Source organism: Paraglaciecola sp. 25GB23A (assembly GCF_040012495.1).
GTDB lineage: Bacteria > Pseudomonadota > Gammaproteobacteria > Enterobacterales > Alteromonadaceae > Paraglaciecola.
The window spans coordinates 1-115,343 of the sequence record NZ_JBDYKM010000004.1 but is presented as its reverse complement, the minus strand read 5'-3'; the positions used below and the strand labels follow the sequence as shown (position 1 = coordinate 115,343).

General features: G+C 42.0%; 95 protein-coding genes and 3 pseudogenes (1 of these 98 running past the window's edge). 48 read left to right on the top strand and 50 right to left on the bottom strand.

What is annotated here, in order from left to right; all coding sequences use genetic code 11:
- The 5 genes from lepB to ABKW31_RS09645 form a co-directional block, all read right to left on the bottom strand.
- On the bottom strand, nt 1-540 hold the 5' portion of the coding sequence (gene lepB, locus ABKW31_RS09665; protein WP_348616132.1) for a signal peptidase I. Its footprint begins 114 nt before the window's first position; the window shows 540 of its 654 coding nt (coding positions 1-540); the start codon lies at nt 538-540; its stop codon lies beyond the left edge, outside the window.
- A gap of 231 nt (nt 541-771) precedes the next feature.
- Nucleotides 772-1,470, bottom strand: a complete 699-nt coding sequence (locus tag ABKW31_RS09660; RefSeq protein ID WP_348616131.1) for an aspartate/glutamate racemase family protein — start codon at nt 1,468-1,470, stop codon at nt 772-774.
- Complete coding sequence (locus tag ABKW31_RS09655) at nt 1,471-1,671, bottom strand: DUF3185 family protein (protein ID WP_348616130.1); 201 nt, start codon at nt 1,669-1,671, stop codon at nt 1,471-1,473. It abuts the gene before it with no gap.
- Between the two features lie 112 nt (nt 1,672-1,783).
- Nucleotides 1,784-2,353 carry a YceI family protein gene (locus ABKW31_RS09650; RefSeq protein ID WP_348616129.1) on the bottom strand — a complete coding sequence of 190 codons (570 nt, stop codon included), beginning with the start codon at nt 2,351-2,353 and terminating at the stop codon, nt 1,784-1,786.
- Nucleotides 2,350-2,910, bottom strand: coding sequence for a cytochrome b (locus ABKW31_RS09645; protein WP_348616128.1), 561 nt, complete (start codon nt 2,908-2,910; stop codon nt 2,350-2,352). Before ABKW31_RS09645 ends, ABKW31_RS09650 begins: the two co-directional genes overlap by 4 nt.
- A gap of 208 nt (nt 2,911-3,118) precedes the next feature.
- Here ABKW31_RS09645 and ABKW31_RS09640 point away from each other — a divergent pair, with 208 nt between their 5' ends.
- Nucleotides 3,119-3,340: a hypothetical protein gene (locus ABKW31_RS09640; RefSeq protein WP_348616127.1), complete on the top strand. Its 222-nt coding sequence runs from the start codon at nt 3,119-3,121 to the stop codon at nt 3,338-3,340.
- Between the two features lie 187 nt (nt 3,341-3,527).
- Here the strand turns inward: ABKW31_RS09640 and ABKW31_RS09635 are convergent, their stop codons facing one another.
- Complete coding sequence (locus tag ABKW31_RS09635; protein ID WP_348616126.1) at nt 3,528-4,721, bottom strand: MFS transporter; 1,194 nt, start codon at nt 4,719-4,721, stop codon at nt 3,528-3,530.
- A gap of 409 nt (nt 4,722-5,130) precedes the next feature.
- Here ABKW31_RS09635 and ABKW31_RS09630 point away from each other — a divergent pair, with 409 nt between their 5' ends.
- Complete coding sequence (locus tag ABKW31_RS09630) at nt 5,131-5,601, top strand: DUF1456 family protein (protein ID WP_348616125.1); 471 nt, start codon at nt 5,131-5,133, stop codon at nt 5,599-5,601.
- Between the two features lie 159 nt (nt 5,602-5,760).
- On the opposite strand, the gene ABKW31_RS09625 is transcribed toward ABKW31_RS09630, so the two are convergent.
- From ABKW31_RS09625 to tsaA, 4 genes are all read right to left on the bottom strand, one after another.
- Complete coding sequence (locus tag ABKW31_RS09625) at nt 5,761-6,900, bottom strand: patatin-like phospholipase family protein (RefSeq protein WP_348616124.1); 1,140 nt, start codon at nt 6,898-6,900, stop codon at nt 5,761-5,763.
- A gap of 2 nt (nt 6,901-6,902) precedes the next feature.
- Entirely contained in the window at nt 6,903-7,742 is an 840-nt protein-coding gene (locus ABKW31_RS09620) for an MBL fold metallo-hydrolase (RefSeq protein ID WP_348616123.1), read from the bottom strand.
- Between the two features lie 223 nt (nt 7,743-7,965).
- Nucleotides 7,966-9,681, bottom strand: coding sequence for a proline--tRNA ligase (locus tag ABKW31_RS09615; protein ID WP_348616122.1), 1,716 nt, complete (start codon nt 9,679-9,681; stop codon nt 7,966-7,968).
- An 88-nt stretch (nt 9,682-9,769) separates the two neighbouring features.
- Nucleotides 9,770-10,474: a tRNA (N6-threonylcarbamoyladenosine(37)-N6)-methyltransferase TrmO gene (gene tsaA / locus ABKW31_RS09610; protein WP_348616121.1), complete on the bottom strand. Its 705-nt coding sequence runs from the start codon at nt 10,472-10,474 to the stop codon at nt 9,770-9,772.
- Nucleotides 10,475-10,699: 225 nt separating this feature from the next.
- Here tsaA and serB point away from each other — a divergent pair, with 225 nt between their 5' ends.
- Together serB and ABKW31_RS09600 are read left to right on the top strand one after the other, a co-directional pair.
- Nucleotides 10,700-11,761, top strand: coding sequence for a phosphoserine phosphatase SerB (gene serB, locus ABKW31_RS09605; protein WP_348616120.1), 1,062 nt, complete (start codon nt 10,700-10,702; stop codon nt 11,759-11,761).
- A 174-nt stretch (nt 11,762-11,935) separates the two neighbouring features.
- A complete protein-coding gene (locus tag ABKW31_RS09600; protein WP_348616119.1) occupies nt 11,936-12,385 on the top strand; it encodes a hypothetical protein in 450 nt (149 codons plus the stop codon).
- Between the two features lie 68 nt (nt 12,386-12,453).
- On the opposite strand, the gene ABKW31_RS09595 is transcribed toward ABKW31_RS09600, so the two are convergent.
- The 5 genes from ABKW31_RS09595 to ABKW31_RS09575 are packed head-to-tail and all read right to left on the bottom strand — an operon-like array spanning nt 12,454 to nt 20,744.
- Nucleotides 12,454-14,628, bottom strand: coding sequence for a hypothetical protein (locus ABKW31_RS09595; protein ID WP_348616118.1), 2,175 nt, complete (start codon nt 14,626-14,628; stop codon nt 12,454-12,456).
- 9 nt (nt 14,629-14,637) lie between these two features.
- Nucleotides 14,638-17,364: a hypothetical protein gene (locus tag ABKW31_RS09590; RefSeq protein ID WP_348616117.1), complete on the bottom strand. Its 2,727-nt coding sequence runs from the start codon at nt 17,362-17,364 to the stop codon at nt 14,638-14,640.
- Between the two features lies 1 nt (nt 17,365).
- Nucleotides 17,366-18,943 carry a cytochrome c3 family protein gene (locus ABKW31_RS09585; RefSeq protein WP_348616116.1) on the bottom strand — a complete coding sequence of 526 codons (1,578 nt, stop codon included), beginning with the start codon at nt 18,941-18,943 and terminating at the stop codon, nt 17,366-17,368.
- Between the two features lie 50 nt (nt 18,944-18,993).
- Nucleotides 18,994-19,848: a hypothetical protein gene (locus ABKW31_RS09580; protein WP_348616115.1), complete on the bottom strand. Its 855-nt coding sequence runs from the start codon at nt 19,846-19,848 to the stop codon at nt 18,994-18,996.
- Between the two features lie 5 nt (nt 19,849-19,853).
- Nucleotides 19,854-20,744: a hypothetical protein gene (locus tag ABKW31_RS09575; protein ID WP_348616114.1), complete on the bottom strand. Its 891-nt coding sequence runs from the start codon at nt 20,742-20,744 to the stop codon at nt 19,854-19,856.
- Nucleotides 20,745-21,068: 324 nt separating this feature from the next.
- Here ABKW31_RS09575 and ABKW31_RS09570 point away from each other — a divergent pair, with 324 nt between their 5' ends.
- The 4 genes from ABKW31_RS09570 to ABKW31_RS09555 all read left to right on the top strand — a co-directional run bounded on the left by ABKW31_RS09570 (nt 21,069) and on the right by ABKW31_RS09555 (nt 26,553).
- Nucleotides 21,069-22,388, top strand: a complete 1,320-nt coding sequence (locus tag ABKW31_RS09570) for an NAD(P)-binding domain-containing protein (RefSeq protein WP_348616113.1) — start codon at nt 21,069-21,071, stop codon at nt 22,386-22,388.
- A gap of 7 nt (nt 22,389-22,395) precedes the next feature.
- The gene (locus ABKW31_RS09565; RefSeq protein ID WP_348616112.1) at nt 22,396-24,384 is read left to right on the top strand and encodes an ankyrin repeat domain-containing protein; all 1,989 of its coding nucleotides are present in this window, start codon (nt 22,396-22,398) and stop codon (nt 24,382-24,384) included.
- Nucleotides 24,385-24,997: 613 nt separating this feature from the next.
- Nucleotides 24,998-25,819, top strand: a complete 822-nt coding sequence (locus ABKW31_RS09560) for a hypothetical protein (protein WP_348616111.1) — start codon at nt 24,998-25,000, stop codon at nt 25,817-25,819.
- 71 nt (nt 25,820-25,890) lie between these two features.
- Complete coding sequence (locus tag ABKW31_RS09555) at nt 25,891-26,553, top strand: VpsP family polysaccharide biosynthesis protein (RefSeq protein WP_348616110.1); 663 nt, start codon at nt 25,891-25,893, stop codon at nt 26,551-26,553.
- Nucleotides 26,554-26,560: 7 nt separating this feature from the next.
- Here ABKW31_RS09555 and ABKW31_RS09550 read toward each other — a convergent pair whose 3' ends face one another.
- The 8 genes from ABKW31_RS09550 to ABKW31_RS09515 all read right to left on the bottom strand — a co-directional run bounded on the left by ABKW31_RS09550 (nt 26,561) and on the right by ABKW31_RS09515 (nt 37,876).
- Nucleotides 26,561-27,541, bottom strand: a complete 981-nt coding sequence (locus ABKW31_RS09550) for an O-antigen ligase family protein (RefSeq protein WP_348616109.1) — start codon at nt 27,539-27,541, stop codon at nt 26,561-26,563.
- 471 nt (nt 27,542-28,012) lie between these two features.
- Nucleotides 28,013-28,786 (bottom strand): hypothetical protein, encoded by a 774-nt coding sequence (locus ABKW31_RS09545; protein WP_348616108.1) that lies wholly within the window; start codon nt 28,784-28,786, stop codon nt 28,013-28,015.
- A gap of 140 nt (nt 28,787-28,926) precedes the next feature.
- The gene (locus ABKW31_RS09540; protein ID WP_348616107.1) at nt 28,927-30,792 is read right to left on the bottom strand and encodes an EAL domain-containing protein; all 1,866 of its coding nucleotides are present in this window, start codon (nt 30,790-30,792) and stop codon (nt 28,927-28,929) included.
- 74 nt (nt 30,793-30,866) lie between these two features.
- Nucleotides 30,867-31,532: a transglutaminase-like cysteine peptidase gene (locus ABKW31_RS09535; protein WP_348616106.1), complete on the bottom strand. Its 666-nt coding sequence runs from the start codon at nt 31,530-31,532 to the stop codon at nt 30,867-30,869.
- A gap of 591 nt (nt 31,533-32,123) precedes the next feature.
- A complete protein-coding gene (locus ABKW31_RS09530; RefSeq protein WP_348616105.1) occupies nt 32,124-32,585 on the bottom strand; it encodes a nuclear transport factor 2 family protein in 462 nt (153 codons plus the stop codon).
- A 30-nt stretch (nt 32,586-32,615) separates the two neighbouring features.
- Nucleotides 32,616-33,755, bottom strand: a complete 1,140-nt coding sequence (locus ABKW31_RS09525; protein WP_348616104.1) for a tetratricopeptide repeat protein — start codon at nt 33,753-33,755, stop codon at nt 32,616-32,618.
- 373 nt (nt 33,756-34,128) lie between these two features.
- On the bottom strand, nt 34,129-34,971 hold the full coding sequence (locus tag ABKW31_RS09520) for a trypsin-like serine protease (RefSeq protein ID WP_348616103.1): 843 nt from the start codon (nt 34,969-34,971) through the stop codon (nt 34,129-34,131).
- Between the two features lie 385 nt (nt 34,972-35,356).
- Complete coding sequence (locus ABKW31_RS09515) at nt 35,357-37,876, bottom strand: PilZ domain-containing protein (protein WP_348616102.1); 2,520 nt, start codon at nt 37,874-37,876, stop codon at nt 35,357-35,359.
- A 175-nt stretch (nt 37,877-38,051) separates the two neighbouring features.
- Between ABKW31_RS09515 and radA the strand changes: the two genes are divergently transcribed.
- Entirely contained in the window at nt 38,052-39,416 is a 1,365-nt protein-coding gene (gene radA / locus ABKW31_RS09510; protein WP_348616101.1) for a DNA repair protein RadA, read from the top strand.
- A gap of 47 nt (nt 39,417-39,463) precedes the next feature.
- Here the strand turns inward: radA and ABKW31_RS09505 are convergent, their stop codons facing one another.
- From ABKW31_RS09505 to ettA, 8 genes are all read right to left on the bottom strand, one after another.
- Complete coding sequence (locus ABKW31_RS09505) at nt 39,464-41,053, bottom strand: L-lactate permease (RefSeq protein WP_348616100.1); 1,590 nt, start codon at nt 41,051-41,053, stop codon at nt 39,464-39,466.
- Between the two features lie 71 nt (nt 41,054-41,124).
- Entirely contained in the window at nt 41,125-41,487 is a 363-nt protein-coding gene (locus tag ABKW31_RS09500; protein WP_348616099.1) for a PilZ domain-containing protein, read from the bottom strand.
- 65 nt (nt 41,488-41,552) lie between these two features.
- Nucleotides 41,553-42,875, bottom strand: coding sequence for an MFS transporter (locus ABKW31_RS09495; protein ID WP_348616098.1), 1,323 nt, complete (start codon nt 42,873-42,875; stop codon nt 41,553-41,555).
- 146 nt (nt 42,876-43,021) lie between these two features.
- Nucleotides 43,022-45,160: a M3 family metallopeptidase gene (locus ABKW31_RS09490; RefSeq protein ID WP_348616097.1), complete on the bottom strand. Its 2,139-nt coding sequence runs from the start codon at nt 45,158-45,160 to the stop codon at nt 43,022-43,024.
- Between the two features lie 455 nt (nt 45,161-45,615).
- The gene (locus ABKW31_RS09485; RefSeq protein WP_348616096.1) at nt 45,616-46,890 is read right to left on the bottom strand and encodes an amidohydrolase family protein; all 1,275 of its coding nucleotides are present in this window, start codon (nt 46,888-46,890) and stop codon (nt 45,616-45,618) included.
- Nucleotides 46,887-48,296, bottom strand: a complete 1,410-nt coding sequence (locus ABKW31_RS09480; RefSeq protein WP_348616095.1) for an amidohydrolase — start codon at nt 48,294-48,296, stop codon at nt 46,887-46,889. Before ABKW31_RS09480 ends, ABKW31_RS09485 begins: the two co-directional genes overlap by 4 nt.
- A 614-nt stretch (nt 48,297-48,910) precedes the next feature.
- A complete protein-coding gene (locus ABKW31_RS09475; protein ID WP_348616094.1) occupies nt 48,911-49,081 on the bottom strand; it encodes a hypothetical protein in 171 nt (56 codons plus the stop codon).
- A 447-nt stretch (nt 49,082-49,528) separates the two neighbouring features.
- Complete coding sequence (ettA, locus tag ABKW31_RS09470; RefSeq protein WP_348616093.1) at nt 49,529-51,196, bottom strand: energy-dependent translational throttle protein EttA; 1,668 nt, start codon at nt 51,194-51,196, stop codon at nt 49,529-49,531.
- Nucleotides 51,197-51,608: 412 nt separating this feature from the next.
- On the opposite strand from ettA, the gene ABKW31_RS09465 reads away from it, so the two are divergent.
- The 9 genes and pseudogenes from ABKW31_RS09465 (at nt 51,609) to glyA (ending at nt 61,597) form a co-directional block, all read left to right on the top strand.
- Nucleotides 51,609-52,619, top strand: coding sequence for a DUF6081 family protein (locus tag ABKW31_RS09465; protein WP_348616092.1), 1,011 nt, complete (start codon nt 51,609-51,611; stop codon nt 52,617-52,619).
- Nucleotides 52,620-52,789: 170 nt separating this feature from the next.
- Nucleotides 52,790-52,909: pseudogene (locus ABKW31_RS09460) on the top strand (DUF4287 domain-containing protein); the annotation flags it as partial.
- Nucleotides 52,904-53,290 carry a DUF5655 domain-containing protein gene (locus tag ABKW31_RS09455; protein ID WP_348616279.1) on the top strand — a complete coding sequence of 129 codons (387 nt, stop codon included), beginning with the start codon at nt 52,904-52,906 and terminating at the stop codon, nt 53,288-53,290. The pseudogene ABKW31_RS09460 and the gene ABKW31_RS09455, both read left to right, overlap by 6 nt.
- Before the next feature lie 100 nt (nt 53,291-53,390).
- On the top strand, nt 53,391-54,155 hold the full coding sequence (locus ABKW31_RS09450; protein ID WP_348616091.1) for an exodeoxyribonuclease III: 765 nt from the start codon (nt 53,391-53,393) through the stop codon (nt 54,153-54,155).
- Between the two features lie 106 nt (nt 54,156-54,261).
- Nucleotides 54,262-55,566, top strand: a complete 1,305-nt coding sequence (locus ABKW31_RS09445) for a M20/M25/M40 family metallo-hydrolase (protein ID WP_348616090.1) — start codon at nt 54,262-54,264, stop codon at nt 55,564-55,566.
- Nucleotides 55,567-55,581: 15 nt separating this feature from the next.
- On the top strand, nt 55,582-56,577 hold the full coding sequence (locus ABKW31_RS09440) for a Gfo/Idh/MocA family oxidoreductase (protein ID WP_348616089.1): 996 nt from the start codon (nt 55,582-55,584) through the stop codon (nt 56,575-56,577).
- 218 nt (nt 56,578-56,795) lie between these two features.
- Nucleotides 56,796-58,976: pseudogene (gene amt / locus ABKW31_RS09435) on the top strand (ammonium transporter); the annotation flags it as partial.
- Nucleotides 58,977-58,982: 6 nt separating this feature from the next.
- Nucleotides 58,983-59,861, top strand: a complete 879-nt coding sequence (locus tag ABKW31_RS09430; RefSeq protein ID WP_348616278.1) for a GGDEF domain-containing phosphodiesterase — start codon at nt 58,983-58,985, stop codon at nt 59,859-59,861.
- Between the two features lie 479 nt (nt 59,862-60,340).
- Entirely contained in the window at nt 60,341-61,597 is a 1,257-nt protein-coding gene (gene glyA / locus ABKW31_RS09425; protein WP_348616088.1) for a serine hydroxymethyltransferase, read from the top strand.
- 87 nt (nt 61,598-61,684) lie between these two features.
- Here the strand turns inward: glyA and ABKW31_RS09420 are convergent, their stop codons facing one another.
- Entirely contained in the window at nt 61,685-63,991 is a 2,307-nt protein-coding gene (locus ABKW31_RS09420) for a TonB-dependent receptor (RefSeq protein WP_348616087.1), read from the bottom strand.
- 309 nt (nt 63,992-64,300) lie between these two features.
- Between ABKW31_RS09420 and nrdR the strand changes: the two genes are divergently transcribed.
- The 9 genes from nrdR (at nt 64,301) to ABKW31_RS09375 (ending at nt 70,769) form a co-directional block, all read left to right on the top strand.
- The gene (gene nrdR / locus ABKW31_RS09415) at nt 64,301-64,750 is read left to right on the top strand and encodes a transcriptional regulator NrdR (protein WP_068376767.1); all 450 of its coding nucleotides are present in this window, start codon (nt 64,301-64,303) and stop codon (nt 64,748-64,750) included.
- Between the two features lie 39 nt (nt 64,751-64,789).
- Nucleotides 64,790-65,920 (top strand): bifunctional diaminohydroxyphosphoribosylaminopyrimidine deaminase/5-amino-6-(5-phosphoribosylamino)uracil reductase RibD, encoded by a 1,131-nt coding sequence (ribD, locus tag ABKW31_RS09410; RefSeq protein WP_348616086.1) that lies wholly within the window; start codon nt 64,790-64,792, stop codon nt 65,918-65,920.
- 28 nt (nt 65,921-65,948) lie between these two features.
- Entirely contained in the window at nt 65,949-66,620 is a 672-nt protein-coding gene (locus ABKW31_RS09405) for a riboflavin synthase (RefSeq protein ID WP_348616085.1), read from the top strand.
- Between the two features lie 42 nt (nt 66,621-66,662).
- Entirely contained in the window at nt 66,663-67,763 is a 1,101-nt protein-coding gene (gene ribBA / locus ABKW31_RS09400) for a bifunctional 3,4-dihydroxy-2-butanone-4-phosphate synthase/GTP cyclohydrolase II (protein WP_348616084.1), read from the top strand.
- Between the two features lie 116 nt (nt 67,764-67,879).
- A complete protein-coding gene (gene ribE / locus ABKW31_RS09395) occupies nt 67,880-68,356 on the top strand; it encodes a 6,7-dimethyl-8-ribityllumazine synthase (protein ID WP_348616083.1) in 477 nt (158 codons plus the stop codon).
- Nucleotides 68,357-68,779 (top strand): transcription antitermination factor NusB, encoded by a 423-nt coding sequence (gene nusB, locus ABKW31_RS09390; protein WP_348616082.1) that lies wholly within the window; start codon nt 68,357-68,359, stop codon nt 68,777-68,779.
- Between the two features lie 64 nt (nt 68,780-68,843).
- Nucleotides 68,844-69,806 (top strand): thiamine-phosphate kinase, encoded by a 963-nt coding sequence (gene thiL, locus ABKW31_RS09385; protein ID WP_348616081.1) that lies wholly within the window; start codon nt 68,844-68,846, stop codon nt 69,804-69,806.
- 38 nt (nt 69,807-69,844) lie between these two features.
- A complete protein-coding gene (locus ABKW31_RS09380) occupies nt 69,845-70,333 on the top strand; it encodes a phosphatidylglycerophosphatase A (RefSeq protein WP_348616080.1) in 489 nt (162 codons plus the stop codon).
- A gap of 136 nt (nt 70,334-70,469) precedes the next feature.
- Nucleotides 70,470-70,769, top strand: a complete 300-nt coding sequence (locus ABKW31_RS09375) for a hypothetical protein (protein WP_348616079.1) — start codon at nt 70,470-70,472, stop codon at nt 70,767-70,769.
- 334 nt (nt 70,770-71,103) lie between these two features.
- On the opposite strand, the gene ABKW31_RS09370 is transcribed toward ABKW31_RS09375, so the two are convergent.
- Complete coding sequence (locus ABKW31_RS09370; RefSeq protein ID WP_348616078.1) at nt 71,104-72,720, bottom strand: Na/Pi symporter; 1,617 nt, start codon at nt 72,718-72,720, stop codon at nt 71,104-71,106.
- A 286-nt stretch (nt 72,721-73,006) separates the two neighbouring features.
- Here ABKW31_RS09370 and ABKW31_RS09365 point away from each other — a divergent pair, with 286 nt between their 5' ends.
- Complete coding sequence (locus ABKW31_RS09365) at nt 73,007-74,116, top strand: hypothetical protein (RefSeq protein ID WP_348616077.1); 1,110 nt, start codon at nt 73,007-73,009, stop codon at nt 74,114-74,116.
- On the opposite strand, the gene ABKW31_RS09360 is transcribed toward ABKW31_RS09365, so the two are convergent.
- The 4 genes from ABKW31_RS09360 to ABKW31_RS09345 form a co-directional block, all read right to left on the bottom strand.
- Entirely contained in the window at nt 74,093-75,496 is a 1,404-nt protein-coding gene (locus ABKW31_RS09360) for an MBL fold metallo-hydrolase (RefSeq protein ID WP_348616076.1), read from the bottom strand. The genes ABKW31_RS09365 and ABKW31_RS09360 overlap by 24 nt on opposite strands.
- 255 nt (nt 75,497-75,751) lie before the next feature.
- Nucleotides 75,752-77,293: an alpha,alpha-trehalase TreF gene (treF, locus tag ABKW31_RS09355; protein ID WP_348616075.1), complete on the bottom strand. Its 1,542-nt coding sequence runs from the start codon at nt 77,291-77,293 to the stop codon at nt 75,752-75,754.
- 12 nt (nt 77,294-77,305) lie between these two features.
- Entirely contained in the window at nt 77,306-78,562 is a 1,257-nt protein-coding gene (locus tag ABKW31_RS09350; protein WP_348616074.1) for an MFS transporter, read from the bottom strand.
- Between the two features lie 71 nt (nt 78,563-78,633).
- Nucleotides 78,634-79,659, bottom strand: coding sequence for a LacI family DNA-binding transcriptional regulator (locus ABKW31_RS09345; RefSeq protein ID WP_348616073.1), 1,026 nt, complete (start codon nt 79,657-79,659; stop codon nt 78,634-78,636).
- A 268-nt stretch (nt 79,660-79,927) separates the two neighbouring features.
- Here ABKW31_RS09345 and ABKW31_RS09340 point away from each other — a divergent pair, with 268 nt between their 5' ends.
- Nucleotides 79,928-82,195, top strand: a complete 2,268-nt coding sequence (locus ABKW31_RS09340; RefSeq protein ID WP_348616072.1) for a TonB-dependent receptor — start codon at nt 79,928-79,930, stop codon at nt 82,193-82,195.
- 283 nt (nt 82,196-82,478) lie between these two features.
- Here ABKW31_RS09340 and ABKW31_RS09335 read toward each other — a convergent pair whose 3' ends face one another.
- Nucleotides 82,479-82,793 carry a hypothetical protein gene (locus ABKW31_RS09335; protein ID WP_348616071.1) on the bottom strand — a complete coding sequence of 105 codons (315 nt, stop codon included), beginning with the start codon at nt 82,791-82,793 and terminating at the stop codon, nt 82,479-82,481.
- A gap of 654 nt (nt 82,794-83,447) precedes the next feature.
- Between ABKW31_RS09335 and ABKW31_RS09330 the strand changes: the two genes are divergently transcribed.
- A complete protein-coding gene (locus ABKW31_RS09330; RefSeq protein WP_348616070.1) occupies nt 83,448-83,930 on the top strand; it encodes a hypothetical protein in 483 nt (160 codons plus the stop codon).
- 353 nt (nt 83,931-84,283) lie between these two features.
- Here ABKW31_RS09330 and ABKW31_RS09325 read toward each other — a convergent pair whose 3' ends face one another.
- Entirely contained in the window at nt 84,284-84,937 is a 654-nt protein-coding gene (locus ABKW31_RS09325) for a hypothetical protein (RefSeq protein ID WP_348616069.1), read from the bottom strand.
- A 184-nt stretch (nt 84,938-85,121) separates the two neighbouring features.
- Between ABKW31_RS09325 and ABKW31_RS09320 the strand changes: the two genes are divergently transcribed.
- The 4 genes from ABKW31_RS09320 (at nt 85,122) to ABKW31_RS09305 (ending at nt 88,699) form a co-directional block, all read left to right on the top strand.
- Nucleotides 85,122-85,340 (top strand): TIGR02450 family Trp-rich protein, encoded by a 219-nt coding sequence (locus ABKW31_RS09320; protein ID WP_348616068.1) that lies wholly within the window; start codon nt 85,122-85,124, stop codon nt 85,338-85,340.
- Nucleotides 85,341-85,580: 240 nt separating this feature from the next.
- A complete protein-coding gene (locus ABKW31_RS09315; RefSeq protein ID WP_348616067.1) occupies nt 85,581-86,414 on the top strand; it encodes an HAD-IIB family hydrolase in 834 nt (277 codons plus the stop codon).
- Nucleotides 86,415-86,520: 106 nt separating this feature from the next.
- A complete protein-coding gene (locus tag ABKW31_RS09310) occupies nt 86,521-87,555 on the top strand; it encodes a beta-eliminating lyase-related protein (protein WP_348616066.1) in 1,035 nt (344 codons plus the stop codon).
- Between the two features lie 178 nt (nt 87,556-87,733).
- Complete coding sequence (locus ABKW31_RS09305) at nt 87,734-88,699, top strand: calcium/sodium antiporter (RefSeq protein WP_348616065.1); 966 nt, start codon at nt 87,734-87,736, stop codon at nt 88,697-88,699.
- Between the two features lie 56 nt (nt 88,700-88,755).
- On the opposite strand, the gene ABKW31_RS09300 is transcribed toward ABKW31_RS09305, so the two are convergent.
- The gene (locus ABKW31_RS09300; RefSeq protein WP_348616064.1) at nt 88,756-89,607 is read right to left on the bottom strand and encodes a LytTR family DNA-binding domain-containing protein; all 852 of its coding nucleotides are present in this window, start codon (nt 89,605-89,607) and stop codon (nt 88,756-88,758) included.
- Nucleotides 89,608-89,726: 119 nt separating this feature from the next.
- Between ABKW31_RS09300 and ABKW31_RS09295 the strand changes: the two genes are divergently transcribed.
- Nucleotides 89,727-90,950 (top strand): acyltransferase family protein, encoded by a 1,224-nt coding sequence (locus ABKW31_RS09295; RefSeq protein WP_348616063.1) that lies wholly within the window; start codon nt 89,727-89,729, stop codon nt 90,948-90,950.
- 45 nt (nt 90,951-90,995) lie between these two features.
- Here ABKW31_RS09295 and ABKW31_RS09290 read toward each other — a convergent pair whose 3' ends face one another.
- The 5 genes from ABKW31_RS09290 to ABKW31_RS09270 all read right to left on the bottom strand — a co-directional run bounded on the left by ABKW31_RS09290 (nt 90,996) and on the right by ABKW31_RS09270 (nt 95,998).
- Entirely contained in the window at nt 90,996-91,928 is a 933-nt protein-coding gene (locus ABKW31_RS09290; protein ID WP_348616062.1) for a glyoxylate/hydroxypyruvate reductase A, read from the bottom strand.
- A gap of 26 nt (nt 91,929-91,954) precedes the next feature.
- Nucleotides 91,955-92,608, bottom strand: coding sequence for a dUTP diphosphatase (locus ABKW31_RS09285; RefSeq protein ID WP_348616061.1), 654 nt, complete (start codon nt 92,606-92,608; stop codon nt 91,955-91,957).
- Between the two features lie 153 nt (nt 92,609-92,761).
- On the bottom strand, nt 92,762-93,649 hold the full coding sequence (locus ABKW31_RS09280; protein ID WP_348616060.1) for a hypothetical protein: 888 nt from the start codon (nt 93,647-93,649) through the stop codon (nt 92,762-92,764).
- Nucleotides 93,650-93,984: 335 nt separating this feature from the next.
- Complete coding sequence (locus ABKW31_RS09275) at nt 93,985-94,302, bottom strand: hypothetical protein (protein ID WP_348616059.1); 318 nt, start codon at nt 94,300-94,302, stop codon at nt 93,985-93,987.
- A 457-nt stretch (nt 94,303-94,759) separates the two neighbouring features.
- On the bottom strand, nt 94,760-95,998 hold the full coding sequence (locus ABKW31_RS09270; RefSeq protein WP_348616058.1) for a multifunctional CCA addition/repair protein: 1,239 nt from the start codon (nt 95,996-95,998) through the stop codon (nt 94,760-94,762).
- Between the two features lie 175 nt (nt 95,999-96,173).
- On the opposite strand from ABKW31_RS09270, the gene ABKW31_RS09265 reads away from it, so the two are divergent.
- Together ABKW31_RS09265 and ABKW31_RS09260 are read left to right on the top strand one after the other, a co-directional pair.
- Nucleotides 96,174-97,085 (top strand): AAA family ATPase, encoded by a 912-nt coding sequence (locus ABKW31_RS09265; RefSeq protein WP_348616057.1) that lies wholly within the window; start codon nt 96,174-96,176, stop codon nt 97,083-97,085.
- Complete coding sequence (locus ABKW31_RS09260) at nt 97,078-98,280, top strand: general secretion pathway protein GspB (RefSeq protein ID WP_348616056.1); 1,203 nt, start codon at nt 97,078-97,080, stop codon at nt 98,278-98,280. Before ABKW31_RS09265 ends, ABKW31_RS09260 begins: the two co-directional genes overlap by 8 nt.
- Nucleotides 98,281-98,289: 9 nt before the next feature.
- Here the strand turns inward: ABKW31_RS09260 and ABKW31_RS09255 are convergent, their stop codons facing one another.
- The gene (locus ABKW31_RS09255) at nt 98,290-99,447 is read right to left on the bottom strand and encodes an HD domain-containing phosphohydrolase (RefSeq protein ID WP_348616055.1); all 1,158 of its coding nucleotides are present in this window, start codon (nt 99,445-99,447) and stop codon (nt 98,290-98,292) included.
- A gap of 220 nt (nt 99,448-99,667) precedes the next feature.
- On the opposite strand from ABKW31_RS09255, the gene ABKW31_RS09250 reads away from it, so the two are divergent.
- From ABKW31_RS09250 to ABKW31_RS09230, 5 genes are all read left to right on the top strand, one after another.
- Nucleotides 99,668-99,928 (top strand): hypothetical protein, encoded by a 261-nt coding sequence (locus ABKW31_RS09250; protein ID WP_348616054.1) that lies wholly within the window; start codon nt 99,668-99,670, stop codon nt 99,926-99,928.
- 36 nt (nt 99,929-99,964) lie between these two features.
- Complete coding sequence (locus tag ABKW31_RS09245; protein ID WP_348616053.1) at nt 99,965-100,477, top strand: transporter substrate-binding domain-containing protein; 513 nt, start codon at nt 99,965-99,967, stop codon at nt 100,475-100,477.
- Nucleotides 100,478-100,610: 133 nt separating this feature from the next.
- Nucleotides 100,611-101,972: an MFS transporter gene (locus ABKW31_RS09240; RefSeq protein ID WP_348616052.1), complete on the top strand. Its 1,362-nt coding sequence runs from the start codon at nt 100,611-100,613 to the stop codon at nt 101,970-101,972.
- A complete protein-coding gene (locus tag ABKW31_RS09235; protein ID WP_348616051.1) occupies nt 101,962-104,379 on the top strand; it encodes an NdvB protein in 2,418 nt (805 codons plus the stop codon). Before ABKW31_RS09240 ends, ABKW31_RS09235 begins: the two co-directional genes overlap by 11 nt.
- On the top strand, nt 104,379-104,936 hold the full coding sequence (locus ABKW31_RS09230; protein ID WP_348616050.1) for a gluconokinase: 558 nt from the start codon (nt 104,379-104,381) through the stop codon (nt 104,934-104,936). Before ABKW31_RS09235 ends, ABKW31_RS09230 begins: the two co-directional genes overlap by 1 nt.
- Here the strand turns inward: ABKW31_RS09230 and ABKW31_RS09225 are convergent.
- Both ABKW31_RS09225 and ABKW31_RS09220 read right to left on the bottom strand, forming a co-directional pair.
- Nucleotides 104,898-105,341 (bottom strand): hypothetical protein, encoded by a 444-nt coding sequence (locus ABKW31_RS09225; RefSeq protein ID WP_348616049.1) that lies wholly within the window; start codon nt 105,339-105,341, stop codon nt 104,898-104,900. The two genes, ABKW31_RS09230 and ABKW31_RS09225, sit on opposite strands and share 39 nt — an antisense overlap.
- A 331-nt stretch (nt 105,342-105,672) precedes the next feature.
- On the bottom strand, nt 105,673-106,563 hold the full coding sequence (locus tag ABKW31_RS09220; RefSeq protein WP_348616048.1) for a GGDEF domain-containing protein: 891 nt from the start codon (nt 106,561-106,563) through the stop codon (nt 105,673-105,675).
- A gap of 119 nt (nt 106,564-106,682) precedes the next feature.
- Here ABKW31_RS09220 and ABKW31_RS09215 point away from each other — a divergent pair, with 119 nt between their 5' ends.
- Both ABKW31_RS09215 and ABKW31_RS09210 read left to right on the top strand, forming a co-directional pair.
- Complete coding sequence (locus ABKW31_RS09215; protein WP_348616047.1) at nt 106,683-108,656, top strand: cation:proton antiporter; 1,974 nt, start codon at nt 106,683-106,685, stop codon at nt 108,654-108,656.
- Nucleotide 108,657: 1 nt separating this feature from the next.
- A complete protein-coding gene (locus ABKW31_RS09210) occupies nt 108,658-110,469 on the top strand; it encodes a carboxyl transferase domain-containing protein (RefSeq protein ID WP_348616046.1) in 1,812 nt (603 codons plus the stop codon).
- Here ABKW31_RS09210 and ABKW31_RS09205 read toward each other — a convergent pair.
- Nucleotides 110,458-110,796 (bottom strand): hypothetical protein, encoded by a 339-nt coding sequence (locus ABKW31_RS09205; RefSeq protein WP_348616045.1) that lies wholly within the window; start codon nt 110,794-110,796, stop codon nt 110,458-110,460. The two genes, ABKW31_RS09210 and ABKW31_RS09205, sit on opposite strands and share 12 nt — an antisense overlap.
- 293 nt (nt 110,797-111,089) lie before the next feature.
- Here ABKW31_RS09205 and ABKW31_RS09200 point away from each other — a divergent pair, with 293 nt between their 5' ends.
- The 3 genes from ABKW31_RS09200 to ABKW31_RS09190 all read left to right on the top strand — a co-directional run bounded on the left by ABKW31_RS09200 (nt 111,090) and on the right by ABKW31_RS09190 (nt 113,219).
- Nucleotides 111,090-111,536, top strand: a complete 447-nt coding sequence (locus ABKW31_RS09200; RefSeq protein ID WP_348616044.1) for a DoxX family protein — start codon at nt 111,090-111,092, stop codon at nt 111,534-111,536.
- A gap of 24 nt (nt 111,537-111,560) precedes the next feature.
- On the top strand, nt 111,561-112,256 hold the full coding sequence (locus ABKW31_RS09195) for a pirin family protein (RefSeq protein ID WP_348616043.1): 696 nt from the start codon (nt 111,561-111,563) through the stop codon (nt 112,254-112,256).
- Between the two features lie 69 nt (nt 112,257-112,325).
- Nucleotides 112,326-113,219, top strand: coding sequence for a LysR family transcriptional regulator (locus ABKW31_RS09190; RefSeq protein WP_348616042.1), 894 nt, complete (start codon nt 112,326-112,328; stop codon nt 113,217-113,219).
- A gap of 48 nt (nt 113,220-113,267) precedes the next feature.
- Here the strand turns inward: ABKW31_RS09190 and ABKW31_RS09185 are convergent, their stop codons facing one another.
- On the bottom strand, nt 113,268-114,848 hold the full coding sequence (locus ABKW31_RS09185) for a dipeptidase (protein WP_348616041.1): 1,581 nt from the start codon (nt 114,846-114,848) through the stop codon (nt 113,268-113,270).
- A gap of 168 nt (nt 114,849-115,016) precedes the next feature.
- On the opposite strand from ABKW31_RS09185, the pseudogene ABKW31_RS09180 reads away from it, so the two are divergent.
- Nucleotides 115,017-115,343 (top strand): annotated as a pseudogene (locus ABKW31_RS09180) (transposase); the annotation flags it as partial.

The window sequence follows — 115,343 nt, the reverse complement described above, 5'->3', positions numbered from 1 at the left end:
ATAAACACGAGAATCAGCACTGTTATTACGGTTGTCACCCATGAGTAAATAGCTGTCTTTTGGCACTTCAACCATGTCAAAATTATCCATCGGATTTGAAGTTTGTAAAAATTGCACCATATGGGATTTTTCAGCTAGTTGCTCGGTCTTTTGCTTACTTAAAGATGTGTTTAAGTAGGAGACTAATTGACCATTGATAATTAACTGGTTATTGACTAACTGTATATGGTCTCCTGGCAATCCAATTACGCGTTTTACTAATCGGGTATCGGCGGCTTTTGAGTTAAGTGTGACAATGTCACCACGTGTGGGAGTCGCTAAATTTAATAGAGTGATATCGCTAAAGGGCAGTTCTAATCGATAAGCCATTTTGTTAACTAGAATGCGGTCTCCCTCAACAATGGTCGGTTGCATCGAACCTGTTGGCACGACATACCAATCAGCCAAACTGCTACGAGAGGCAAAGAGAACAAACAGCACCAAGATGAAGCTCAGGTTTTGTTTAATGGTTTTTATAAATGTTGTGGCTAATTTATTCACACTGTTTTCCTTGTGGACGGTTATTAAGGTCACTAATGGCTTAATTTACCGCAGTAAACTGCAAGCATAGAGAGACGTTTTAAATTGGTTTTACAGAGATACATGAATGATTAGTCATTGCGCTCGCCGTTTAGTTCTGAGCAAAGCGTAAGAATTTGTGTTTGGCTTTTAAATAATAGGTCATCGTTAAGTATGTGGTAATGAGTAGTTGCTGGATGTTAATCCAAAGCGCTAGGAAACACTTAAGGCCAGTTCTACAGCTCTATTAGCATGTATTGCTGCGGTATCAAATAATGGTGTGGTTGTCATATCCTGTTGGATCAACAGACCAATTTCTGTGCAACCGAGTATGACTGCTTGGGCACCGTTTTTTACTAGCTCATCAATGCTGGATAAAAACAACGCCTTAGAGGCTGGCTTGATAATACCTAAACATAGCTCTTGATAAATAATCGAGTGAATTAAGGCTTGCTGTTCGTCGGGTGGAACAACTACATCGATGTTAAATTTATCAATTAGGCGCTGTTTGTAAAAGGTTTCTTGCATGGTAAATCGTGTACCTAACAAGCCAACCTTTGTGATTTTTTGTTGTTGCAGTTCAGTCGCAGTGGCATCAGCAATGTGTAATAACGGAATAGCCACAGCAGCACTGACTTCATCTGCGAGTTTGTGCATGGTATTGGTACAAATTAACAGGAAATCAGCGCCCGCTTTTTCAAGCGTTGTAGCCGCGTGAATTAAAATCTCAGCTGCTTGTTGCCAGTCACCTTGTTTTTGTAGGTGTTCAATTTCGGCAAAATCAAGGCTAAAGAGAATGATCTTGGCTGAATGGAAGCCACTTAGGCTATGTTTCACTTGGCGATTAATTAACTGATAATAACTTAGCGTAGACTCCCAGCTCATACCGCCAATTAACCCGATGGTTTGCATTTATTTGCGTAACAACATAAATAAACCTAAAAAAGCGGCTATCACTCCACCTATTAGGTAAGCCATAGTTTCATCACTGTATTTACCTGTAATGGCTTCACCGAGTTCACCAAAGGTTGAATTGGCTTGATTAAAACCAAAATATAGCAAAAAGGCACCTATTATAAGTAAGACTAGACCCATTAATTTAGCTTGACGCATGTTTATATCCTTATCGATTTTGGTACACATTAATAACATAGCTTGTGATTTGAGCATATAAAAAAGCCTGTCTCAAGGACAGGCTACATTTTAACGCGTTAAAGCAAAAGTATTATTGTTTGATACCTTCGACATTCAACATAAGTTCGACATAGGTAGAGGCTGGCCCAAGGTCATAGGTGATACCATAATCAGCCAACGCTATACGCGTGGTTCCTTCAAAACCAGCGCGATAACCACCCCAAGGGTCTTTACCTTCGCCAACCTTTTGCGTTTCAATTACAATTGAGTTAGTTACGCCGTGTAAGGTAAAGTCTCCCATAATCTTAAGATTGCCGTCGCCTAGATTCTCTACTTTGGTGCTGACAAATTTCGCTTCAGGAAACTTGCTCACATTTAAAAAGTCATCGCTTTTAATATGTTTATCACGATCAGCATGGTTTGAGTCAAAGCTTTCAGTTTTGATCGTTACAGCCACACTTGAGGCTTCTGGTTTAGCTGCATCATAACTAAATTTACCGTCAAATTGATTAAATCCTCCGGTGAGCCATGAGTAACCCAAATGTTTAATTTTAAAATTGATAGAAGCGTGGGCCCCTTGTGTGTCAATCACATAATCAGCAGCAAGCGAACTAAAGCTTAATAAACTGAGGAGACCAGCGGCGAGTAGTGTTTTTTTCATGTTATATCCTTGTTTTGAGTTAGCGGTTTAATAATACGAATCAGTGTTGTGTCTTTATCAATAAAGTGATGCTTTAGTGCTGCCAAGGCATGCACTGAAACCAAAGCGATAAGTGAGTAGGCTAACCACTCATGGATTTCGCCGGCAATATCTTCTTGATTTGCGAACCATTCGCCCATCGAAGGTAGGGTTGCCCAGTTAAATATCTCGATGCCTCGGCCATCTGCGGTAGAGATTAAATAACCGCTTAAAAATAAACTAGATAAACCAACATACAGTGTGTAATGGACAAATTTAGCCGTTGTTTGTTCCCATGACTTACCCAGCCCACTAGGAGAGGTTTGTCGTACTTTAGCCAACAAACGTAAGCCAATTAAAACTGCCAATACAATACCGACGCTTTTATGATAATGAGGGGCGTCCTTATACCAAGGGTTATAAAAGTCCAATTCTACCATCCACAGACCCAATGCAAACATGCCAAAGACTAATAGGGCAGTGAGCCAATGCAGAACAATAGATAACCATCCATAACCGTCGTGGGTATTTTTTAACAACTTAAGCTCCGTTCAATTGCTTTTACTAATGGATACTATATTGGGATTAGTACAGCAAATAAATCGATAAATGTAGGATGTTTCGTTCTATTTAATCGAATTAACAATCGCGAAACCAATCTAATTGCAAAGATAACATATCAGCTTGACTGTTTTTTATACAACGCTATACTGTATAAAAAAACAGTTGTTATGTATTGGAGTTAATATGCCTTACACTCAATTTAGCGAAAGTAATTCAGATCTCATTACTGGTGGTGCTGAAGCATCCGTTCAAGACAATGTGCGTAATGCATCCATAGCGGAGAATCAACCCACTGAGGTGGTAGATGATATACTCAGCCGCATGGATAGATTGCGTACCTTAGCCCGTCTGCAGCAAAAAAAATCAAGATCGAACAAGCGTCAGCAGTACAGTTTTTGTTTTTAAGTTAAAAGCCCTTCTATTAGGGCAATATACCCATTTTTTACCTATGTCTAATGCTTAGTTACAACTAGAGAATTTTTGGGTGATTTTGCATAGTTCATTGATGCCGTGAATTCGTTCTCCAGAGAATCTGAGCAATAAGTGATTATTGCTATTTACTCGGCTATCGAATAAAGCAGGCAGTGTGTGATTAATCTATCGTTTTGTTCTGGTGTTGAAGATGGCTTTTTAAATGTCGGCTATAAATCCAGACCATCGCTAATAACCACAGAGCACCTATAGGTATCGTCCAAAACGCCGTGTTTAACGATGCAAAACTTGCCCAAAAACCAGTACCAAACGAAGCGAGTTGTACGCCAACTGATGAGCCAATAACACAGATACCCGATAAGATTGGTCCTTTATCACTATCTATGTCCATGGCACTGGATAACATTAGGGGAAATAAGCCGCCTAGGCCAAGGCCCACTAATAAATTACCTAAAGACATGAGTTGAGGCTCGATAGCGAACTTAATGGTAAAGGCACCAACTGCCATTATGCCTGCAAGCACTATCATTAATCGATGTGGCGACATCCAGCGTAATAATGACGAAAACCCCAACCGACTTATGACCATACCCGCGGTAAAAAAGGCAAAGGTCATACGAGCTTCTTCGCCACTAAAACCTCTGCCTTGTTGAGCGTAGCTGACAAACCAATTGGCATTGCCAAATTCAACCGCACCATATCCTATGGCCGCTAAGGCCAAGAAAAAGAATATCGGTCGTTTAATCACTTCACCATATGACAAACTTTTGCGGTGTTGTGGCTCCGCGGGCAGATTGAATTTCTTACCTCTTCGTGCCGCGTACCATGCATACGCTGCTAGTCCAATAATGGCTAAGGCTAACCATCTTAAAGGCCAGCGCCAATCATGTTCGATTAAGTATAGAGCGGAGATATAAAATGGTGCAGCTAAGGTTCCAAGACTAAACATAAAGTCCATCAGGCCCATCATAGTAGAACGGCGCTCAGCATGCAGTCGCGCAATCATGGTATGACCGATGGTAAAAAGACTCGAGCAAATAAAGCCTAGCAAAAAAGCGCCGAGTAATAGCCAACGCCAATGATTAACACTCGACATAAATACCAGTAATAACGCTACCGATAGTGACAGGCAGGCAAACAAAGACATAAAATCGAACTTCTGAATATATTTCCCCCCCACAAAGGCACCGGTAATGGCGCCGATAGAAATCAGGGTGAAAAATGCGCCGCTCACCAACTCGCTCATCACTAGACTTTTGGCTAAGTCGGGCAGCATGATGCCCCACAGGATAAAAACCATACCCAAAAGGAAAAAGCCAATAAAAATGACAGATGTGGCAGTGCGACGATTCATATTCTCTCCAAGTTAGCTGGCCATTGTATAGATCTCAACCAGTTGTAGAAAGAGGGCTATAAATACTAAATATTTAATGATTGGTTTAGTTAATAGTAAGTCAAACAATCCTTATGATGGCCTTACTAAATTAGGTATTACTAGAGAAAAAATAGGTTTTTACTGGATGCTTAACCTGTATGTGATTGTAATACATCGTTGGTTTCTCTCGGGCAAAACTTAAAAATCGATCTACTATTTTTTAGCCATTGAGTTAAATAAATCATTGCAGCCAATTTATGTCAGCTCTAAGTGCTAAAAAACTGAAAAAAACTCTTTTTGATTAAGATATTTGAGTTTTTTTTTATAAAGGCCGTAAACTACACCATATTGCAGATGGCCATACTTTGGGCCGAATTTTAGGAAAATTATGATTAATAATGATGTGATGCGCCGCGTTCGTTACATTCTAGATTTTAACGATGCACAAATGATTGATGTTTTTGCTCAAGCTGAATATCCCGCCACCGTGGAACAATTGCATGGTTGGTTACGTAAAGATGATGATCCGGCTTTTGTCGCGATTACAGACTTACAGTTTTCTTTGTTTTTGAATGGTTTAATTAACTTAAAACGTGGCAAACGAGAAGGCGTTGAAGCGCCTGTCGAGCGCCGTTTAACTAATAACATTATCTTTATGAAATTGAAAATAGCCTTTAATTTACAAGCTGAAGAAGTGTTAGATATCATGGCACTAAGTAGTTTTAAAATTAGTAAGCCTGAATTAAGTGCCTTATTTAGAAAGCCTGAGAACCGTCAATATCGTTTATGTAAAGATCAAATTCTACGTAACTTTCTTAAAGGTTTACAAATTAAAATGCGCGGCGATGGTAACGACTAGTTAAGTATTTAAGCTAAGCTCAAGTTACTTAGTGTAGGACGATGTTTATGTTTATTGCTGAGCATAAACATCACACTATTTTGGGGTATACCTCAAATCGCATATGGCATATCGCATATGGCATATCGCATATGCCCTATATCTGAGCGTGGCACGACTCTAAATATTTAAAAATGCCCGTATTTCGTCTTTCCTAGCCAAACCATCTTGATAACCTAAGTCAATTAACTCGCGGCAAAATTCTTTCTCAAATAGTAAGTAGCTGAGTAAGCTCGAATCTGCTTTATCGTGTAAACCTAACATGCGTAGGAGTAGCTTGATGCCCGATGGCATGTAAGTGAAGTGTCGAGCGGCCATTTCGTTAAAACTGATACTAGGATTAATGACCAAACAATCAATGGTTTTTAACTGAGTTTGCTGACGTTGTTGGTGGGTCATGTGAGCGATGGTTTGATTGATTCGCTCCATGCGCTCTAAATCAGAGCGCAGAGTGTCGGCAAAAATCGTATCGAGTAAATGGCCTGCAATAGCAATACTACTTGGAAAGCGATTCATATCGGCAAAACGAGATAAACGTTGCGGTTGCTCTACGCCTACCACCATTATTTTTCTGGCGCCTAAATGGATGGCTGGACTTAATGGCGAAAGTTGATGCACCGAACCATCACCTAAATATTCTCCGCCCATTTTTACTGGCGGAAATAACAAAGGGATAGCCGATGAAGCCATTAAATGCTCAGAGTTAATGGTGCAGGCCACACCTCTTCTTTGTTCACGAAACCAAGGCTCTAATTCACTGTGACCTTGGAAAAAACTAATTGAATCATGAGACGTGTAACTGGAAGCATTAATGCAAATGGCGCGTAAATATCCATTGGCGATATTTCGGTCTATGCGATGAAAATCTAAATAGTGTCTGATCAATCGGCGTAGGGGTTGGTTGTTAAGCAAACTAGCTGCTTTTCTTTGATGCTGATCCGATTGAAAGCTGCGCAGAAAATTACGCGACAAATGAAAAAATACATCTCGCACACCACTGTCATAGACATGCCGAGTATTAAAGTTTTTCCATACAGATTCGAGCTTCTTAACCCCTAAATGATAGCACGATGCATAACAGGCTAAGCCTGTAGCATTAAATGCGCCTGCAGAGTTACCGCAAAGAATAGGGAAAGGTAGACCATGATTACGTGCCAAATAGGTTGAGATAGATTTTAGCACGCCTAATTGATATGCCGCTCTAGCACCGCCGCCAGAGAGTAATAAGGCGTATTCATTGCGATTTATTTCATTTTGCATAATTACAAATTCAAACTAATGCCTTCGGCTGCGGCGAACAAACTTAGATCTGCTCCACCAATGGCAATGACGTCTTGACAGTGTTCCTCAATTGCTTGGATTTCAGTGTCTGTTCGGATGTGATCATGACTATATAAAGCCATGCGTTTAGCACGGCTAGCCATGGCTAACTTCACCGCCTCTTCTGCTACCGAATGTCCCCAACCTGCCTTGTGTGGCATGTCAGCTATCATATATTGCGCATCATGAATAATGAGGTCTGCATTCTTGGAAAATTCAACCCAATCTAGAAAGTCGGTGGCTTTTTTATAGGGGGGATAGAGCTCATTGTCGGTAATATAGACTAACTTTTTACCATTTTCTTCAATTGAAAATGAACTGCCACTGCCTGGATGGTTCATTTGTAAACGACTAATCTTAGCACTACCAATGTGCCAAACATCAGTACCTTTTGGTTTGGCAACAATCTTAATGTTTGAAGCAAGAGTGGTGTAGTCCACAGGAAAACAACTGCCGCTCATTTGTTTTAGGATGGCATCATCCTCGGCTAAGGTGGTTTGGCCAGGCGTGATATAAATGTTGCGATCGCTTTGATAAATAGGGGAGAAAAACGGAAAACCTTGAATATGATCCCAATGATTGTGGGTTAACAATAAATAAATGTCGTTAGTCTTCTTTACCAGCTTTTGACCTAAATTTTTTATACCCGTTCCGGCATCTAAGATAATGTCGCTGCCATCATCTAACTCAACATGCACGCACGCCGTGTTGCCGCCATACTTAATAAAATCCGCACCCGGTGAGGGACAAGAGCCGCGTACACCATAAAAGGTTACTTGCATAGAATATCTCTCTCAACTTGGTACGTTAATTCTCTACTCATAATACTTCAAAATACACAGTTAGAAGCACAATGAGTATACTCTCAATTAGTTTAAATCGTGGTGAAACTGTAACATTTTCAAGCCAAAGCTTAAGTATATTTTAGCCGCCAAGGGTATTTTAGTTCAATTAAACCGCCGCACAGTGACGACGGTTTAATTTATACCTAGAAAAGTTGGATCACTACAATTGTTTGACAAATTCACTAACGGTATTGACATCTAACATCTGCTTTTCGCCGCTTCGACGATTTTTATATTCGACTTTTTGCTCATCTAAATTACGTTCACCAATAACAATGGTATGAGGCACACCAATTAGCTCCATATCGTTGAACATCACTCCTGGTCGCTCTTTTCTATCATCCAGCAGCACATCCACACCCATTGCTTTTAATTCGTTATACAGTTTTTCAGCTACTTCTTGGATGCGCGGAGATTTGTGCATATTCATTGGAATGATGGCTAGTTTAAATGGCGCGATGGCGTCAGGCCAAATAATGCCAAATTTATCATGGTTCTGCTCAATAGCCGCAGCGACAATTCGTGATACGCCAATACCGTAGCAGCCCATGGTTAAGACTTGAAACTTGCCATTTTCGTCTAATACGCCGCAGTTCATTGCTTGAGAGTATTTATTACCTAATTGGAATATATGGCCCACTTCGATACCGCGTTTAATTTCCAAGGTACCTTGGCCGTCGGGTGAAGGGTCACCCACCACCACACTGCGAATATCAGCGATAGTGAAGTCACTGACGTCGCGGCCCCAGTTCACACCGGTATAGTGAAAATCTGTTTGATTAGCCCCACAGACAAAGTCAGCCAAGTGAGCTGCGCTGCGGTCAACAATCACAGGGATGCTTAAGCCTATCGGACCAATTGAACCAATGCTGCAATGTAAAGTGTCTTCAATTTGTTGCTCTGAGGCAAGCGTTAATGGACTAAATACACCCGCTTGTTTTTCGCCTTTAACGTCATTTAATTGATGATCGCCTCTAACAACAAGCGCCACTAATCCTTGTTGTCCTTTATCATCTGGTTTGCCCAAAACAATAAGCGTTTTAATCGTTTGTTCAACACTAATATCTAGATAAGCCACCACTTCTTCAATGGAACGCTGCTTAGGTGTGGCGACTTTAGTTAATTCCTTTTCACCTACAGGACGCTCGCCAACAGGGGCTAAAGCTTCTGCCATTTCAATATTTGCCGCATAGCTTGAGCCATTACTAAATGCTATATCATCTTCACCAGAATCAGCTAATACATGAAACTCATGGGAGCCACTGCCGCCAATTGAGCCATTGTCTGCGATAACTGGACGATAATCTAAGCCAATGCGTTCAAAAATATTACAGTAGGCTTGATACATATCTTGGTAAGTTAGCTCTAAACTGCTTTGATCCATATGAAAAGAATAGGCATCTTTCATGGTGAACTCGCGGCCACGCATAATACCAAAGCGCGGGCGTACTTCGTCACGAAACTTAGTTTGAATTTGGTATAAATTAAGAGGTAACTGTTTGTAACTACTCACTTCGTTTTTGACTAGAGCAGTAACAACCTCTTCATGAGTTGGGCCCAGTACGAAGTCGCGTTTGTTGCGATCTTGAATGCGTAATAACTCAGGCCCATATTGTTCCCAACGTCCTGATTCTTGCCATAAGTCAGCTGGTTGAACCACTGGCATAAGTATTTCGATAGAGCCGGCTTTATTCATTTCATCGCGCACAATCTCAGCGACTTTGTTCAGCACTCGCAAACCTGTAGGTAACCAGTTGTATAAACCTGCTGCGACCTTACGCACCATTCCGGCTCGCAACATCAACTGATGACTAATGACTTCTGCATCAGCAGGGGTTTCTTTCTGAGTTGCTAATAAATATTGGCTTGTGCGCATGCGGTTCTATATCTCACATATAAGGAATGAAAAAACGGGCGCCATTCTATCAGCAGGCATCACTGGGCTAAAGGCAAAAATGGCCTAATTATACGTTTTGTTTAATATCCAGTACTTCACAACAGCTATCAACCACATGCCACTGAATATTAAGCTCATACAGGCTCATGCCGTAAATCTTATCAAGCTCAATATTGGCTTTATATGCAGGGCGCGGATCTTGGGCTAAGACCTCGGTAATTAGCTGGCGTAACTTTGGGTAAGTCTGCTGCCAATGGCTGAGTTGGTCAAGAGCCACTGGGCTATAACTGACGGCCATTAACTGAGGTTGCTCTTGAGCAAAACCGCCTTGTGCCTCAGGGTATGAATCTGCGTAGGGAATATAAGGTTTGATATCCAATATGGGCGTACCGTCGATCAAGTCCATGCCACACACTTTAAGTATAAGTTTGCCGTTACTATGTTCAACGCCAACAAACTCCACTACTGATAAACCCATATGATTAGGGCGAAAGGTACTACGGGTGGCGAATACACCCATTTTTTTATTACCACCAAGACGGGGCGGCCGAACCATTGGAGACCAGCCTTGTTGGGCGGTTTGATGAAATTGAAAAATAAGCCATAGATGACTGAATTGCTCAATGCCCCGTAAACAATTAGGATCGGCAAATTCGGGCAAAAACTCGATCAAACCAAGTGCATGTTTGGCTAAACCGGGTTGACGAGGTATGGCAAATTTTTGTTTGTATGGAGTGTGAATGGTGGCGATAGGCTGCAAGGCAATAGTCATGTTGACAACTTTTGAACCAATAAGTAGGGCGTGAATGAAGCAATATTGAGCTATGTTTGCCTACCTAGGGTTTAAATTCAACTTAAAACGTATAGATAAAACGGAACTGGACTAAGACGCGCGTAGAAAATGATTAATCCTTTGGTTACCATGGATTAATCGTATTGCAGCGTTGCCCTATTTATTGTTCAAACGTTGTACATTTTTACTAAGGATCCCTTGTTTGTGTTTGCATTAACTCTTTCACCCTCACAGTTAGTTTCATCAGCGTTTTTAATCCAGTTGGTCGAGCAAGGATTAGCCCGCTTTTCTTTAAGTGGAAATGTGCTAAAAGCAGATTCTGTTCTTTTAGAGACCGCGCAAGACAAGTCAAATGACAGCGATTTTCCCCTTGAGCCCTACGAGCAGAATTTGTTGGTCTTCACCGAAGGTCTCAATTTGCAAAGTTTGCACAAGGTTGCAGGCTGTCTTAGTAGCTGTATTAAGGTGCAGTATTGGCAGGCAGTTCGGGTTGAAGGCGTGCAGGGTTTTGCAGTAGTTGGCAAAGTGAATATGCTAAGCAGTGCTGAAGAAGTAAAACCACAACTTGAGACCGCGGCTAATCGTTTTAGTTTAGAGTTATGCCTGTTTGCTCAAGTTCCTACACTCAGTGAAAGTGGCTTATTACTGATGGACATGGACAGTACGGTTATTGCTTGTGAATGTATCGATGACATCGCCACATTGGCCAGTGTAGGCCAAGAAGTTTCGGCCGTAACTGCGCTAGCGATGCAAGGTAAATTAGATTTTGCCCAGAGTTTACGCACTCGGGTAGCCTGTTTAGCTAATGCTGACGAAGCTATCTTGCAAACTGTGCGGGATGGTTTACCTCTGATGCCAGGGGCGGCTAATTTGGTTAGATTACTCAAACAACATCATTGGAAAGTGGCCATTGCCTCAGGTGGCTTTACGTATTTCGCTGACTACTTGGCTGAACGTTTAGAGCTCGACGCTGCTGTTGCTAACAAACTAGAGATCGTTGATGGCAAGCTCACTGGTAAGGTTGCAGGTGATATTGTTGATGCTCAGGTCAAAGCACAAACCTTATTAGGCCTAGCAAAGAAGTGGTCAATCCCACACAGCCAAACTATCGCCATGGGCGATGGTGCCAATGACTTGCTGATGATGTCAGCAGCCGCGCTTGGCGTTGCTTTGCATGCCAAACCCATAGTGCGAGAGCAAGCAGATGTGTCTATTCGCCGCGGCGGATTAGATGCGTTGTTATGGATCTTGGCGGCGCAAGAGTAACAGACCGAAACGAGCGTCTAGCGGCGAGTAACAAGCAACCCCCCCCTTGTAGGAGTTCCTTTAGGGACGAACAAATCAACCGCAGATGTTGATTTAATATCTAAATTTGTTAGAGTAAAAAATAGACGCTAGTTCGCTATTTTTATCATTAAAACAATAAAATAATAGGCACGGATGATGAAATTTTTTGATGGATTCGAAAAGAAAGAATTGTTGCTTGGTACTACGGTTTTTTATGCCGCTGCCTTTGCTCTAGTTTGCATGAGTTTGTTGCTAAATCAATATAAGATCCAGAGTAAAAGTAGTCAATTTCATAAAGAAAGTACGGTACATACAGATACCGCTGCTACTGCTGTTCAATATGCAAAAATTTCTAGTTATAACACTGCTCTAGGGTACGCATTCGGTTCAGCAGTATTACTCGATGAAAATGTTACCCTAGAAATTGTCGCTTCCCGTGTCGGATTAATTATGCAAAATAATGAGTTTGACGCTATTTATTATGACTTACACTGTTCAAATCTTGTTTGTCGTGTTGAGTTTTCCGCCAAGGATTACGATAAACGTGAGCTTGCTAGGTTAGCTAATGAGCGATTTAATCACTATTGGTCTTCTACTCCTTGAACAATTGGCAATATGTCATAACAATAGCCTTCTAGTGTTTTTAAAGCCTTGCGATTATCAGGATTTTACTAAAATTGGGCTCGATAACCGACGTTAATAAAATAACCTGTGGTTTTTCGACTTAGCCCTGAAAATGTTTCATCTAACCATTCGTAGCCGAAATCAAATTCAAATTTTAGCCATTTTTCATAGCGGTAGTCTAAACGCATATAGGGCCTGTACATCCAGCGTTCGTCGTCGTTGAGTTTTGATTTTCTATAATCGATACGTAATCTTGGATTAACCCGAAATTCACTATTGATATTAAATCGCCAGTTGCTATTCAAGGATTGTGTGGTCGAGCGCGTCAAGTCAGAATAACGCCAGCTCACGATCATTGTATCAGTATCAAAGGCCACTTTATTGCCCACTAACTGCAAGGAATACATAAATTCATTGTCACTGGCGGGGTAGGCTTCAATACCTTCACTGGCTAAGGTTTCGCCATATTTTGAATAGGTCAGTTCACCCACAATTTGCCACGCTTGATTAAACTCATGAGTTAATGATGTACTAACTGATTGGGTTTTTGCTGTTCTGTCCCTTGCTAATTGCTGTAACTCGTCCTCGGTGTATCGCTCTAATAACTGGTCTAGGCTCGATACACCTTGTCCCTGAATGGCATTGTTAGTGGTCAAGATTGGACTATTACGATAATCAACAACAAGGTTAATGTTGTTGTTTTCATTTAGACTCCAATTGCCAATAAATAGAAAAATATTCAGATCATTAAATAAAATATCGTAATCAATCAGGGTGAAAAGGGACTTATCTTCATCTCTATAGCGAATTTCTCCACCAATCGCCTCACGATCTTTTACTTGGTAATTTTGTTGACTGATATAAAAAGTATTAAAATCCCAGCCCGTCCAAATCGATTGAATATCGACACTGAACCCTTGAAAGCTGACATCGGAGTTGATAGTTGACTTATCTGAATAATTGATTGGGTAGCCCATCACCGCGTTGATTCGATAGTGGTCATTGATATCATAAGCAAGTCGAGCGCCATCAAAACGCCCCAATATTCCTGCAGAATTAAACGACTGCCGACCCACCCGCGCATATAAACCTTGTTCTTTTAATTTTCCATCAAAGTACAATATGCTAGGGATAAACTCGTTGCCTTTTGCTTGATCCATAAAATCTTTGCGGTAAGAGCCCACAAATTGGGACCCTAATTCAATATCACCTTTGCTGACTTTGGCAACAAAATCGAGATCATTATTTAGATTAGAGCGCAGCAATTGACTAGGCTGATCTTGCTGAGACGTTTCATCTCGATAGTAGGTTTGGGCAAAGCTGCCATAAAACTGCGATTGCCATTCATTATCGTTGGTAATTTTGCTTGGTTTAGCGGCTCTTAGTCTTTGTTTAGGGGCCTGAGCTGCGGTCAGCATAGCATCTAATCGTTGCTTAACTCGAGGCGCGCCTTCACTACTGGGGTAGTCTTCTAAATACCGAGTATATTCGGCTTTTGCCTGGGCTAATTGCTCATTTAATTCACGAGATACGCCAATTAATTCTTGCGCGCGCTGTTGCACCTCTCCATCACTTTCGTCTCTGACTTTACTCAACAGCCTTACCGCTTTTGAATAATCTTTATCCAGCATACTTTGATTTGCGTCAGACAAAATCTTGGCGAGCACGACACTTTTATCTTTCAACGTTGCGATCAACAAATCAATGCTTGTGCCAGTATCTTGCTTTTGTTCAGTGGCTTGTTGGTTAGCCACTTGTGGATCAATCACGGCAATTATGATGGAACGAAAATCAGCACTGGCTCGCACATTAGACCTTAGCGCCCGCTTAAAACGTGCGGTGATCCTTGGGTTATCAACTAGCTCACCATCATAAGTTAATTCTACTAGAGCAGTTGGTATACTTATATCCCAGCTCAGATCGACTCTTTCATTTAAACCTTCATACCCCACTTGACTGGTTCTTGTGTCAGTTTTTAAAAAAATATCTAGGGTTTTACTGGCTACTATTGGTGCATAATTTTGATAACGTAAGGGGCTGGTAAAATGGATCTCAATCTCATACCCCTGTGAAGTAGGTATAATTTCAACATTATCGACTATTTGTGCATGCACGATTTGGCTGGTAAAACCAAGCGTTAGCACAATATAAAACCACCTCTGTTTTGCCAGCAAGGGTAAAAACAAAAATAATATTTTGCCAAGATTGAGGATAAAGTTCATGGTCATGCCTTAATCAAAATCGCCATCTGTGGTGCGGTGTTTGCTATTGCGTCGAGTTTTAATCGTCGTCAGCGATGAATCTGTATAAATATGACAGGCCCCAGCGCAATCTCGAAGCTCGCTAACGGTATAACGTACATTGGGACTCGCAATTTTTGTGTGTTCATCTGCTTTAAAGTCGTTAGCATGACAGCCTGCGCAATCTGGTTTGTAGTTACTATGCGGCCAACTTAACATTTGATTGTTGTTTGTGTGACAATCTAAGCAGCCTACATTTGAACGATGGTCACCCGGATAATTTGCTGAAGAATGGTTAAAGTCGATATTTGACCAGTTGTTGGTATTGTGACAGGTGTCGCACTGTTCAGTGGTTATAAAGTGATTAGACGGTTTTCCTTGTGCTTGCGAACCATCATGACAACTAGAGCATGAACCAATAACAGCGTTGTGATTAAAGTTCGCTGGGATCCAGGCTACATTGGAATGACATTCTTCACATTCAGCGTTGGTTTGCACGTGAGCACTGTGTTTGCCTGTTGCGATTGAGCCGTTATGACAGCTACTGCAAGTGCCAGTTACTCCACTATGATCAAATCTAACATCATCCCAACGTGTCGTCACATGACAATCATCGCAGGTATCACTGCTAGTGATGTGATTACTTGGTTTGCCCAAAGCGACTACATTGTTATGACATGAGCTACAGGTGCCGTTGACTGAGGCATGCTCGACTTGTGCTACCGGCACCCACGCATTAGTTAAATGGCAATCTTCACACAGATTATTGCTATTGATGTGATTGCTATTTTTACCTGTGGCGCTAGTGCCATTATGGCAAGAGCTACAATTGCTTGTAATGCCACTATGATCAAAATTGACATTGCTCCAACTTGTCGTTACATGACAATCATCGCAGGTATCACCACTAGTGATGTGATTACTGGGTTTACCCAAAGCGACTACATTGTTATGACATGAGCTACAGGTGCCGTTGACCGAGGCATGATCGACTTGTGCTACCGGCAACCAAGCGTTGCTTAGATGACAATCTTCACATAGGTTATTGGTATTAATATGGTTGCTATTTTTACCGGTTGCGGAAGTGCCATTGTGGCAAGAGCTACAATTGCTTGTAATGCCACTATGATCAAAATTGACATTGTTCCAACTTGTCGTTACATGACAATCATCGCAAGTATCAGTGCTAGTAACATGGTTAGTTGGTTTACCTAAAGCGACTACATTGTTGTGACATGAGCTGCAGGTACCGTTGACTGAGGCATGATCGACTTGTGCTACCGGCACCCACGCGTTGCTTAGATGGCAATTTTCACATAGATTATTGCTATTGATGTGATTGCTGTTTTTCCCTGTGGCGGTAGTCCCATTGTGGCAAGAGCTACAATTGCTAGTAATGCCACTATGATCGAAATTCACCTGGTTCCAATTATTCGTCACATGGCAATCATCACAGGTATCACTGCTAGTGATGTGATTGCTTGGTTTACCGAGGGCAACCACATTGTTGTGACATGAGCTACAGGTGCCGTTGACTGAGGCATGGTCAACTTGGGGAACGGGGACCCAAGCGTTGGTTAGATGACAATCTTCACATAAGTTATTGGTATTGATGTGATTGCTATTTTTACCCGTGGCAGTGGTGCCATTGTGGCAGGAACTGCAATTACCGTTAACGGCATTATGATCAAAATTCACTTGCTTCCAATTATTCGTCACATGGCAATCATCACAGCTTTCAGTTGAACTGATATGACTGGTCGGTTTGCCTAATACAACTACATTGTTGTGACATGAACTACAGGTACCTAAGACTGAAGCATGGTCAACGCGAGTCGCAGGGCTCCATGTTTGACTTGTATGGCAGTCTTCGCAGATATTTGTCGTGGTTAAATGGCTGGTGTTTTTACCGCTTGCTATGGTGCCATTGTGACAAGATGAGCATTGCGCAACAATGCCGTCGTGATCAAAACGTGCCCCTTGCCAAGTTGACGTGACATGGCAGTTGTCGCATGTTCCATCGCTCGGAATATGATTAACTGGTTTGCCCGTGGCCACCACATTATTATGGCATGAGTTACAACTACCAAAAACGGCATCATGGTCGACTCTGCTTACTGGCAACCATGCTTGGTTGGTATGACAATCATCGCAGGTATTACTGGTATTAATATGTGAGCTGTTTTTGCCCGTTGCGCTCGTACCTTGATGGCAATTTACGCACGCTCCATTGGCAGCGTTATGATCAAAGTTGACAATCATCCAGCTATTTGGAATGTGGCAGTCATCGCAAGTGTCAGTAGTTGGTATGTGACTAATGGGTTTACCGACAGCCAGTGTGTTGTTATGACAAGTCTGACAACTGCCTGTGAGTGAGGCATGGTCAACACGTGGAACTTGTTCCCAGCTCCGAGTAGTATGACAATCGGTGCATTGATTAGTACTGGCAATGTGATTTAGGGGTTTAGCTGTTTGAGCAACACCTCCTTGCATATGGCAGGTGGAACACTGTTTTGGAGTACCTTTAAAGACACCAGAAACATGGCAACTGTCGCATTGCACTCTTTCATGCAATCCCTCTAGAGGAAAACCAGTATCAAAGTGATCAAACTCTGAGGCAGTAGCCAGCGCATGCGCTGACACTAACAGTAAAATCAATAACATCCCCCACGTTAAGCGCGGTGAGCGAAAATGTCGGACAAAAAACGCGAGTTGCATATTATTTTATCCTTATCTCATTAAATCCAGTGGCAACATGACAACTTTGACAGTTGCGACCAAATCTGCCCTGGTGTTTATCGTCTTGAGCATGACAGGCATAACAGGCGCTATCTTGTTCAACATTGTCAGTGGCTTTTGTGGTATGGCATGCTTGACAACTTAGTCCTTGGTGTTCGCCTTCCAGAGGGAAGTCAGTTTGCAAACTATGATCGAATTGCCAGAGCATCCAATCGTTGGGGTTGTGGCAAGATGCACAGTTACTACCTAAGGTTTTGTTATGGAAATCATCATTTTCATGGCAATTGATACAAGCGGTTTTTGCGTCGTGAAACTGTGGCGTGGCATGACAAGAGTCACAAGTTGCGATGGCATGCATACCGAGCAGAGGGAAATTAGACAGTTCATGGTCAAATTTAAGCTCTTTTGTCCAATCTGATTCGTTGTGACAGTTCTCACATGTATTTCCGAGTTGCCCATTGTGGGCATCATCTTTAAGGTGACAACTGACACAAGTTTTTCCAATTATTTTATGTTTGCTGCCGAGTTGGTGGCAATTAGTGCAAGCTAACTCACTATGGGCACCGTTGAGTCGAAATTCAGTGTCAGTATTATGATCAAAACTGGTTTCAGACCAATTGACCTCTGTGTGACACGCTTGGCAATTTGTCCCATTTAATCCGCGATGTTGGTCATCATTCTTATGGCAATCTACACAGGTATTACCTGGTTTTTTATCAAATACAGGGCTTGTATGACAGGCATTACAACTAACGTTAGCATGACCACCTAACAAGGCAAAGTCAGTGTCGGCGCTGTGGTCAAAACTAATTTTTTGCCAACTTTGTGCTTGATGACAACTTTTACACTCTGTTCCATTATTACCACTGTGTACGTCGTTGAGTACATGACACGAAACGCACTCTTTGGGGGTATCGAAGTAACTTTGATCTGGGTGACAGGCATTGCAGCTTGTCTGCTGATGTTGGCCAAGCAGCACAAAGTCGGTACTTCCGTGGTCAAAGGTCGTCTTATTCCACTGCTGTGTGGTATGACAATCTGCACAGCTTTGTTTAAATGCACCGTTATGCTTATCATCTTTTAAATGGCAAGCTACACATTCTTGTGGCGCCTCACTGAATTTTTTGTCAGCTAAATGACAACTCTGGCAAGTAACACCAATGTGACGACCATCTAATTGAAAGTCAGCTAAGCTGTGATCAAAGTGGTCAGCATCAAAATTAACGATATCACCCTCTCGTCCCAAATGTTCCGAATGACAAGCTTGACAGTCTTGATTTTTCACAAGGGGAGCATGGCCGTGAAAACCTGTTGATTCGAGCAGATCTTGGGCGATGACTTTATGACAATCTAAACACAAACTGTTAGCTGAGGTTTCGGTCGATGCTCCATGACAACTATCGCACTCATGTTCAAATTTGGCATGAGTACGGTGAACTTCGCCGGGCATCATCAACTTTTTAAGTGAAAAACTGGGTTCTTGTGCTTGCGAGCTAAAACTGCTGAGAAGCAGTATTAGAAGCACATATTGCAGGATGAATAGGTATTTTTTTAACATAGCTTTAAACACCCAGCTCGAAGATTAGGGAGCTACAGCAGCTAATAAGTTTAATACCTATGAACGGCATAGACATGAACAAATCCGGTAATCACCAACATGAAAAAAATGGGCATATGCAGCAAGTGCCACAACGAAAATAGCCGCTCATAAAAAGCCAGATTAGCGATTTTTCTCACGGCCTGTAAATAATCAAACAGGTGGTTCAAGGTCTCGATCTCAGTTGATGACGCTTTTATCTCTTTTTTGAGCCGTCTTTGTGCAAAGCGCGTGGTTAGACTGAGGGAGAAACTGGTGGACAAACTACCAAACACCGTATTCACTTTTTGCAGTTTATGCTCGCAATGTTGAATTATTTTCATTTGTTCTGGCGAGATTGAATTAACCGCGAGTGCTGAATCGTTGATCTGCTCACGGGCTAAAATTTTGGAGTGCAAAAGCTCCTGTAACATAATTTTATTGCCATATAGGCCATGGTGGATTTTGCCATAGATAAAACGTCCAAACAGTCCACTGCTAACCATGAGTATCATGCTAGCCAAAGTAATATTACTGTTGGTTGAGCCCAAACTAAAATTGCAGTGAAAAAGCACAAGTAGCGGACCCACGATGCCCAACATCATATGAATGCGGAACCAATTTCGGGTAGAAAAAAACAGCAGTTTCGACTGAGGGAAGCGCTTTTTAAGCGGATATATAAGTAGCAACAACATCATAGAGCCACCGATAATACCCAGAGCATAACCCACACCGTTTTGCGCGGTAATAAAGTATTCGTCGCGCATTTGCCAACCTAAAACAAGCAGTAAAATAATCAGCATTGAAAAAACAATGATGGGTACTCGACTGTTTTTATTAGGCTTAGGCTGTTGAGACGGTGTTAGGCCGACAGAATTAGCGTGCATATCTTTCAACCTTGACCCTTGGTGGCAAGATCATCAACGATGACTAAACTTACCGTAGCTTGTTCATCAGTAGAAATAGCTTGAGATAGTTGCTCAATATCACCTTGTTGTTTGAGCGGATTTCCTGATATCGCGAGCCTAGCGCCCACCACTACCTGTGTTGCACTACTAATGGTATGGCCTGGCAACATTGCCATTTTATCGTTTAGGGCAATATACAGCGGCAAGTCCCGTACTGTTTTTCTTACAGCGGCAAGGGGAGGGCCCGCAGCCATTACTTGTTGATCAATATAAGGTCGAACAAAAATAAACACAGCAGTATCGGGACTGGTTGTTTGGGCAAGTCCTTGCGAAAGTGCCACTTTAAGTAATATTGTTCCTTTGGTTTCGTCAGCTAAGTGCTGCTTACCCTTGCTCGAACCGTTGGGCTTAGCGGGATTCTTAACCAAATAATCTTGCAAAAAATCACTCATCGGCATGGGAGTCGTTAATTGATTTAGCGGGTCAGGCTTGCGCATGGTATTCGCTTGCTCCGAGTCCAGTGTGCCCTTAAATCCTAGTGCTTGCGCTTTTTCTAAGGCTGATTCTGCATCACTATCTCGTTGCAAATAACGATAGGATTTAGCCAATAATAACCAGCCTTGCATGTCATCAGGTTGTTTGTTTAAGCGTTGTTCAAGATTAAATAACAAATCTTCAACGGGGGCGATTTGTTTGTTTTGTTTTGACGTAACAGCCGCGGCTGACTCAGAAGTTTGCGCTACTTGTTGTTCAGTATCTTTAAATCCCTGGTTGTTTGGGGTTTCTCGTGGCCACAAAATCAGCAAAGCGAGCATAGCTATCACCCCTATGGAAACAATGACAACTAAGACTTTATTGCTTTTAATTGCTTGCATGGAAAGGCAAATCCTCAATGTCTTTATTAATAAAGACGAAATAACGCTAAGCTAGGGGATTCAAAAACGGTGACGAGCAACCAAGTTTTTGAATTACTTTTTCAATTCATATCAAAAGTTAGTCCATTTACCTTAAGCAAAGCTTAAGGTAAATATTGCAATTGTTAAGTCAGTGTTAAGTAAAGTATTGCATAATCTGGCTGTGATAAAGGATGTCATTTAATACCTAGCGAAGTCTTTAGACCTTGTAAATAGCCGTTTTCATCGACAAAGTTATAAGATAGTAAGTCATTTTTTAACCATCACTTTGATATAGAGCAAACTATGGCATTTTTACAGAGTTACCCATTATTGGCCTATCTTCTGCCAATGCTATTTATTTGGGGTGTAGTGGTGGTGGTCAAAAAAAGAGCTCATCAGGTAGCGCTGCAATTACAAGATCAATCAATGCAAGCCGGTTTGATTGAGCCGGCCAGTTTACATCCGGTTATCGATCCTTATCTTTGTTTGGGCTGTGGCGCTTGCACAATCGCTTGCCCTGAGGGCAATGTGCTTGGCTTGATTCATGGCAAAGCACAGCTCATTCAACCTGCAAATTGCATCGGCCATGGAGCATGTAAGTCGGCTTGCCCCACAAACGCTATCACCTTAGTATTTGGCACCGAAACAAGAGGTATCGACATACCAACCTTAAAGCCTAATTTTGAAACCAACGTATCAGGCATCTTTATCGCTGGCGAGTTAGGTGGAATGGGTTTAATCCGCAATGCCGTAGAACAAGGTTCACAAGCCGTCGATGCCGTGACCAAGGTAGTGCGTCAACTTAAAGTGGCACCTAAAGACATGTTGGATGTGGTGATCGTTGGTGCGGGTCCAGCCGGTATTGCCGCTTCGTTAAATGCTAAACAAAATAGTTTAAATTTTATCACTATCGAACAAGACTCTTTGGGGGGGACTGTTTCACATTTTCCGCGCAATAAGATCGTCATGACTGCACCTGTTAATTTACCTTTGGTCGGCAAGGTTAAGTTTCGCGAGACAACAAAGGAAGCCTTGTTGGAATTTTGGCAGAATATTATTGAAAAAACCGGACTTAAAATAAACTTTAATGAGCGTTTAGAGGATATCGAGAGTTTAAATGTCGGTTTTAAACTAACGACGACCAAGGGCCAGTATCTGGCTAAAACTATTTTGCTAGGACTGGGGCGCAGAGGCACGCCCAGAACCTTGGATGTGGAAGGGGAAAGCTTATCCAAAGTGGTCTATCGGCTTATTGATCCGTTGCAGTATGCGGGGCAACAGGTATTAGTTGTGGGTGGAGGCGACAGCGCATTAGAAGCAGCAACCAGCATAGCTGAACAAACAGGAAGTCATGTCATATTGTCGTATCGAGCCAATTCATTTAATCGTGCAAAAATGAAAAACAGGCAAAAAGTTGAAAAAGCTGAACAGCAAGGGCAACTGAGTGTGATGTTGCAATCTAGGGTTATCAAAATTTCTGCCACTGAAGTGGTTATTGAACAGGATGGTAAGCAGTCTCACTTTGCTAATGATGCGGTTATTGTCTGTGCTGGTGGAATTATGCCAACCCCATTTTTACAAAAAGTAGGTATCTCCATCGAAACAAAACATGGCTCTGAGTAGGCTTATTATGCTGTTTTTTAACCGATTAACCTGCATCGTTTTACTGACTTGTTTCAGTATCACAAGCTATGCCCAATCGTTATCAGAGGCAAAAACGGCAATACGTACTAAAGATTTTGAGCAAGCCCTTATCTTGTTGTTACCTCTAAGCAAGCAAGACAATGTTGAAGCGCAATATTTGTTGGGCTCACTTTATGCTAGGGGCAGAGGTACCAAGAGTAACGATAAAGAAGCATTTCGATGGTTCTATATGGCAGCCAAGCGAGGACATGCTCAAGCCCAATTTGAACTAGCCTGCTTATATGAGCAAGGCAGTGGAGTCGCGCAGGATATAGATGAGGCCTTAGTCTGGTTTCAAAAAGCGAGCGACAATGGTATTTACAAAGCTAATAAAAAAATAGCTGCTATTGCTGCACAAAAGGCAAGTTCTGCCTTGGATTCAAACACCTTATTTGAGGCAATTCGCAAACAAGATTTGTCGACTTTGAAACGACTATTAAAAACGAGTTCACAGGCAAATGTGAGTGACTCCTTTACTTATTCGGCCTTAATGCGAGCCATTGAAACTAATAATATAGACGTGGTTAGATTGTTGTTAGAGCGTGGCGCTGATGTCAATTTTATTGGACCACAAAAAATCACTCCACTTATTCAAGCGGTAGAATTAAACAATAAGACAGTCGTGAAGGCCTTATTGAATTATCAGGTGCAACTCGACCAGCAGGACTCACTGGGTAATAGCGCACTCATTTATGCAAGCCGTAAACAAAATGTCGAATTAGTTGAGATATTATTGTCGGCGGGAGCAAACCCAAATTTAGAAAATCTCAGTGCAAACAGTGCACTGGATATTGCGAAAGCGTCGTCAGCACTGGCTTCACTATTGCTTAAGTATGGAGCGACTGAGCACAAACCATTGGCAAACAAAAGTTTAAACAAACAAATCATCCGTAAAAATGCTGAATCCTTTGTTAGCAATATTGCTGAAAATGAGCCCTATAAAGACTGGCCAGTTTTAAATGTAGCGGCATGGCGAGGCCAGATCGATATGGTCGCGGCTTTATTGTCCTCAAGCACTTCGGTTGACTCCCTTGATACCCAACAATATACGCCTTTACTTAGATCTACGCGGCAAGGGCACGTTGAGGTCGCTGAGTTGCTTTTAAGCAAAGGCGCAGCGATTAATTGGCAATTGCCAGATGGGCGAACTGCACTTCATTTAGCCATTCAACAGCATCATAGTGCTATGGTAAACCTACTCTTAAAGCAGGATTCCAATATGGAGCTTAGTGATGAGCAACTTTCTTCGCTAATGCTACTGGCTGTTCAAGAAGGGCAGGAGGCAATTGCTATTCAACTGCTTGAGGTGGGCGCTAATCCTAATGCGAGCTTTGATAATCAGAGTCTCCTGCATTTGGCTGCCCAAAAGGGCATGTTTGAACTTGCCACCAAATTGATCAATAGAAATGCAAGGGTTAATCCGCAAAATAAATTGGGGCAGACGCCCTTATGGTTGGCGGTGAAGAATCATCAACTGAAATTGATTCGTTTACTTTTGGATCATGCACCTGCGATAGATATGCCTGATAATGAAGGGAATGCAGCCTTATTTTTAGCGGCAAAATCTGGCGACCGTGAGATCGTTGCTCTTTTACTGCAATACAAGGCAAAAATAAACGTACTCAATGAGCAAAATAATACACCACTTATTGTTGCTGCCAGCAGCGGTTTTGATGATATTTTATTGTTGTTAATTAAGCATGGAGCAGATATAGAGCTGCGTAATAAATCAAGTTTAACTGCGTTGATGTTGGCTGCGACTAATGGTCATCTAGAGTGTGTTACGCATTTAGTAGCGCAAGGTGCTGATATTAGTCGGCGCAACAAAGATGGTAAAAATGCAGAAAAAATGGCTATAGAAGCTGGTCAAAAAGAGACAGCCAACTACCTTGCTCAACAGGGTGAAAAGTCAACATTCTTCAATTTATTTAATTAATTCACTCAATGACGATTCAGTCTTCGCTGCTGATGACATTGAGTTTAAAACACCCAACAGTAAATTCATTTATTAGGCCTAGTCTTTTTCAACATATTGAGATGCTCAAAAAGAGTAGGGTGAGCTGTGCCATTTAGACTTATTTTGAGCTAAGACTACCTAAAATCTCTATAAAACCTGTATTCTAGGCCTGTTACAGTGCTTAGTTGGGCACGAATACAACTAAGTGCAAAGAGTGTAAAACTGACGCGTTTACTTTTGTCATATTGCTTTGTTGGCAACTCGCTCTTGCTTATAAGTATCATCAGAGTGACATGCTGCGATGGATGCTAGGTATTAACTTGGTATCTCTTGCTGGTTTACAATAACTAAAATAGTCACACTATTTTGTCTACTTAACACGTAAATGGATTCAATCAGCGATGCAAGTTTTAATATTGTGTTTTTATGCGGGAAACCTTTCATGACTGAGCTATATTGGAAGGCCGTCAAAGACTATAAATGGCGAGTGTTGCGTCTGTCTATTGTGCTCACAGTCCTGACAATATTAATAGTGAGTACCTTACCCACTAGTTATCTAGGGACTGCTAAGCTGGAGTTTTCACCCCTGGAAATGGCGTCAGTAGGTGCAGCATACTTTCCCTTTACTGATAGGATTAAGCAAACAGAATTAGGACGTATTTATGAAGCAATGTTACTAGAGAACATGGCTAAAGGCGTTTTAATAAAACTAAAGAAATTTAAATTAATTGATGTAGACAGCCAATTAGAAAAAGCCATATTAGAATATGTAACTATTGCACAGATCAAACAAAAAGTCAGGACTGCGTTACCTTTTATGCCACAACAAGACCCAGAGCCGCTATCATCAAAACAACTGGGAATGCTAAAAAGTAATTATTCATTAGAGCAAATTATGCAAGGTTTGCAGCTGCGTTATTCAAGCAGTCAATACGAGGTATATATTGGCTATACAGATCGAAGGGCTACTTTTGCTATTATTATTACCAAGTTAGCCGCAGACTTATATGTACAAAGCGTTGCTGAGACAAAGAAGCAGATGTCTGCGCAAGTTCAGCAGCAAATAGAGTCTAATAGTACTCAATCACACCCACTAGTTTATGAATCGGACTCAAATAAGGCGGCTTATTATACGTTGCAGCATCTTGGTCTTGAGAGCTCAATTAAGTTGACTTCACAGGACCTTGAGACGCTGAATCAAATGGCAAGTTTTGCCACCACGCAGGCAAAGGACGTGAATATACGGATAGGTAATTACACGTCTACACTTTTAAAACCCAATAGAGTTTTCATTGTGAGTCTAAGTTTCTGTATAAGTATTTTAGCGATTTCATCACTTGTGTTGATTCTTGTGCATCTTAAAAGCGCGGGCAGGCAGAAAAATCTGTCTATCGCCGCTGAACAAAAGTTGTAAATCACGCCAATGATGTTTCCTCATAATTTGATTATTGGTCTGACAGTATGAAAAGGTCTCACTACCTTGTAATGGTTTTTATCATCACATTGTGTGGTTTCGGTTTACATCAAGCGCTGTATTTTGGCATGGCAAGTTTTCACAATTATTCTGTGCTCAATATGCTCAAGAAGTGGCATGATTCACCATTAGAGCATAACAAAAATGACTATTCACGGATTAAGTCTGAGGCTCAACAAGCCGTGTTATATCACCCTCATCTTGCTGAATATTGGGAGCTCTTAGCGCAAGTTAATGAATGGGGATATATATTTGGTTACGAAGCACATGAAGGCGCCTTGTTAGAGGTAAAAAAGCAATATCTGCATGCTACCGAATTAAGGCCTCTTTGGCCTGACTCTTGGGCTTCTCTGGTTAAACTTAAATGGCGATTACAAGAGTTTGACGACCAGATGTTATATTATTTGGAGCGAGCCACGCAGCTCGGTCCTCAAAAACCAGACGTGCACATGGTTGTGATTGAATTGGGTTTGGCGCTCTATGCAAACAACCATTTTATGTTGTTAAACATTCGTCCAGAATTTCATCGAAGGCTGGCGCTTGGCCTCAAGCATCCTAGCACTCGAGAGCGGGTAGTAAAGCTTATATCTGAATATGAGTCGCAAGTATTAGTCTGTCGCTGGCTAAAAAATGAAGACCTGAGTACTCGAAAACTTATTCCGAAATGCAAATAATAATGTGTCAATTTTTGATTTGCGGATTAACCGCGATGTTTTTAGAAACAAAAGCTAGAGCAATGAATGTAATAAAATAAACAGCATTAGCCGGCGCTTGCAGAGGAAAGTCTACAGACATATGGATTAACATGCCTAAATAGGCCATAAGGCAAGCGAACGCAGTACCCTTAGAAACCGGGCTGGCATTTTTTTTCAGTGCCGTCATTGCCTTAACAAATGAGAACAGCACTAGCAGTCCTAAGGCAGTAAAACCTAAGATGCCGTATTCAATTAATATTTGTAAATAGTCATTGTGGGCATGTTCATAGAAAGCATTTATGATTGAGTGCTTGTATCCAGGAAATACGCTGTAAAAACTACCGGCTCCGGCTCCTATTATTGGGTAATCAATAACTATCGGTAGGGAGTCGAGAACGACCTCGTCTCTATTTTCTTGACTGAAACTGGTTTCTGCTAACCTCTGTTGCACCTTGTCCAAACCGAACCAATGACTGACAATAAACAAATCTATAATGAGCATACTAACGAGCAGGATACCAAGGCCTTTAGATTTTTTTCTATCCAGTAAAAACACAAATACACTCACTGCTATCATGGCTGAGAAAAATGCAACATTGCCCATGCGTGAGCGTGACATGACCAGAGCGATAACCATTATGGCGAGGCATATTCGAATGATTGTTTTGCTGCTGAGTAAGGTGTTTATTACTCCGATACGCCAGTCTTGCGCCTGGTGAGATTTATTGATTTCGATATCGGTTACCATTAAGCCTACCCCTGCGCTAAGACACAGCATAAGGAAATTAGCGAAAAAATTTTTATACACAAAACTGCCAGTGGCAGACTCACTTATAGCGAAGTCAAAAATGGGGCTAAAGCCGTTACCTGAGAGCACTTCCAATACGCCATAGATAGCCTGAAAGGTGCCACTGAGTAATATTACTAACAGCAGTCGACGTAGATGTTTTTCATTATTAATTAACATCAAGCAGCTTAAAAATACACAAAAGTACCCTAAACTCTTGATAAAGCTGACTTGACTTTGCCCAACATCAGTAGACAAATAATACCATGGCATGTGCGATGTAAGTGGCTCACTGAGTCTGTTAGGTGATATCAGCTCAATTAAGCTTGCTGGAAGTGGAAGTATTTGTAAGAGACAGATAACAAGAAAGCCTAACCAAAGAATAATTGGAGTTTTATACTTTGCTAGTCCCAACCATTCATCGTGCCTTTTTAGTAACACACAACCGAGCACAATAATAAAGGCAGATAACTCAAAGATTAACCAAGCCCAAGGCCGATTAGAACCTAAGGGAATAGGTAGCCAAACTAAAAGTATTAAAAGGTAGCTCCAAAGAAAACGGTGCAAAAAAAACTTCACAGATGAGCCCTTGCTCAATTTGACTAATAAAAAAGCCAAGGTAAAACCTTGGCTTCAAGACATAATTTTCAGTTAGTTATTGGAGGCGCTGAGTGTGTCATTGCCTGCTCCACCACCGCCTAATCCGTTAAAAGGCTGACCTGCTCCGGCAACATTACCACCTGCTGCTGTGGCTTGTGACACAGTAGTCGGGTCGGCACCAGCGGCAATAGCCGCAAGTAAAGCTTCATTTGGATCAATTTCTCCCGTCATCACTGCGGCATTAATTACTTCTTGAGCGAAATCTGGATAAAGTACAACACCCGCATTAATGATATTGAGAACATCCTCTGGCTTATTTTCTATCGATAATTTGGTGGCTGGAAATAAATCATTAGCTGCTACCATATTAGTCATAAACGCTAAAACTGTCGGCTTATGGTTTTTGGTAGTATTGAGTGCTGCTGAGGATAATAAATTAGCCCCTTCATTGGCGAGCGCGCTATTGATAACATTTAGGATAGCCGCTTTTACGGGTGTCCCCTGCAGCAACAAATCATTAACGGCCTGATGAACTCTAGTTCCCGATTGGTCTTTATTGCCGTACAAAGACACTTTTATAATCGCATCATCAATGACATTTGATTTAGACGTGCTCAAGGATCTATCCTGAACAACCAAATTATCAATGACCTTCTGCTCATCAGTACTTGACTGATCTTGATTACCCTGCAAAGACGCTACATCACTTGCAGACTGAACGACTTCTGTTTGCTCAGGACCTTTGTCCTGCATCAACCCAATCGTTAATGAACCGACTAAAATTATACCAACAGTTAATAAACCGCCTACTATTAAAAGCTTCATGGTAACTACCTTTTATTTGCCGATGCCCAGCACATACTCACATGAGTTATGCCATTGCTTATATTATACTAGCAACAAGCTTTATTGTTTAGTCTTTACAGAAAATAAGTCGGGCGCTTAAGTATTTTTTTGAGACATTCTCAACTTTTTATCGCTATCGGGGCTGCTACAAAGTAGCCTTGTACAAAGTCTACTTTCATATCCTTAAGTGTTTGTGCCTCTTGCTTTGTTTCAACCCGCTCAGCAATGACCTTGATCCCTAAGCCGTGAGCTATATTGACTAAAGAATGCACGAATAACTGATTATCTTCTTCGCTGTCTATGTTCGCGATATATCGGCCGTCCAATTTTAAATAGTCAGGACGCATTTTTCGTAGTTGTGTAAAAGCGGCAAATTGGGCACCAAAACGTTCTATGGTTATTCTTACTCCCAGTACCTTTAATCTGGCAACAAAGGAGCTCAAGGATTCTACATCTCCCAATAAAGCTCGCTCGGGGATTTCCAGTATCAAGCGTTGACAACCCTTACCAATCAAGGATAGTTGCTCGATTAACCAGTCTTGAAATACTGGTTGTAACAGCGATAAACGGGATAAATTTAACCCTATGTTACCCTCAACATGGCGCATTTTTTCTAGGGCACAGAGCACCAATAACTCGTCAAGTTTTTGCGCGAAATCTAATCGAATAGATACTGGGATCAATTCTGCCATCGGTAAGTATTGATCGCTCTTAGGATCGCGGAAACGAGCTAACCATTCTTGATATTCAATTTGGCCGCTGAGGCTTTCTATGGGTTGAGCGACAAAGTCTGCCTGCCCACTTTTTAATAATAAGGTAATTTGTTCACGCCAAATTTCATTGCTTTTAACCATATTAAGCTCACTAGCGACCTGCCACCGTTGCTCTTCGGTGACGGCTTTGGTCAGTGCACTGTCTACTTTTTCTAATATTTTTGCTTTGTTGGCTCCGTAGTTAAAGCTACCGGCACCTATATGCACAGTGCCTGACTCATACTCAAACTTTTCAATAGCCTTGCATTTTTCCATCAAGCTCTGGATTACAATGGTACCCTGCGCTTGTTCTATATCTTCTAATAATAAACAAAAATCTGCGCCATTGAGGCGATATAAAGCGCAAGGGCTACTTTGGGTTTCTAGGACTTGTTGAATAATTGCACATACCCCTTTGATATAACCATCGCCTGCGACGAAACCTACATTACTGTTCACTTGGCTTAGGCTCGATAGACGGATCAGCAATAAAAAACCATGAGGGCGCTGTTCGGTGTCGGATAACAAAGCGTCGAAAGCCAGATCAAATGCTCGCCTATTACCTACTTTGGTTAAATTATCGGAGTAGGCGAACTGTTTATAGCGCTCAGCCTGATTAGATAAGCGAGAGAATAAATCATTTAAACGCTGAGACATATTATTGAAAGAGTTGACGAATACTCTTAGTTCCAGTGTTCTAGGGCTTATTTGCAATTGTTCAAATTTCTGTTCACTAATCGCCTCGACTTGTTTTACCACCGCCGAGATAGGGACAGTGATCAGGCGAACTAGCACAAGTAATAAACCCAATGCCAGCGCGAAAATAAGTGAGATCAAAGTAAAGGAGTCAATGGTGTTACGCCACAACTGCTGATAGCCCGTACCTGGATTACTTTGCACAGTGAGGACACCCGCTATAGTCCAGCCATCGTTAATTTCTGATTTTACCACCGGCGGATCGAGTGGAAACAATTGCATAAACCAAACGGGGACGGCGTCTATGGAATCGGGATTATGCTTTTCCAGTAATATAGCGTCTTTATTGTCTTTTAATACGATGGAACGATAATAGCCACGATCGAAAATCACGTTCATCATTGTCTCTATTAAGGGCAGATCTTTTTGATCACCGATATAGGGGGTAATTGACAGGCCAAAAGACGTTGCAGTATCTTGGGCGTGGGAGGCCAACTGTTGTTCAATAGAATCCCTAGTATTGCTGACATTTATCATTATTGTGCCTAAGAATACGGCCAGCAAAACTGAGAAAAGACTTAAAATAAGTTGTCTCGACAATGGCATATTAGTTAACCCTCATTATTTTTTTCCATATTCATACGATTAGTGAGATCTTTCCACAGGCTATTATTACCGCCATCTTGCAACTGCTTACCGCGGCCTTGTTCTTTGGCCGCCCATAAACCTTCACCATTAAAGCTATACACAGGCTGTAAGTCGTCTCTTTTATTAGCAGGTAAAATATTCTTATTTAGATTGTCTAGTACCAAGGGAATGACATTAGGTTCTTCATAATAGGCCAACACCATATGAGCCATATTGTAATCCAGAGCTTTGACGTACATTAATCGCAATTTAATAGCGGGCACACCTAATGCTCGCATACTGAAGTACTTGGCGATACTGAAGTCTTCACAATCGCCGCCGCCTGAAGCAATAAATTCTATGGGTGTGGCCCAATAATCTTCCTTATTCCAATGTTCTATGTCATCCACAAATTTTTGACGATTAAAAAAGTTATTGACCCTGGATAATTGTTGTTGGATATCTTGACCTTCTAGTTCCTGCAGTAAGTCGTTCCATGTAGCAACATCTTGGGATGCTTGTGTCCCATAAATTTTCTGAACTTTTTTTATGGTGGTTTTATCAACAAGGTTGTTCGCATTTGACTGCCATGCAATAGACAGCAAAATAACGCCAACAAATAGGACATTACATTTGTTCTTTAGATTCACTAAAGTTGCAATCCTAGGCTACTATTCGAAAAAAAATCATAGTTTAGCACCACAATAACCATGTTATAAAAGTAGGGGTATTCATAATGACTCTGATAGGCTGATAGAGAATTTTAATGGCACTCTGGACACATGTTGGCATAGCTCTAAATTCATTGTCTTCCCTTGTAAAACCAATTCCCACAACCTATTTCAGCTGAACTAATAAGCGGAGTTTGTTAAGAAATATAGCCTTGCGAATTGGAGAAGTATGACAAATAAAACAGAACTAATAAATAGACCTGAGCGTGCGGCTATGTCATAGACTTAGGTTAAGAAAACATTGACGCAACTTGATTTTGCATCAATGTCATTTTCAAACCTTTGTTTATGTATACAACTAGCGGTCGAAGCGGCCATCCCAGCCTGCAGCTAATTTAATAAATATCGCCCAAGTGGCTACGTTTGGGTTAACAGGGCTGCGCTGAAATCCCTATTTGGGCAACCACGATAGGGATAGAAAATAACCTGTACCACCGCTAGATTTTTGCTTACATTGGCAAACGAATGACATTGATAGCAGTGTTAACGAATGCTAAACATCACTATTAATTATTGGTACTTTCTTATCATGGCCACTTTACCATCCTCCATTTCTAATACTTCTAGGGCGTTGTAGCTCATTGTTTCGATAGGGGAGTCAGGGCCACGTTTGGCCTTAAGGCTTACATGAAATTGCAGCGCAACAGCATTTAATCCGTAAGTAATGCCAAGCAGTTCAGAGTGATATTCAATATGCTTGCCTAAATAATGCAACATACCTTCACGCATGTTTTGTTTCGCGTCTGGGGTGCGAGTATCGTCAGGATCATAGGGAATATGCTGATGACCCACGTCATCTTTCAATAAAGCCAAGTAATCTTCTAAATTCTGCTTCGTGGCATTAGGAGCCTGACTGGCTGTCCATGCTGCAAAATACTCATTTGCGAATTTTTCAGGGTCGAAACCCGATTCGTTTGCCACAACAGATGTTGATAAAAACATTCCTAATAATATGCATATACTATTCTTCATATATTTCTCTTTTTGCTCATTTTTAATTACTTAGTTAACATTAATTAACCTTGATTTATATAACTTATATTTTTCTGCATCACTATCTTTAACAAGGCTCATAGCTTTCTCATAGTGAGTTTTCGCCTCTTTAAATTTATTCTGGCGCAGATAGATATCCCCTAACTCCACATTTAATTCATCTGAATCTGGGTTTTCCAGTATCCCAGTTTTATAAAGTGAAATGGCTCTGTCTGATGCGCCATTGGCAACAAAAAAACTACCGATTTTTGTTAAAAACGCGAGTCTATAGTTGTTTTTTTCTATAAAATCATCAAATTCATGCACTAGTTCTTTAAATATCACAAAGTTATTTTCATTTATTGCTTGGTTAATTAAGTAGTGTTTTGTTTGTTTATGGATATCAGTACTTATTTGATAATGCATGCCTCTATTTTCATAGTGTTTTTTCAGAGCCTTCATCCCACCAAAATTTTTAAATTCTTCAAGAGAATAAAATCGCAGCGGCGGGTAATCTTGAAAGTAGTAGGCAAGTCCTTTATTAAACGTGCCTAGGGGCGTTGTGTAGTGGTCGTCATGCTCTGACAGATTATATTTCCACTTGAAAGCACTTGTCGCACTCGCATTTAATATATCGGAAAGTAATTGGTGAGATTCAAACGACCAGGATTCAACCGCACCCAATGTGTAATATAAAAAGCCACTAACATTTGGCTTTTTTGCAAACAATTCTTTAATTAAATTTAATCGTGATTCTGTTATAAAAGTTGCGCTTGCCAAAAAATAGGCATCAAATAATTCAGGCTGTGTGGCAAGGAGTTCTAATGCAAACCCACCTGCCATTTCCCAGGCAAAAAACATTCTCAAATCATTTGTGCGATAGTGTAAATCAACGTATTTGACAATGTCATTTTGCATAGTCGCGATAAACGTGCTGGATTTTGTATCTAACAATTCTCGACGATTTATATCTTCAGTGTTGATTCCAACAACAATAAATGCCGGAGCTTTATCTTGCCAAACCAAGGTTTTTTGATAAGCAATAGCATGTAAGAAGTACCTCTGAGCATCCATGACATATATAACAGGATAGTTATTTTTATCTTGCTGATAACCGTCGGGCAAATAAATTGTAATGGTGTTGTGTTCATCAACTTTTAATGTTTGCACTATGCCAAGGTTTTACACATCTTGTGTCGTAATTGAATGTGCCGCAAATACGACGAAAGACGCAAAAGCGGTAAAACAAGCTACAAATATTTTCACTATATTTCCTTTAAGTTTTTATTGCCGACACCACGTATTAATCGCATGGAGTCGGGCGGAAAATTAACTATCGGGTGAGCTATTAATGTCTTTTGGTACCTCTTTAACCGTTTATTAAACCGATACAATTTTCCAAATTGTTCCGTTTTTGAGCAAATCCGACGCTTCAGTGCCAAAAGCCTTTTTAGTGTCATTGCAGTGGTCGGATAATTTGTTACTAGTCTTTTCATTATCGTTTTGATAGCGACCGATTGAATATTGCCGCCAAATTAGTTGTTTACTGGTTTAAACCAATGTCGTTGCATACCATAGGCAAAATATCTTCGGTAACACCTGCTGGGAGATTGTTCAATTTTGCTAGGGATATAGCTTTGCGAGCGGCGGGTGTTGCTTCTATTAGCTGATCAATCCATGAACTAAAATAAGACACTCTTGAATAAACTTCGGTAATACCATATTCACCGATATTGCCAAAACTGCCTTCTGGTCGCGAGCTAATGCCTAATACTTCAAAACCACTACCATTTTTAATATAAGCTGGGCCACCGCTGTCGCCGCCGCCAGAAACACCCTCTAAGGGCAGGGCATTGTCACCCTTATCAAACTTAAATTTAATCAACGGGCCTTTCGCTTCGATAATCGTATTTTGCGCCTTTCTGAGTATTCCTTTGTTTGCTGCATTATCGACGGTTTGTCCTGTTAGCCCATTACCAGTGCCACCTATGCCGATAAACCATATATTTTTGCCTTGCTCATCACTTTTTAAGTAGATGCTGGCTGGGGCAACATCTGTCACGGCTTCTTGTAGTTCGATTAGCGCAATATCATGGCTTTTCCCAGGTGTGTAATCTGGGTTCACGTAAACATTAGTCACCTTTCGGGTCTTCCCGGCTAGGCTTACAAAAGAACCAGCCTTCACACAAAAAGTGGCATGGGCGGCAGTAATTATCCAATTGGGTTTAATTAATGTGCCATGAGCACCATCCACATAAAACGTGGCTAATGGCGGAAAATCTTGTTGGTTTGCCAAGTATTTTACATCGTCTACATCATGGCGGATGACAATACCTTCAGCGAAAAATGACAGACTGAGACCGAGTGTAAAAACGACATTTTTCATGTTATCTCTTTATTAATTACGATTGTAATCTTTTTATTATTACAGGTGTAATCTTTAGTGGCAAGCTGATGTTGGTCTGTGAAAGTCTCTGGTTTCAGCTTGCTTGAAATAATGGTGAGATTGTTTGTATAAAGAGGAGCTAAGCATAGTGGCTGATTAAACAGACTTTTGCACAAAAACCGCAGAAGTGTGCGACTTGTTTAACTATATTTGGGCTAAGCTCTTGGGTAAAAATACCAGCGGACACAATACACGAGAGGGTAAAACCCATAATGACTTAATGCAAAATACCTGTCCTTTTAATTAATAACTAAGCAGACATAAATTTCTACCCACAGAGTTTGGCAAGCAGGACAGCTATGCTGAGATACTTAATTGGACTGAGTTAACTTTTCAACAATTGCTCGATGCCGACTTTCTGAATTTTATGAGTGGCTGGAAACTTCTGATTTTCAGTAATTTTTTCTTCGCTAAACTCGTAACGACGCATAACTTCATCAGTTACATCAATTAAATCGCCCACACCCGTAACACTCCAAAGCTTTTCTTCTAACTGTTTAGCCTTATGCAAGGCATAAACGCCAACATAGTTTAATTCAGACTGCATTTTTTCAATATCAGGACGCCCTGTTTTGGCGACAAAAACTTTTAGAGCAATAAATTGTCCGTGCAACATGGCTTGAGAAATAAATTGGCGTCGTTTTTCGTGTTTAATAAATTGTTCCGACACTAGGCTTTTTATGGCATCACTTAAATTATCTTTGCTAGGATCAAAAGCGATAAATACTTCACGCATCACAGGGCGTTCGTTGGGCTTTAAGTTGTGCATAGCGCTTGGGATAAAGTCGTGTTTACTCATGGTATTACGATATAAGGGATATAGATTAAAGTGACCTGTTTCGGTTTTGAAATGTAAAAGATTGGTCAGTCTGTTATTCGGCGCCCATGTTGCCACGGCATCAGGGATAAAATCGATATCGTCTTTGCGCAGAAAGTACGCTACGTTCATGACATTGCGTGAGTAAATATTACGCAGAGCTTCACCTATGCCTGGTACCTCTTCTTCATCGCGATAAGCCCGTAATTTAGTGCGATTAGCTTTTATTAAGGCATCAAAAAAGTGCTTAGCAGTACTGTTGTGCTCATTGACTAGGGCTTGTAAATGCAAAATGCTGTTATCTTTTGATAAGTGCCGCACATAGTAAGGTAAATCAGCTAGCACGTATTTCGCTGTCACTTTTTGTAAGTTGGGGAAACTCACTTTAATTAAACTGTCTTCTTTTGACTTAAATGGCATATCAAGTTCGATTCGCAGGCCTTGAGTTGAGATATCCTCGGTATTGCCCTGATATACCTGACCATCAATATTGACGGTAATTGGCGTGCGCAGCAAAAACCGGGTTTCACGACGTTGGTTAAAATATTTAAAACGATAGACTGTCACGTTATCAGGTAGGCGGTTGCGCGGATGGCCAAACATTTTTAATTGTGGTAATTGATCACGACTAATCTTGAGTCGTTGGTAATATTCAGTACTGGTTTCGTCTGTAATATTGGTCAGTAATGCAACATGGGACAAGTATTTTAAACGTGACATAAGACGAGGGGCGGGTTTTTGGTTTTGCCTCTTTACCGACTCATTGATCGAATTTGCGATGGATAAAGGTTGATAACTTTGCTCTGGTGAAATATCAGTCAGCTGTAATTTATACACCCGCCAGCTTACCTTGCGCGAGCCATAAGCGAGAAAAAGATGTTTCAGATGGGGAGAGGCATCAAGCTCTTGGATGGTCGCGGAATAAAAATATATTTTGTCGCCTTTGACATGATTGAATACATAAATATAGGTTTCTTGTTGGCCTTTTGGTAAGGCAATGCAATGTTTGATACGCGTATCAGATAGCAAGTAACCAATTTTTAAGTCTTGAATCTCATTGGCCCAATATTGAATTTCTTCACGATTACAATCATTAGCTAAAGCGTATTTGGGACTAAAACCTTTCTCACCCTTTTCAATAAATACCGGAATGGAAGTAAAATTAGGCATGTAATACTGTTCGTAGGTTTTATTTTGAATGGCCTGAAAAGTATTATCTAAATTAACTTTATAACGACGTTTGTTACCGTGGATGAAGCTTTCAAAAAACTTGTCAAAAACAGGATTTGGCACATCTTGCATACGTTGTAAATTTAAGCGTTGATCGTCTTTTGTGCGTTCGATACTGCCAACTGTGTAAAGAATACCTTGGCGTTTATCCAGTGAATATTCTTTTTCTAAACCACGAAATTGCACAGTAACTTTATCACCGGCCTTTACTAAGTGTTCTTTACCTACTTTTACTTTTAAGCCACTGACTGAAATATCAATGGTGGTTGCTTGCATACTTTTATTTAATTCATTGAATATTTCAATGTTAACGGAGAAATTCATTCTTTCTTCCGCCCGCTGCGGAATGTTGCCAAATTCAATTAGCGGCGCTAAATAAAATTCCTTTTTAATCGGTTGAGGTGTGGCCTGGGCTTTTTTCTTTTTAGCTAATTGCTGTTCTTTTTTGTGCATCACCCTGAAGTTATTTTCGGTATTGGTGACTGCCTCATACACGCCGATAGTGTATTGGCCAAATATTCTGACTTGGCGCTCCAAGGTTTCAATTGCCACATCATCGAGAAAATGATCGCGGCTTTCGTGAGTATAAATGCGGCACTTACCGTCTACTAAGCCGCGAAGATCAATTAGTCTAATGCACGGTCGAGCTAAACGTTTAAGTTCCATTTTTAGCAGAAAACGCTTCTGTGGCGGCACATTAGCCGCCACTTGCAATAGCACCTGATTAAATTCAGGTTCATTGATCATTGGCTTCAGTGCTTCAATAATTTCGTGATATTCTTCTAAGTCTTGGCTCATATCATCTATTTTTTGTCGTGTTGATGCATTAGAAAGTGCTTTAAATATGTTTATCGGCCAGTAAACTAAATAGTTGAAAAACCTTGTAAATAGCCTATTTCATATGCGTGTTTCTGCAATCTAAAATACGCCAACCTATAGATGATAATCAACCTGTATTGAGAAACTAATTAATATGGCTAAACGTAAGACTTCTTTTGTTTGTTCTGACTGTGGAGCAGAATTTCCGCGCTGGCAGGGGCAATGCAGCGATTGTCAGGCTTGGAATACCATTACTGAGTTTGTGGTGTCTGCTGCCAAAACCGCGGCGGTGCGTCAAGGTGGAGGTTATTCGGGGCAAACATTAGCTCAAGTCGAAAATCTGCAAGATATCGATTTACATGCTCTACCGCGCATAAGCTCTGGTTTTAAAGAATTAGACCGGGTTTTGGGAGGAGGCATTGTTCCGGGCTCTGCCATGTTAATAGGCGGTTCGCCAGGCGCAGGAAAAAGCACCTTATTGTTGCAAGTTATGTGTTTGATGGCAGCGGGCCGCACCGCTTTATATGTGACTGGAGAAGAATCGCTACAACAAGTGGCCATGCGCGCTGAACGGCTAGGCCTAGCCAAAGATAAGTTAAAACTGTTGGCTGAAACTAATATTGACACTATTTGTGAATTAGCCATGCAGCATAAACCAGACATTATGGTGATCGACTCCATTCAAGTGATGCAAGTAGCAGATGTGCAGTCCGCGCCGGGCAGTGTGTCGCAAGTGCGCGAAAGTGCTGCTTATTTAACGCGTTTTGCTAAACAACATCACATTGCTATGTTTTTAGTGGGGCATGTGACGAAAGACGGCAGTCTTGCCGGTCCTAAAGTGTTGGAGCATTGCATTGACTGTTCAATGATGCTGGAAGGCGAGAGCGACAGTCGTTATCGCACCTTGCGTAGTCAAAAAAATCGCTTTGGTGCAGTGAATGAACTAGGCGTTTTTGCTATGACGGAACGTGGCTTACGCGAAGTCAGTAACCCCTCAGCCATATTTTTAAGTCGAGGTGAAGAGCAATCACCTGGCAGTATCGTGATGGTAGTGTGGGAAGGCACGCGGCCTTTGTTAGTAGAAATTCAAGCGCTAGTGGATTATTCACAAATGGCTAATCCACGGCGAATCGCCGTGGGTTTAGATCAAAACCGTTTAGCTATGTTATTGGCTGTACTGCATCGCCATGGCAATGTACAAATGAACGATCAAGACGTATTTGCCAACGTAGTGGGTGGGGTTAAAGTGAATGAAACGAGTGCCGATTTAGCGCTACTGTTATCCATCGTGTCAAGTTTTCGTAATAAACCTTTAGATAAGGAATTAATTGCCTTTGGCGAGGTGGGCTTAGCCGGTGAAATACGTCCTGTCCCCAATGGTACTGAACGTATTAGTGAAGCGGCTAAGCACGGGTTTAAGCGGGCTATTGTGCCTAAGGCCAATGTACCAAAGCAAAAAATAGCCGGCATTGAAATAGTAGGCGTCGCCCGTCTAAGCGAAGCGCTAGAGGCGCTTTAAGGGTCACAGTAAGCTCAATTGAGTAAAAATACCTTTTTAATATTGGTTTAATGGGCTGAAAATATTAAGCCGATTAAACCCGCTACCAAACCATAAAAAATAACCACCAATATGGTGCGTTTGAGAATATACCCTTCTTTATTTTGCAGTGACAGCACAGAGGCTACAGCGACAATATTATTGATACACACCATATTACCCATGGCCGCACCGACCGACTGCAGGGCTAAAATAGTGGTTACACTCAAGCCTTGTTCGTTAGCTATTGTTTGTTGTACCCCAGCAAAAGTCAGATTTGACACCGTTGCTGAGCCTGAAAAGAAAGAGCCTAAAGCGCCTAAAAATGGCGCAAACCATTGCCAATGCTGCCCGCCGAGACTTGCTAAGTGCTGACCTATTTGGTTAACAGCGGATTGCTGGCCCCCTAACATCATTAAACTCACAAATACCAGCGCACCCATTAATGCGATCATTGGCTTAAACATGCTGGATTGAGTATGTTGAACCACAGCGTGTAATGAACCGTGTTTAAACCACCAAAGCGTTATCAAACCGATAAGTAAAAAAGGGATAACGGAGGGGACATAGAGCACGCTATGTTGCCACGACGTTGAAGTATTAAAAATATTATTTAAATCAAGGACTAAGGCGGCGCTGATACTGAAATCGCCCAATGAACCTAAACTGAAGTGCCAAGCCGGTTCATTAAGTTGTAATAGGGATTTTAGCCCAAGCTGCGGAATTCTACTGATGATCAATAGCAAAACAGTGCCCCATAAGGGGAAGCTGGCCTTGCATAACAAGTAAAGTGATAGTTTATTGGTTGATTGTTTAGCTGGCGTATCGGCATTGCTTAGGCCAATCCCCCACTTGGCCAGCAATAAGGTAATTAGCAGACCAATTAATCCTCCAAGCAAAGAGGGAAATTCTACATTTATTCGACTTAAAAAAAGGTAGGGTAGGGTACAAGAAAAAGTAGAAAGCAAAATAAACCCGATGTTTTGCAGAATTATTCGTTTTTGACTGAGTACAAATGAGAGGGCGATAACGACGATGAATGGCGCGACTGCCGTATTAATCAGGGCCGACTTCCAGCCAATATCAGCGAGTTGTTGAGGCACTAATTCAACTAAAGACAAGCCAAACCAGATGGGCGTGCCCACAGCCCCAAACGTGACGGGGATAGAGTTCAATATGAGGCACGTTACCGCTACTCTTAATGCCGGAAAGCCTAAACTCACTAATATCGGGGCGGCAATCGCAGCTGGAGTTCCAAATCCACTGGCACCTTCTATCAAAAAGGCGAAAGCCCAAGCCACAATCATTAATTGTGCAACCGGATTGCTACTAATTTGATTTAACCACTGCCTGATGATTTCTAGGGCACCCGATACCTCCATGCAGCGAAACAGAAAAATAGCGCCAGCAATAATTAATATCGGCGTCCAAGCCTTTAAGATACCGGCTATGACATTGGCATTAACTAGTGTGGCTTCATGACCAAATACCAGCAAAACCACTATGTATGCGACTAAAGCACACAAGGGGAGTGCGTAGTTGGCGGGTAGACTATGTTTTTTGCTCATTAAATAAATCAGCAAAATAATCGGGAAATAGGCAAATCCTAGAATGAACATACTTACCTTATTGGGCGCTTGCCCCCACTATTGGCCAGCCAGTTCTGCTTAGTTCAGCCATCAATATAAGGCTAAAGATTAGCCTTTATAAGTGCGGCTAAATCTCTTTGTAATAATGATTCATCGCTTAAGTTTAATTCAATTAAACGACGTAATTCGGTGGCACTATCAATATCTAACAAAGTGCAGTGAAGACCAATTTGTTCGGCATCGATGTGACTAACTTGCCCTAACAGAGTAATAGGCGCTTCCAGCCCATCTAAACTAAAAATGAGTTGAATATTATCCCCAGATTTAATTTTTGAGCCTGGCGGAACTCGCAATAAAGCACCGTTTAAAGACAGATCTACTATTTCTGTTTGCCATTGTTTATCTGCAGCTAGAATGTAAGCTTTGGAGATAAAGCTAACGCGATTAAAATGTCTTCGTTCCATTTTTATTTAACACCTATCTACATTTGACGGAGACAGCATAGCGGGTTTTACTGTTTGTATACAACTTAGACTTCTGCCATGTTCCAGCCTATATATAATGCTGATGCACTCGACAGGGCAAAAACAGCAAATACTGCAGCTAACGAAAAATATGCTAAGCCGGCGCTAACAAGTCCAATGACGAGTAATAAAAAACCAATAAGCGTATTGCTGACGGCCACGTAAGTGGTACGTTGGTTGCCTTGGGCCATATTAACTAAATAGGTTTTACGGCCCAATCTTACCCCCTGATGGGTCACTGCTAATACAAAGAATAAGGCCATTACCCAAGGTGTATTGTCAGACAGATTCAACATACTGATAATACTTCCAGCGAGGCAAAGCAGGGTCACTAAGATCGCAGTTATCAATATAACCCAACGACTTGAATGGTCTGCCAATTTGCCCCAAACCGCGGCGCTGACAAAGCTAGCTAAGCCACTGATGACAATAAATAAGCCCAAATTACTGTATTGATCAGCAGGTTGATGAGATTGGGCTAAGATAATGAAATAGGGGGCACTTAAACCCGAACTCATCATCAAACTGCGAGTCAGTACAAATTGCCTAAAGGTTATCTCGTCTTTTAATAAACGTAGACTTTTTAAGGCTTGTAAAAAACCATTAGACCCACCTTCGGTTTCGCCTTTAAATTCCTTTATAGCTTGATAAAAAAGTGCAGAAATAAGCCAGAAAATTGCTGCACTAAGTAATAGCCAGGGAAGGATATCTTGTAGCTTAATATCCAGCATTAAGACCAGGCCAACTAACATGCCAATAAGCCCAGCCGCAGTGGCGGCATAACCAGATAAACTGCCGCGGTCTTGCTTTGCAATCGTCTTACCGAGCACATCTTTTGAGGCGATAGAGCAAAGGCCTCTGGCCAAGCTGAAAACACTCAGCAGACCAACAATAGCCAGACCACCTAACATAGCGCTTAAATTTAATACCACCCAAGTCATGGCTAATACGCTCAGAGCTTGGATTACTCCACCTATCACAAAGAAGGTTTTACGTAGGGCGAAACTACGAATGTAGCCACCAATAAATAGCTGCGGAATTAGCGAGCCAGACTCGCGAATAGGCACAAGTAGACCACTTAAAAATACCGGTGCACCAATACTTGTCATTAACCAAGGCAGCACTATTTTAGCGCTAGCGAGCGCATCGGCTAATTTGCTAAAAAACTGACTAAATAAAATAAGCCAAAAATTACCACTGACGACTTTACAGGATTCCTCACTGATATCTTTGCAGGTACGGGCATCTTCTTCTTCGTCGAATATTGCTGCTAATTTTGAAAAGAGATTTGTCATTGTTGAATAGGTAAAGCGGACTAATAAATACATAGTGCCGATATTTTTTCAGTGTGTCGATGAGATATTTTGTTAACTTATAGCTAGGATTAGCCTCTTGTATCGGTAATATGCAAAAAAAGAGCCCCTAATTAGGGGCTCTTGCTGGTTTATTCGAGTAGTTTAAAGCACATGTAAACTTAGTGAATTAAACCACGGCGTTTCAATAGTGCATTAGTACTGGGTTGCTGCCCTCTAAACTCGACATAGCTTTGCATTAAATCTTTACTGTTGCCGATAGATAAGATTTTTTGACGGAAATCGTCGCCATTTTCTCGTGTCATTCCACCCTTATTTTGAATGTGGGCAAAAGCATCTGCGGCGAAAACTTCAGTCCATAAATAAGCGTAGTAACCGGCAGAATAGCCGCCTGCGAAGGTATGGCTGAAATAAGCTGATTTATATCGTGGTGGGATTGGAGCATAGTCTAGGCCATGTTTTTGTAATGCTTGTTGCTCAAACCCAGCAACATCACTAATGTTGGCGTCGGCGCCTATCATGTGCCATTCCATGTCTAATAGTGCGGCAGCAAGATACTCAACAGTGTCATAGCCTTGTCCAAATTTTACCGAGTCTAAAACACGTTCAAGCAGGGCCGTTGGGATTGCTTCCCCGGTCTGGTTATTTAACGCATAGTTAGCGATTACCGTAGGCTCTATATCCCAGTCTTCATTGAACTGAGAAGGAAATTCTACAAAGTCACGGGCCGTTGATGTACCCGCCAAACTCGGATATTTCACCTGTGAAAATAAGCCGTGAGCAGCATGGCCAAATTCATGGAATAAGGTTGTCGCTTCATCAAAAGACAATAGTGTGGCTTGATCATTGGCCGGTTTAACAATATTGAGTACATTGAAGACCACCGGTTTTTCATTAAGCAAAAAGCTTTGACTGACAAACGCGTCCATCCAAGCGCCGCCGCCTTTTCCTTCACGGGCATAAGGGTCAAAATAGAACAAACCTATGCTGCTATTATCTTGATTAAATACCTCAAATAATCTGACATCTTCATGGTAGACGGGCAGATCTTTTCGCTCTTTAAAATGAATGCCGTAGAATTTTTCCATGGCGAAAAATAAGCCATTTTCGAGCACCGAGTTAAGTTCAAAATAGGGTTTTACTAAGTTGTCGTCGAGGTCGTATTTTGCTTCCCTTACTTTTTCTGCATAATAAGCCCAATCCCACGCTTGCACGGTACCGCTCACTCCATCTGCATGCATTTGTTCTTCAATCTCGGCTGCTTCAATTTTAGCTTTGGCCAGAGCTTGTGGCGCAAGTTCGTCAAGAATAGCAAAAATTGCCTTTGGCTCTTTTGCCATTTGGTCAGCTGTGGCATAACTTGCCCAATTTGCATAAGCTAATAAACTGGCTTTTTCAGCACGTAATTTCACCAGTTTTAATAGGACCGGCCCATTGTTGTCCATGGCTCGATTAGCTGATGTTTGCCAAATTCGTTGGCGCATTTCACGATTCGATAAACTGGATAAAATAGGTTGGCGAGTCGTATTGACCAAAGTGATCATATAGCCTTGTTTACCGGCGTTTTTTGCCGCCTCAGCTAAACCGGTAATTTCGGCTTCGGATAGCCCCGCAAGTAAATTTTTGTCGGTAACTACTATCACGTCATTTTTAAAAGAGGCTAATAAATTCTGTGAAAAATCCGTTTGTAGACTAGAAATTTGCTCATTGATAACGCGCATTTGGGTTTTTTCTGCGTCGTTTAATTTGGCTCCTGCACGCAAAAACTTAGTGTGATAATAATCGACCAAGCGCTGATCTTCGGCATTTAAGCTAGCTTTATCTGCATAAATGGTTTCAACACGCGCAAACAGACTTGGATTCAGATAAATATTGTCAGAATGGGCAGATAACTTGGGCGCTAGTTCGGCTTCAATATTTTGAAATTCATCATTAGAAATCACTCCTGACAAAGCGAAAAATACATGAGATACGCGGTCAAGCAAAACAGATGAAAGCTCCATGGCAACGAGGGTGTTTTCGAATGTCGCTGGTTCTGGGTTATTGGCAATGCGAGTAATTTCTGTTTGCTGTTGCGCCATACCTTCGGTGAATGCTGGTAAATAGTCAGCCATCGCTATTTTGTCAAACTGAGGGGCTTGATCAAAAAGTGGGCTAGGGCTCATAAAAATATTGGCAGAATTATTTTGCATATCACCTGCTTGTTTGGTTTGATTAACTGACTCTGTTGAAGGAGAGGGGGAACAAGCTGCCAATGCCAAGGCTGCACTAATTGCTGTTGCTAAAAGAGCTCTACGCATAACTACTCCATTGTATAAGCACCGTTTCTTTTGGTTGAACGGTTTATTTTAAGGGGGCTGCACTCTAGCACGCCGATTTTTTTCCCTCAATTGGTGGCTTAACGACTAAGTGCAAAATAGAGTAAACATTACATTGCATTGTTGGTCTTTTACTATTGATGATGGGTTAGTCAGCCAGCTAATAGATTGATATCTAATACATTTAGCAAGTTTCGCAAAGGGACCAATAATTATTGCTCATCCGTTTAGTTTATAACTATCATTAATATGGGTTTGTAACATGGTATTTCTAAGAGCTTGCTGCTCAGAGCCCCGAAGAAAGAGGGGCTTGTAGTGGTTTAATCGCTAGACCGTGTATACCTAAAATGAAATGGCTACTATTAAAACCCCTACTGCTTGGGCAGTAGGGGTTAATGTAGCAAAAACAAACAAAGAGATAACTTTATTGAGTTTGATTAGGGACGTTGATAATGCATTGATTTATCGGTCCTCTTGTTTAAATAGCGATCTCTGAGTTTAGTTTGACGGGATTCCATTACTACTGCTTCACCGTTTATAAACACCTGCTCAGCGGCTTCAGTGATCTGTAGAGGGTCACCTGACCAGATGACAATATCCGCCTGTAAACCGGCTGTAATTGACCCTATTTTGTCCGCCACACCATACATTCTGGCTGGATTAATAGTCAGAGCCGCTAAACCAGCCTCCCACGGAAGGCCATTGGCTACCGCGTTACCGGCATGCTGTTTAGCGAGTCGAATATTGTGGGTATTCATTCCAATAGCGATCAGTACACCCGCCTCATGCAACCGTGCGGCATTTGCCAAGGTAGCTGACAATTGATCAAACTCATAAGGTAAGTTGGATTCAGGATTTAAAATCACAGGGATGCCTGCTTGGGCAATTTGTGCCGCAACTTGCCATCCTTCCGTCGCCCGCAGGATAACAATATTAAGTTGAGGATGACGCTGTTTTAGGGCAATGATTTGCAAAATATCCGCCACTCGGTGCGCCTCAATCATCAATGGCACCTTGCCAGAAACAACGGGGACCAATGCTTGGGCATCGGCCACTGTGGTTATGCCATGCCAATCACTCGCTGGTGTAAAAGTTTTACCTTGGGCAAATGTCGCTTCACTTAGAACTTGCTCAAGAGTTACCCATAAAGCAGCACGACTACCACCTAAGTCATCAGCACCTTGATTACCCGCGACTGCTGACATAAAAGCAGCTCGCTTAATAATAGGTGAGTTGGTGTCTGCTAGAGTAATAATAGCGCCTTGCCCCTGGAACAATTGATGGGTATTCGACATGGTCGTCGCCGCTGAAGTGACCCCTTCAATGCGTGATACTGCCATAAGCGAAGAGTGCGGATTAACCGCATAGGCCACATCTAAGGCGGCTCCAGTAGATGAGATAGCCGTTTTGTCATAACTACTATCTACTGTGCCGGCTGATGAACTTACTTCTACTAGGCCTAGAGAAGTAAAGGCACCAATTAAGCCAGGTGTAACCACCTTACCCTTGGCCTCTATGACCTCATAACCAGCTAAGTCTGGACGCTGGGCTAATACTGTTTGAATTTTGCCATCCTTTATCAAAATAGTCGCATTTTGTAAGCTACCTTGCTCGGTCATGGTGTGTACTGTTGCGTCTACAATGGCGATATTTTTGGCCAGTGCAGATGCACTTATTAGACTTAATAAGATGAAGGTTAATAATAATTTCATTTGCTATCTCCTTCACCAGGTTGACCTAATTCAAAATCGCTCACCGGCCAACTGGCGGGGTCATCTCGGTCATAAGCTAAAGCACCATCAATATAAACTTTATTTGCTTGAGCATAGGTAGAAAACGGGTTTTCACTCCATAATACAAGGTCGGCCTGCTTGCCTAATTCAATAGAGCCGGTTTTATCAAATATACCCAGAGATTTTGCTGCATTGGACGTTAACCACGTCCACGCATCGGCTTCAGAAATATCGATGCCAGCACGCTTGCCATCGGACCATGCTTTGGCTGCTTCTTGGTTGAGACGTTGTATGCCTAAGTCACTGTCGGAGTGCACAATAGCGCACGCTCCTGCAGCATGAACCATGGGGATGTTTTCTTTAATGCCGTCATAGGCCTCCATTTTGAAACCCCACCAGTCAGCCCACATCGATGAACAGACATTATTCTGTGCAAGGCGGTCAGCAATTTTATAAGACTCAACCGCATGATGAAATGAACCAATCTGGTAGTTAAATTCCTTCATCACGTCTAGCATGGTGCCCATATCATCAGCCCGATAACAATGCATGTGCACAATGATTTCACCTTTTAATACGCCCGCTAGTGTTTCTAACTTTAGGTCGCGCTTAGGCACTTTAGGATCTTTGTCTGCTGCATATTCGGCATAATAGCGATCCCATTTTTCTTGATATTCTTGCGCGTCTGCCCAAGCTTGACGGTAACCCGCCACGTTGCCCATTCGAGTGCCAGGTCCGCCTTTATTTCCATAAACCCGTTTAGGATTTTCACCGCAAGCCATCTTCATACCATAAGGCGCACCTGGAAATTTCATCTCTTGGACAACCCGATTGGGGACATTTTTGACTGTTACTGCGCGACCGCCAACTAAGTTGGCCGAGCCAGGAAGAATTTGCAAACTGGTTACGCCCCCAGCTAGTGCTCGGCTGAAACCAGGATCTTGCGGCCATATAGAATGCTCGGCCCATACCTGAGCTGTAACGGGGTTGGTTGCTTCGTTGCCATCTGAATGAGCATTGGCTTCGGGTGTGGCATAGACCCCAAGATGACTGTGCACATCAATAATACCTGGCGTTAGCCACTTTCCTGTGCCGTCTATTACCACAGTACCTTCAGGTACCTTAGTTGTATCACCCACGGCTGAAATTTTACCGTCTAACATCAGTACTGAACCTGATTCAATCATCCCGCCTATACCGTCAATGATAGTAACGTTAGTGATGAGCGTCGGTTCGCTGGCCATAGGTTGATAAGTGCTTGGAAACGGGTCGGTATTAATGGTCACCGGCGGCGCTTTTTCTGTTTGGTTCTCACCGCAGGCCGCAAGCAGACTGCAACTGAGCGCCAACAAAACTGCGCGATTGAGCGAAATTGTTGATTTCATAAGTTCCCTGAATTTTTGTAGTTATAGTTGTTGCTTACGGAGAAGCATTTGCATCTTAGCTCTAATAGTGAGTAAGCATCAATATTCAAGGTTAATTCTTGTCGATAAACTGTAAGCATTAGCCGATTTTTTAAAAGCCAACAGCCTTATAGGTAATTAAAACGTGCAATTTACTTCGGGTTTAACCTTCAAAACGTGGGGAGTAGCTCAGCCATGTATCAAAATCAGCGGAAAGTTTAGAGCATAAAGTCTTCACTTGGCTTAATAACTAGAGGGCTATCAACTCAAGAAAGCCTCACGGCAGTTTTGTTGGATTTGTGTTTTTGGAGTTGCTAGCAGTGTAAATAAAAATAGCGGTGGTCAGAGGAGGACTTACCTAGTTTACGACTTATTCATCTGCTTAATTAAATAAGCTGAGCAGGACTTGCCTTTGCTCAGCTTTCACTTAATCGAGCGAGACTTATTTCGCTTTTTTAAGTTGTTTCTTCAGCTTTTTCAATTTGCCTTCTTGCTTAGCAATTTTAGCCTTACGGTTTTTGATTTCTTTTTTTATTGACTTAGCTTTTGCCATTTTGAATATCCTTTAACTTAATTAACTGAATGTTCATTGCGCTTTACTCTTTTTGAGGGGCAGCATAATGCTGTGCAATGAACTCTCGAATGAATCGCCGCACCTCACGTGCTGCACTGGTATCAAGTTCCTCACAAAGGTTGATGAATTCAGCCCGCTCTTGGTCGTTAATCCGCACAAGCAACTGACTATTCTTCTGCTTAACTTTCTTCATACTTAAAGAAACTGTCCTAGTGACATACTATTTTGCGACTCATTGATATCTAAAGTATATTAAATGTATATACATTGAAAGTTTTTTTGTTTTTCAACCTTAGGATTGTGTCTCAATATTTTGCAAGGGAAGTCAATTTTAGTAGGGTTTTATAAATTGATTGGAATGTTATATTACTCGATTCTAGGCCGGTAAAGCGCAACTAACGATGCACTTTACCCATGGAAAAGTAAGCTTCTTTTGAGCCTAAGAGTGTCTTATATAGATTGATAGATTAGGCTTTTGAAATTTGACTATTGGCAAAAAATGTAAATCCAAGCGGTTGCTAATTTAAAATTCGGCTCTAAAGGGCCTCCTACAAGTGATTAGGAGCTTAAATGTAGCGTTTATTGCAGCGACAAAAAAAGGCGCTTGCGCGCCTTTAAAATACTTTAAAAATTAGCTGATTTATTTGCTGATTTTTTTATACTTCAGACGATGAGGCTCTACAATATCAGTACCATAAGTGGCTTTGAGCCACGCAGCATATTCAGTGTAATTACCTTCGTAGAAGTTGATTTTACCTTCGTCACGGTAGTCCATGATATGGGTAGCGATACGGTCTAAAAACCATCTATCATGGGATATTACCATGGCACAGCCAGGGAATTCCAAAATGGCGTTCTCTAGGGCGCGTAAAGTTTCTACGTCTAAATCGTTAGTGGGCTCATCGAGTAATAGCACGTTGCCACCGGCTTTAAGCAATTTGGCCAAATGCACGCGGTTACGTTCACCGCCAGACAAGTCTTTAACAAACTTCTGTTGATCAGAGCCTTTAAAGTTAAAACGACCACAGTAAGCGCGGCTGTTTAATTCAAAATTACCGATGCGAATAATGTCGGAGTCATCAGAAATTTCTTTATATACCGTGTTGTTGCCGTCCATATGATCGCGGAACTGATCGACACTGGCCATTTGCACAGTACTGCCCACATCAATGGTGCCAGAGTCCGCTTTTTCCATGCCGGTTAGCATTCTGAATAAAGTAGATTTACCTGCACCGTTGGGGCCGATAATGCCGACGATGGCACCTTTAGGCATTTTAAAATTCAAGTCATCAATCAGTAAGCGGTCACCGTAAGATTTTCTCAGGTGGGTCACTTCAAATACTTTGTCACCTAAGCGTTCACCTGGTGGGATAAATAACTCGTTGGTTTCATTACGTTTTTGGTAATCACCGGTATTAAGTTCTTCAAAGCGCGCCATACGCGCTTTGCTTTTAGATTGACGACCTTTAGCGTTAGAGCGTACCCACTCTAATTCAGTTTTGATTGAACGTTGACGGGCGCTTTCAGTTTTTTCTTCTTGCTGTAAACGCGCATCTTTTTGTTCCAACCATGAAGAATAGTTGCCTTCCCAAGGAATACCTTGGCCACGGTCAAGCTCTAAGATCCAACCGGCTACGTTGTCTAGAAAATACCGGTCATGGGTAATGGCCACAACAGTGCCTTCATAGTCGTGTAGGAAACGTTCTAACCACGCTACTGATTCAGCATCTAAGTGGTTGGTGGGTTCGTCGAGTAACAACATGTCGGGTTTTTCAAGTAACAAACGACACAGAGCCACACGGCGGCGTTCACCACCCGACAACTTGCTAACATCGGCATCCCAAGGTGGTAAACGCAGGGCGTCTGCAGCGCGCTCTAAAGCGTTGTCTAGGTTATGACCGTCTTTACTTTGAATAATGGCTTCAAGCTCACCTTGCTCTTTGGCGAGTGCATCAAAGTCAGCATTTTCTTCAGCATAAGCCGCGTATACTTCATCAATACGCTTTAAGGCATGCACAACATCAGCAACAGCTTCTTCGATATTGCCACGTACGGTTTTGCTTTCGTCTAGTTTGGGCTCTTGTGGTAAATAACCGATTTTTAAGCCCGCTTGCGGATTGGCTTCGCCTTCGATGTCTTTATCGATACCGGCCATAATGCGTAAAAGTGTTGATTTACCTGAGCCATTGAGACCCAGTACGCCTATTTTGGCGCCGTGAAAAAAGCTTAAAGAAATATTTTTAAGAATATGTTTGCCGGGGGGCACGACTTTGCCCACGCGGTGCATGCTATATACGTATTGCGCCATTGTTAAAACAACTCCATCGATTTTTAACTATTGTAACCCCAAACCCATTTTAAATACGAGGGGCGGAGTGTAAGAGGCGCGTTAAATATTTAGTTATGAATGCTAACTCCTTCAGGTATTTATTCTTACGCGCTAATTGGGCTTAAAAAGTCTGTCTATTTCTAAAACTGCATAAATTTGGGTTTGTATTAAAAGACTGACCCAATTAATTTGGGCGAAAATGGGCTTGGGGTCAGTGAATATGGGGTGAGTAAATTTTGAACCAAGGTCGCGAAGTTAATTTCTCAGCCCAAAATTTATGGGTAATTTGGCTTTGACAAAAAGCAAATTTGTTAACTAATCTTGGTCGCACTCAATTGTTTTCTGTTGTGTTTGGTGTGCACAATCCAATCATTTAGCAAGGAGATTAAAAATGAAAAAACATATCCAAGTAAATAAACGCAGACTACTCATTTCACTATTCTCATTTACCTTATTAACTATCTCAAATGGTTTGTTAGCGGCTCCAAATGGCAATTATGTTCTGAAGTATGATGCCCAAAATGAAACCGAGTATTTTCAAAGATGGGAAAATATTTATGGTCCCTTAGAACTGGCTGCAGGCGCAGTTTTGTCTGTAAGTAAACATGAAACGACCGTGTCTGCAGTGCCATTTCATATGGTCGCTGATTACAGTGTATACGATCACTTAAAATATATCGCAGTGAGTACTGAAGAATTTTCAATGCCAGTCAGTGGCTCTCTGGAGTTTTCCGTTGATATTGTGGCGCAAACACCTGGTACTGAAACTGATCGCTTGATAAAGGGCTGTTATGGCTTAGCTTATTCCTACCAAGATGTTAATGAACCTTGCGATAATCCCTATTCGGCAATAGCAAGACAAGGACAACAAGCCGGTGTGGTGCTAAACATGATCAACTTTGAAACAGGGCAGTTGTTTGATTGGTTTATCTCAGAAAACAAAGCCTTTGCCTTGATAGAGCGCCTTCCCTCCAATGTGACTGGTTTAGGAGAGACTGGTGTGAATTTGGCTTATACACAAATTATAAAAGAAGTGGATATTAAAGCGGGTAAAAAACACAACGTTGCCATTCGATACACCCGAGGCGAACAGTTATCTTATGTTGAATATTTTCTGGACGGAAAACTGTTCACCCGCGTTGATAATGTTGGTATTCCATTGGATAAGCAAAATGTGGCCTATTCAGGTTATGCACCCTCGCTTGGTGACGGTGAAGACTTAAAAGACCGTCTCAATTCTTTTGTGATAGGTCATGGTTTGTTTAGTTTACTTGATGCCTTTCCTTATCAACATCCTGATGCACTTGAACTGAGTGTTTCAATTCCTGAGTCAGAAAGGTTGTTTGGCCAAGGAGCGATAGGCACTTGGAGCAACTTCAAAGTTACTCAAAAGATAAAATGAACTAATACTTTTTCTGGGTCTATGAAGTAGGCAACAAAGACGCACTAAAATTGATCTGACTAAGTGACCTCCCGCATCAGTATTTTCGCGGGAGGCACTGAAAATCAAGTGAGATAGTTCGCATTCGAACAGAATACAAGATGGAATAAAATTGATTAGAAAAAACTGGAAAAACCATAGACGAATGTAAGGCGGTATTAGCAATTAAAAATTTTGCTAAACATGGCGAAATAATGACTTATCTAAAAGGGGAGTGTGGCATAACACACGGCTACGCTAACCTAATTGCCTTAAAATTTCGAGAAGCCGATGCGGGCAGTCACGATGCGGATGACTTACTGGCTAAACAATACCAAGGAAAAGAGACACTAGTGCCTATTTATCAGGCCTTACAGCAATTTATCTGTCAACTTGCTGAGGATGTTCATATGTCGCCCAAAAAAAACGCTGTTTCCTTTCGCCGCAAACGACAATTTGCCCTTGTCCAGCCAAGCACTAAAACGCGTATAGATTTAGGTTTGAAGTTTAACAATAAAGGCTACTCAGGACGCTTAGAAACCTCAGGCATCTTTGGCACTATGTGCAGCCACAGAATACAAGTAACTGATATAAGTCAAGTTGATACTGAGTTGTTTAATTTAATCAAAGAGGCTTATCTAGAGGCGGGTTAATCTCTACTTCTGGGAAAGCAACACGCTTGCTTATTACTTCTATCCTTGGTTTTAACTCTTTTGTCGCTACAATGGGGACAACGTTAAAATGGGGATTAGAATGAGATTAGTTTCGTGGAATGTAAACGGTATTCGAGCGGCAATGAATAAAGACTTTGCTGTTTCTTTTTCCAAGATGGACTGTGATGTATTGTGTTTACAAGAAACCAAGGCACAAGATGAACAGGTGCAGATAGCGTTAGCGAGCATAGAGGGCTACCAAATATTTACCAATTCGGCGGTAAAAAAGGGCTACTCTGGCACCAGTATCATCAGTCGGGTAGCCCCATTAAACATCAGTATGGACATGGGTATCGAGGAACACGACCAAGAAGGTCGAGTTTTGTGTGCTGAATTTGCAAACTTTTATTTGGTCACAGTGTATACGCCTAATTCAGGCAGCGAGCTAAAACGCTTAGCCTATCGTCAGCAGTGGGATGCTGATTTTCTGGCCTATTTACAAAAATTAGAACTGCTTAAACCTGTGGTGGTGTGTGGCGATCTTAATGTGGCCCATAAGGCAATTGATTTGGCCCGTCCCAAACCTAATTACAATAAAAGTGCGGGTTTTACCCAAAAAGAGATAGATGGCATGGATAATCTTGTTAAAGCCGGCTTTGTGGATAGTTTTCGTCATTTATATCCTGAGCAACAAAAATACAGCTGGTGGAGTTACCGTGCCGGTGCCCGTGAAAAAAATGTGGGATGGCGGATAGATTATTTTTTAACCTCGCCGAAATTGGTGGATAAAATTCAACAAGCCGAAATCTATAATGATATCTTTGGATCTGATCACTGCCCCGTAACATTGGAGATAGGTGTTTAGCGGCTATCGAATAGCTCCTATCAATATGCAGCTGAGCATCTTAGCTAGTCTAGAGGGCAATCCTATAAAAAACACCGTGATAATTATTCAACGTGAGTCTTTAACTATGATAAAAATAACCTCATCTTTCCTCTTGGTTTGCTGCCTATTTTTCACTTTGGTGATGGCAAATGTGCCGCTTGAAAAGCAACTCGTTGCATCAATAAACCAACAGCTTGAGCAATCGCAACGTCTACTGATTGAGACGGTGAATATCAATAGCGGCACGCAAAATTTTGCCGGGGTAAAACAAGTCGGCATGATATTTAAACAGCAATACGATGCGCTAGGTTTTACCACACAATGGTTAGATGGCAGTGCATTTGCACGTTCTGGTCATTTGGTGGCGACCTATGAATCTAACAGTAGTCCTTCAGCGCCGAAAATAATGTTAATCGGCCATTTAGATACCGTTTTTGCTAAAGACGATAGTTTCCAAGTGGCTACCTTACTTGATAATAAGCGTATTGCGGGTCCAGGGATTACTGATATGAAAGGCGGCGATGTGATCATGTTGGCCGCTCTGCAGGCCCTGCACAAACAGGGTTTGTTGTCACAGATGAACATTAAAGTGGTGCTGACTGGTGATGAAGAATCCAGTGGCCGACCTTTGGCTCTGTCTAAGCAAGCCTTAATTGAGGCCGGCAAGTGGGCTGATATTGCCTTAGGATTTGAAGATGCTGATGGTGATATAAATACTGCCGTGACAGCGAGGCGAGGGTCGGTAGGCTGGACATTGAGTACCACCGGAAACGCAGCGCACTCGTCACAAATTTTCACTGAGGCGGTTGGTTATGGGGCTATTTTTGAAATGGCGCGCATTCTTAATGATTTTCGCGAGCAATTATCGGACACACCTCTATTGAGTTTTAATCCTGGCATCATTGCCGGTGGTACCCGCTTAACAGACACTGATGCATCGACCTTAGAAAGTTTTGGTAAACGTAATGTGGTTGCTCAAGTGGCGACGGTTAAAGGTGGTCTGCGTGCTGCGTCGGGCCAACAATTACTTGAAACGAAAGCGAAAATGCACAAAATTGTTGAGCAACATTTAGCTCAAACTGATGCCACATTAGTATTTGATGAAGGTTATCCGCCGATGCAACAAACCCCGGGCAATCTCGAGCTATTAAATATCTACAGTCAAGTTAGCCTCGACTTAGGCTATAACAAAGTCAGTCCAGTTAATCCGCGTAATGCTGGCGCCGCTGATATTTCCTTTGTGGCTGAGCATGTTGATATGGCGATTGATGGTTTAGGTTTGATGGGCACAGGAGGACACACCAAAGATGAAGTGGCTGACATGACCAGCTTTGCCCAGAATATTCAAAAAACCGCGGTACTGTTGTATCGTTTAAGCGTCCAACAATAAAGAAGAAGGATAAAAATGACAACAATGAAGTGGGGAATTATTGGACCAGGCGGAATCGCCTCAAAATTTGCCGATGCACTAATGCAATCAAAGCAAGGGCGACTATATGCCATCGCCAGTCGCTCTGTTGAGCGCGCAACTGAATTTGCCAAGCGCTATAATGTAGCGCTTACCTATAATCAATACAGTGATTTGATGAATGATAATGAGGTTGACATTATTTATATTGCCACGCCCCATAGTCATCATTATCAACTGGCTAAACAATGTCTTGAAGCAGGTAAACACATATTGCTTGAAAAACCATTGACCATTAATGCCGCCCAAACCAAAATATTGATAGAACTGGCGCAAGCCAAAGGTTTATTGTTTCAAGAAGCTTTGTGGAGCCGCTTTATGCCCTGTTTTGCTCAGGTAAAAAAGTGGCTTAAGCAGGGCGAAATTGGCACCTTACACTACATTCAGTCGGATATTGGCTTTGCCTTTGGCGACCAAGCTGAGCATCGATTAAATAACCCACTGTTAGCCGGTGGCGCTTTATTAGACTTGGGGGTGTATAGCATTAGTCTGAGTTTATTTTTGTTAGATCAAGTGCCAGACAAAATTCAAGCGATGAGCCACTTAAGTGCCTCGGGCATCGATGAACAAACCCAAGTTAATATGCATTTCCCCAAGGGCCAACTGTCGCAATTTAGCTGTTCAATTAAGGCCAAATGCACTAATAGCATGACCTTAGTCGGAGAGTTAGGCCGTATTCATTTACCTGAGCATTTCTGGGTAGGCGAAGAGGCCCAACTTTGGCTTGATGGTAAGTTGCATGAAACCGCTGCATTCCCCCATGCCGTCAATGGTTTTGAATATCAAATAGAAGAGTCAATGCGCTGTGCATTAGCAGGTCAAGTGTGTAGTGAATTTATGCCGCATCAAGCCAGTTTAGCCGTTATGCAAATAATGGATGAAGTGCGTAAGCAGATTGGCCTCACATACGCTGATGAAATTGAAAAAATATAGTGGGTCTTTGCAGTTAATATCTTGCGAGCTTAGATTTTAGTACAAATGACTGATAGATACGTTTAACTGGCCTGACTTTTGAATACCTCTGTTTTAATTCTAATGATTTGAACCACAATAATGAATAGCGCCCTGAATGAGGGCGTTGTTACTTATTCTTCCTACATTTTGTTGTGTTGTGGTGCAAATCATCAATTACTTATTTGAGTAGAGGTAGCATGGAGCAGAACTTATGGCTGTTATTTTCTACTGTGTTGGTTTTTTTAATGCAGGCGGGATTTTTATGTTTAGAAACAGGCCGTACTCGCAGTAAAAATAGTATTAATGTGGCGGCAAAGAATATTGCTGACTTTCTGTTGTCAGCCGCGGTGTTTTGGTTAGTGGGCTTTGGCCTCATGTTTGGCCATAGCTTGAATGGTATTCTCGGCAGCAGCGATATGTTTTTTGGTGAAACGCAAAACGTTAACCAAATTTGCTTCTTTCTATTTCAACTGATGTTTTGTGGTACTGCGGCTACGTTAGCCTCTGGGGCTGTTGCCGAGAGAATGACCTTTAATGGCTACTTAGCTATTACCCTTATTTTAAGCTTACTGATATATCCGATAACGGGACACTGGGCTTGGTCGTCTGCGTATTTGGGGCAACAAGGTTGGCTCGAGCAATTAGGTTTTGTCGATTTTGCTGGGTCAACGGTGGTGCATTCTGTTGGAGGCTGGGTGGCACTGGCTGCGATCATTGTGATTGGTCCCAGACTCGGACGTTTTCATACTGGCATACGTTTGCCTCAGGGCAGTAATCTTCCCATGTCAGCCTTGGGGACTTTACTGATCTGGCTAGGCTGGTTTGGGTTTAATGGCGGCAGTACCTTACAACTAAATGAGCAAGTTCCTTTAATTCTGCTCAATACCACGCTTTCTGCTATTTTTGGTGGCATTTTTGGTGGCATTTTTGTTGGCTTTTTTTACTACCTCAAACACCGTTATTTTGACGTGGCCAAAATGCTCAACGGCATCATCGGTGGTTTGGTTGGGATCACTGCTTCTTGCCATGCAGTAAGCCCTATGGAAGCCGCTTTGATAGGGGCTATATCAGGGCTAGTGGTTTATTACGGCTCGGCTTTTATGGTGCGTTTAGGTCTAGATGATGCACTAGGCGTAGTGCCGGCTCACCTCTTTACGGGCATTTGGGGAACACTTGCCGTTGCGTTTTTCGGTGCCCCCGCCATTTTGGCTAATGGTTTAACGATATGGCAACAACTGGGTGCCCAATTGTTGGGTATCGTCAGTATAGGATTTTATAGTTTTTGGGTTGCTTACTTGTTAATGCGCCTGCTGAATCATGTCATGCCGCTGCGAGTTTCTGTTGAAGATGAAGAGCGCGGTTTAAATGTCAGTGAACATAATGCCAATACAGAACTCATTGACTTATTGAGCTCTATGCACCATCAAGAAAAAGAGGGTAATTTTACCACACCTGTGCCAGAAGAGCCTTTTACTGAGGTTGGCCAGATTGCCCGTCGTTACAACGAAGTAATCAATAGAGTTAAGTTGGAAATTAGTGAACGCGACACGGCAATTAATCAATATCAGTCGAGTGAAAAACGTAAAAGTGCCATTCTTGATTCATCTATGGATTGTATTGTTTCAATTGATCACAAAGGCAACATTATTGAGTTTAATCCTGCTGCTGAGCGCACTTTTGGTTGTTTAAAAAATCATGTTCAAGAGCGAAACTTTTTCACCATGTTTTTATTAGAAAAAGATCAACAACAAGCACTTGACAGTTTACAGCAAATGTTTACCTCATCGCAGGGTTTGCTGTTAAACCGACGCAATACAATGCAATTACAACGTTCGTCAGAAAACAGTTTTCCGGCTGAAATTACTATTACTACAACGCCGCTGAATAATGGTTTGTTAACAGAGTACACTTTGCACATCCGAGATATTACTCGACAAACTAAATTGCAATCTCGCCTGAGATTTTTAGCATATCGAGATCCCTTAACCAGTCTTTACAATCGGACTTTTTTAATGGAGAAATTAAATGAGGCCCTCAAAAATGCGCAGCAGCAGGGTTTGTCCGTTGCCTTGTTGTTTTTAGACTTAGATAAATTTAAAAAAATTAACGATACCATGGGACACAAAGCGGGCGATGAATTGCTATGCGAAGTTGCCCGACGGCTCAACCTTGTGTGCCGTGAATCAGATATTATTGCAAGGTGGGGCGGAGACGAATTTGTTGTATTAATGAGTGGTTAAATTGATCAGGTTTTGGTTAACAACAAAGCCGCGAGTATTTTAAAAGTGCTACGTGAGAGTGTTAAAGTGCAAGATAATTACTTTAATATTCCAACCAGTATTGGGGTCACATTGGCGGTTGGCACTGAAATCAGTGCTGATAAAATGATTCAGCACGCTGATATTGCCATGTATCAAGCCAAACAAAAGGGCCGTGATAACTATCAATTGTTTGAGCCCGAAATGGCTTATGTAGCCAGTAAACAATATAGTTATGAGCGCGACATGCGCAAGAATTTAGCTTCAGACCAATTTTATTTAGTCTATCAACCAAAAATCAATCACCAAGAAAACAGCGTTGTTGGCTTTGAAGCGCTTATGCGCTGGCATCACCCCGATGAAGGAATGATTTCACCCAGCGAGTTTATCGCTATCGCCGATGAGTCAAATTTGATCATTCAACTAGGTGAAAAGGTGATCAATGATAGCCTGCGACAGTTGCAGTATTGGCGTAAGCAAGGTTTAGTTTTGGTGCCTATTGCGGTCAATTTATCCGGTAAACATTTGGTCTCCGATGTCTTAATTCCGTTTATTCGCCAACAGCTAGCACTTTTTGATATCTCAGGAGAGTATCTCGAAATTGAAATCACGGAAGGGGTTCTCGTGCATGATATCGACCGATGCATTCGAGTAATGGCAGAAATAAAATCGCTGAATATAAGGATTTCAGTGGATGATTTTGGTACCGGCTATTCCTCGTTGAGTTATTTAAAACGCCTTCCTTTGGATGTATTAAAAATAGATAAAACCTTTGTGCAAGAATGCGATGTAACCGAAGAAGATCGGCAAATTTGTGCCACTATCATTAATTTAGCTAAGAATCTTGATTTGGGTATAGTGGCAGAAGGTGTAGAAACATTGAGTCAGTTAGAGTTACTCAAAGCTATGGGCTGTGACATTTTCCAGGGCTATTTTTTTCACAAACCCTTATCCGTGGAAAATGCAGGGGCCTTATTGAGTTCTCGCCCACTCAGTGCTGCTTAGAGCCGTCAATATCAAATTTAGCTTATGTGCCTGTCAAAAATAGTAGAGCACTATTTATTAGCTCAAATTTTTTTCCAATTTTTGAAATCTGGCTAAGTCGCCAAAGCTGTTGTAATAACGAGCTTAATTTGCGATTGATATGAGGAATAGGTCGGTCAGAGCCATCACTTTAGCGCAACAAAATATAGGTTCTCTAATGATAATGCCCAGCTCTTAATAGTTACGGCGAGTTAGAAAAGACCTTGCTGGTTATTAGCAATAAATTAAAGCCTAACTAAACCAAAGTCGCTGTTTTGTTGTACTACTAGACATCAAACCATTCTGAATGGAAGGTGTGAGAGAAGCGCCAACAATGCGTTACAACATTTGGTTATGGTTCATGGCGCTTTACGACTATACAAAGCACTGAAAATGACTAGAATATGCGCTTCTTTTTTACGCTCCGTCTTTTTTGCCAAAAATGAGTTAGAGGATAGCCGATGCTGACACGTAACATGAATATTGCTGATTTTGATCCAGAATTGTATCAAGCGATTCAAAACGAAAACCAACGCCAAGAGCATCATATTGAGTTGATCGCTTCAGAAAACTACTGTAGCCCAAGAGTGCTGGAAGCCCAAGGTTCACAATTAACCAATAAATATGCTGAAGGTTATCCTCATAAACGTTATTACGGCGGTTGTGAGTATGTGGATATCGCTGAAGATTTAGCCATTGAGCGAGCCAAATTATTGTTTGGTGCAGAGTATGCTAATGTGCAACCGCATTCAGGCTCACAAGCAAACTCAGCCATATTTATGGCCTTGTTGAATGCCGGTGATACAGTATTGGGTATGAGCCTTGCTCATGGTGGCCACTTAACGCATGGTGCCTCTGTCAGCTTTTCGGGCAAAACTTATAACGCCGTACAATATGGTTTGCACCCTGAAACTGGTGAAATCGATATGGCCCAGGTTGAAGCCTTGGCTCTTGAGCACAAACCCAAGATGATCATTGCCGGCTTTTCAGCCTATTCAGGCATCATCAACTGGCAGGACTTCCGCGTAATTGCAGACAAAGTCGGTGCCTACTTGTTTGTGGATATGGCTCATGTTGCAGGCTTAGTTGCTGCAGGTCTGTATCCAAACCCATTACCCCATGCTCATGTCGTAGCAACCACAACGCATAAAACCCTTGCTGGCCCTCGTGGCGGCTTGATTTTATCTTCCTGCGGCGATGAAACTATCTACAAAAAACTTAATAGCTCAGTGTTCCCTGGTAACCAAGGTGGCCCACTGATGCATGTTATTGCAGCCAAGGCTGTGGCGTTTAAAGAAGCGCTTGAGCCAGAATTTAAAGTCTATCAACAGCAAGTGCTAAACAATGCCAAAGCGATGGTGGCAGTCATGCAAGAACGTGGTTACAAAATCGTTTCTGACGGAACAGACAACCACCTATTTTTATTAGACTTAATTAATAAAGATATCACTGGTAAAGACGCTGATGCAGCACTTGGTCGCGCTAACATTACGGTTAATAAAAACTCGGTTCCTAATGACCCACGTTCTCCCTTTGTCACTAGTGGTTTACGTATTGGTACTCCAGCGATTACTCGCCGTGGTTTTAAGGAAGAACAAGCCAAACAAGTGGCGAGTTGGATTTGTGATGTGCTAGATAACTTGGGTGATGACAGTGTCATTGAACGCGTTAAAGTAGAAGTTGTTAGCTTGTGTGAAACCTTCCCTGTTTACGGCTAAGTTTCGAATCTTACAACAATGTAATTGATTGATAATCTAAAAAAAGCCCCAAAGGGGCTTTTTTGTTATTTGGTGATATGCTGTTAATTAATAGAAGCTGACTTTCGCTTCAATACCAAAAATACGCGGTGAATTGACAATACCGGTTAAGTTATTGAAATCAATAGCCCCTTTTACATTGTGCTCATTGGTAATATTGCGACCAAACAGAGCAACACTGTAGTTTTCAGCATAATTTTCATAACCTATTCTCAAACCACCTTCTATATTGCCATCAGTGGTAAATTCGATAGAGTCATAGAGAAATAAACTGGTTTTACCTTGATAGGCCCAATCGGTATATATATAAAACTCGCCATCATCTCCCATGGGGGTTGAATATCGAGCCGTTACATTAAAGATAGTTTCAGGGGCTTGTGGAAACGGATTGCCATCTATAGACGCTTTATAACCATCTGGACGGGGATCAAGTACTGTACAGTTACCCGTTGACCCAAATGCCGGATTAGCGCCGCAAGGCATTACTGTTAAAGTGTCATCTTGAATTTCGGTGTGGTTATAACTATAGCCAGCTGTCAATAAAAGGTTATCGTTAACCACATACTGAGAGTCTATTTCAAAGCCATAACCGGTGCCCTTATCTGCATTAACCAGTGCGGTATTGTTTGCACCGCCACCAATGGCAGAAAACTGCACGTCATCGATAACGTAGTAAAACGTGGCAATATTTAAGCGGAGTGAATTATCTAATAAGTCAGATTTAAAACCCACTTCAAAGGAATTAATCGTTTCTGGGCTGGCAACTGAAGGCGCTCCTTCAAACGCCACATCACGACCTTGGATCGTTTGTGCTCTAAAACCATTTGCCGCTCGAGCAAATAAAGAGGTATCGCTGTCTAAACGATAGTTGGCACTTAGCTCCCAGCTAACTTGGCTATCATCTACATTGATATCAGCATAGTTTTGAATGCTAGCATCACCCGTCACCAAGGCAAAGCCATTAACATTTTGCTCGCCGACCTGCAGTGATTTCTCATCATAGGTATAACGCAAGCCACCAGTGACATTGAGTTTGTCGTTAACCGCATAAGACACTTGTGAGAATAAGGCCCACGTGGTGTTTTCGTGAAATACCGTTGTGGCGCCAAAGTAACCATCAATACTGGTAACGTTAAACGATGAGTCATAATAAAAGGCACCCGCTTGCCAACTAAGGGCATTGCTGGTATCGCTAGCAAAGCGTATTTCTTGGGTAAATTGTTCTAAATCATCCAAGTTATCTTGCGTAACCGCACCAAAGGCTATAAATCCAGGGTAAGTGAGTTCTTCAGTACCATCGCCATTGATATCTGCCGGAGCAAACAAAGAAACCCCGCCATCGATATCACCCAAGCTTGAGCCTTGTGCATTTTCAAATGCGCTAATGCTCGTCATGTCCATACCTTCAAAACCAAATTCTAGTTTTAACGACAGGCCATAGTTCTCATATTTTTGTGGATTATTATCTGGGCCGTTACCATCAATGTCAGCGTCATAATAAACCTTATCTCTTACATAGTTTTCATTTAGCTCATTACTACCTTTGGTGAACACGTTAGCCCGGAAGACTGACGCTGTGCCATCTAGCTCACGTCCGTGCACGTTAAGTAGAGCTGAAAAATCAGCTGAAGGAGAATACAGCAGCTGTGCTCGCCAAGCCTTTTCATCAAAACCGCCGAAAGCATTTTGCTCGCCAGTATAAGCATTGTTGATCCAGTCTTCTCGGTTCTGCGATAGCACAGAAATACGCCCCGAAAGGTTATCTGCTAAACCACCGCCAACGGCGGCTTCAACGTTTACGGTACCTAAATTACCCAACCCCAATTTTGCATAAGCATCAAAATCTTCTGTGGGTTTTACTGAGTCAAATTTAATAATGCCAGCCGTGGTATTACGTCCAAAAAGTGTACCTTGTGGCCCACGAATAACCTCAACTTGCTCCACATCAAAAAGGGGAAAACTTTTTAAAATAACGTTTTCTTTAACCACATCGTCCATCACGATCGAGACAGGCTGTGAAGCGGCTAAATCAAAATCGGTGTTACCTAAACCGCGGATATAAAAACGAGGGGCGACGCGACCATTTGAGGTTTCTGCATATAAACCGGGTACACGCACCGCTAAAGCAAGGATGTCTTCGCCACCTGAAAACATACTTTCAAATTTTTCACCACTTAATGTGGCAATTGAAATTGGCACTTCTTGAATGCTCTGGGTACGTTTTTGTGCAGTAACGGTGATTTGCTCGAGGGCATTGTCGTGAGATTTTTTAGTCTCTTCTTGGGCGAAACTGAATTGACTAAACATGGCTGCATTTACGCAAACCGCGACTAAGGCTTTATTAAAATTTTTCATTTAGTGTCCGCTAGTTAATGTGTGTTTTATGTAAGCTAAATGGGTCACAGTAGTAGTGATAAAATAACCGGCTGAGTTTAGGCTATTTAGTCAATGATGTATTGTTTGTTCAATATTTTTGATGAGCGTGAAATATGCTTACTGTCACATTTCATTTCCATAACAGCCAATCTCTTGATACTGGCACGACAATAGGGCTTGGGTATTATCCTCAATCATTACAAATAATGGGTAATAGCGTGAGGATTTCTATCACTTTGTCCATTTTTTTGCTAGTTTACTTATACTTTTAATCCTTCAGAGATTGCTATGTTTTGCCCCTTCTGTGCTGTGCAAGAAACCAAAGTTATCGACTCACGTTTGGTCGCCGATGGCACGCAAGTTCGACGTCGTCGTGAATGTACTATTTGCAAAGAACGTTTTACTACCTTTGAAATGGCTGAGCTAGTGATGCCACGCATCGTTAAACGAGGTGGCTCGCGCGAACCGTTTAATGAAGACAAATTGCGCGCTGGCTTGCAAAGAGCACTGGAAAAACGCCCAGTCAGTACAGAGCAAATCGAAGAATGTATTAGTCGCTTGAAATCAGCATTACGCGCGACGGGCGAACGCGAAGTTGATAGCCAATTTCTTGGGAATCTGATTATGGATGCCCTTAAAGAGCTAGATAAAGTGGCCTATGTGCGCTTTGCCTCGGTTTATCGCTCGTTTGAAGATATTCGTGAGTTTGGTGAAGAAATCGCGCGTTTAGGCGATTAGCTTTTTTGACTTGTCGATAAATAGCTCATTTTTGGATCCATGATGTTAAATCATTTTAATGCCTTTGATGCCCGGATGATGGCCTTAGCCATCCAATTAGCCAAGCGTGGTCAATACACGACTTCGCCTAATCCCAATGTGGGTTGTGTACTAGTTAATCCGCAAGGTGAAATCATAGGGCAAGGCTGGCATCAAAAAGCTGGAACGCCCCACGCAGAGATTCACGCCTTACAGCAAGCAGGAAGCAAAGCCAAAGGAGCAACGGCTTACGTAACACTTGAACCTTGCAGCCATTTTGGCCGTACACCCCCTTGTGCACTTGCCTTGATAGAGGCCGGTGTGACAAAAGTGGTGGCTGCCATGGTTGATCCTAACCCATTAGTGGCGGGGAGTGGCTTAGCCAAGTTGCAAGAGGCGGGCATTTTAACCGCTCATGGTTTAATGCAAACACAAGCTGAAGAGCTGAATCGTGGATTTATTAAACGCATGCAAAGTGGCCGCCCATGGGTGACAGTAAAGTTAGCTGCGAGCCTAGACGGTAAAACTGCACTAGCGAATGGCCAGAGTAAGTGGATCACCGGACCTTTAGCCAGACAAGATGTACAACGCCATAGAGCCCGCAGTTGTGCAATTTTGTCAGGTTCAGGTACGGTGTTAGCTGATAATCCCTCACTCAATGTGCGTTATGCAGAATTAGGGTTGCCGCAGTCGGTGTTAGCGGAGGATAATCTGCGTCAGCCCCTGAAAGTCATACTGGACGGGCGGAATCAACTCAAGGCTGATTTGATTTGTTTGCAAGCATCAAGCCCAACAATATTGATCAATAGTCGGCCCAATGCTGTGCCGTTTTTGAGTAGTGTGAGTCAATGGCAGGCTCCTTATGACGGTAATCAATTAAATCTTGCAGCTGTGTTTGATTATCTCGGCTCACAACTGATTAATAATGTTTGGGTCGAAGCGGGCGCCAAATTAGCTGGGGCTTTATTACAAAGTAAATTGATAGACGAGTTGATTTTATATCAAGCGCCCAAACTTATGGGGAATAGTGGGCAGGATTTATTTGCCATAGAACCTTTAACTAACATGCAGCAAGCATATTCATTAACGTGGACTGATATTCGTCAAATTGGACCCGACTTAAAATTGACGGCCAAGATAGCTTACGAATAACAAGTTCAATTAAATAGAAAGAGAAACTATGTTTACCGGTATTATTGAAGATGTAGGTGCAATCCAAAGTTTACAGCCCAGTGGTGAGGACATCCGACTTACTATAAAGCCGCATAAACTTGATTTGAGCGATGTAGCGCTTGGAGACAGTATTGCCAACAATGGTGTTTGTTTAACTGTTACCGCAATAAGTGGCTCCACCTTTAGTGCTGATGTGTCTCATGAAACGATAAAACGTACGGGTTTTGCCCATTATCAAGCAGGTAGTAAGGTTAATTTAGAAAAAGCCTTGCAAGCCAATGGTCGTTTAGGCGGGCACATTGTCAGTGGTCATGTAGATGGCGTTGGACAAGTGTTATCCATTGAAAATGTGGGTCGTTATGTAGAGATCTGGCTACAAGCGCCAGTCTCTCTTGCCAAGTATCTAGCTGAAAAGGGCTCTATCACAGTTGATGGGGTTAGTTTAACGGTTAATAAAGTAGACGGCTGTCATTTTCTGATCACCTTGATACCCCATAGTTTGCAACAAACCATTATTGGTTTATACAAAGTGGGTACCCAGGTAAACTTAGAAGTGGATGTGATTGCTCGTTATCTTGAGCGCTTGATGCTCGGTGATAAAGCGGCGGAACACACTGTTGACGGCCAGAAAAAAGATATCAGTATGGCTTTTTTAGCAGAAAACGGTTATTTGCGTTAAATTACGCAACAATTAAACAAAGTAATAATAAGAATTCTCCCTATGCCCTTAAATACCACTGCAGAAATTATTGAAGACATTCGCCAAGGTAAGATGGTTATCTTGATGGATGACGAAGACCGAGAAAACGAAGGCGACCTTATTATGGCAGCTGAACATGTGACGCCACAGGCCATTAATTTTATGGTCACTCATGCGCGCGGTTTAGTCTGTTTACCGATGACGGCTGAGCGCGCTAAACGCTTACATTTACCTTTGATGGTCGATAACAATGGCGCGCAGTTTTCGACTAATTTCACGGTGTCCATTGAAGCTGCCCATGGTGTCACTACCGGCATATCTGCTGCCGACCGTGCTATCACTATTTTAGCAGCGGTTGGTAAAGACGCAAAAGCCGCTGATATTGTGCAGCCAGGTCATATTTTCCCCCTAATTGCCAAAGAAGGCGGTGTGCTTAATCGTGCCGGTCATACAGAAGCGGGGGTTGACTTACCGCGCTTGGCTGGGTGCGAACCTGCTTCAGTTATTGTTGAAATTCTGAATGAAGATGGCAGTATGGCTAGGCGCCCAGAATTAGAAATATTTGCCCAAAAGCACCAAATCAAAATTGGCACGATTGCCGATTTAATTGAATACCGCAACCTCAATGAAACCACCATTGAACAAGTCACAAAATGCAAATTACCCACTGAATTTGGTGAGTTTGATCTAGTTACTTTCAAAGATGTTATCGATAACCAAATGCATTTTGCCTTGTGTAAAGGTGAGATCAGCGGCGACAAACCAACTTTGGTGCGCGTACATTTGCAAAATACACTAAGTGATTTGCTAAGCTCTACTCGCTCCATTGAACGCAGTATGAGCTTACCGCAAGCCCTGAAGCATATCGGTGAGGAAGGGGGCGTATTAGTGTTGTTAGGCAAAGAGCAAGACGTATTAACTCAGTTAAAACAATTCGAAGCGGAAGATAAAGGTGAGCTACCCACTGCTGCAGCTTGGCAGGGCACATCCAGAACCGTGGGCGTTGGGAGTCAGATCTTGGCGAGTTTAGGAGTTAAAAAAATGCGTTTATTGAGCAAACCTAAAAAATATCATGCCTTGTCCGGTTATGGCTTAGAAGTAGTAGAATATGTTGAGCATTAAGCTCCAAGAAACGGCAATAATAGTGATCGTTGGCACTTAAGTGGGCAAAAAAAGCGATTAAATCTTAATACGGTTGTGCTAAACTGCGCGCCGTTTTTTCAAGTAAGGCACAGTACATGAATATCATTGAAGGTAATATCCGCGCAACAGGCAAAAAATTTGCACTGGTTGTAGCTCGTTTTAATGGCTTTGTTGTAGAAAGTTTGGTTGATGGTGCTTTAGATGCATTAGAGCGTCATGGCGAGGTTAATGAGCAAGATATCACTTTAGTGCGTGTACCAGGCGCCTACGAGCTGCCGATTGCGGCACAGAGGCTTGCGCAAACTAAAAAGTATGATGCTATTATTGCCTTAGGTGCGGTTATCCGAGGTAGTACACCTCATTTTGATTTTGTGGCAGGTGAATGTAACAAAGGCTTGGCGCAAGTCTCGTTACAATACAATATTCCGGTCGCTTTTGGGGTAATTACGACAGACAGTATCGAGCAAGCGATCGAACGCTCTGGCACTAAAGCCGGTAACAAAGGTGCTGAAGCTGCAGTGACAGCCCTTGAAATGGTTAATGTTTTAGCCAATATTGAAGGGATTGAATAGGTGAAACCTAAAGCCCGCAGATTAGCCAGAGAGCTTGCTACGCAAGCCGTTTACTCTTGGCAGATGTCGAAAAATCCGGTTGAACAAATCGAATTAAGCATCGTCACCAGTAACGACATGAAAAAAGTCGATATGGAGTATTTTCTGGAACTGCTGCGCTCAGTAGTAAAAGATTGCGCTGAACTAGATAAAAAAATCAAGCCTTATTTAGGCCGCTTACCTGAAGAGCTTGATCCAGTCGAAAAAGCGATTTTACGTATCGCAACTTATGAATTAGTTGCACGCATTGATGTACCTTACAAAGTTGTTATCAATGAAGCCATTGAACTTGCCAAGATTTTTGGTGCCGAAGAAAGCCACAAGTTTATCAATGGTGTATTAGATAAAGCCATCAAAACCTTGCGCAAAGATGAGTTGGCCTAACATTAAATTCAAGGAAGCGGTTTATCGCTTCCTCGGTTTATCCCCTCACTAAAAAGTTGTAAAAGTGAAAGAATTCTCGATTATTGATTCGTTCTTTAAAGCGCAAAGTCACCAACGCAAAGATGTCATACTGGGTATTGGTGACGACGCTGCGTTGACGATTATTCCACAAGGGCAAGCATTAGTAACGACAACTGATACCTTGATTGCTGGTGTGCATTTTTTGGTTAATGCAAATCCTCATGCGATTGCACAAAAAGCCATTGCGGTTAATCTCAGTGACTTGGCTGCGATGGGTGCAGAACCAGCTTGGATAAGTTTGTCATTAAGCCTACCTATTGCCGACGAAGTTTGGCTAAGCGCGTTTTCGGCAGGCATTGCCGAAATGACCAAGTTTTATTCTATTCAGCTGATTGGTGGTGATACCGTTCAAGGCCCCTTGGCGGTAACGATTACAGCTCAGGGTTTTGTGCCGCCTGAACAAGCTTTACTGCGCAGTAAAGCTAAACCAGGAGACTTTGTTTATGTCACCGGATATTTAGGCGATGCAGGAGCTGGGCTTGATATACTGCTGGATAAATTGCAGATAAATGATGGTGATAATAAAGCGTATTTTTTGTCTCGACTACATTACCCTACACCTCGATTATTAGCGGGTACTAGTTTGCGCCGTTTGGCTAATGCCTGTATCGATTTATCCGACGGTTTGAACTCTGATATTCGTCATATACTTAAAGCCTCAAATTGCGGGGCGACAATTCATCTTGATAAATTACCACTATCCAAAGCGATGCGTGGCAGTGTTGAGGCAAATGTAGCGCGAAATTATGCGGTAAGTGCTGGCGACGATTACGAATTATTATTCACCGTGAGTGAAGAACAAAAAGGTAAGTTGGAACTGGCGATGGCGAGCACCAATGTGTGTGTCACTTGCATTGGACAGTTAAATGGCATAGCCAACAAACTTGAATTTCGACTGAATAATGCCGTGGTGGATGAACAACCTCGTGGCTATCAGCATTTTTAATTGTATTATGTTTTCATATTCTATAAGTCGGTTAATCAATGCGAGCTGAACTGCGTCAACGTGTATCACTTAAAAACCCTTTGCACTTTTTGGCCTTCGGCTTTGGTAGTGGTTTGGCGCCTAAAGCACCCGGTACCTTTGGCACATTGGCGGCCATTCCACTGGCTGTATTATTAAGTTTTTACTGCCCTCTGCCTATTTATATTGGGCTGTGCGTATTATTTAGCGTAGTTGGTGTTTGGATATGTGGTCATACCGCCAATGATATGCAAGTGCATGATGATTCATCTATCGTTTGGGATGAAGTGGCGGGTATGATGATAACTCTGGTGGCAGTGCCACTGAGTTGGCAAACCGTCCTTGCGGGTTTTATTTTGTTTAGACTCTTTGACATCATCAAACCTTGGCCCATCAGCTATCTCGATAAACACGTGCACGGCGGTTTTGGTATTATGGCTGATGATGTGTTAGCTGGAATATTCTCGCTGGCCTGTCTGCATCTTTTAATCGAATTTCAGTGGCTATAAGCCACATTATCTATTCGCTTAAATCTTTTTTTATTTTCATTGAACTTGCTATTTAAATTGCTATCAAATGTAAACATAAGGTTAATGCCTTAAGGTTTTAGCCCCTTATAATTGATTACAATAAGTGCCTATGTTTATGAATTTAACCCTTGATAGATTACCTGATGCAAAAGACTTTAAACCAGAGTCGACAGCTGAAATAGAACAATCCACAGCAATAAAGCCAGTTATTTTCATGGTGATGGATTTACTGGGTGTTGTTTTTATTTTTTGGGGTTTAGGTGAGCAGTTTGAACGTTTAGATTGGTTACCTGCATCGTTAAACATCAATCATATTGGTCTCATCATGATCTTGATAGGTTTCCTTTTAACCTTACCCTTTCTTGCTTGGGTGCTAAAAAGTGCCAGTAAATTACTCAACAGGATCTCAATTTAGTTTGCTACAACTTTTCACGTCAAGACCGGCCAATTAGCTTTGAGAGCATTTTGCCAGCATGAATAAGCCACTTATTTGCCCCCTCTGTCAGCAGCAAAACTTTTGTGCAAAATTGGCTGAACAGGACTGTTGGTGTTTTAGTCATGCCATCCCGGCAGCCTTAATTGCTCTAGTGCCAGCAGAGACGCAGAATACTCAATGTATTTGCGCTCAATGTGTTGAGTTTTTTAATAATGACCCTGTTAGTTTTACTCAAAAATATCAAATTAAAATCTAAGTAAGGCTGCATGCTTTACATCGCAGGTTTAACTAAACGATATCGTTTTAAGCATATTTAATCAGTTTGTAGCGTATTTGAGACCTCTTCAACATCTTCTATTTTGATATGCAAATGTGACAAATTAGTCAATTTGTCTTTCAGGCGTTGGGAGTAGGTGACAAAATTGGTTAAAGCACCAGCATCCGTGCGTTTGGGATCAATCATCAACAATAGTAGGGCCCGATTGGCGGAATCTATTTCTTGTTGTAATTCTTTTGCCTGAGAGTTAATGGTCTTGTTGTTGTTATTGTGCATCGCTAGGGCAATTTCATTAAAGTATTCTAGGGTTTGCATCGACAGTGCACGAGTCACTAATAACAAGTCACTCTTCAATTCGATGAACTGTTCTTTCATGACCCTTTTTGATTCGAATAAGTCGGTGATTGAATCGTGAATCTGAAATAAATAGTCGAACTGATTAATGATCTTAATCAAGGCCTTGGACTCTTTCTCATCTTTAATCAGGGAAACGGCTTTAGCAAAAAAATGCAAATACTCTTTTTTGACAAAATTAATGTATTGGATCCGCTTATCCGCGGCATCGTAAATACCTTGATAATTGGTCTCCACACTTAGTGTCACGGCGTTGTAGTTTTCTTGCAAAAAGCTAAATAGGCTATCTGAACCGGCTTCCAGTTTCTTTTTTACGGTAAAAAAGTCATCACCTTCTTCTAATTTAGGTAAATTTAGCCGTTCAAAATCCATTTTTCCTTCACCTAATAAATAGTCAATAAGACGGGTGAAAGGATTAATAAAAGCAGTAAAAATAAGGCTGGCAACCACATTGAATATTAAATGAATGTTAGCCAGCGCGATAGCGGGTGAGTCGTTATATTTTGATAGCTGGTCGCCAAACAGTAAAAGTACTGGCAAAAAGATAACCACCCCACCTACATTAAAGAAAAGATGACTTAAGGCGGCTTTTTTGGCCGCGATATCCATATTAAACACCGCAATAAATGCGGTAGCGGTAGTGCCTATATTGGCACCAAGAACAAGTGGTACAGCGTTTTCCAGGCCAATAAGCCCTTGTTGTGCAAAAATAATCGCTAAACCCGTGGTCACAGAGCTCGATTGCACTAAGGCGGTAAAAATACAGCCAAAAGCGATAGCATAAAAGGGGTGCTGTGGCTGAGTGAGTATACTAAGCAAAGCTTCATTTTGTTGCAAAGGCAACAAGGTACTTGATATGAGATTAAGGCTAAAAAAGACAAAACCAAAGTAGAATATGGCTTTACCAAAAATAGAAACTCGATTGTGTAAAAGGCTCAGAATAAAGCCAAAAATAATGAGGTATGGAGCAAAGTTGGTTAACTTAAAAGCAACTAATTGCGCGGTAATGGTGGTACCAATGTTACTTCCAAAAATAATACCAACACTGTTTTTAAAGGATAATACACCAGCGTTGACTAAACTAATGGCGATGACAGAAGTGGCAGAACTGGATTGGATCACCATAGTGACCAAGGCCCCAATAATAACGCCAACAATGGGCCATTTAGTCGCAGTGCTCAAGGATTTGCGAAAATGTTCACCAGCTAAGCCTTGTATTTCTTTTGAAAAATTATCTAGGCCAAATATAAACAGAATAACGGCTGTCATGCCAGTCATAACAATTTGCAACAACTCCACTACTAACCACTCCTATAAAATTAAAAACTGCAGGCGACATCGGCTGTTAAATCTGTCGATACCTGTTTGTTTGAGTCTCAAATAGTCTAGCCTACAGTGTTAAAAAACCGATGATGTAAATCAATTTTCTAATGAAAATATTGGCTGGTTGTCACTGCTGACTCTCTAGGTAGTTAGGCTAGAGTGTTCACTTAAATCACTTTGCTGCGCTACAACATAAAAACTTCACACACTAATGTCATGCTGCTCAGGTTGATAAATTACGCGTAAGATTGGGCTAGTCAAAATGAAATTAGATTCTATTAAAACCCGTTTACTCACCATTATATCTGTGTGTTTGTTAGGTATGTTGATATTGGTGGTAAATCAACTCTATAACACCAAACGATTGGTTAACTTAAATCAGCAAAGTAAAACACTATTAAGCTTAAGTAATGAGTTGCTGCAATTACGCCGTCACGAAAAAGATTTTTTATTAAGAATGGACCCAAGTTATATCACGCGTTTTGAAACTCGGGCTGACAACTTTAGTATTAAGATCCAACAAATTAAACCGTATTTTGATGAGTTTGCTCAGAGTCACAATTTATTCAATGAACTAAATGCCAGTTTTGTTATGTATCGACGTCAATTTTTAGATTTAGTGATCTTGCAAACTAAAATTGGATTAGATGAAAATCACGGCCTGCAGAACTATTTTAGACAAGCCACACACTTAATTGAAGTTGAATTAAAAGCGCAAAACCAGCTGAATATGCAGTTATTGCTGTTACAAATTCGACGCAATGAAAAAGATTTTTTGCTGCTTAAACGCCCGGAGTACGTCAGTCAAGAACAACAGTATTATTTGCAGTTACTGGCGGCGGTTGAGCAGTCCAGTCTAAGTAATAAAAACCAATTGCAAAGCTGGTTAGAGGATTATCAGCAAGGGTTTGTTTCCATGGTTGAGGCGTATCAAAAGATGGGCTTAGATCACAAGTCAGGCTTACAAGGGCGGTTTCGCGAGCAGGCCCATGAACTCGAGACGCAATTGCTCATGGTAACAAGTCAGTTTGAATTGCTGATCAGTAAAGCTGAATTTCAAGTTGAACGTAATAGCTTATTAATAATGCTGATTACATCTTTGGCTCTAATTACCTTATTAGTGCGAAGTTATGTGACGTTTCAGCGCGCATTCTTAAATTTTGTGATGTTTTTTTATCGCTGTAAACGCGAATATCAACACATGGACAGTAAAAAATTGGGCTTCTCTGAATTCAAACATTTAGCCACAATTGCCAATGAAATGATTGACGCCCGTCGTGATATCGAGCGTCAATTACAAGTGGCGAATGCCCATATTGCTGAACTTGAAAAAGATAGCGTAGCAGACTTAAAACACCAGACTTTGGCCTAAGCTTGGCACAACCGCCTTTATACCTTTGTCTTGCCATAACTTTTCTGCCAATGCTTCTAAAGCCTTGGGCTCGCCATGCACCAATACCACTTTGGGCGAGCTGTCAAATTGGCTTATCCACTCTATTAATTCATTCTGACCCGCATGGGCTGAAAAGCCACCGAGGGTTTCGATTTGCGCTTTGACCACATAATCGTCACCAAAGAGCTTTAAATGCTGCAGACCGTCGACCAATAAACGTCCAAGGGTGCCATTGGCTTGATAGCCACAAAAAATAATGGTGTTGCGGGAGTCCCAAATGCGTTGTTTAAAATGATGACGAATGCGACCACCAGTGCACATACCGCTACCGGCAATAATGAGAGCACCTTTTTTGATTTTATTGACCATCATGGATTCATCTGGAGTGACAGATAAAAACAAACGAGGAATAAAATCTCTTAAGATTGAATGTGCATGCGGGCTAGCTTGCTCTATTTCATTCCGATCAAGAGCATGAAACCATTTGTCATAAACTCGAGTGACTTCTATCGCCATTGGACTATCTAGAATAACTTGCCAGTTTTCTAATAACCCTTCTTGATGCAAGCAACCTAAATAAAACAAAATCTCTTGGGTTCTTCCTACCGCAAATGCGGGGATCATAATATTACCGCCGCGGGCCTCGGTCTCGCGTAAAATGGTTTTAAGTTGCGATACGGTATCGTCAATCGACTTATGATTACGATCACCGTATGTGCCTTCCATCAATACAATGTCCGCTTGAGTCATTACACTTGGATCTTTCATTAACACGGCACTTTTATTGCCCAAGTCACCTGAAAAAACTAAGGTTTTATGTTCACCTCGTTCGCTAAATTTCACTTCGACGATAGCCGAGCCGAGAATATGCCCAGCGTCATGAAAACAAATAGTCGCATTGTCAGCAATGTTAAACGGCTTTTTATAAGCATGGCCAATACACTGTTCTAAGACCTGTAAGACATCTTCTTCAGTGTACTCAGGTTCGATGAGAGGTTTTCCTTTGCGCACAAGGCGACGGTTTTCGCGTTCTAGGTCGCTCATGTAAATGCCGACTGAATCTCTTAACATTACCAGCAATAAGTCCGCCGTCTCTAGCGAGCAGTAAATGGGCCCAGTAAATCCATCATGCACTAGCTTGGGCAGCATGCCACTATGGTCAAGGTGAGCATGTGACAATACCACTGCGTCGATTGCTGCAGGATTAAAGGCAAAATCACCATCTCCAATGCGTTCAATTGAATTGCCGCCTTGATGCATGCCACAATCAAGTAATACTTTACCGAAAGTCGCTGACTCTAATAAATGACAAGAACCCGTAACTTCTTGCGCCGCTCCCCAAAAATAAACAATAGCCATGTGAAGACCCTTATAGATTACTTCTTGTTATAAAAATATAAGCATAATGTAGCTGGCTTTGGGCTGATGACCTTGTTTTGGATCAAGTATTTGACTTGTTTCGCTTAAAGTTTTGTTTTTTAGGGGGTTTAATTAATGAAATAATCGCGACTTTGTTTGATTGTTATTTGTTTATTTTCAAGCCAACAGACACAAGAACGCTGAGCAGTGTCGGGTTCTTGGTCTGCACTTAATTGAGTGCTCTAAGCGTGAATCCTAGCGTGATCGGGTTTTGCTATCATTTGCTAACAATTGGTAAAACTGGCTGCTGACCCCGTTGGTCCATCCAAAGCCAAATTGCACAGTGTATTCACCTCCGGTAGCGGTGGCGTTGATATCACAAACGTTATATTTTTCGAGAAGAGTTTGATGATTGTTAAAGTAATGCTCTACACAAGTTAGCCAATTTTGCATGATACGTTTTGCAAGGTCATGATAGCCATAGTCCCTTAAACCTTTAACCGCAAACCATTGTAATGGTGCCCAACCGTTTGGCGCATCCCATTGTTGTTCAGTATCAGCTATGGTTGTAATGATACCTCCTGGTTTGAGTAGTTGTTGTTCAACTACTTTTGCTATGTTACCTGCTTGCTGTGGTGAACTTAATCCAACAAATAGCGGCACAAGGGTTGCGGCTGAAACGGCAGCTGTAGGCATACCTTTTACGACATTGTAATCACGATACAAACCTTGATCCGCATCCCACATAAAATGGTCAATGGCTGCTTGCCGCTCTAGTGCACAACTTGCGTAATAATCAGATTTTTTTGGATTTATTAAGGTAAAGCCAAGGGCCAACTGTTTTTCTAATAAATACATCAGGCTATTTAAATCGATGGGCACGATTTGCGTGGTACAAATGCTGGTTAAGCTAGTGGGGTCGGCTAACCACCTAGAACTAAAATCCCATCCTGATTCACACGCCGCACGTAGGTCTCGATAAAACTGTGCTCTATTTGCAGCAGGTAGTGATTCTGCGGCTTTAATATCTTCGCTATAGGACTCTGGGCGCGGGGAGTCATCATCGTCATAATAACGGTTGAGAATTGCCCCATTGGGCATACGCACTATCCGCCTATGAGTAGGAGTACTCGCACTTAATTGTTCCTTACCTTGCATCCAGAATTCATATTCCAGTTCCATGCCGTCTAAACAACGCTCACGCAAGTTATGATCATCACTTTGTGCTAAGACTAATTCGGCCATTAAGCCTAAAATTGGGGGCTGACTGCGGGTGTGGTAATAAGCGCGGTTACCGTTAGGAATTAGGCCTACTGTGGCTTGCACATCTAAGAAGTTCTCTAACATATTCTGAACTAGTTTGTGATGGGGGGTATTCATTAAGCCCAGTGCCGTAAAATAACTATCCCAATAGTAAATCTCACGAAATCTACCTCCTGGGACTATGTAGGGCCGTTTTAATGGAATTAAACTGCATACTCCTGGTACATCGGGTTGTTTGGTTAATACCCGCCACATTTGGTTGATATAAGCAGGTACCGAGCTTTGCACGGACTCTGCTCGCAGTACAACGGGGTCTGGTAAGATAAAATAGGTGGCAATAAATTTTGCTAATCTAAAGTCAGTGTCAGTTTTACATTGTTCATAACGCTCAATAATGACATTCCAGTCAGCCTTAGGCGTTGCGTCAGCAAAGGTTTTACTGTCTTTGAATAGACCCGCCAACTGCACATCATGGAACAACTGACTGTTATAAAAAGGTAAAGAAGCATGCCAATCATTATTTGTCTTGGTCATTATAGATAATCCTTAATGAGTTACTGAGCTGGCAGTCGCGGCAGTTTCTAGAGACTTTGAAGTACGCCGGAAGAAAAACAGCGTGATTAAGATAAGACCTATAGGAATTAGTGATAAAAAGAAGGCTTGTTGGCCGCCCATTTTATCAAATACCAAGCCAGTAATAATCGAACCTGTTGTGCCACCTAAGGCTGAAAAAACCACAATTAGACCCGTCATAGGGGCATGTTGGTAACGCGGTAATGCGCTGAGCATAACTGAATTTAAGACGGGATAAATCGGCGCCATCAACAGACCAATTAAGGGGAATAACATCGCGGCAAATGGCACGTGCAAAACCGACGTTACTGAATTTTCAGGTACTTTTTCAGCCAAAGGTAAACTTACTACGATCAATACAGCCATCAGCAGCAAGCACACATTGAGAAAAGGATACCAATTAACTCGGCGTAAAACGGCGCCGGCTAACAGTCTGCCAACGGCCAGAGAAACAGCAAAAACACTGGTGATCTGAATGCTGACGTGCACAGGAAGGCCGAGCACTTCTTGATTGAATGTGGGCAACCACGTGCCGATCCCTTGTTCAATCAGCACATACAAGAATACCGATAGAACAAAAATTAATACTAGAGGCTGATAAACAAGTTTTAACATAGATAAAAACTCGCTTAACAAGTTAGCTTGTCTGTGAGTTGCCGGCTCGCGCTCAATAGGCGCCAAAAATACCAGCAACAGAGCAACGGCAATTAACAGAGCTAACAAATAGTAAACTGTCAGCCATTGTGGGTTACTGGCGTCATTTTTATCGATAAAAGCGCTGAAAATCCAATAACCAGACAATACACCCAACATAAAAATACCTTCTATGGTATTCATTAAAGAAGAGTGGCCCCGTGTGGTGTTAGTGAGTTGGCCGATAATGGCATACACCGATACTTTGACTAAGGCAAACGCTGTACCAATGCCAGCGAACAACAGTTTTATCATCCAAAAACTGCCAATACTAGGTACTAGAGTACATAGCACACCAACTAGAACTAAGGCGCCCATCATGGCTGCTTTATAGCCGATTCGGGGAATAAAGGAGGCCACTAAAAATGATACCGCTGCGATGGACAGGTCTTTAAAGCCTTCAAGGACACTGGCTTGGGGCTTACTGATATCAAAACTGTTGATGGATTGCAGAATAACCGTGCCCACACTATTGAGCAGGATGGCAAAGATAAAATAACTGGCAGCTATCGCAACAATGGTCAAAGATCGAGGCATAGGTTAATACTCGGTTACAAAACTTGAGCAAAGTCTAACCTGTAAAAAAGCAAGTTGCAATCGATTGCAAGTTAAGTGCTTGTTCGACTTGAACGACGCTCGATAAGCTCGATATCTAGCACAACGGAATGTGTTGCTTGGTGGTTAAACTGGGCAATAAGTTGTTCCACCATTTTTTCAGCGGCCAGTGCGGTATTTTGGCGAATAGTGGTTAAGGAAGGATGCATAAGTTCAGCTAAGGCAATATCGTCATAACCGACAATACTGACATCGGCCGGAATGCCCACATAACGCTCTTTTAGCGCCTTCAGTGCCCCTAAGGCCACCATATCACTGATCGCCACGATCCCATCAAAGGCTAAGCCATGGTCACGAATGAATTGATTTATACATGTGTAGGCGGCTTTACTGGTGATATCGATTGGCATTGTCAACGCTGGGTCAATATTCATGTTGGCATCTTGGTGTGCTTGTTTATAGCCTGCGTGACGTTCGCTCATTTCGGCATGACCAGGGTCGCCTAGAAATAAAATTCGCTGGCAACCCCCAGCTATTAGGTGTGTCGTGGCTTTATAACCACCCAAACGATTATTGCCACCCACTATGGGGTAGTGAGTATCACTTGTTGGATCGCCCCAAACCACCAAGGGCACCCCCGTGCTGGCTGCGGCAGTAATTTTCTCAGTACTCTTGCCTTGTCCAACGATGATTAAGCCATCAGCCCGTTTACTTGTAATAAAGTAGTTTGCCCAGTTGTCGGTGGCCATAAACGAATTAGACAAGAGTAATTCGTAGCCTTTGGCATTTAAAGCCTTGTTTAAATCACCCACTACTTTGAGCAGAAATGGGTCGGCAACACTCTGTTCTGTGTTATCGATGAGATTCAGAATAACCGCAATAACATTGGTTTTTTGGGTGCGCAAGCGGCTAGCAGCGGCATTAACACTGTAATCATACTCTTTAGCTAAGGCCTGCACTTTGTCACGAGTTGTTTGTTTTATTAGCGGATTATCGTTGAGTGCGCGAGAAGCTGTTGAGGTCGACACACCTGCCAATGCGGCAAATTGGGCTAAAGTGAGTTTTTGATTTTTTTTCAAAGTGTACACAAATCTAAAGAATTTGATTAAATATAACTACTTAAACACCTAATGCCTACCAGCAAATAAGAATTTATCTAAATCCTTGACTCTACCAAAGCTGTTTACAAACCCCGATAAACAATTTAACAAAACTGCTTATTATTTCTTGCAATCGATTGCAAACCGATCTATTTTGATTTCCGAAAAATGGAAGTGAACAATTAATTAACGGTTTTCTGTGAATTGATTAACAACTTCAAGCTATAAAATTACACAGGAGCACACTATGAATACTTTATTTTCTAAGAGTCTGTTGGCTTGCGCTATATCGGTAGCCTTTAGTACTCAGTTGGTTGTAGCGCAAGAGGCTACAAAGAAACAAGCAACTAGCGATAATACTGAGGTGATTATTGTCAGTGGTACACCAGGTGGTCTGGGGATGCGTAAAATCGACGCTAGTTTCGCTGTTACTAACCTTGATGCCAGTGACATAGAAAAGCTAGCGCCTAAATCTACTGCTGATTTATTCAAAGCCATTCCTGGTGTTTGGGTTGAAAGTTCAGGTGGTGAGTCCGGCGCTAATGTGTTTGTACGTGGTTTCCCCGGTGGTGGCGACGCGCCATTTCTGACTATTGCGATGCAAGGTTCACCCATATATCCAGCGCCGACCTTGTCGTTTTTAGAAAATTCTCAAATATTTCGTGTTGATGAAACCATTGAAATGGTTGAAGGCTTGCGTGGTGGCCCTAACCCAGTCGTGAGTAATGGTCAGCCAGGTTTGACCACCAACTTCAGATTGAAGCGTGGTGGCGAGTCAACCGAAGCGAAGGCCAAATACACCACTTCTGATTATGGTTTAAATCGGGTCGATTTGGTAATGAGTGGCGAGTTAGCTGATGATCTGTATTATATGGTTGGGGGCTATGTAAAGAGCTCGCCGGGTATACGTGATGCAGGCTTTAATTCAGAACAAGGCAATCAACTCACCCTTAATTTAACCAAGATTTTTGATCAAGGTGAAGTCAATCTTTACACCCGCCAAACCGATGACCACGGCACTTGGTATTTACCTACACCATTGAATGTGGCCGGTATTGATGCAGGTTATACACAAATAGGCACAAAAAACCGCCAAGCTACAATTTATTATGGACCCGATGACACCGCGCAAAGCTTCGATTTCGGTGATGGTCGTGGTTGGGACGGGCAAGTCAGTGGTGGTAGTTTGAAGTTAAATTTACCCAATGACTGGCATTTAGTCGACCGTTTTAATATCACCAAAGGTCAAGCTAATACCTTTGGTTTAGTGCCAAATGGCGCGGCGACGACAGTGGCAACTGTCGCAGATAATGCTAGCTCCGCAACCGGTCAGGTCACCGGCGATGTGTATAGTGGCAGCACGCCAATACAACAAATTGGTCGTTGGGTGGTCTTAAAAGATATTGAATCGTTTACTAATGACTTGGCAGTGTCTAAACAATGGGGCGATATCGATACCGCTTTTGGCATTTATAGCGCAACAACTAAAGCCAAAGATTGGTGGAGCATTGGTAACCATGCTTATTATGTGTTGAATCCGGGCGGCGAGCTACTGGACGGTATTGCCTGCAATGATAGTGCTGCCGGTTGTGGCTGGAGTTATGACATTAATTCTGTTGGTGATGCGTCAACACGAGCCTTCTATGCAACGAGCTCTTGGTATGCAACCGACGACATTACTGTTGATTTGGGCTTACGTCATGAAAATCACAAAGTCAGTTACAGTGTTGATGAAGGCCTTGATGGACAAATTGATAAAGCATTAGATTATGATGAAAACAAAGTATCGTGGACCGGTGGTGTGAACTATGCACTCGACAATAATAGTGGTGTTTTTGTGCGCTTAAACCGTGGCTACAAGATGCCTTACTTTGACGATTTTCGTGACAACTGGGGCGCTTACACGGGCGGTAATAACCTGATTAAAGAAGTCACACAGTCAGAATTTGGTTATAAATTTATGAGTGATGAATTTCAGATATTTGCCACCGGATTCGCCAATAGAGTTAAAGGTGATACATTTGTACGTCGTCCCGGTGATCCGGCTGAGATACTAACTAATGAGGCCTATGGTATTGAATTAGACAGTAACTATGATCATGAGTCGGGTTTGTCGGTTAATTTAAATGCGACTGTGCAAAAGACAGAAATCACAGCCAGTGCGACCAACCAAGGGAATGAAGCTCAGCGTCAACCAGGCTGGCAATTGCGTGTTACGCCAAGCTACGAGTTTGAAGTGGGCAATGATATGTATGCCTCGGTTTACGCGACCTTATCAGCAGTGGATGATCGCTTTGGTGACAATGAAAATACTGTTGTACTAGAAGGTTATGAAAAACTGGATGTGGGCATGACCTTTGAACCCATTGAATCTTTGCGTTTGCAATTATCGGTCGACAACCTAACGGATACCATGGGGATTACTGAAGGTGATCCGCGTAATCCTGATGCACCCAATGGCCGTTATATTATGCCGCGCAGCATTAAATTCAGTGTGTCATATATGCTGTTTTAGGCCTGCATTAGCTTAGAAATAGGCTAAAACAGCTTATCAAGAGCAAAACCACAAGGGCAATAAGCATAAGCTTATTGCCCTTTTTTAGTTCATTGAGCAGCAATTTTTGTTGAACGTTAAAAGGCTTCTCAATAAAAACAAAGTCATGGCATATATGATGAGTATCACCGCTAAAACAGCTTCATATCGACAAGCGACCACATAATGACGACATCTGATTTACGAGCAATAAAATAGCGCGAAAATAGCCCACCCAATGTTCTACTCTCTATGAAAAAGGCAATCACATTAGTCTGGCAATAATGTCTAGGCTCAACTGCAAGGATTGATGGTTGTGACTAGCAATTATCATGTCGATGTGGAACAGCAGTAAGCCACCAAAAAATCGACTGTCAAAGGTGTTTTTTAGCCGATTTTTGCCAAACCATTCTTCGCCGGTAAATTTTTCCAAACCGATGGCGAGATAAAAAATCGAACCACAACTTAGCCATACCGAATAGACTTTCATCAGTTCGAAAATAAAGGGCGCCATGATGTTGATTATCGACCAAACTAGCATGCCTGCTAGTGGCATGGCTAAAAAACGTCGCTGTTTCAATAAAGTACGTTGTGTTTCTAAGTTGTTCTACATTTCCCCCGATAGTTATGTTAGTCAGGAGACAGTGTGCTGATACCCCACAGAAAACAAGGCAAAAAAAGTCAGCATTTCAACGTGACTTTTGTCATCAAAGAGTCAAATTTTATCTAGGGTCTGGTCTGTAACAGATGCTATTAGCGGCGAAAAATTAAATGAATATCAATATTATTTTTCTAAGGTAAATTTAGTGCTCGATTTAGTTTGCAAATCATAGATAAATGATTAAATTAAGATAGGTATTTAACTCAAGGCTCTTGGCTATTTACCTAGACATAATAGTCAGAAAGGTAGCACGATTTTAGATCTTGCTCTGGTTTGGCCTTTGGGTCTCTATTGGTCATTTTACCGGTGACTTGACTCATACTTAGCAAGTTATTGTTGAAGTCGTAATTGGAATTATTAGCGTTTTTTTACGCAGGTAAAAAGTTTAGAAGTATTTATAAAAATTTATGCCATTACGAACGGTGGATTTTGCCTAGACTATTAGCAGCCTTGAGTCTTGCCGCTACGCCGATTCTTTTGCCTTCGTTCAATATCGTGTTCGTAACGCTAGTTGACTAAAATTTATTAGTATCGTCGTGCCGATAAATAAGGCCTCACACATTAGGAAGAAGTATGAGTGATATTTACAAAACGCCAGAATCCCAATTAGACGTGTCGGATGACAAAGTGGTGGTACAGCGACCCAAGTCAGTTGTTATTATTTCGGTGGTTTTCTTTTTTCTGGCAGTATTAGACTTTGGATTTAGTATTAATTCGGGTTTTATTCATCAGACACAACAATTTGATGCCGCAGGTAACATTACCGGTAGCAGCTTTAAAGTAGAGTTGTTGTGGTTAGCAATGTATGGGATTGGTGCAGGCTTAATGCGAGGGGGGAAATTTGCCAGAGTTATAGCCTGTTTTGTTGGTGTAATACTCCTAATCATTCCGGGTGTATTTCTTATTTATTTTCTATTTTTCACCGATACAAAAAACTTTTTTGAGCAAAAAAATTGTGGAAAATGTGGTAACACCTCTTATTTAAACAAAGGTTTTCCATTCAAAGGCATCAGTTGTAAGCGCTGTAAAAATAAAATTGAATTACAAAATAGCTAACACATAGCGCGTAGCTATGAGCAATGAATAACATAAAATGACAGTTTTACCTCTAAACGGCCTAATGATATTAATAATAGCCAATGGCAGATACATGCTCAATAGAGTCAGGAGGTTTTTTAGGTATCGGCAAGCATTACATTCTCGCAAATTTGAATTAACTCAATATCTAGGGTAGGCAAAAACGTGACTTTGAATATTTTCTCTTTCAACCGCACTATTTTTTTGCTCAATCTCCAACACGCTCTGACTTTTAAGCGCATTGTTTGATTAGCGCATAAGGCCTAGCTGCTACTGCAACTTGTGGCATTAAATTGCCTCTGCTGGCAACTATCGATCTATTGCAGTTTGATTTATTTATTATCGTCGCTTAGACCTAGGGTTTGTTTAACTTCGGCAAAAAAGTTTTCAGCTTCACCACGAGATCCTAAAGATAAGTGCTTGCTCGACAAACTAAAACTATCAATGCTGAACAGATATTCACGAGCTTGAGTAAGGTAAGTAACGACATCGGGTTCACTGATATCAGCCTTTTGTAATTGTTTGGCATATTGTTGACTGGCGCCCAGTTCAACCAACTCAGAGAGTTTATTCATAGTGTCTAATTGCTTTTGTAACTTATCATTGCGCTCTAAATAGCTTTGCAATTGGTTTAGTGGCTTGTCTTGTGAGGTCTGCTGCACTTGCCATTGGCCATTTATTTGTTTTATTTCTATTTCCTTAGATATGCCTAGGTCACGCACGACCTGTTGTAAATCTTTACCCACCGAGAGCAGATTAAAATTCAACATATTATCCAGAGTCTGCAAGTTTAAGCTGCTTTCACCACTTTGTAATTGAGTCAATGTGGTATCGATATCACCACTGATAATGTCTTGTTGCAGGTTGCGTATGTCTGAAGCGACATCAAATTTTTGCCGAACAGCAGCATCCTGTAAGGCTGAATCGGCCTTGTTAGAATTTGTTATGTAGTCGAATAATGTGAGGTTTGAATTGGCAATCTGCATCTGACTTCTGTGATTATTTAAGCTGTACTCGAGTTAATGAGCAAAACACAGGCCAAGCTGTCAGCAATAAAATGTTAAGATTCACCAGCATTGGCTTTCAGACAAACTTGTCGCATTCGATCTAAAATTAGGTTTGAGGCTTACAAGGTCAACAGAATTAACGCAGCTCACAGGCAGCAAAAAAATGACGCATGTTATTAATCCGAAAAAATTATTAAATAGCAAATGGACTGCATTGAAACCGCAGAACAAAGAAAAACACTTTCTCGTCAGCGAGATTGAATTTGATGAAGAAGGCTCTGTTCTAAGCTGCACTATTGAAGCGGTAATGAGCAAACGTTCCGAGCAAATTCAGTGGCAAGTATTGAAAGATCCCACGCATTGGTTACAAGGTTGGAAGTAAAGGCAGTTGGCAATTGTAAATAACTCTTTTCTCGCGGCTATTTAAAGTGAGATTTGATTCATCCATACTTTGGCGAGAGACTAATAAATATTACATTGTCCTGATTGTTCATTGGTAGGCAAAGTATGGTAAACAAGCGACTAAACTAAAGTGGTGGGTAAGACGTATTCGAAAGCCACAATAGATTAATTCAAATTAGGACAAAATTATTGTCCGTAATCTCGAGCTATAGAAATATTTATGCAACTTATTTTTTTTGACCTAGATGGCACGTTATTAAACGAGGCATCTGAAATATCCATTTTTACTAAAGAAACCCTAATGCTGCTAAGGGAAAAAGATATAGCGTATACCGTGGCAACTGGGCGAACAATGCTGTCGGCTCAGCGCATTGTAGATGGTCACGATTTCGACTTGCCGCATATTTATAATAATGGGGTGACAATCTGGGATCCCAAAATTAAACAACTTACTTTTGAAAACCTGCTAAGTAATGCTGAAATTTCAACCGTGCTCGATTGTGCGTTTGCTCAAGGCATTACGCCTTTTGTTAATGTTATCGGCAAGCACCATAATCAAAACCATCAGCATTTTATTTTTCATAGTGAAACTCGTCATGATGCAGAAAAAGAACTGGTTGAAAAGTACTTTTCTCGCACCGACGCGAAACTGCTGCCCTTAGATGCTTTACCTCTTGATAGTCAAGTGACCAATATTAGTATGATTGGTCAGGCCGATACCATTAATAAAATGTGGTTAGAACTCAATACCTACGCCAATTTAATTGCTTACTCGGGACCCGCTGTCGAAGGTAAAAATTTAAGGTGGATGGATGTGCATCATTGTCTGGCTAACAAAGGCGCTGCAGTCACCAATTTAAAAAGACAATTGGGCGCCAGCAAGGTGATTTGTTTTGGTGATGGTGATAATGATTTAAGTATGTTTGCGCTGGCGGATGAAAGTTATGCCCCAGAGAATGCACAAGCCGAGATTAAAAAGTCTGCAACTGCGGTTATTGGGCATAATCACAAAGATGGCATTGCACATTTTTTGCGTGAGCGCTTTTCACTATAAAGATTGAATGTCCCAGCAGACATAAGTGTTGCGTGGACAATAGCCACAACTCAGTCGCGAGTAGCAACAGCTTTTGCTCTTGGTAAAAAGGTCACAAGGAGAGAACATGAGAAGTCTTGGCATGCCAATCTACTCGCAACAAGATTGGTTGGCTCGATTACAAGCGTCGAACTATAGTGATGGTCCTATCGATATTTATAATCAAGGGGATAGGGTCCTTGAACTTGAAATGCGTATGGCGACTCTGCTAAACAAACCGGCAAGCTTGTTTTTCCCTAAAGGCACTGTTGCCCAGCTTTGTGCGCTCAAAGTCTCTGCCGAGCAACGCTTTAATAACAATGTTGTCCTTCATTCAATGTCACACATGGTGTTAGACGAAGACGACGCCTTTCAGAGTTTGTTAGGTTTAAGGGGCATTCCTATCGGAGGCTTTGATAGTCCTTTTGGCCTTGCCGATATTGAGAGTATTGAGGCAACGTTTGCCACTCTAGCTATTGAGTTACCGTTGCGTCGTGCAGGGTTTAAGCTACCTCCATGGCAGCAATTGTTAGCCATCAGCCAATGGTGTAAAACACAGCAGGTTCATTTGCATATGGATGGGGCTCGCTTGTGGGAGTCAACAAGTGCTTATGAAAAATCGGCAGCTGATATCAGTGCTTTGTTTGATTCTGTTTATGTGTCTTTATATAAAGGATTGGGCGCCATTGGAGGTGCTATTTTAGCAGGTGAAAGTGAGTTTATTGAGTCATGTAAGGTGTGGCGCAGTCGATTAGGGGGGAATGCTTTTACCTCGTTTCCTGTGGTTATTGGCGCTTTAGATGGTTTGGATAATCGACTGCAACACATACCGGAGTATGTCGCACGTGCCAAAGACATTGCTAGTTTGCTGGCAAAATTCCCTCAATTAGAGGTTCATCGTCCTGCCACCAATGGCTTTTTTGTTTTTCTTGAAGGTGATATCAAGCAACTGACTGAAAAAGCCAATAGGCTCAACCAACGCATGGGCCTTAAACTGTTTAGTCAGTTTTCTCGCTTTCCTACAACCCACAAAACTATGCTTGAAATCCAAGTGGGCGCCGAGCATAAAAAAATAAGTGATCAAGAGATCACAGATTATTTTACCTCGCTATTAGGCGAGTAGATTGAGTTGAATAATACATCAATAAATGCGGGTAAATTTCTTACTTTTGCTAATTAGGCACTGTCTTATTGACAGATTTTAGCTTATTTATTTTTGTGCCTACCCCTTGACCTGCAGATGCTAAAATATCCACCAACTGCTAAACTTGGGCCTATATTACTGAGATGGAATAAATCTAATGTTACTGGCAGTTTTGGCTTTGGTGTTCGGCCTCACTCTATTGGTGTGGAGCGCTGACCGTTTTGTTGATGGAGCATCAGCAGCTGCTCGCTATGGTGGTATGCCACCCTTGCTCATTGGTATGCTAGTGGTTGGTTTTGGCACATCGGCACCGGAAATGGTGGTATCTGCCATGGCTGCAGCCGATGGCAATCCGGCCTTGGCACTGGGCAATGCATACGGCTCTAACATTACCAATATTGCCTTAATTATTGGCCTAGTTGCTTTGCTTAGCCCTATCAAGGTCAACTCACAAGTCCTTAAAAAAGAAATACCGCTATTACTGGCCATTACTTTGTTTGCTGGTTGGCAAATGTTTGATCATCAATTAAGTCGGGTTGATGGCTGGTGTTTATTGGGGGTATTTGCTGTCGTGATGGGCTGGTCTGTCTGGCAAGGCATGCGCAACCCGCAAGATGGTCTATCACAGGACATGGACAAAGAGCTCAGTAACAATACCATGACCCTAAAACAAGCGCTAAGCTGGTTGGTGCTGGGTCTGGTATTACTTATAATTGCTTCACGCTTACTGGTCTATGGTGCGGTGTATATTGCACAAGGCTTAGGGGTTAGTGACTTAGTTATTGGTTTAACGGTTGTGGCAATAGGCACCTCATTGCCGGAGCTTGCCTCATCGCTGATGGCGATTAAGAAAGGCGAGCATGACATCGCCTTAGGTAACATTATTGGTTCTAACCTATTTAACACCTTAGCGGTGGTCGGTATTGCTGTGTTAATTGAGCCTATGGATGTCGACCCGATAATTTTAAGTCGTGATTGGACCTTGATGTTCGGCTTAACCCTTGCCTTGTTGCTATTAGGTATTGGTTATAAAAAACTAGGCCGAATCAACAGGTTAGAGGGGGCCTTGCTGCTGACGGTATTTTTTGCTTATACAGCTTACCTGATCAGTAGCGCTTTTTGAGTGGCCATCGCTCTTGCTATATTAGAAAAGTTAATTTTCTCTTGGCCCTTTATGCACTAACTTAGGCGAAGTTTAAACTCTTCTTTGAAACGCCGTGATAAATTCAGCTTATGGCCATTTTTTAGCTGAATTTCACCATCACCACTGGCTAAGTAAGAGATATGCTCGATAGCATTATGATTAACCGCATAACTGCGATGAATACGGCTAAACCCTTTACTTTTTAATCGTTCGCTAAGCTCTGTCAGGGTTGAACGCAGTGGATAGATGCGCCCACCACTGTATAAATTCACGTAGTTGCCTGCTGACTCCATCCACTCGATGTCCGCTACGCGCACTAAAAATTCACGGTCGAGCTTTTTCACCAATAAATGCTCGGGGGCGTCTATTGTTGTTTGTGTCATTGACTCAGCTCCGATTAAATTGGCCTCACCTTTGAGACGACGATAAACGAATAAATAAACCTGATATAGAATAAAGAAAAACGCATAACCCCAGACATCTTTGCGGTACTCATAAAAAAATTCCCGAAGCAGCGGGCCAAAATCATACTGACTGTCGACCAACCAATAAATGCCTTTTCTGATCCATACCATGATGGTCACATGGGCGAGTGCAAAGACTAAGGATATGCCAAAATGCTTGAGCAGTTGCTGGCCCATATTGACTAATTTAAACGGTACAGCTTGCCACAAATAAATGAGCACTGGCAGCAGCAGTAAATTACTGATGGCACTTGAATACTCCCACACAAAAGGCTCCCACATAGCAAAGTCAGGGCTGCCATCACGGGTGGTTTCCATCCAGTCAGAGGTGGCGTTAATACTGTTGTTGAGTAACCAATAGATGGCAATCAAGCTATAGAGATAGACAGTTTTATGTTTATCGAATCGTTCAAATAGTGTCAATTTAGTTTATCCCTGTTATCCACCGTTTATCCCTGAGTACTGTCCGCTGGGCATTTGGCACTGTGCGCTAATATTTTGCATGGACATACTTGCCTGAGTATTTAACCGCAAGGAATGTTATGACTCAAGCAATAGATAATCGTCGATACGACATTGATTGGCTGCGCACCTTAGCTTTTGGCTTATTGATTTTATACCACGTGGGCATGTATTACGTATTTGAATGGGGCTGGCATATAAAAAGTGTTCAGCAGAGTCTGTGGCTGCAAGACATGATGATATTGATTAATCCATGGCGTATGTCCTTGTTATTTTTTGTATCAGGCATGGCGCTGGCTTTATTTTTACTCCGCGGGCAACAACAGACTTCTGCCTGGCAAGTGTTTGGCATGCGTAGCAGGCGTTTACTGGTGCCATTGATTTTTTCCATGTACGTGATTGTGCCGCCGCAACTGTTTTATGAATTGCAGCAGCAACATGGACTAACCCTAGGTTATTGGTCTTTCTTGCAAGAATATTGGAATGTGGATACCAGCTTGGCGCCTTTCAAACACTCTTCAATAGGTTTGCTGACCTGGAATCATTTGTGGTTTCTACCTTATTTATGGTGCTACAGCCTACTCCTGTTGCTGTTAAAACCCGTGCTTGAATGGGTATTGCAAACCAGGCATTGTCAGCAAGTCAGTATTGGCTGGGCTGTGACTGTGATTGTTCTTACAACTTTTATCATGTGGTTTTTGTTACGGGAGTCTTATCCAACAAGCCATGATTTACTTAATGATTGGTACAGCCACGCTAAGTATTTTTGGGTATTAGTTTGTGGGTTTTTTCTCGCCAGAATGCCGCAACTGTGGCAAAAAATCGTTGAGCAACGTCGCTGGTTTTTATGCATCGCATTGCTTTGCTACGGCTTTATTATTTTGGACAGGCATGAACAGCTGACGTTTATCGCCCAGTATTATCATAGCTCAATATGGGTGAAAAGTTTCTACGGTACGATTTTCATTAGCAATCACTGGGCCTGGATACTGGCTGTTGTGGGATACGCAGGGCACTATCTCAATTTTTCAAACCGCTTTATTGTGTATGCGAACCAAGCTATTTTACCTTGGTATATCTTTCATCAAACGTTGATCGTTGTGATCGCGATGAAATTGTTGTCCCTGCACTTACCTGCTTTGGTGGAAGCGTCTTTATTGATTTTACTCACAAGCTTGGGCTGTTTAGTGGGGTATGAATTAGTGCGGCGGACGAGCTTAAGTCGTTGGTTATTTGGGTTAAAAATAACAGTGGCTAAAAAGCACAACATAGCGCATGCAAATCAAAACAAGGTGGTAAGTTGAGTCGCAATTTGTATGTTGGTAATGACAGATAAAACCGATAATACATTAATAGCCGAGTGCGCGCTCGACCGCTCCTAACATAGCTTGATTGTTGAGATAGCGCTGAACATTGTCTAGCAGGGCTTGTCCGGCTGAGTCATTTTGAGTAATAGCTGCAATATGCGGTGTTACCCATATTTGCGGGTGTTGCCAATATGCATGGTCAATGTCTAGCGGCTCTTTAGCAAACACATCAAGAATGGCATAACGTAAGTGCCCCTGATCGAGCAGTTCGACTAAGTCTTGTTCAACAATATGTTCACCGCGGCCAACATTGATCACACTTGCGCCTTTTGGCAGGCAAGATAGTGTGTGGTGGTTTAAGATACCGCGGGTTTCATCTGTTAAAGGTAATAAGCACACTAGAATATCAGTTTGCTGCAAAAATGCAGTGAGTTGCTCTTGACCAGAATAACACTCTACAGTGCTAAGCTGTTTAGCCGTTTTACTCCAACCAGCTACCTTAAAACCTAAGTTAAGCAGGCCTGTCGCGGCCCCTTGGCCTAAATTACCCAAACCCATAATGCCAACTCGAACTTCAGTTGTGCGCTTTTGCGGCAGTTGCTGCCATTGAGCTTGTTTATTCATGTTGACATAAGCGAGGGTGTTTCGATGAATGTTCAGTACAGACATGGAAACGAATTCTGTCATACCTTGTTGAATACCTGGGTCTAGCATTCTAACGATTTGAATATGCTCGGGGACTTCGTTAACTTTCAGTTGGTCAACACCTGCGCCTATTGAAAAAAGGACTTTTAAATTAGGGTAATCTTGTTGGTATTCTCTAGGCGGGATCCAGCAAACCAACATGTCGATAGCATCTTTATCTGCCACGTCTGGCCAATTATGCCAATTAAGCTGTGGCAAATTTTGCGCAAACAATGTTTGCCAATATTGGCCACGTTCTGCCGGACCGCGATAGAGAATATTCAGTGCCATGCCACTTCGTTCCTTGTGTCGCTAACTTACTTAGGATAACGCTGTTTTAAACCGGCATACACCTGCTCGCTGTAGTCAGCCAATGCAATGTCTAAGCTATTAAGCACATCGACCAAGTGCTCATTATCTTCGCGGTCTTGCCATACTTTACTATAACTGCCTTCTTTATAACCGTGGTCTTGACGGAAGAAGTTTAAGACGTTTTTGCCCACATATTGACGATATAACTCGTCTGAATCCATTTCGGCTTGTTCAACAATTTTAATGAATAATGGCACGTCAAAACGTTTGGCTGCACATAAACCGGCCATCAGCTCGAGGTTATCGAGAATGTCTAAGGTGGTAAAATCATAGTCTTTACCATCAAAGCTGACACTCGTGCGCTTAGACGCAAGTTGTTCAGCAATGGTTTGTGCTGATTGTTTAATATCACCCTGATATTCAATAATGATATGGGACAGTGCAAAGTGCCAAATATCCACTAATTCCATCTGCAACTGAGGTAAATCTTTATGCTGGGCCTTCCACCATTTCCAGCCGTGGTGCTCAATACCTTCTACCGATTCAATCATCGCAGCACGCAAGTATGCATAACCTGCTGTTAGCCAACTAGGGTTTACTTTGATATTCATGCTGTCTTGTAAGGCTAGCATAGTGGCAAGTTGGGTAGGTGTTAGCATAGTGGGTCCTGTAAAATAAGGTGGTTTGCAGATAGTTGGGTTTAACTATGCTGCGATAAAGGCTGAGTGCAAGGTCTGTATAATGCTATCTATTTGATCACGAAGTGGGGCATAGATAAAGTATTTTCTGTTATTTTAACGCAGGGATAAATATCAGTGAACCGTGATAGCGAGGTATTTAATTTCCAGTGCGATTTCTTTAAACAGTTTTGGGGTCATAGGGTTAAATTGTGTAGGTATTAAGTTTCGAATGACCTTGGCACTGGCTGTTTCAGCCATGATACGCAAGCCAGTTATAGGCTGCTCTTGCGCTTCTGTTTGCGTCATTATCTGCTCTTGATAATCCTTTTCTATAAAAGGAGACAATGCAGTAACCGGAATGAACACGGATAACCATTTATCGAGCTGTGTTTGACTGTCTAGTTTCAACAAATAATCTGCATTAAAAGTATTTTTGTCTAGCGTACTTTGAGCGCCAAATAAAGCGATAGAAAGATAGACATTGGGCTCGTCAAAGGCCATTAATTCAGCTTCGCTCGTCTGGTCTGAATAGGCTGCCAATAACTGCTCTAAGGTAGGCAAATAAGTCTGCTTACTGTTAATCTTTAGCAGAATGACAAGTCCGCTAATCTGCCCATAATGTAATGGTTGCTCGTGTATATCTGCAATTATGCCATTGCCATGTTGGTGCTCCCAATCACCTAACTTTTTGACTAGGGTGGTGGCGTAGCGCGTGGTATCAACGTTTGATTGAGCATCGGTTTGATAGTTTTCTGGCTGTCGTTTTAAACCAATAAATTCATTGCTAAAGTTTTGGGTGTGATTCCAACCGCCTAGTTTATTGATATCAGGGCCATACAATAAGCGAGCAGGCTTGTCGTTTTGCATATTATGCTCTTGGCCCACTTCTTGGATAATGGGCGGCGTTAGATCATTCTGTTCGGCCCTCGCTTGAGATGCTGGTGTCGCTAAAATCCAAAGGGCGACTATTACACCAATAATTAAAGTGCAGTGGCGATATTGATTAATCTCAAGGTGCATATTTTACCTATATCAGTAGATTTAAATTACGACTTTACTTATCTGCAAGATGAAATGTACAAGCCCAGTCAATAAGTTTTGTTAGCGCAGGGGGACTGCTTACTGTTTTACCAAGATAACCAAAAACAACCTTTATAGAAAGATCTCGGGGCGGTATTATTTTGAGCTTATGCCATCATTGATTAAAGGTCGTGGTGAAAACTGAGTAAGAGTTGACTGATTTTAAATATTATTTGCAGGCGGGCATTGTTTTGAACGACGAAGAAAAGGGCAGTGGATGTGAAATAACAAACATGCTGTGTCAGCGACACAGCATGTCTTGCTAAATTAGGGATTTATTTTATGCTTTTGATAAATTCAATAACAGTGGTCGCTTGACGAGTTTCAGAAAACTCTTCAATACTTTTGCCATTGCAACTTACGTTTTCTAACACCAAGCCTAATGTGCGTTGCTTAGAACTAGTGAAGACACCCACTTGTTTTGCAACAGAGCGTTTAAACAAGTTTAAATCATTATTGACAGCAGCTTGACAAAAACTAGCGAATTCAGTGTCACCAACAAACTTTATATTTTTGGCGTTATTTAGAGCAGCATCTGCATTGAATGACAAGCTAGCAGTGGCAACAACAACAGAAACAAGTAACTTTTTCATATTCAATACCTCGTTATTTAATTAATTCATTTTCACAGAGCTAATATATTCATCAACTCTCGAGCTAAATAGTAATTTAATTACAGAATATTGTTGTTTTTTCTTTGTGGTAGTTTGATTAGACTTTTGTAAAATTAGCGTGTTAATGAATTAACATAATTTAAGTTGCTGATATTTATAGTTTTTATATTTTTAATATTCTTTTTTAATATTTATATATAATTAAAAAAGCTATAAAATTGTGTAATTAAATTACATTTTCGGTTGTTTTTTAGATAAATAAATTAAAATTTAACAATGTTAGTGAAAATTGTGCCGTAAATCTGTGATTTATAGGTCTTAGTGAACCCGAGTAAATAATAAATATTTGCAGAGTAGGGGGAGGATACGATGGTTTTGGCTTTTTAGAGTACTTCTTACTCGCCACCAACATACTGTCCATATCCTATTTTTTCGATTAGGTTTTTTCAAATGGATAAGCTTTTTTAAGGTGTTTAATCGCATCAAGACGGTATTCATTCAAGCGCTGTTTGATGGCTTGCCCTACTAGCCCACTAGCCACAATGGCTTTAACATCCACTTTGGCCGCAGCCAGATAAGCCTGCCATACATAGTCAGAGTTGGGGTAGTCACGATCTTCAAAACCAGTGCGACCACGAGCATCGGCTTCACAAGCAGTAAGAAAATCTTTGAAACGTTGTGGTTTACGCCACGGGTCACACTGATTAAACATTTTTAACAAGGTGCTGGGTTTTAACTCAAAAGCCTTATGCACATGAGAATGAAATTCACTCATTATTAACGCCAGTTCTCTACAATCATTAGGTACTTTGATGCGATCGCAAAGTGTCACTATTTCGGCCAAACCCGATTTTTCATGGCCAGGGTGCGATGGCCAGTGTTCTTGTGAGGTTAGGCCCTTACCTACATCATGCACTAATGCAGCAAAGCGCACCGTTAATTTATCACTTAATTTTTGTGCTTGTTGCAACACCATAAGTGTGTGAATACCGGTGTCAATTTCTGGGTGCCACTTAGCTGGATTAGGAATGCCCCACAAAATAGCCAGCTCAGGAAACCAAATATCTAAGGCGCCGGATTCGCGTAATACGCTTATATAAATATCTGCGTTTTCAGCGCTTAAACTGCGTGCAGTTTCTTGCCAAACTCGTTCTGCACTTAAGTGACTTATTTCCCCTGAACGGCAAATCTCTTGCATTAATGCCATGGTTTGCTCAGCAATGGTAAATCCAATGGAAGCAAAACGCGCAGCAAATCGTGCCACTCTGAACACTCTAAGGGGATCTTCAATAAATGCTGGTGATACGTGGCGCAATAATTTGTTAGCTAAATCTTGTTGACCATTGTAGGGGTCAACAATTTTACTGTTTTCGTCCATGGCCATGGCGTTAATCGTTAAGTCACGGCGTAATAAATCTTGCTCTAACGTCACGTCTTGCGCGGCATAACATTCAAAACCATTGTAGCCCTGAGCCGTTTTGCGTTCAGTGCGGGCTAATGCATATTCTTCTTTGCTTTTAGGATGTAAAAATACCGGAAAATCAGCACCTACTTGCTGATAACCTAATTTGAGCATGTCCTCTGGAGTGGCGCCCACCACAACCCAATCGCGATCTTTGATATCTAAGCCGAGCAGTTTATCGCGAACTGCTCCGCCAACTAAGTAGACTTGCATAAGAGTGTTTTTAGTTTTTATGATTATTTGACCTGAGCATTATGCCTGACTCTATACTTTTTGTATAAATCTAGCCGCATAAAAATCATAACTTGGCGTTTCCCCCTTTGACAAGTGTGTGCTTACTGGTTAGTTTAGCAACGCAACTTCGACAACGGCTGATAACAGTAAAACTATGTATTTGAGTTATTTTGGATTATCGGATAATCCCTTTTCTATTGCGCCTAATCCTGATTATTTATATATGAGCCCGCGTCATAAAGAAGCCTTAGCTCATCTTATTTTTGGCTTACGAGAAAGCGGTGGTTTTGTGATGCTAACCGGCGAAGTGGGTACCGGAAAAACGACGGTGTCACGCAAGTTAATGCAGCAATTACCGCACAATACTCAAGTCGCGATGATCTTAAATCCGACTTTGTCAGCCATTGAACTGCTGGCGACTATATGCGATGAACTGGGCATAAAACACGAAAGTCAGCACCTTAGCTTAAAATACTTTACCGATCTGATACTCGGCAAATTAGCCGCAAACCATCAGCAAGGCATTAATACCATCTTAATTGTTGATGAAGCCCAGCATTTGCAGCCGGAAGTACTCGAACAACTTAGATTATTAACCAATTTAGAAACCCATCGCGAAAAATTACTTAAAGTCGTTTTGATCGGTCAACCGGAATTACAACAATTGCTTAAACGCAATGAATTACGTCAATTAGCTCAGCGTATCACCGCCCGTTATCATCTATTGCCGCTGACCTCATCAGAAGTTAAATCTTATATTGGGCATCGTTTAGGTGTTGCTAATGGTGATATTAGTATTTTTAGTCAAGCGACTATTCGTGCCGCTTTTCAAATTACTGGCGGCATACCTCGGGTGATAAACTTGCTATGTGATCGAGCCTTAACACTTACCTTTACTAAACAACTGCCGGTGGTACAAAAACATATTTTTTATGCCGCTGCTGAGCAAATATTGGGTGCTGATGTTGTTAAACAAAGGGTCGGTAGGTCTTGGACCTACATTATGTTTATCTGTTTTGTTGCTGCTGTTGCAGTGGGCTTTTGGGTAGGACAGCAATATGCATAGTAACTGTATTGCCACTGAAGCCTTGTTGCCTGGCATGGTGATTGTGCAGGTAACTAAACAAAATGGTCCTGTCAAAATCCGTAAATCAGGCCTAGTGACCAGTACTGACATGATCCAAGGATTAATTGAAATGGGCATTCAGGAAGTACAAATAGACCCAACACAAACAGTGGAGATTGAAACGCCGCTAGTACAAAGCTCTTTAACCCTGCAGTTATTGCAAAGCGGTTCCGGTATGCCAAATCGCCAAGATAAGCAGTCACATGACCAATTTAATCGCAGTTTGTTTTTGCCATCAGTACAGGATATTCCCTCAGCTTGGCAATTTTATGCACGGCGTTACGCCTTACTTACTTTGACTATATTGTGCGGGCTTGCCGTGGGTTATGCCGTGGCGTATGTGCCAAACATTTTAAGCTTGCGCAGCCCACTGGTTATCGCTGATGCGCCGCCAACCGAGGCGCTTAAAGGTGGCAACTCAGAGGCTAAAATATTGGAAAGTCCGACAAACACCAATGAACTACCGACTGAAAAAGCCCCATCGGTTTCTACTCCGGCAGGTACCCTACCGGGAGGTACCCTACCGGCAGGTACTGAGGATATTACTGCACAGGATAGTGAAGTTGCTACTGTGGAAGCAGTCGTTCAGCCCCAACCTACTCAAGTTACAACTGCATCAACTCTTGTAGTCAGCCAGTCATCTGTAAATTCGCCTGTTAGCCAGATTATCGAATCGGCTCAGTCTACAGGGCCTAGCTCACAGCCTAATAAAGCAGTGGAACCACAGTTATCGCCAGAGCTAGTCAAGCGTTTTGAAAATGTGATTAAGCAAATGGACAAAGAAGCCGCATCAGGTAATTCTCTGGCAGAGCCTATTGAGAGAATTACGCCGAACGATAGCCAGATAAGACGCTCTCCTGTCTTGACTCCACCGACAAGTGAAACTAGGTCGCAAGACGTCCCAAGAATTGATCAGTTACCCGCTTGGGTGATGAATGAATTACCGAGCATGTCATTTTCGGCACATATGTACTCTTCTGACCCTGCGGAGCGCTGGGTCAGAGTTAATGGTCAAAGAATGTTAGAAGGGGCGCTAATTGATAACAAGGTCAGGATCGTGCAAATTGCTTCTCAGCATGTGATCCTGAATTATCAAGGCCATGAATTTAGCATGTTGTCTATGACAGACTGGTAAACCGTTTTTTCATATAAAGGTTTTCAATAAAAATTGCTGCAGGTTCATGCCAAAATCGTCTGGGTTAATACTCGCTGCTATCACATCGTCAGATTTGGCTAAATCCAAAGGATACGGCTCAGCGCTAATTTTAGTTTGTAAGTCATAAAATACCATGACTACTGGATTGAGAGGGTCGCGTTTATTGCGGCGCAATACCATAGCCAATTTCTCACTATCTAACTTAACCAGTGAACCCACTGGATTAGCGCCAATACACAATACAAACTCTTTAAATAACTGTTGATCAAGACCTGGAATTTCTTCAGCCATTAAGCGTAAGGCGTCAGCTGGTTTGTGCGCGCTACGGTGGGGACGTTTAGTGGTTAATGAATCATACACATCGACGATAGCCGCCATACGGCCATAGACTGAAATGTGTTGTTCAGTTAATTTTGCAGGGTAGCCAGATCCATCTAAGCGTTCGTGATGTAGTTCTATGACTTCTTTACTCACCTCTGAGATAGCATCTATTTTATCAACTAAATCGAGTGCTATTTTAACGTGTTTTTGCATTTTTTGCGTATCAGTCTGGCTAAAATGTTCTGGTTTTTCAGTTAGTAACAAAGGCAACTTCATCATGCCGATATCCATCAACATCGCACCAGCACCCAACTGCCTCATTAGCTCAGGTTCAAAACCTAAATGGCGTGCGAACAAAATAATCAAAATGGCGCAATTAACACTATGTTCTATAAAATACTGATCATTTTCACTCAGCAGAGTCACAATGCTAATAGCATCTTCGTGTTCAAACACCCTTTCTAGCAGGTGCTGTGACACTTCATTTACACTTTGTAAATCTGCCACTTTACCCATAGCTACACGTGTCATTAAACGAGAGTGAATATCTTTGGCCTGTTCATAAATTTTGAGTGAGTGCTCTAGTTGTTTTCCATAGTCCTGATTCGATTCATCTGAACCTAGGCTAAGATTTTTATTTTTGTCAAACATGCTCTTTTTTAAGTCTATTTCAACTTGAATAATACCCTTGGCTACGAGTTTATTAATATCGTCTTGTTTTTTAATTCTGCCACCAGAGGTGACATAAAACTTTCCTTCCTGTTTAACAACTCGAGTGACAAACATGCCAGATTTTAATTCACTTATTTCAATAACTTTTAACATTGTTACTCGGTCTCATTGGTCATTATCAGGGTCATACTCGCCTAGTCTTAGATAGATTAATACTAGCGTCAAGTCGATAATTAATTATGTTAGATAAATTACATATTCTGCTCTAAATCAATATTCTAACGTGCTAAATTAACGCGCCCAAATTCTAGTTTGCGTATTAGCTAGAAGTGTACTGTTTTACATGGAAAAATCTTGATAGATGGAGCTACGATTGAGACAAATAATAACTCAAAAAACCAAAAATTTGTATTTAACGACGATGTATTGTTTGTTGCTGTTCCTCGGCATGAATATAAGTTATGCACAAGTTGAAAGTAAAGATGAGACAGCTCAGCTTATTAAAATAGCCACAGGTGAGAGTTATTTCCCTTTTGTAGATTCGTCTTTTCTGCTTGGAGGTTGGTCAAAAGCTCTGGTAGAGGCAACGTTTTCTTTAATGTCAGTGGAGGTGAGCTTTGAAATACTCCCTTGAGACAGAGGCTTAAAATGGACTCAAGAAGCAAAATCCTTGGGGGCCTTTCCTTATATTGCCTCAAAGCAGCGCAGCGAAAAGTTTTTGTATTCATTACCAATTAACTTTGTACCCGTGCGCTTGTTCGTAGCCTCTGACTCGGCATTTAATCGTATAGAAGATATACATGGCAAACGTTTGTGCATTCCCCATGGCTACAGTATTGGAAAGGCTGAGCAAACCGTTATCGACCAATTTGCAATGAAAATCAATCGAGCCAAAGATGGAATTGGTTGTGTTGGACAAGTGCAGCGAGGTTGGAGTGATGCGGGTTTGACTAACGGTTATATTCAGGCCATCAAACTACGCCACCAAACAGAAACTGAGGATCCAATTAGGATTTTCCCCCAAGCTCTATACTCTGAACCATTATATTTTCTGATCAGTAAATCCTACCCAGATGCGCAATTATGGATGGATAGATTCAATCAAGCGTTTGTGCAATTAGCGGAGAATGGTCAAAAGCAACAGATTGACCAACTCTTTCTTGCAGCCTTGTCAAAACAGTAAGGTTTAAGTCTCTTAAAAAACACATGCAATAAAACCCCGTTTATTTTGAAAACGTTTTCATTTATGTTAAATTTTTGTGTACAATTATTGTCTTGATTGAACTATCGCGCCCATAGCGCAAAGGGAAGCCGCAGTGCAGGAACCAAACACACAATATAGTCTTAGTATTAAAGAAAAAGTCGGTTATGCCATGGGTGACGTGGCATCCAATATTTATTGGCGGGTATTCGACGCTTTTCTCTTTATCTTCTATACCGACGTCTTTGGCTTAGCTCCTGCCGCAGTAGGTACAATGATGCTGGTGACTCGGTTAATTGATGCTTTTTCTGACCCCTTAATGGGGGCAATGGCTGACCGCACACAAACTCGTTTTGGTAAATTTAGACCCTATTTATTATGGGGCATATTGCCTTTAGCCACTGCAGGGGTATTGACCTTTACTGTTCCTGAGTTAAATGAAGGAGGTAAATTAATATGGGCCTACTGTACGTACATATTTATGATGTTGGCATATACCTTTATTAACGTGCCCTATGGTGCTTTGTTGGGGGTAGTAACCGCCGATAGTCAGCAACGTACAACATTAACTAGTTTCCGCTTTATTGGCGCTTTTTCTGGCGGCACATTGGTGGCTTATACGACGCCTAAATTGGTTGCGTTTTTAGGCCAGGGCAATGAGGCGCTTGGCTGGCAATTAACCATGACGGCTTATGGTTTTGTCACCTTGTTTTTATTTGTGATTACTTTTTTGAGCACTAAAGAACGTATCGCACCGCCTGCGGGTCAAAAAACGCCAATCATGCAGGATGTTAAGGATCTACTTTCAAACAAACCTTGGTTGGTGCTGTTTTCATTAGCACTGATTATTATGTTAACCATTACTTTACGCGGTAGTGTCGGTACTTTTTACTTTAAATATTATGTCGGGCGCGAAGATCTTATCGCTGAGTTTTTAACGATTTATATGATTGCTCTAGGTATAGGTGCAGCAAGTACACCTATATTAAGCCGCTTTTTTGACAAAAAAACCTTATTGATTATTCTCATGAGCTTAGTCGCGGTGCTGTCGGCAATGTTCTTTTTTGTGCCAAAAGACGCTATCTGGTTAATGTACACCCTGCAATTTGCTATCGGTTTGTGTTTGGGGCCTAAATCGCCACTGGTTTTTTCTATGTATGCCGATACGGCTGATTATTCACAATGGCGTAATGGCAGGCGCGCAACCGCAATGATTTTTTCTGCGGCCTCATTTTCACAAAAGCTCGGTGGTGCAATAGCTGGCGCGATGATGGGCTGGATGCTGGGAGCCCTAGGTTACGTTGCTAATCAGCAGCAAAATGAGGGCTCTGAACTGGCTATTGTGTTACTGATGACACTTATCCCTGCCGCTTTTGCACTATTAGCTGTTTTTGTTGTTCGTTTTTATTCCCTCTCAGAAAAACAGATCAAGCTGATTCACCGTGAATTAAAATTAGGTGAACAAGATGAACAGTAAGCCAAACACTTATTCCGACATCCTAAGTAGCGAGAACAGTGGGGCTATTTATCGTTTATATAGCCCGACGTTAATGCCAAGTGCCGCTGGTTTTTTGTGGAATAAACGTATGTTGATTCAAGCAAATTGTCGTGGTTATGCCATCGCTCAATTTATGCAACCTGACGCCAGTAAATACGTATCAGGGCCGGCATTGGAAGCTAAGACCTTTATGCAGCCAGAACAGCCCTATTATGCTAATCATCCCGGGCGATTCTTTTATATCAAAGATAATGTTACCAAGCAGTTTTTTTCTGCGCCCTATGAACCCGTGCGGGCACAACTTGCTCACTTTGAATTTATCAACGAAGGACATCAAATCAGTTGGATAGCAGAATGTTTGGATATTAGAGTTACCCTCTGTTTGCGTTTGCCCACTGAAACTGCGATCGAATGCTGGCAATTAAAAGTCGAAAATTTGCAAGAAAATGAGCGCGATATTAGCGTTTACCCTTATTTTCCGGTGGGTTATCGTTCGTGGATGAATCAAAGTGGTTATTTTGATTATGCGCTAAACGCCATTGTCTGTCGCAGTATCGAACCTTATCAAAAAGTAGCAGATTATTTTAAAAATCAAAGTTTGCACGAATTAACATTTTTAGCTTGTGATCGCCCCGCAGACGGCTGGGAGACTCGTCAGCATGTATTTGAAGGAGAGGGGGGCTTGCATGCTCCAAGCGGAGTGACTGACTTAGCCTTAGGCAATGGTCAAGCTAATTATTGTACGCCAACCGCCGTGATGCAGCACAAACTAAAACTGCAGGCTACACAATCAACCCTGCTACATTTTATATTTGGGCCAGCCAAAGACCAACAACACATCGCTACGCTTAAACAGCAATTTTTACTTAAGCCTGAGCAGGTGTTTGCACAACTTGGCCAAGACTATCAGGCCTACCTAGAGGCGGGTAAAGGGGTCATCAATATCCTGACCCCGGACCATGAACTTGATGCTTATGTAAATCACTGGATGGCCCGGCAACTTTACTATCACGGGGACGTTAATCGCTTAACTACGGATCCACAAACACGCAATTATTTGCAAGACAGTATGGGCATGACGTATATCCGTCCACAGGCAACACGAGATGCTTTTTATCTAGCCTTGAGTCAACAAAAAATATCCGGTGAAATGCCCGATGGTATATTGCTTAATGTTGGCGCTGAACTTAAATACATCAATCAAGTGCCCCATACTGACCACTGCGTTTGGTTGCCTATTTGCCTTAAAGCTTATCTTGATGAAACTGCTGATTATGAATTTTTAGAGGTGTTAGTTGGGTTTAGCGATTCACAAGAATTACAGAGTATTGCCCAGCATGTTAGTTTAGCCATGCATTGGTTAGATAAAAGTCGTGATGAGCGTGGTTTAAGTTATATCAATCAAGGTGATTGGTGCGACCCTATGAATATGGTGGGTTACAAGGGCAAGGGTGTTTCAGCATGGTTAAGCTTGGCCAGTGCCTATGCACTAAATTTGTGGGCCGAAATATTACATCAACATCGAGATACCGCCGAACAGGCGTTTTTTGTGCAACAAGCTACAAAAATAAACGAAGCCGTTAACCAATATTGCTGGGTGCAGCGTTGGTTTGCTCGTGGCATCACTGACGAGGGAAGGGTGTTTGGTACCGATAGCGATTCAGAAGGCAAAATATTTTTAAATCCGCAAAGTTGGGCGTGGTTAAGTGGCGCGGCCAATCAGCAACAAACTGAGCTAATGTTAGAGGCAATAAAGCAGCAATTGCATACACCCTGCGGCGCTATGATGTTAGCGCCAAGTTATACCCACATGGTCGAAGATGTTGGCCGTGTTACTCAGAAGTTTCCTGGTACCGCTGAAAACGGCTCGGTATACAATCACGCCAGTGCGTTCTACATATACAGTTTGTATCATATTGGTCAGGCCGATTTAGCCTATGAACAACTTAAATTAATGTTACCTAATCAAAGTGATCTGTTGCGCCGGGGGCAGCTACCTTTGTTTGTACCTAATTATTACCGTGGTGCTTATTATCAGTTTGCTGAAGAGGCAGGCAAGTCTAGCCAACTATTTAATACCGGTACTGTGGCTTGGTATTATCGTATTCTTGTTGAACAATTATTTGGCGTAGTGGGCAATAAACAAGGTTTGAACATTTCACCCCAACTGCCGAGCAGTTGGCCAAGTGCTTTTATTCAACGATCCTTCAGAGGCGCGCTGTTTAATATTCACTTTGAACGTGTTGCAAATGTGAAACAACAACAAATTTTTGTTGAAAATAGCTTAATCGAAGCGCAATGTATTGTCGATTTTGTGGCGGGTGCAGAATATCAAGTCAGGGTGCAACTGCCGTTTAGTGTTAAAACAACACAGGGAGTTGAGTAATGCCTTCAATAGAACAAGCTAATAATACCGGTTTAAAACTTATTATTGTTATGGGTGTCAGTGGTTGCGGAAAGTCCTCGGTAGGTGCAAAAATAGCAGAAGACTTAGGCTATCAATTTATAGAAGCCGATGATTTCCATTCAGCAGAATCTAAACAACATATGGCCTCTGGTAAACCCCTAACCGATGCTATGCGTGAACCTTGGTTGCAATGTTTGACCAAAACAATAACCAGTGAGCCTATGCAAGATAAGGTGATGGCATATTCAGGTTTGCGTCGCAATCATCGGCAACGATTTCGAGATCTGGGGTTTGAAACGTTGTTTATTCATCTTTATGGTGAACAACAGGTTATTGAACGGCGCATGCAGCAGCGTAAAAATCATTTTATGCCAGCTTCACTATTGGCCAGTCAGTATAGTGCCTTAGAATTGCCTCATGCAGAGCCTGATGTAGTGACCTTGGATATTGGTATTGATTTTCAACATATCGTTGAACGTGTACACGCGGTGGTACGCTTAACTCAACCAATGACGTTGACTCGCCAACCTGCATAGTCCAACTAGATAAATCGCTATCGCAAGCACCATCACTGGCATGATGACACCACTTGGGCCATAAACCTCTATTGCGTTGGCAATGAAAAATGAATGGTAGAGTTGTACGATAACGCCAGTCAGTGATATCCAAAGCAGTGGGACGGCATAAGTCTTTTTAAGTGCTAGCGCCATACAACCGAAGGTACCTGCAAAAACAGCACACGCAAAGGCAATCGACACCCACAGTGGAAAATTCAAATAGAGAGCTTGTTCAGCAGAGGGAAGTTGGCTGATTTGCTCAGCTGTCATACTGTATTGCTGAATAAATGCCATCACGCCTAATAAATTCCACACCAATAAAATTAAACTTGTGGGTAAAAACCAGCGAGCAATTGGGGACGTATGAGTGGTAGTGTTTGTCATAATATTAAACCTAGTTTATTTTTGAATGATAAATAACCTTAACTCTAGATAAGTCGTCACTCAAAGCAATTGAATTTGCTCCTATCTGCGTTGGATTTTACACTAACAACCAGCATGTCCTACGAAATTCCGACTTGGTAATCTCAAGACTTTCAGCGCTGAGCCAAAATCTTCAACCAGATATGTAACAAATATAGCTAACATTGCGTTAAACCAATAATTTGCTGGCTAGAAATCAAGCGTATAACTTCCGATTTTTGCCTCTTATCCGCAAAATCATCTAAAACAAGGCAAATAATTGCCGTCAGCGATTAGATAAAACGACGCCTACCTAAGCCGCTTTAATACAATTTCTGCCATTTTGTTTGGCTTGATAAAGAGCGGCGTCTGCTCTAGAAAACAAGATGGAAGAAGTGTCGTTATTTTGGTAGACAGTACTGCCAATGCTGCAGGATACAAGATGCTTTTGTAGCAAGTTATCGGCTCCAACGGCTGCCTTTATGCGCTCAGCAATCAATTGGATGGTGGGTGCATGGGTGTCGGGTAACAAACAGCAAAACTCATCACCACCAAAGCGAAAGGCAAAATCCGAATCTCGCAAGCAGTGAGTCAGAGTTTGAGTAAACGCGATAAGCACTTTATCGCCGTCATGGTGACCATACTGATCGTTAACTTGTTTGAAGTTATCCAAATCTAAAACCAATAAACCAAATGGGCTTTGATGGCGTTCAGCCTGACTAATCAATCGCCCGACAGCCTCATCATAACTGGCGCGATTACCTAAGGAGGTGAGAAAGTCCTTCATCGCAAATTGTTTTATTTTATGGTGTTCAAGGGCATTGTTTAATGGGTTAGAAAAATATAAATGCATTTGTTGTAAAACTTGCCAGTCACTATTGGCTAAGGTACGACTGAAGCCATAGTGAATAACTGCAAAGACCTGCCCATTGCGCAAGCAACTTAAGGTTTTACTCTGGTTTTGAGGGCGCCAAGAGCCTAACGTGATTGATTGATCAGCAAACTGAATTTTGAGTCCATCAATTCTCAACCTGGTTTGAAGTTGTTGAAAATAAAGCTCACTCAAGCGTGATAAATCTATCGTGGTCAGTAATTTATGCATAAACTGATTCACTTCGGTATGGCTCATTCCATGATTGAATTGTTCTAGATTAAAGAAGTTTTCACTGATACCTTCATCATAAAACGGATTGAGTTGTTCCAAGAGACGCTCCTGCCAATATATTGGCGCATAAAAAAACTATGGTATTTCTGACTAGGTATGAGCAAATAGTGTGCCTAGTATATAAAAAGCGACAGAATTAACTGACTAAGGGGGCTAACATGCACGGAAATTTGGCCAACATAGTAATATTGATGGCAGTGGCAGTGGCCGCTGTATGGTTATTTAAACGCATTAATTTGCCGCCTATTTTGGCTTATCTGTTTTGCGGTATTCTTGCCGGACCCGACATACTTGCCTTATTTGAACATCCTGAAGATATGCAAAATTTTGCCGAGCTGGGCATTGTTTTTTTGCTGTTTTCATTGGGTTTAGAATTTTCACTACCTAAAATGTTAGCCATGCGTCACTTAGTATTTGGCGTAGGTTTAAGTCAAATGGTGCTCACTACACTCGTGTTTCTGGTGATTGCCATGCTCTTAGGGTTTGATGGTAAAGCGGCTTTGGTGATAGGTGGCATGGTCGCGCTGTCTTCAACTGCTATCGTAATTAAACAAAGTAGGGACCTTGGCATTATTAACACGCCCAGAGCGCAAATTGCCGTCAGTATTCTGCTATTACAAGATTTAGCCGTTGTACCTTTATTAATTCTCGTGCCCTTACTCGCTGACGATGCCCAACAAAGTTTGTGGTTGGCCATTACCATGGCGCTAATCAAAGGTGTCATCGTGGTGGCGATATTAATGTCGGTTGGCAAATGGATATTACCTAAGTTATTTAGTGAAATAGCGCGCACCCGTACCGATGAATTGTTTGTATTAACGACTATCATGGTGACTCTCTTAGCCGCCGGTTTAGCCTTTTCATTTGGTTTATCTATGGCCTTAGGTGCATTTTTAGCCGGCATGATGTTGGGGGAAAGCCAATACAAACATCAACTTGAAGCGGATATTAGGCCTTTTCGCGACATCTTAATGGGTTTGTTTTTTATCACCATTGGCATGCGTCTTGAACTGCATAATTTGCCAGGGCAATTGCACTGGGCCTTGTTGGGATTAGTGGTTATCATGGGCCTTAAAATACTATTAATTAAGCTCTCAGCTTGGCTAATGGGCCTTAATAAACAAGACGCTTGGGCTGCTGGATTTAAGTTGTGCCAACTAGGCGAGTTTAGTTTTGTACTAGCGGCCTTGGCGGTTGATCACAAAGTATTGAGTACTGAACAAGGTTCATTAGTTCTGACGATTGGCGTGATGAGCATGGCACTTACCCCTTGGTTGGTAGATAAAAGCCACGAGTTTGCCCGGCGTCTTAGCCCAGAAAAAACGCCGCGTGTACTCGGGACAGAGCAACTATTGGCGCAACATCAAGACATGCGTGATCATGTATTGATTTTCGGTTACGGACGAGTAGGGCAATCCGTTAGCCGTTTACTCAAAACCGAAGCCATTCCCTACATGGTAGTTGATGCGGATCCGGTGCGGGTACAAGAAAGTCAAAGCGCGCAAGAGCCAGTTTATTTTGGTGATGTAAAACAGAAAGATATCTTACATGCGGTGGCAATTGAGCGGGCAAAATTAGTCTTGATTACCTTTGATGAACACGAAAAGGCTAAAAGTGTGATTCAACTCATCGCCAGTATGTATCCACAACTACCCATAGTAGTTAGAACTCGCAAAGATTACCGAATGCAAGAGTTACTAGATGCCGGCGCATCACAAGTGGTACCAGAGATATTGGAAGGCAGTTTAATGCTTATCTCCCAAGTCATGCATTTATCTGGCGTGCCAATGTCACGCATAATTAAACGGGTACAAAAAGAGCGTAAAGGTCATTATGGCAATATGCATGGTTTTTTCCCGGGTGAAACCACAGAATTGAATTACAGCGTAAAAGATAAGTTAGAGTTTATGCATGCGGTTATCTTAACCAGCCAAGCTTTTGCCGTAGGTAAAACCATAAATGATCTTGATGCGGAGCGTTTACGCTTTCGTATTAAAGGATTACGCCGTGATAACAATGAAATTGCCGAACCCGAAGAGACGATGGTCTTAGCGGTGGGCGATGTCTTGGTTATAGTGGGCAAACCCCGTCGTGTAGAGCGGGCCGAACGTTTTATACTTGAAGGTCATTAATATGTCACAACCTCAGATACTCCATGCCCCAATGTTGGGAACCATCAGTACTGTGTTAGTTAAACAGGGCGCCCATGTCAATGTTAACCAGCCTCTATTGATTATCGAGTCAATGAAGATGCAGCACACGCTTTATGCTCAATGTGCCGGAGAGATCAGTGACATTTGTTGTGCCCAACAAGAATGTCAGATTGGCGATGCATTAGTGACCATAGCTGTCGATATTAATAGCAAGGTAGCAAGCAACATAGCCGAGCCGCAAAGTACTGCAACATCATCTGCTCAAGCCATGCTGAGCCAGCACCTTGCTGAGCGTAAAAGCCAAACTCTAGACGCTGGACGCGAGCAAGCTGCTGAGCTGCGCCACGCCAAAGGATTTCGCACAGCTAGAGAGAATTTAGCTGCACTGTGTGATGAACAATACTTTATTGAATATGGTCAATTCGCCGTGGCTGCTCAGCGTCTTTCTCGGCCCTATGAAGAACTAAAATCCACCACCGCCGCCGACGGTGTGATTACAGGAATAGGTAAAATTAATCTTGGATTAGTTGAGCAAAGTAAGACTAGTTGTGCCCTGATAATCAATGACTACAGCGTACTTGCCGGAACGCAGGGGTATTTTCATCATATGAAAATCGACCGTATTTTAGCACTCAGCCATGCGCAACATTTGCCCGTTATTATGTTCACTGAAGGCGGCGGTGGACGACCAGGGGACACCGATATCACCACGGTGAATTCAGGCTTACAATGTCAATCCTTCGCCAATTGGGCCAAACTTAGTGGCGTGGTACCCCGTATTGCGGTGGCAAATGGTTATTGTTTTGCAGGCAACGCGGCGCTGTTTGGTGCCGCTGATATTACTATTGCGACCAAACAATCTTGGATAGGTATGGCTGGTCCTGCCATGATTGAAGGGGGCGGTTTAGGTAAAGTCGCTGCCAAAGATATTGGGCCCAGTGAGGTACAAGCTAAAAATGGCGTAATTGACATCTTGGTAGACGATGAGCTGATGGCTGCCCAAGTAGCGCAAAAATGTTTATCTTATTTTCAGGGGCCAATCCAACAAAAAAAGGTAAAAGACGCGGGCGGTGTGCAGCAAAACTTACGCCATGCCTTGCCAGAAGACCGCCGGTTTGTGTATGACGTAAAAACTATTATTAATACCATCGCCGATGCAGATTCTTTTACCGAAATTAAAGCGCAATTTGGTGGGGCAGTCATAACGGGCTTCCTGCACCTAGCTGGCAACCCCGTGGGTATTATTGCCAGCAATTGCAAGGTACTGGGCGGTGCGATTGATATTGAGGCGGGTGAAAAGTTGAGTCAGTTTATGCTCCTGTGTCAGCAATTCACTATTCCTTTATTGGTGCTGTGTGACACTCCGGGTTTTATGGTTGGACCCGAACATGAAAGTCGTGGTGCGGTGCGCCGCCTATCACAAGTGTTTACGGCCGCCGCAAAGCTTACCGTGCCGCTGGTGGCGGTGGTATTACGCAAGTGTTATGGTCTCGGTGCACAAGCTTTATTAGGCGGAAGTACCAGTAAACCCTCTTATACTTTCGCATGGCCCACGGGTGAATTTGGCGCTATGGGTTTAGAAGGGGCAGTTAAGTTAGGTTATAAAAAACGCTTAGAAGCAGAAACTGATCCGGTGGCGCGCCAAGCGTTGTTTGCTAGCTTGTTGGCCGAGCATTATGCTAAAGGTCAAGCACAAGAAGTAGCCAGTGTCTTGGAGATAGATGCGGTGATTGATCCCGCTGATACGCGTCAAACACTGTTGCTGGCGTTTAATTTCACTTTATTCGCTTAATTTAGCAATGCGATAGGCATCAAGTACTCCAATAAGCCAACATACCAAGAGCATCCAGCTTGCCACACTTAACATAATGCCGCCCTCAGTGGCTAATTCTGTCGACACCGCAGCGCTTATTTGCTCAACATCTAAGGGGATCTTACCGTGCATGATTTTGTCACTGATTGAGTTGGCGGTAACAACAGCACTTACGATCAATTGATATAAACAAGCACTTGAGGTCAGCACAAGTATCCATGCCATAACTTTGCGTTTAAGAAAAAAATGCCCTGCGCCAGGAAACACCAACGCTGCCAATAATACCGCGCGACTGGCCCTACTCAATCTATGCTCCTTTTTATATGGAAAAATACCGCTCAATATTAAGCTACTTAGCGGTATTTATCAGACTTTATTTGGAGGCGCCAATCAGGCAAAAGTTCACTATCTAAAATAGCGTGATTTCTGTTTTTACTAGTCCCTGTTTATTTTGCGCATTGATAGTTCAAATTATTTGAACTATCAATGCAAAATGTTTCGATTTTTTCTGTTAACTAAGCAGTTTATATTTTACTCAACAGCAATGTCGCTGAACATAACAGATTGGACATACAGTTTAAAAAAATTAAGGTATCAACATGAATAAACAAATATTTGCACCATTAATTTCATCCGACGCAGGTTTTTCTCCGTTAGCATTGCGTATACCCATTGGTATTATATTTATGGCCCATGGGGCGCAAAAACTGTTTGGCGCTTTTGGTGGTTACGGTTTGGAAGGAACGGGTCAATGGATGGCGTCAATTGGATTAGAGCCGGGATATTTAATGGCGTTGATGGCCGGCAGCGCAGAGTTTTTTGGCGGCTTATTCATTTTGTTGGGTTTGCTCACTCGCCCCGCAGCTGCAGTTTTAACCTTAACCATGATTGTCGCGATTGCCAGTGTGCACTTGGCCAATGGACTATTTATGGCCAATAACGGCTATGAATTTGGCTTAGCTTTGTTGGCAGCCTCGGTTTCCTTGTTGCTTTCCGGTTCAGGCAATATTTCGGTCGATAGATTATTAAGTAAAAAACTGGCCTAATAAGTCAAACGAAAGGAGAAAAAAATGATAGAACTTCGCGCAGCAAAAGACCGTGGTGTGGCTAATTTTGGCTGGTTAAATAGCCACCATACCTTTTCTTTTGGCTCCTACCATGATGACAAACACATGGGGCACTCGGCCTTAAGAGTTATCAACGATGACACCGTAGCACCAGGTGCCGGCTTTGGTACCCATGGACATCGAGATATGGAAATAATTAGTTTTGTTACCCAAGGCGTTATTGCACACAAAGACAGTATGGGTAATGTACAGAAACTGCCTAAGGGCGAGTTTCAGTTAATGTCAGCGGGCAGCGGTGTGACCCATAGTGAATTTAATGCTTCGGATACCGAGGTGTTAAAATTTCTACAAATTTGGGTTGTGCCTGACAGTCATGGCGGTCAGCCGGGCTATCAGCAAAAGGACTTTGGCCAAAACCAAGGATTAACGCCAGTGATCACTCCAACGGGCGAAAATGGCACCTTGAAAATCAGGCAACAAGCCACTATCAGTCAGTTATATCTGCAAGCTAATACGCAAGCGCAATTGGTATTTGCCCAAGGGCGTAAGGGCTATGTGCACATTGTACAAGGTAGTCTGAATTTAGATGGCCAGACATTAGATGCTGGGGATGGCGCTAAACTTACTGATATTAGTGAGCTGACGGCCATTAACTCAGCAGATATTGCTCTGGTCGCATTGGTATTTGATTTGCCTTAAATTGATTAGGGTGGGTGAAATAAAACTATTGTTTGTTTCACTCTTTTTTGTTTTGAAATAAGGATGACCATGCGCAACGCTTTAACACTCGACGCCATCAGGGTACTAGAAGCTATCCATAATCGTGGTAGTTTTGCCGCGGCGGCTGAAGCTCTGTTTAAAGTGCCATCGGCGATTACTTATACCATGCAAAAACTAGAGGCAGATTTAGGCGTTCCTTTGTTTGACCGCAGTGCTAAACGCGCGGTGCTGACACCAGCGGGCAAGTTGGTGTTAGAAGAGGGCAAGGCTTTATTGCAAGCCAGTGCCAGACTTGAAGAAAAAGTCCATCAACTTGAGTCTGGCTGGGAGGCTAAACTGACGATAGCCAAAGACACCATTATTCCCGACCGCATCCTGTTTGATATCATCGGGCGCTTTTGCTTGCTTGATAAGCAGGTTGAAATTACCGTTATTGAAGAAGTTTTGGGCGGTGGCTGGGATGCCTTGCATACCAAACGGGCAGATATTGCTATTGGTCTTACCGGTGAATTACCCAAAGGTCAATTTAGTCTGCATGAAATGGGCACGTTTGAATTTGTCTTTGCAGTAGCTAAGGATCATCCCTTAGCTGATTTTATTGGTTTACTCGAAACCCATGATATTAATCAATATCCCACCATCATTGTGGCCGATAGCTCGCGTACTTTGCCGGGACGTTCTTCAGGATTATTTGATAGCAAGCAACAAATTCGAGTGGGCAGTATGCAAAGTAAAATTCAGGCACAAGTCCAAGGTATTGGTGTGGGCTTTTTACCCTTGCATCTTATTCGTTGTGAGTTAGCGGAGGGGGTATTAGTTGCTAAAGCATGCGCAATCCCAAGGCCTCCAGTGCCAGTTTATTTTGCCACTGAAAAAGGCAAGTTGGGCAAGGCTCTTGATTGGTTTAGCGAAGAGTTAAAACAACAAAGGTGGTTTGAATGAAATATGGCTTTAATCCTTGTTGTTAGTGGGCCTCTGCAAGGGCTAATATTATGGCTCACCGGCGAGCTCTACCATAGCGGCCGTATACATTTTTAAATTAAGGACAAATTGCTCAACGCTAACAAATTCGTGTTCTGAGTGCCCAGTGTAAGGTTTGCCCGGCATTGCTGGGCCAAAAACGACTGCGGTAGGAAATAAACGCGAATTAGTTCCGGCACCAATCGAAATAGGTTGTGCATCTTTAATGCCAGTGTAATGAGCAAATACTGCCAGTAAGGTCGGCACTTGTGGCGCATCCGTTTGCACAAAAGGCTCTGAAATATCCACATCAATATTCAGTAAATTGACTTGGTTTTTTTGCTGCCACTGGATGAGGGTTTGATTAATTTCTTCAGTCAACTGTTCGAGTGTTTTGCCCCTTGGCTGGCGCAAATTAATACTTAATTCAATCCCATGATCTTTTTGTGTCAACACTGTCGGTGCGACTGTCATTGGCCCCATAAAAGCGTCTTTGAACGCAATTTTGCCAAACAGCTCTCCATAAATGCCAGTACCTAAGTGAGTATTAATAAAATTGACCAGCGCACCTGATGCATTATTAGGCCAGTGTCTGTCAGACAATAGCGCAGCTAAATGTGCGATAGCATTTTTGCCATGCTGTGGTTCAGAGGAGTGCGTAGATTTACCAAGGGCGGTGATAATGAGTTCATCGTCATGCCAGTCATAGCTGTATATCATGCCTTTTTGCTTGGCAGCCTGAGTGATTATTTTCTCTAACAAGTTGCTATTAGCATGTGCGATAATTGCTTGTGCATCTTCGGGTATCTGGCTGGTAAAAAAGCCGCCACTAAAACTCTTAATGTAAGGCTTATCTGAATTGAGCACTTTATTTGGGAAGGTCATTTTTACCGTGCCGTAACCCTTTTCAGCAGTTACTACTGGGTAGTTGGCATCAATAGTAATGTTCAATTGTGGCATCGGGTGGGTTTTAACAAAGGCTTCTAAAGGTGCCCAGTCAGATTCTTCCGCCATGTAAACATACAGCTCAATCCGTCGCTTCAAACTAATTTCTTTATCTTTTATAGCTTTCATCGCATACATCGCGGTGGATATGGGACCCTTGTCGTCTTCAGCACCACGGGCCAAAAGTATACCAGGCTCAGAAGTCGCATCTAATTCAAACGGTGACTTAAGCCATTTTGATGGATCGGCCGGTTGCACATCGCCGTGGGTGATGAGCCCAAGTCGTTCGTCGCTCTGACCTAAACCAATCACCACGACGTACCCATAATCGCTAAAATCTAGTCCAAGCTGATCGGCTTGACGCGCCAGCTCCTGCTTAAAGCCTTGATGCACTGGATTTTCAGGCGATGGCAGACCCTCAACTGCAACAGTATTGAAACTAACTAGTTGCGCCAAACTTTCAGTCATGGCCTGTTGATAGGTTGCGCTGGCATAGTCAGCAGTAGATTGTGCTAAAGAGCTAACAGCAACAGGAACCGACTCTTCAGCAGTCAGAGATAAGGAATGGCTTAAAGAGAAAGCAATAAAGAGCAGTAACAGTTTTTTGAACATAGGAAAATCAACAAAAATGTCATTAACATAAAGTACCAGTTGAAAGTGTGCCAAACAAGCAGTCACCCAAGAATAACTGGCATTTATAACGCCCAATTTATGTAACCTGAATACCACCCGATAACTTATTACTGATAGCCTATTTAGACACCCATCATAAACTGGCAAAAAAACAGTTTTGAACTACGCTTTAAAGGTTAAAACAACCACGGATGGTCTGTCATGCCGCAATCACGTCAAAGCCAAATCAGTCTTATTGATACTCCTTATTATCACTGTGTCTCGCGCTGCGTTCGTCACTCTTTTTTGTGTGGCCGAGATACTGTTACCGGCCAAAGCTATGAGCACCGCCGCGGCTGGGTAGAGGGGCGTTTATTGTTTTTATCTTCCCTCTTCGCTATTGATATTGCGGCCTATGCGGTAATGAGTAATCACACGCATGTGGTGGTGTATGTGGATAAAGCGCTGGCACAAAGCTGGTCAATGGAAGAAGTGGTTAGGCGCTGGCATGGTTTACACAAAGGCACGCTGTTAACACAGAAATACGCT

Excerpts from the sequence above, each read along its gene's own strand:
- ABKW31_RS09660 (WP_348616131.1), bottom strand. The coding sequence starts at position 1,470 with ATGCAAACCATCGGGTTAATTGGCGGTATGAGCTGGGAGTCTACGCTA.
- ABKW31_RS09655 (WP_348616130.1), bottom strand. The coding sequence starts at position 1,671 with ATGCGTCAAGCTAAATTAATGGGTCTAGTCTTACTTATAATAGGTGCC.
- ABKW31_RS09650 (WP_348616129.1), bottom strand. The coding sequence starts at position 2,353 with ATGAAAAAAACACTACTCGCCGCTGGTCTCCTCAGTTTATTAAGCTTT.
- ABKW31_RS09640 (WP_348616127.1), top strand. The coding sequence starts at position 3,119 with ATGCCTTACACTCAATTTAGCGAAAGTAATTCAGATCTCATTACTGGT.
- ABKW31_RS09635 (WP_348616126.1), bottom strand. The coding sequence starts at position 4,721 with ATGAATCGTCGCACTGCCACATCTGTCATTTTTATTGGCTTTTTCCTT.
- ABKW31_RS09630 (WP_348616125.1), top strand. The coding sequence starts at position 5,131 with ATGATTAATAATGATGTGATGCGCCGCGTTCGTTACATTCTAGATTTT.
- ABKW31_RS09625 (WP_348616124.1), bottom strand. The coding sequence starts at position 6,900 with ATGCAAAATGAAATAAATCGCAATGAATACGCCTTATTACTCTCTGGC.
- ABKW31_RS09620 (WP_348616123.1), bottom strand. The coding sequence starts at position 7,742 with ATGCAAGTAACCTTTTATGGTGTACGCGGCTCTTGTCCCTCACCGGGT.
- ABKW31_RS09615 (WP_348616122.1), bottom strand. The coding sequence starts at position 9,681 with ATGCGCACAAGCCAATATTTATTAGCAACTCAGAAAGAAACCCCTGCT.
- tsaA (WP_348616121.1), bottom strand. The coding sequence starts at position 10,474 with ATGACTATTGCCTTGCAGCCTATCGCCACCATTCACACTCCATACAAA.
- ABKW31_RS09600 (WP_348616119.1), top strand. The coding sequence starts at position 11,936 with ATGATGAAATTTTTTGATGGATTCGAAAAGAAAGAATTGTTGCTTGGT.
- ABKW31_RS09595 (WP_348616118.1), bottom strand. The coding sequence starts at position 14,628 with ATGAACTTTATCCTCAATCTTGGCAAAATATTATTTTTGTTTTTACCC.
- ABKW31_RS09590 (WP_348616117.1), bottom strand. The coding sequence starts at position 17,364 with ATGCAACTCGCGTTTTTTGTCCGACATTTTCGCTCACCGCGCTTAACG.
- ABKW31_RS09585 (WP_348616116.1), bottom strand. The coding sequence starts at position 18,943 with ATGTTAAAAAAATACCTATTCATCCTGCAATATGTGCTTCTAATACTG.
- ABKW31_RS09580 (WP_348616115.1), bottom strand. The coding sequence starts at position 19,848 with ATGCACGCTAATTCTGTCGGCCTAACACCGTCTCAACAGCCTAAGCCT.
- ABKW31_RS09575 (WP_348616114.1), bottom strand. The coding sequence starts at position 20,744 with ATGCAAGCAATTAAAAGCAATAAAGTCTTAGTTGTCATTGTTTCCATA.
- ABKW31_RS09570 (WP_348616113.1), top strand. The coding sequence starts at position 21,069 with ATGGCATTTTTACAGAGTTACCCATTATTGGCCTATCTTCTGCCAATG.
- ABKW31_RS09565 (WP_348616112.1), top strand. The coding sequence starts at position 22,396 with ATGCTGTTTTTTAACCGATTAACCTGCATCGTTTTACTGACTTGTTTC.
- ABKW31_RS09560 (WP_348616111.1), top strand. The coding sequence starts at position 24,998 with ATGGCGTCAGTAGGTGCAGCATACTTTCCCTTTACTGATAGGATTAAG.
- ABKW31_RS09555 (WP_348616110.1), top strand. The coding sequence starts at position 25,891 with ATGGTTTTTATCATCACATTGTGTGGTTTCGGTTTACATCAAGCGCTG.
- ABKW31_RS09550 (WP_348616109.1), bottom strand. The coding sequence starts at position 27,541 with ATGTTAATTAATAATGAAAAACATCTACGTCGACTGCTGTTAGTAATA.
- ABKW31_RS09545 (WP_348616108.1), bottom strand. The coding sequence starts at position 28,786 with ATGAAGCTTTTAATAGTAGGCGGTTTATTAACTGTTGGTATAATTTTA.
- ABKW31_RS09540 (WP_348616107.1), bottom strand. The coding sequence starts at position 30,792 with ATGATAAATGTCAGCAATACTAGGGATTCTATTGAACAACAGTTGGCC.
- ABKW31_RS09530 (WP_348616105.1), bottom strand. The coding sequence starts at position 32,585 with ATGAAGAATAGTATATGCATATTATTAGGAATGTTTTTATCAACATCT.
- ABKW31_RS09520 (WP_348616103.1), bottom strand. The coding sequence starts at position 34,971 with ATGAAAAATGTCGTTTTTACACTCGGTCTCAGTCTGTCATTTTTCGCT.
- ABKW31_RS09515 (WP_348616102.1), bottom strand. The coding sequence starts at position 37,876 with ATGAGCCAAGACTTAGAAGAATATCACGAAATTATTGAAGCACTGAAG.
- radA (WP_348616101.1), top strand. The coding sequence starts at position 38,052 with ATGGCTAAACGTAAGACTTCTTTTGTTTGTTCTGACTGTGGAGCAGAA.
- ABKW31_RS09505 (WP_348616100.1), bottom strand. The coding sequence starts at position 41,053 with ATGTTCATTCTAGGATTTGCCTATTTCCCGATTATTTTGCTGATTTAT.
- ABKW31_RS09500 (WP_348616099.1), bottom strand. The coding sequence starts at position 41,487 with ATGGAACGAAGACATTTTAATCGCGTTAGCTTTATCTCCAAAGCTTAC.
- ABKW31_RS09495 (WP_348616098.1), bottom strand. The coding sequence starts at position 42,875 with ATGTATTTATTAGTCCGCTTTACCTATTCAACAATGACAAATCTCTTT.
- ABKW31_RS09490 (WP_348616097.1), bottom strand. The coding sequence starts at position 45,160 with ATGCGTAGAGCTCTTTTAGCAACAGCAATTAGTGCAGCCTTGGCATTG.
- ABKW31_RS09485 (WP_348616096.1), bottom strand. The coding sequence starts at position 46,890 with ATGAAATTATTATTAACCTTCATCTTATTAAGTCTAATAAGTGCATCT.
- ABKW31_RS09480 (WP_348616095.1), bottom strand. The coding sequence starts at position 48,296 with ATGAAATCAACAATTTCGCTCAATCGCGCAGTTTTGTTGGCGCTCAGT.
- ABKW31_RS09475 (WP_348616094.1), bottom strand. The coding sequence starts at position 49,081 with ATGAAGAAAGTTAAGCAGAAGAATAGTCAGTTGCTTGTGCGGATTAAC.
- ettA (WP_348616093.1), bottom strand. The coding sequence starts at position 51,196 with ATGGCGCAATACGTATATAGCATGCACCGCGTGGGCAAAGTCGTGCCC.
- ABKW31_RS09465 (WP_348616092.1), top strand. The coding sequence starts at position 51,609 with ATGAAAAAACATATCCAAGTAAATAAACGCAGACTACTCATTTCACTA.
- ABKW31_RS09450 (WP_348616091.1), top strand. The coding sequence starts at position 53,391 with ATGAGATTAGTTTCGTGGAATGTAAACGGTATTCGAGCGGCAATGAAT.
- ABKW31_RS09445 (WP_348616090.1), top strand. The coding sequence starts at position 54,262 with ATGATAAAAATAACCTCATCTTTCCTCTTGGTTTGCTGCCTATTTTTC.
- ABKW31_RS09440 (WP_348616089.1), top strand. The coding sequence starts at position 55,582 with ATGACAACAATGAAGTGGGGAATTATTGGACCAGGCGGAATCGCCTCA.
- ABKW31_RS09430 (WP_348616278.1), top strand. The coding sequence starts at position 58,983 with ATGATTCAGCACGCTGATATTGCCATGTATCAAGCCAAACAAAAGGGC.
- glyA (WP_348616088.1), top strand. The coding sequence starts at position 60,341 with ATGCTGACACGTAACATGAATATTGCTGATTTTGATCCAGAATTGTAT.
- ABKW31_RS09420 (WP_348616087.1), bottom strand. The coding sequence starts at position 63,991 with ATGAAAAATTTTAATAAAGCCTTAGTCGCGGTTTGCGTAAATGCAGCC.
- nrdR (WP_068376767.1), top strand. The coding sequence starts at position 64,301 with ATGTTTTGCCCCTTCTGTGCTGTGCAAGAAACCAAAGTTATCGACTCA.
- ribD (WP_348616086.1), top strand. The coding sequence starts at position 64,790 with ATGATGTTAAATCATTTTAATGCCTTTGATGCCCGGATGATGGCCTTA.
- ABKW31_RS09405 (WP_348616085.1), top strand. The coding sequence starts at position 65,949 with ATGTTTACCGGTATTATTGAAGATGTAGGTGCAATCCAAAGTTTACAG.
- ribBA (WP_348616084.1), top strand. The coding sequence starts at position 66,663 with ATGCCCTTAAATACCACTGCAGAAATTATTGAAGACATTCGCCAAGGT.
- ribE (WP_348616083.1), top strand. The coding sequence starts at position 67,880 with ATGAATATCATTGAAGGTAATATCCGCGCAACAGGCAAAAAATTTGCA.
- ABKW31_RS09380 (WP_348616080.1), top strand. The coding sequence starts at position 69,845 with ATGCGAGCTGAACTGCGTCAACGTGTATCACTTAAAAACCCTTTGCAC.
- ABKW31_RS09375 (WP_348616079.1), top strand. The coding sequence starts at position 70,470 with ATGAATTTAACCCTTGATAGATTACCTGATGCAAAAGACTTTAAACCA.
- ABKW31_RS09365 (WP_348616077.1), top strand. The coding sequence starts at position 73,007 with ATGAAATTAGATTCTATTAAAACCCGTTTACTCACCATTATATCTGTG.
- ABKW31_RS09360 (WP_348616076.1), bottom strand. The coding sequence starts at position 75,496 with ATGGCTATTGTTTATTTTTGGGGAGCGGCGCAAGAAGTTACGGGTTCT.
- treF (WP_348616075.1), bottom strand. The coding sequence starts at position 77,293 with ATGACCAAGACAAATAATGATTGGCATGCTTCTTTACCTTTTTATAAC.
- ABKW31_RS09350 (WP_348616074.1), bottom strand. The coding sequence starts at position 78,562 with ATGCCTCGATCTTTGACCATTGTTGCGATAGCTGCCAGTTATTTTATC.
- ABKW31_RS09340 (WP_348616072.1), top strand. The coding sequence starts at position 79,928 with ATGAATACTTTATTTTCTAAGAGTCTGTTGGCTTGCGCTATATCGGTA.
- ABKW31_RS09330 (WP_348616070.1), top strand. The coding sequence starts at position 83,448 with ATGAGTGATATTTACAAAACGCCAGAATCCCAATTAGACGTGTCGGAT.
- ABKW31_RS09325 (WP_348616069.1), bottom strand. The coding sequence starts at position 84,937 with ATGCAGATTGCCAATTCAAACCTCACATTATTCGACTACATAACAAAT.
- ABKW31_RS09320 (WP_348616068.1), top strand. The coding sequence starts at position 85,122 with ATGACGCATGTTATTAATCCGAAAAAATTATTAAATAGCAAATGGACT.
- ABKW31_RS09315 (WP_348616067.1), top strand. The coding sequence starts at position 85,581 with ATGCAACTTATTTTTTTTGACCTAGATGGCACGTTATTAAACGAGGCA.
- ABKW31_RS09310 (WP_348616066.1), top strand. The coding sequence starts at position 86,521 with ATGAGAAGTCTTGGCATGCCAATCTACTCGCAACAAGATTGGTTGGCT.
- ABKW31_RS09305 (WP_348616065.1), top strand. The coding sequence starts at position 87,734 with ATGTTACTGGCAGTTTTGGCTTTGGTGTTCGGCCTCACTCTATTGGTG.
- ABKW31_RS09295 (WP_348616063.1), top strand. The coding sequence starts at position 89,727 with ATGACTCAAGCAATAGATAATCGTCGATACGACATTGATTGGCTGCGC.
- ABKW31_RS09290 (WP_348616062.1), bottom strand. The coding sequence starts at position 91,928 with ATGGCACTGAATATTCTCTATCGCGGTCCGGCAGAACGTGGCCAATAT.
- ABKW31_RS09285 (WP_348616061.1), bottom strand. The coding sequence starts at position 92,608 with ATGCTAACACCTACCCAACTTGCCACTATGCTAGCCTTACAAGACAGC.
- ABKW31_RS09280 (WP_348616060.1), bottom strand. The coding sequence starts at position 93,649 with ATGCACCTTGAGATTAATCAATATCGCCACTGCACTTTAATTATTGGT.
- ABKW31_RS09275 (WP_348616059.1), bottom strand. The coding sequence starts at position 94,302 with ATGAAAAAGTTACTTGTTTCTGTTGTTGTTGCCACTGCTAGCTTGTCA.
- ABKW31_RS09270 (WP_348616058.1), bottom strand. The coding sequence starts at position 95,998 with ATGCAAGTCTACTTAGTTGGCGGAGCAGTTCGCGATAAACTGCTCGGC.
- ABKW31_RS09265 (WP_348616057.1), top strand. The coding sequence starts at position 96,174 with ATGTATTTGAGTTATTTTGGATTATCGGATAATCCCTTTTCTATTGCG.
- ABKW31_RS09260 (WP_348616056.1), top strand. The coding sequence starts at position 97,078 with ATGCATAGTAACTGTATTGCCACTGAAGCCTTGTTGCCTGGCATGGTG.
- ABKW31_RS09255 (WP_348616055.1), bottom strand. The coding sequence starts at position 99,447 with ATGTTAAAAGTTATTGAAATAAGTGAATTAAAATCTGGCATGTTTGTC.
- ABKW31_RS09235 (WP_348616051.1), top strand. The coding sequence starts at position 101,962 with ATGAACAGTAAGCCAAACACTTATTCCGACATCCTAAGTAGCGAGAAC.
- ABKW31_RS09230 (WP_348616050.1), top strand. The coding sequence starts at position 104,379 with ATGCCTTCAATAGAACAAGCTAATAATACCGGTTTAAAACTTATTATT.
- ABKW31_RS09225 (WP_348616049.1), bottom strand. The coding sequence starts at position 105,341 with ATGACAAACACTACCACTCATACGTCCCCAATTGCTCGCTGGTTTTTA.
- ABKW31_RS09215 (WP_348616047.1), top strand. The coding sequence starts at position 106,683 with ATGCACGGAAATTTGGCCAACATAGTAATATTGATGGCAGTGGCAGTG.
- ABKW31_RS09210 (WP_348616046.1), top strand. The coding sequence starts at position 108,658 with ATGTCACAACCTCAGATACTCCATGCCCCAATGTTGGGAACCATCAGT.
- ABKW31_RS09200 (WP_348616044.1), top strand. The coding sequence starts at position 111,090 with ATGAATAAACAAATATTTGCACCATTAATTTCATCCGACGCAGGTTTT.
- ABKW31_RS09195 (WP_348616043.1), top strand. The coding sequence starts at position 111,561 with ATGATAGAACTTCGCGCAGCAAAAGACCGTGGTGTGGCTAATTTTGGC.
- ABKW31_RS09190 (WP_348616042.1), top strand. The coding sequence starts at position 112,326 with ATGCGCAACGCTTTAACACTCGACGCCATCAGGGTACTAGAAGCTATC.